This window comes from Vibrio sp. KUL80 (genome assembly GCF_059725495.1).
Genome location: NZ_AP045842.1, coordinates 1,556,781 through 1,672,123, shown reverse-complemented (window position 1 = coordinate 1,672,123; position 115,343 = coordinate 1,556,781). Strand labels below are relative to the sequence as shown.

The window sequence follows — 115,343 nt, the reverse complement described above, 5'->3', positions numbered from 1 at the left end:
ACAAACGATAAGAGAATTTGAGTAGAGGAGCGAGGGGCGATAACTGGCTAACAAGCTCAGGAAAAATATATTGCGCAACATAATCAGATGAGGAAAACGTAAGCGTTTGATCATAAAGTTTCGGGTCAAACTCCTGACCACCCAAAACTCTTTGAATTTCCTCTAATAGCTTTTCTAACTCCGCACTTAGCTGTATTGCTCGCGGCGTTAAAACATAATGACTTCCTTCTCTCACCAGCAATGGATCTTGGTAGATATCTCTTAGCTGACTTAATTGACGGCTAACAGCAGACTGAGTCACGTTAAGACGCGAAGCCGCTCGACTTACATGCTTTTCTGAAAGTAGCACTTGAAGCGTATACAATAGGTTTAGATTGGTTTTACTAGCCATTGTTACCGTGAAAAATACGTTAGACAGACGCACTATTCCAGTGCTTGTGCCGGTTCAACTTGAGTGGGTATGTACTCCACTACAGCCTGGTTTTTACCTTGTTTTTTAGCAGCATACATGAGTTTATCGGCCTCATACAGCGTTTCAAAGTCGCTAGCACAATGATAGATCGCACACCCGAGACTAACGGTCACTGGCAAACCGTCTATTTCATCGAGGTCGATATCTCTCACAGACTCACAAATACGGTGTGCAAGTTCATCCGAGAAACAAACAGGCTGATCAATGAAGGCTAACGCAAACTCTTCTCCCCCAATACGAGCAACAATATGACTTGAGTTAGTCAATGCTTTTATTTTCTCGGACACATGCTTAATCACCACATCCCCTTTTATATGCCCGTAGGTATCATTCACAATTTTAAAATTGTCGATATCGATAATCATGACCGTTAAATTGCTGTTGGACCTTCGGAAGTACTTCAATTTGTCCAGAAAATAGCGACGATTCCACAGCCCCGTCAGGGCATCCGTCTCTGAAAGGTACTTCAACTGTACGTTTTCAGCGGACAATTCTTGAGTCTTGGTTCTCACTACATGTTTTAGAATTACTAGGTAGATAAGAAGCATGATAACAATGCCAGAAATGGCGATTGCCGGTAAGTAGGAGGGGTACACGGTTTCTATATGCATCCATCGTCCGTAAATCCGCTGTAAATCCTGTTTTCCGACATGTTTGAAGTCGGCAATGATCGACTCCATTAGGCTTACATTCGATTGCGACGTGGCGTAATGAATATCACCCGAATATAGGTGCTTAACATCGATAAACTGACCGCTTTTGGGGCCAATATGCAAATAGTAGTTCGCTACTTGAAGGTCAGCGACAAAGGCTCGAATCCTGTTGTCTCGCGCTGCTTTTATCATCAGAGCATTATTGTCAAAATAAGCTAACCCAACTTCGGGAAAGTGGTTGAGCATATATTCTGCTTCATAACCACCGTTAACTACCCCGACCTTGTGGTTGTGGTGACCGAGAAGAAATTCATCAGCATCAAAGCTTTGTAATGAGTGATGAAAATAAAGCTGAGTGTCTAATTCGAATAGAGGCTCTCCGAATGCCAAAACTTTCGCTCGTTCACGCGACCATAATAAACCAGCATGGACATCTGCTTGCCCCGCTTTGACGAGATCAATGGATTCTTGCCAATCAACAAGTTTGAATTCGATAACAATATCGTTCGCTTCGCCGTATGCTTTCCACAGGTCGATCAAAATCCCCGCAGGCTGATTAGCGTCGTCGAGAAAAGAATAGGGTTTCCACGCTTTCGAGTTAGACACTATTAGGCGCTTTGGAGTCAACGGTTGCTCTCCGTGCTGTTCCAACGCCAAAGCACCTGTATCTTGCGCGGAAGATCCGGATGCCAGTGTTGGGAATCCCCCCAAAAGCAACATCAGAATCGAGGTCACCAACGTACTAAAGTTGGCCCGAATCAACATGTTATACACTCACCATTAACTATAAGAGTATTATTTATAGTAGGTAAAACTGTGACTTTCCTTCCGCACTGATGTAATTCTCGATCTACGTCTCAATATGATTGAGACTTAAGCAGCATTTATAGAATACGGCCTGCTTAAAACAGCCTAAAATGTTGACTAATAGAGTTTCGCAGCCAAGCCTCAAGACCGAAATCAGTCTATAATTTCACTTCTACCTGAGCTCTCTGGACATAGAGTTCATCTAGAACTCGAAGCAATACCTCGTACTATGGCTGTACTCACCACCTGGTCTAAGAATGGCGTTGGATTCATGCCAATCTTGGTTTGGCGCATTCGGATAGAACTGAGTTTCTAGTGCCAAACCCGCGTAATCTTCGTATGTTCCACCATTTCGATTTGGAGTACCCGCCAGCCAATTTCCGGTGTAAAGATGCATCCCTGGCATGGTGGTAATCACTGACATTACCAGTTTTCTATCTGGAGATTGCAGCGCTGCAACTCGTGAGGAAATATCGCGCCCACTTAACAACAAATAGCAATGGTCATAACCTTTTGCTTGCACTTGTTGCTCACTGACTAGTAGTTCAGAAGACAAGCGTTTGGTGCGGTTAAAATCAAAACTCGTTTCACTCACAGGCTCCGGCATTTTGTGTGGGATGCCAACATCGTTAGTCGGCAAGTAATGCGATGAATCGATTTGAAGCCAATGTTCTAACACCGTCTCCCCGTTATCGGCCCCAGATAAATTGAAATAAGCATGATTGGTAAGATTAACTGGGGTCGCCTTGTTGGTTGAAGCTCGGTAATTAATATTGACAGAGTTATCTTCGGTTAGCGTGTAAGTCACTCTCGTCACGAGCCTGCCCGGAAACCCTTGATCACCATCTTCAGAGATAAGTTCAAACTCAACGCTGTTTGCAGTTTGTATTACAAGGCTCCAACGCCGCTTATCGAACCCGTCACGGCCACCATGGTGGCTATTTCCCGCTTGGTTAACATCTACCTGGTAGGTATTCCCATCGATCGAAAATTTCCCGCCAGCAATACGATTGGCATATCGACCAACCGTAGAGCCCAGATAGACTTGTTGGCGCTCGTAATCCTCTATTGAACTCACGCCCAGCAGCACTTCTCGTAAACTGTTGTTTATCGGTACCTTGCAACTTAGCCAAGCCGCCCCGATGTCCATAACCGTTATTTCCATCCCTGCTGCGTTGGATACGGTGACTAACTTTGGTGCCTGACCATCTTTTGCAATACCACTAAACTCGATTCCCATATTTTATCTCTTATCGCTAAAGTGTTTCAGCAAGTCCCGCTCCTGATTGAGCTTGGCAAACGTAGATCGACTCTTTTAATCCTGTTGCAGCTTCGTAGTTCTGATTCACTGCCTGCTCGATGACTGGCACGAAACTAGGTGGAACTAACGCAACAACACAGCCACCAAAACCGCCACCTGTCATACGAACGCCGCCATTTTCGCCAATAGCAGACTTCACAATCTCAACAAGCGTATCTATCTCCGTGACTGTGATTTCAAAATCATATCGCATTGAGGCATGTGACTCAGCCATCAGTTCGCCCATTCGCTTCATATCGCCAGCCATCAGTGCTTTGGCCGCCTCTTCAGTACGCGCGTTTTCAGTGATGACGTGACGAGCGCGCTTCGCGACCAGCTCATCGAGTTGGTCCTGCTTTTGATTAAACGCCTCAATCGACACGTCACGCAGCGCTTTGACTCCCAACACGCGAGCCGCTTCTTCACACTGTTGTCGTCTGGTGTTGTATTCACTATCAACTAAACCGCGCTTTTTGTTGGAGTTAATAATGACGACAGACATGCCTTCGGGCATAGATACAGAGCTGGATTCAAGGCTTCGACAATCGAGTAACATGGCATGATCTTTTTGTCCCTTCGCCGAAATCATCTGGTCCATAATTCCGCAGTTACAGCCAACAAACTCATTCTCAGCTTGTTGGCCGTTTAGCGCGATTTCTTCTTGGCTGATATCTAAGTCATAAAGCACTTTAAAGGTTTGCCCAATCACGACCTCTAAAGCCGCTGAAGAGCTTAAACCAGCACCTTGGGGCACGTTACCACTAACGGCAATATCAACGCCGTTAAACTCATAGCCTCTCGCCAACAAATACTTGACCACGCCTCGAATGTAGTTCGCCCACATTTTATCGTCTTGAAACTCAATTGGCTCTTCTAGGTTGAACGCATCGGTATCATTGTCGTAATCCACAGCGACGAGTCGAACTTGGTTATCTTCTCTTTTGGCCGCAGCGACCACTGTCTGGTAGTTGATTGCACAAGGTAATACAAAACCATCATTGTAATCGGTATGTTCGCCTATTAAATTTACACGCCCCGGTGCTTGCACAACATGGGTCGGCTCGTAATCTAATACCTGCTTGAAAGACGCTTTCACGTTATTTATTAAATCAGACATAATGAACTCTCAAATCTTGTGTAAACACGTCGACTCAGCCAACGTATGGGATGTTGTATTAACACTCTTTGTAATGAACGTCACTCAGTACGCGTAGTCGCTCAGCGGCTTGCTCTGGCGTTAAATCTCGCTGTGATTCAGCGAGCATCTCGTAGCCCACCATAAACTTTCTAACCGTGGCGCTGCGCAAAAGCGGTGGATAGAAAAGAGCATGTAATTGCCAATGGTCGATATTCGTACCCTCTTCAAAGAACGGCGCAAAATGCCAGCCCATTGAGTAGGGGAAAGAGCACTGAAACAGATTGTCATATCGGCTGGTCAATTTTTTTACTGCCAAGGCGAGATCATCGCGCTGCGCATCACTTAACTCACTCATTCGTCGAATATGGGCCTTAGGCAACAACATGGTTTCAAAAGGCCAAGCAGCCCAATAAGGGACGACGGCTAGCCAATGCTCTGTTTCGACGACCGTTCTCGAACCGTCCTTTTGCTCAGATTCGACATAGTCCACGAGTAAGTTAGAGCCGTACTGTTCAAAGTAATCTTTTAGATGGATCTCTTTGCGCTCAATTTCATTGGGCAAAAAACTGTTCGCCCAAATCTGTCCATGAGGATGAGGTTGAGAGCACCCCATGGTTTCCCCTTTGTTTTCAAACGCCTGAACCCAAAGGTAGTCTTTGCCTAACTCTTCAATCTGTTCATTCCAGGTATCGATAACGCCACGAATTTTAGTGACGGATAACTCTGGCAAGGTTTTGCTGTGATCAGGAGAAAAACAGATAACGCGGCTCAGTCCTCTCACGCCTTGAGTTTTAAACAACGGATTGTCAGATTGCGGTGCGTCTGGTGAGTCGGGCATCAATGCTGCAAAGTCATTGGAGAAAACGTAGGTTCCCTCGTAATCAGGATTCGTTTCGCCAGAGATTCGAGCGTTACCCGGACACAAAAAACACCCCTTATCAAAACTTGGTAGCTCAGCGGTTGAGGGTTTCTCATCTTGACCACTCCATGGGCGCCTAGCCCTGTGTGGTGATATCAAGATCCACTGACCGGTCAGCGGGTTATAACGGCGATGTGGGTGGTCTACTGGGTCAAAATGTATATCAGCCATAATGTTTCTCAATCTGTTTCGCAGGCCCGTTTTGATTATTCTATCAAGCGAGTCTATTAGTAATCCGTGATGCAACTCTCGATAATGTAAACGTTTCCACAACCAAAACATCCAATTCTTATAGCTTACTTACTGCACGACGATTAAAAAGTGATTAACGGTTACAAGCGATCAATCCAAGGTCTTCAATACCACGGCATATCGGTAATGCTGCTCGCAAAGTTGGTACTCGTCGTGAACACTTGGTGTCCAAGAATCATCTCCCCCCACCCCCATGTGAAAGCCATCAATCCGTACATACACCGCATCTTCTTTTACAAGTTCGTTTGTGTGTTTCGCGTTGGCGAGGTTCACTTGATTAAACTCACTGACAGAAAAATGAAACTCACCCTCCACCTTGAGATTGCCTACCGTTAACTCATGACAATCGCAACGAAGACCATTTTCTGAAGGGAAAATATAATTAGTGTGCATCTCTTCGATAGGTTTTTGATAACGACCGATGTGAGCCGAGTACAATCTGTCTGGGTAGTTTTCGTGTGGACCACGCCCAAACCAATCAACCATAGCTCGATCTTCGCTTGACGTCTGTTTTGGCAAACACAACTCAAGACCGACACGCGGAATCGGTGGTAAACCGCGAGCGAGCGTGACATCAACATCGATAGCAATCGAGCCATCACTCGCTATGTGGTAACGCCAAGTGCTTGAAATGACTGGGGCTAGATCATTACTGTAGATAGCAACACACTTTATCTCTACACCACCAGAGATCTCATAAGCCTCTAAGCTTTGAACGTCTCGTCGAAGCGTTCTAAATCCAGCGGCTTCCCAGCGTGCGAACCAAGAGTTAGGGTCGAGCTTATTCGCTTCACTTGTACCAATGTCATTGTCTAGGGGTGCGCGATAGAAATTGTCTTTTATCGGTTGGCTCAGTACCTTGGCTCCTTTTATCATCCAATCAGCCAAGTAGCCTGTCTCTTTATCAAACTCAACAACACAACATTCGTTCTCAATTCGAAGCTTGGTATCAGTATCAAGCAGTTGGAGCGAACCAAAGTTTTCCTTTTCAGCAAGATGGAGCTTGGGAATAGAGGCTAATTCAATTTGCTCACAAGCGGTGATGTGTCCTGATTCTGCCCAAGGTGTAGCATTGATTAATCTCGCTTGTAGATTAAGGTGATAGCGTGCGCCAGGGAGTCGCTCGATAGCATCACACAGCTGTATCTGAAGACTAGCTTGAGCGGGAATAGATAGTGCGACCTCTCCAGATTGCACGATGTTGCCATTTTCTAAAAGTTGCCACGAGAGGACTTCATTGTCACTGGAAGTAAACAAGTTTTCAGACACAGCTTCTATCACAAGTGGCTGGTCGCTGATCAACTTGAACTGGAAAAACTGCTGCGCTTTTTTAACTTCAAATAGAGTTGGGTGCACCGTTCTGTCAGGGAAAATCAATCCGTTGATGCAGAACTGTCGGTCATTGATTTCATCACCGAAATCACCACCATAAGCCCAATAGAACTGCCCTTTATCATCAAATTTGGTAAGCCCTTGATCTACCCAGTCCCAAATAAACCCACCCTGTAATCTTGGATGGTCACGAAAAGCTTTCCAGTATTCAACGAAACTACCAAGACTATTTCCCATCGCATGGGCATATTCACATAAGATCAGAGGGCGCGTTTCATTGGGTAGCGCAATTGCTTTTTTGATGCCTACGCGAGGTGTGACCTCTGGCTGATGCCCCACCACAGGCAAATCCCAATCGACTCGGGCATACATAGGACAGATGATGTCCGTTGCCGATGTCATCGCACCGCCACCCTCGTATTGAACCGGCCTTGATGGGTCGCGCTGCTTAACCCACTGGTACATTGCATGATGATTGCTGCCAATTCCCGATTCATTCCCTAACGACCAGATGATGATCGAGGGGTGGTTTTTATCTCTTTCAACCAGATTTACCATGCGCCTCATGAAAGCATTTACCCACTCGCTATCATCAGACAGACGGCACATCGGAAACTGACCGTGAGTTTCAATGTTCGCTTCGTCAACTAAATACAGACCAAACTGGTCACAAAGCTCATACCACATCGGATGGTTTGGATAGTGCGCCGTTCGAACCGCATTAAAATTATTTTGCTTCAGTAGTTTGATGTCACGAATCATACCGTCTCGTGTCATCACATGACCAAGCTCAGGGTGATGCTCATGACGATTGACACCGCGAATGAGCAAGGGTTTACTGTTTACACATAGCTGGCCATCTAAGATCTCGACGTTTCTAAAACCTACAGAGTAAGCCTCACAATCGACAACTTGCTTCTGATCGTTAAGCAGTGAAACGACAACTCGATATAAATACGGGCGCTCTGCGCTCCATGCGTTTACATCATCCAACTTGATTCTATGGATTGATTGATTGTCCCACGCACCTTTTTCATCAACAAACTCAACGCCCATCGCTTGCGACTGTTCAGATACAAGCCTCCCTGTATCGTCATAAACTGTGACCAAAATCGTTTGAGTAGACTCTGGCTTGGCAACTTTTGTCACCACTTTAAGAAGCCCATCACGATAGTCAGACTGGAGACTAGCGATCGTCTCGACATCGGCAATATGGCTATTGGGTTTGGTCCTCAGAGTGACATCGCGAAAGATGCCGCTAAGCCACCACATATCCTGATCTTCAAGATAAGAGCCATCTGACCAACGCAAGACCATGAGGGTCAGTTGGTTTTCGCCCTCAACTAAATGAGCACTCAGATCGAACTCAGCAGGCAGACGTGAGTCTTGTGAGTAGCCGACCCAAGTCCCATTACACCAAAGATGGAAAGCACTGTTGACGCCATCAAACGTGATGGTTGTCGTCGCATCTGACTGACTCGCAAATTGAAAGCGCTTGCGATACACGCCTGTAGGGTTTTGCTCTGGAACATTCGGAGGGTTGTCGTCGAATGGGTACTTTACATTGGTGTAGATTGGCTTGTCATAGCCATGCAGTTGCCAATTGCTTGGAACGGATAGAGGGTCCCATTGCCCATCGTCAAAGTCACTCGCAACATACGACTCCAGCATATCCTCAGGACGTTTCAACAAGTGAAACTTCCACTCACCATTCAATGACATTTGGTTTAAAGATGCTTGATTTTTACGAGCCTCTTCTATGGTGCGATAGGCATGCAAAGGCGCATGAGGGGCAAGTACATTACGTTGCACAACGTGTTGGTTTTCCCACTCGCGAGCGGCGATGACTTGGGCGAAAGATCTCATCTCTACTTCCTACTGTTCCGAGACAAAAAGAGCGCTCCAATGCGTTGAGAGCGCTCATTGGTATTGGGTAAAACAGATATCCTGTGTTTACCTAGTTTTTAAATGTACGTTGACGTACTTTTTCCAAACGCTTGAGGATTTGATCGACTCGCTCAGGTTTTACCATGAACTCTTGGAAACCCTTCATGCCTTCTTTCGCCATGGCAGGATCAGTATCACGGTCATAGAACTGAGCTGTACCACTCGCTTGAGCTAGCATTTCAACACCGATGTTTAGGAACTCGTCATCAGCAGGCTTCGCTTTGCTATTAGTCGGGATTTGCAATAGAACGTCGTTAACAAGCTGCTGAATCTCTGGCTTAGCAACAAATGCAAGGAACTTACGAGCGTCTTCTTTGTTCTTCGCTTTGCTTGGGATGTGAATCGTATCCATCGGCGCGTCTTCTGCCAAAGGAACAGCAGGGTCAATCACAGGGAACTGGAAGAAGCCCATTTTGCCTTCCAACTCGTCAGGGAAGTTTGGAGCAATAAAGTTACCAATTAGGTACATTGCGGCTTCACCGTTATATAGGAATGGCTGTGCTTCTTGCCAAGAGTATGATGCGTGGTTTTCAAGGTAGTAGCCTGGTTCAACAAGTTCCGCCCAGTTAGCAAATGTCTTTTTCACTCGCTCATCGGTGTATGGGACCTTACCGTCCATTAGGTCGATGTGGAAATCTAAACCGTTGGTACGTAGGTTGATGTAGTCAAACCAACCTGCTGCTGTCCAAAGGTACTTAGTACCGATAGCGAATGGTGCAACCTCATTTTTCTTTAGTGTTGCAGCGGCAGCTTTTAGCTCATCCCATGTTTTCGGTTCTGCGATGCCATACTTCTCAAAGATATCTTTACGGTAGTACACACCCCACTGGTAATACGTGTATGGTACGCCATATTGCTTACCGTTTACCGTCATTGCTGGTGCTGCAGATTTGAAGTCCTGAGCCATGTTATTCTCAGCCCAGATATCACTCACATCTTCAAGCAAACCACGGTCTACGAACGTTTTCATACGGTTACCCGCATACCAGAACACAACATCCGGTGGAGACGTTACCAGCCAGTTACGTATCGTCGTCTTGTACGCTTCTTTGTCATACAGGTTGTACTTCACCGTAATGTCTGGGTTTTCTGCTTCAAATCGTTTTACGATTTCAGCCCAAGCTTCCTTTGGTGCAGGGTCTGCTTGGTCAGAGTTGATAACTAACTCACCCGCCCATGCTGTAGCAGAGACAGTTGCGCTTAGTATCGTGGTAGCAACGAGGTGTTTCACAGTTTTCATAGTAAGATCCTTATTGTCGAGCGTAAGCTCAGGCTCCATTTGTTATCGTTATGTTTTGCGTTGATACACTGCATTCAACGCGGGGTATGCAGTACACTTAGAATTAACCTTTGGTCGCTCCTAATGTTAAACCTGCAATAAAGTGACGTTGCATCGTAAAGAACAACACCACCGGAGGAATAGCAGCGACGATTGCACCCGCCGACATAAATTGCCATGCTGCCAACCACTGCCCTTTCAGAGAACTCAATCCAGCTGTTACCGGACGTACTTCATCACTTTGAACGAGTACTAGTGCCCAGAAAAAGTCATTCCATATAAAGGTAAAGACGAGAACCGACAATGCCGCAAGTGCAGGTCTCACAAGAGGTAGCACGACATGCCAAAAGATTTTCATTTCACTCACGCCTTCAACTCGCGCCGCTTCAATCAGTGCGTTAGGGATGCCAACGATGAAGTTACGCATAAACAGCGTGCAAAACCCTGCTTGGAACGCGACATGGAAAAAGATAAGAGCCCAGTGGGTATCGTAAAGCCCAAAGGTGATGGTCAGGTCACGCACAGGAATCATAAGAATTTGAAACGGGACAAAATTGCCTGCGATGAACATCGCAAAGATCCAGATGTTCGCCTTAAAGTTGTATTTGGCTAGGGCAAAGCCTGCCAACGTGGACAAAGCAACCGCGCCAGCAACAGCAGGTAACGTGATGATAAGACTGTTAAGCAGGTATTGACCCATAGGCGTCGCAGTGAATACCTGAGTATAGTTTTCAATAAACTGGATATCCGTTGGCCATCCCCAATAGTTACCTTTGTTGATGTCCTCCATAGAGCGGATAGACGTCATCATTACCGCGATAAGCGGAAGTAACCACAGGACAATAGCGATAGGCAAAGCCACTCGATAGCTTATGTTGGTAAAGCGTCCTGACTTTTCGATCGGTTGTGGGTACATTATTTTTCACTCCTTAGCATTCGCCACAAGAAGTAAGCGATATAGATATCCATAATCAGGAACAGAACAACAGAAACCGCCGCACCATAGCCCATCCGATAGTTAAAGATTGACTCTTCGTACATTTGATATGCCAACACTGTAGAACTACCCCACGGGCCACCAGCCGTCATGGTCGCAACCAAGTCAAAGGAGCGAAGTGCACCAATCACCGTAACGACGATAGCGATAAAGGTCGCTGGACGAAGCTGAGGCAGAACCACATACCAAAGCATGCGAAGCTTTTTCGCACCATCTAATCGAGCTGCTTCAAGCTGCTCTGGATCCAAATTGTTTAAGCCCGTCAAATAGAGAATCATGCAGTATGAAATTTGTGGCCACAGACCCGCAGCAATGATGCCGTAGGTGACGTAGTCTTCATTCGACAAAATCGCCATAGGTTCAACATTGAAGAAGCCCAATACGATATTGAACAGACCAAATGATGGATCATAAAACCAAGCGAAGACCAAACCGACAACCACTTGAGAGATAACAAAAGGGAAGAAGAACAACGACTTAACAACGCGTATCCCCCTTACCTGTTGGTTCAGAAACAGCGCGATAGCAAGCCCTAGTGGTGGTGCAAGCATAAAGAACACCAACCACAAAAAGTTGTTTTTTAAAGAGGTGTAAAAGGCTTCTGAGTCAAAGAGTTCGCGATAGTTGTCTAAACCAACCCATGTTTTCTCGCCGAGCCCGTCCCACTCATAAAAGCTCAGCCAGATACTATCCAAGATGGGATAAATCACGTAAACCGCAAAAATGAGCATCGCCGGCGCCAAAAACAGCCAGGGGGCAACATTGGTATTAATGCGGCTCTTACGCCGCTGTGAAGGTAATCGGTTTTTGGGGTATACCGTTTTCACAGATTGTTCCATTTCAAGGTGACTCCTACCTCACCGCAACATACTGTTAACACATATTAATTTTAGTAAATATCAACAATAAGTACTGTTTTAGATGAGTTTTAGTGAAAATACACCTAAATATTAGCCAGCATGGTGAAATGTTGTACTGCTCAAAATTAAAACTGTAAACGTTTCCACACTTTTCACTCAAATTCGTTAACAAATTATGATCATGATCAACTATTCTGGGTTTGACAGCTAACAAGAGTGCGATTAGGGCGTATGGTGATGGTATCAACGGACATCATGCGAGCACGATTAGCGCTATCGAAAACGTATAGGCTAACCGCTATCACTCGCTAAACTTTTGCTTTTACTTGTCTGCATAACTAGGAGTTCTTATGGCTGACATCCGCTTAAACCAAGTCATCAAACGCTTTGGTAAGGTACAAACCATCCACGGTGTGGATCTCGATATTAATGATGGTGAGTTTGTGGTGTTTGTCGGACCATCTGGCTGCGGTAAATCAACACTGCTTCGCTTGGTCGCAGGGCTAGAAGAGATCTCCGATGGTGAGATTTATATTGATGATGAGAGAGTCAACGACGTCGATCCGGCGGAGCGTGGCGTGGCGATGGTGTTCCAATCTTATGCCCTCTACCCTCACATGACGGTTGAAGAAAACATGGGTTTTGGTCTCAAGATGAATAACCATCCTAAGGACTACATCCATAAGCAAGTACAGAATGCAGCTAAAACACTGCAATTAGAGCACTTGCTAAAGCGCAAACCGAAAGAGCTGTCTGGTGGTCAACGCCAACGTGTGGCCATCGGTCGCGCCATTGTCCGTAACCCTAAGGTGTTTCTATTTGATGAACCCCTATCTAACCTAGATGCAGAGCTGCGCGTTGATATGCGATTGCAAATCGCCAAGCTCCATCAAGATTTAGCTAACACGATGATCTACGTGACACACGATCAGGTTGAAGCGATGACGCTAGCCGACAGAATCGTGGTGTTGAGGGATGGTCGGGTAGAACAAGTCGGCAGCCCTCTTGAGCTATACCACACACCACAAAACGAGTTTGTTGCTGGGTTTATCGGCTCTCCTAAAATGAACTTCATTCCTACCCTAGTAGAAGAGATTACCGATACTAACCTCACCCTAAAAACCGACAAAGGTGAGCGTTTTACGCTTCCGCGAACTGACAGCAGTTCCTCTACGCCTAATACAGGTGACAAACTGAGCCTTGGCGTTAGACCGGAACATCTAACACTTAACCATGACAGTCCTGTCAAATTGCAGTTCCAAAGTGAAGTTGTGGAGCGTCTGGGTAACAGCACCTATCTATTCGGACAGGCGTCCGGTGTCGACGGATTCAAGGTGCACTTACCAGGTGACCAAGCAGTCAGCAAATTTGAGAAAGTCGAGATAAGCTGCACCTATGAGGATGTGCATCTGTTCGATGCAGACGGACAACGCGTCACCTTATAACCTCGAGTCGGTCGCAAGTCTCAGCGAGTATTCGAGCAATCATAGCAGCCACAAGGATTTGTTTATCCATCGAATTGCGCTCCGCTATGAAACACGCTCTAATACTCGCCTAATTTAAGAGCCCAAGTAAAAGGTGCCCAATGGCAACCATCAAAGATGTCGCAAAAGAAGCAGGAGTCTCTGTCGCTACAGTGTCTCGTGTGATCAATAAATCGCCTAAAGCGAGTCAGTCTTCCATTACTTCTGTCACGGCAGCGATGAAGAAGCTCGGCTATCGCCCAAATGCGGCAGCGCGTGCCTTGGTCAATCAAAGCACCAATACAGTGGGTGTTGTCGTAGCGGATGTCTCTGACCCATTTTTCGGGACTCTATTAAAATCGGTCGATCAAGTTGCTCGAGAAGCTGGAAAGCACATATTAATTGGACATGGCTACCACAACGCTGAGGATGAACGCCATGCGCTAGAACTGCTGATTAACAGTCGATGCGATGCAATTATTCTGCACGCCAAAGGTCTCAGTGATGAGGAGCTCATCAATTACGCCAAAGAGGTGAAAGGGTTGGTCATTATCAACCGCTACATTCCAGAGATCGAATCGCGCTGTATTTCCCTTGATAATGAACGTGGTGCCTACCTTGCCACTCTACAGCTAATCAAATCAGGGCATCGTAACATCGCGTGTATTGCCTCTTCTCAGGATATCGAAGATACCCATCAGCGAATTAAAGGCTATCGCACCGCTCTAGAAGACCACGGTATTGCGCTTTCCAAAAACTACATTGAGGCTGGCGAACCAAGCAGTGATGGCGGTGAGCTGGCTATGACGAATTTGTTGTCAAAGTCACTCGATATTACTGCCGTCGTGACTTACAACGATTATATGGCAGCGGGCGCTATCCAAGCGCTGGAAACCAATGCGATTGCTGTCCCTCAAGACATTTCCATAATTGGCTTCGATGACGGTCTGATCGCCCGTTTCGTGCATCCTCACCTAACTACGGTTCGCTACCCTATTGCCATGATGGCAGAAAGAGCGGCTCGATTGGCCTTGTTGCTATCACGTGGCGAGCAGATTGAGGATGATCCAATTGTTTTCACTCCAACTCTCGTGCAGCGTAAGTCCGTAATGACACGCTAACCAACCCTTAAGGTGGCGCAATGATTTTTGTTAATAGCGAACAGCTTGAGTTCCATCTCCAAACATCCAAAACAAGTTACATCATCAAAGCGAACGAAACAGGTCATCTCATCAATCTCCATTACGGTGATAAGATGACACATCGCAGTAGCTTTGCAGCACTTGATCAGCGTTACAGCGGAAAGATGGGCTCGACAACGGACTACGCTGATGTTCCTGGACAAAGTTTAGATACCCTGAAACTCGAAGTCCCCACCTTAGGGAAAGGCGATTACCGAAGCCCACTTTTACACATTGAGTATGCAGATGGGTCACGCATTACCGACCTCACCTACTCTTCACACCAAGTTGTTGACAGCAAACCTGCACTCGCTGGGTTGCCGTCAGCAAGTGGCGAAGAAAAAGGTCAGCACCTTATCGTTACGCTTGTCGACGCCATCACTCGATTGGCTGTCGACGTTCACTACTCGGTTTATGAAACCTCAAACGTTATTACTCGCCATCTTGTTATTCGCAATGAAGACAACCAAAGCATGCAAATTCATCGAGCGCTAAGCAGCTGTGTCGATTTTGCAGAGGAAGGCTTTGACCTTATCCACCTTCAAGGCAAGTGGATAAAAGAAGCACAAATTGCTCGCCAACGACTCAACAAGGGCATAGTGCAGATAGATTCCAAGAAAGGCGTGAGTAGCGCGAACCACAATCCGTTTATTGCAATAGCAGATAAAGAAACCAACGAGCACATGGGGCCTTGTTACGGCTTCGGCGTCTTCTACAGCGGAAATCACCTATCTGTCGCTGAGGTATCGCCGCATTGCTTAACTCGCGTCATGACAGGAATCAATGATTTTGACTTCCGATGGGAGTTAAAACCCAACTCAAGCTTCACGACGCCAGAAGTTGCTCTCACCTTCTCTGCCACAGGCTTAAATACCATGAGCCAACAACTGCACCACTTCATTAATCATCATGTGGTACCAGAGCAGTGGCGATTGGTCGAACGTCCCATTCAGGTGAACAATTGGGAGGCAACGTACTTCGATTTTGACTACGACAAACTGGATGCTATTGCCCAGAAAGCTCAAGATATTGGTGTTGAGCTGTTTGTTCTCGATGATGGTTGGTTTGGCAAACGAGACGACGATACTACTAGTCTCGGAGACTACTTCGACAATCCGAAACTCCAAGGCGGTATTGCTCGTATCAGCAAAAAAGTCAAAAGTTATGGACTAAAATTTGGCATTTGGGTCGAACCTGAAATGGTGTCACCTGACAGTGAGCTATTTAGAAAACACCCCGAATGGGCGGTCGCTCATCCACTAAGGGAGCCTTCTCTGGGACGCAATCAACTCGTTCTAGACATGGCAAACCCAGACGTAGTCGACTACCTGTTTGATAAGCTAAGTGATGTATTTTCCAGAGCGGATGTTGACTATGTGAAGTGGGACCATAATCGTAACTTCAGTGATAATTACGCCCAGTCTTTAACCCCATCGACTCAAAGCGGATTTAATCACAGATATGTACTTGGGCTATACGACTTGTTGGCTCGCTTAACCGATGCATTTCCAAATATCCTATTTGAGTCATGTTCTAGCGGTGGCAACCGATTCGATCTCGGTATGCTTTGCTACATGCCTCAAACTTGGACCAGTGATAATACCGATGCTATTGAGCGCTTAAACATACAGCACGGCACATCCATGTGTTATCCCCTGTCCTCTATGAGTGCTCACGTCGCTGCCAAACCTTCACATCAGGTACTGCGTCGCACACCATTGGAGACTCGATTCAACGTCGCTGCATTCGGCAACTTTGGTTATCAACTTGATATCACTCAGCTTTCAAGCAATGAAACTCAAGCTGTCAAAGAGCAGATTGCATTCTATAAGCAACATCGCACACTGATTCAATTTGGGCGTTTCTATCGGTTAGCCTCCCCTTTTGACAACAATATCTCCACTTGGCTTGTCACTACCGAAGACGGTACTGAGGGACTGCTTGGCTATTACCAAAAACTTCAACAAAGTAACGGCGATTTAGAGCGAATCAAGCTACCATTTTTTGATCCCGAATCTGAATTCGAGGTTCAGTCACGCTCTCAATACAATGAAGAGGTAGAAACAACGAACGTGAAAGTGACACCAGAGCTTTATCGTCTATTTGGTGACCAGCTCGCCGCGTTTGGTTTGCCTTTGAACAGCCAATTTCTAGGTGTAGAGATCACTGAACAGACTCGTCATATTGGCGATTTTGGTTCGAGAATCTACCACCTTAAACGAAAATAGATTTATAAATCAGCACGCTAATCGCCCGCTATTCCTAACCACGGAATAGCGGGCGATTGTTTTTATATATCCTTACTTATATCACTGTTATGACCAGTAAAAATATTCGATATATCCCTCTAAAGTTCATGCCTGACAGGTCGATAATCTGTATAGTTATACAAAACACTGTTCTTAATAATAAATCTGATTCATAACACCAGTTATGCATTCAATGTTGGCTATCTATAAAGGCAATATTTAGAGCTAAATCTAGGAAGTAGTATGAAATTTAGTCACAAAATCGTTTCCGCTTCGGCGGCTTTGCTACTCGTAACCGTTTCAACCCTAGGGATTACCCAGTTGATCACGGTGCGTAGCGAACTTCAAAGTCACATTGACACTAGCATCAACGAGTTAACCACAGGCGTTAAAAACACTATCACTTATGACTTAAATGCCAAGCGCGATATGGCAAGTGCCGTTACAGAGTCATTGGAAATTGACCCTCTAAATAACGACTACGTGGAAGACATCATTACCACCTCAACACTGAAGTCTAACTTCCAAGCGGTAGGTGTGGGCTATGAATCAAATGGTTCGCTAATCAGTAACGATGGATGGATACCGGATAGCAGCTATGACTCACGTGCGCGCCCTTGGTATAAAGAAGCTAAGGCAGCCAACAACACAATCATTACTGACCCTTATGTCGATTCATCGACCAAGAATGTCATTATCTCGTTAGGCTCTGCGCTTAACGACGAATCCGGTCGTTTTGTAGGTAGTGTTGTGTTTGACGTCACCTTGACCACACTCGCTGACCTAGTAAACCAAACCAACCTTTTCAACGCAGGTTATCTGTTTGTAGTGACGGATAAAGGCATGACGATTGCCCATCCAGACGCAAGCCTTAACGGTCAACCTGTCACTAAATTTGTTCCTGGTATTCAGCTCACGCAAGGTACTCAAGAACTTCAAATTAATGGTAAAGATTACCAAGTAAACCTTATCCAAGTTCCTGATGAGAACTGGTACGTGGGCGCGATCATCGATAAAGATGTCGCCTTTGCAGCCATTGGTAAAATGCGTAATCAGTCCATCATGTTTATCTTGGTTGGCGTGATTGTTAGCGTTATTGCTCTGACGCTTCTAATCCAATTCCTGATGCGTCCTTTGACAGATCTGAACGCTGCGATTCAAGACGTTGCAAACGGCGACGGAGACCTAACACATCGCCTAGACACAAACACGGATGCAGAGTTTGCTGAACTCGCGAAAGGCTTTAACACCTTCACCGAAAACCTTCAGCAGCAAATCATTCAGTCGAAAGAGATCTCAACCAAGATCCTAGCGCTCACACAGCAAACAACGGAAGGCGCGAAACACTCAGCAGTTGCAATGAATACCCAGCTTCAAGAACTTGAACAGCTTGCGACCGCAATGAATGAAATGGCAAGCACGTCGTCAGAAGTCGCTAACAATGCTCAAGGTGCAGCAAGTGCCGCGCAAGCCGCAGACACTGCGACTCAAGAAGGCTCTGAGGTGGTACTTGATACCACATCGGCTATCACTAACCTCTCTATGAGTATTGAAGAAGCAGTTATCGAGGTTCAAGGGCTAGAGTCAGCAACAGACAACATTGAAACCATTCTTAAGGTTATCAATGATATTGCCGACCAGACAAACCTACTCGCTCTAAACGCAGCCATTGAAGCCGCACGTGCTGGTGAGTCTGGTCGTGGTTTCGCAGTGGTCGCCGACGAAGTACGGACTCTTGCGCAACGCACTCAAGAGTCAACAACAGAAATTCGTAGCATGATTGAGCAGCTTCAGGCAGGCGCACACTCTGTTTCTAGCGCTATGTCTCAAAGTAAGGAAAGCGCCACAATGGCCGTCGATCGCGCGCAAAGTGCCAACGATGCACTCGAGCGTATTCGTCAGTCTATCGCACAGATTTCTGACATGAACATGCAAATCGCCGCCGCAGCAGAAGAGCAAAGCTTGGTAGCGGAAGAGATCAACGCCAACACCATCAAGATCAAAGATCTAAGTGAGCAAGTATCTGATGCCGCTAATGGCGCGGACACGGCAATGACTGAGCAGTTTGATAACGTTCATCAGCAAGAAGCGATCTTAAACCGCTTTAAGGTATAAGCTCGCTAACACTTCAAGCTTAAAGCTCTGGTCTTAATACCGGAGCTTTCTTTTTTAACCATCGCTATTTCTCCAAATTTTCTCCACAATATTGAGGTAGACTAAAGCTAACACTCCGTTTTCTCTGGATTCGCATGCGCTTTACTCTGTTTCAAAAGTTGTTTTTATCGCTTCTAACTTCAAGCTTGTTACTATTAGCAGGTATGGCGTATCTGATTAACTCTAGTTTCAAAGAAGGGCTACAAAGCTACTTGAATCAAGAAGAGCTCACAAAGGTAGAAAGCCTTGCAAGCAATGTCTCTAGTTACTACTCCGAAACCTATGGTTGGGATAAGCTGCTTCGCTCTCCGCAAGTACTCGCCACCTTGATGCAGCAAATTGGCGAAGCGCCGCCTCCTCGCCCTAGGCGAGGTCCGCCCCCAAGGCACGACCGACTGTCTCCTGATACGCTTCCTCCTTCATCAAAGCTTGAACGCGAGCAAGCCTTATTCGTGCCACTTGGAGTGCGTATCAGCTTGCTAGATGAGAGTCGTACGCCTCTGTTAGGCCCTATGAGTCACGACTTTATCCTTGACCAAAGCTTGCAGTTTGTAAGCTATGTGCCTATCGAACATGACAGCAATACAGTTGGCTGGCTTAGCGTAGTGCAGAGTCGCAGCGTCTCAAATAAACTTGCCGAGAGCTTTATTCAGTCACAGACCACTCATGTACTGACCATTTCATTAGCCGCTCTGTTACTGACCTTAACCATCGCATTTTTCTCAGTGCGGTACTTGCTTAAGCCACTAAGCGCGCTGCACCATGGCGCCGTAGTTGTTGGCTCTGGTAAGTTGGATCATCGCATTGAGCATACAGGGAGCGATGAGCTTGCCGACCTTGTCGAAGCATTTAATCAACTTACCGCATCGTTAGAGCAGCAGAAACAATTGAGAGACCAGTGGCTTTCCGATATTTCTCATGAGCTTCGAACGCCCGTCGCGGTGCTAAAAGGTGAAATCGAGGCTCTACAAGATGGGATTCGCCCCCTTGAAATGCGGTATGTCGATGGATTGCATGACCAAGTATCCACGCTTACAAGGTTGATCAATGATTTACACACATTAGCCCTATCAGATAGTGGGGCCAAAGACAGTGACCAGAGAGATGCAGTAACACTGGTAGACGTGTTATCACCTATCGTTGAGCGTTATGAACTGAGGCTACAAGAAAAATCCATCTCACTTGAGCATCAACTTGATGGCAATCCAGAAATTGAAGTCTTCGCCGATTCGAAGTCACTTCAGCAAGTTTTTCAGAACCTGTTTGAGAACTGCTTCCGTTATACTGATGAGAATGGCTCGGTCAGGCTTTCAATTCAAGAGAGCAAAAACGAGGCGACTATCATTATTGAAGACAGTTATCCAAGCGTGCCAACGCAAGCTTTACCTAAACTCTTCGAGCGCCTTTATCGCGTCGATAAATCTCGCAGCCGCGCCAATGGCGGCTCCGGACTTGGGCTTGCTATCTGCCAAAGCATCGTAAAAGCGCACAATGGAAGCCTAAATGCCGAACACTCACCGCTGGGCGGCTTGAAAATGGTCGTAACGCTGCCAAAATCCAGCAACGATGAGCAATAAAAACAGAAACAAAGGAATGACCATGATTTTAATCGTTGAAGACGAACCTTCACTGGCAAACATTGTGTCCGAATACCTTCAGCATAATGGATTTGAATCACACATTATCGATGACGGCGATAAAGTCATCGAATGGGTAAAGGAACACACCCCTTCTTTAATTTTGTTGGATTTAATGCTCCCTAATCGCGATGGATTGGATATCTATCGAGAACTACGCACTTTCAGCGATGTACCCGTCATGATGGCGACGGCTAAAGTCGACGAAATAGACCGCTTGCTAGGTTTAGAACTGGGCGCTGATGACTATATCTGTAAGCCTTACAGCCCAAGAGAACTTGTTGCCAGGGTCAAGAACGTACTAAGGCGCAGTCAAAGCACCAAGACGGCGTCACTGTCCGAGGCTGAACAAGTCAGCCCACAAGCGACGCTAATCATCGACGATGCGCAAATGAAGGTCACTATTGATAGTCAAGTTTTATCCTTAACGCCCGCTGAGTTTAAATTATTGCGTCATTTCAATAGTCATCATGGTGTTGTCTATAACCGAGATCAGCTCATTGATCGCATCTATTCAGACGGAAGAGTCGTCACCGATAGAACCATTGACAGCCATATAAAAAACCTGCGCAAGAAGATATTGGCTATCAACCCAAGCTACGATTGGATTAAGTCGATATACGGCGTGGGTTATCGATTCGAGTTGAATGAACGCGACTAGCCATCGGATTTCATCTTCACAAACAAACCCAGATACCTCCATATTTTCTGCACTTTTATCAAGCATACTTATTTCATCAATTAAGTATGCTTTTACACACGAACGTGAGGTAGTGTATGAACTCAGACAACCGCCGCCAAATCTTTCCCAAGCTTTCTACATTAGCATTTGTGCTTTGGGGAACATTTTGCTTCACCGGACAGGCTTCCAGCAGTGAATCTCTCAGCTATAAAATCGTCGATACAGGCCAATCGGTTTGTTCAGACGCGTCGGCTCAGCTTTCAACCTGCCCGGTTCAAGGGGAGTATGGTTTCGGGCAAGACGCTCAATATCAAGGATACGTGCCAAATTACACCGCAAATAACGATGGGACGGTAAGTGATAACGTCACTGGCCTAATGTGGGCTGCATCGATTGACACCAACGGTGATGGAAAAGTAACCGCAGCCGATAAAATGAGTTACGACCAAGCAGTCAGCTACATCGCTAACCTAAACACGGCTGGATTTTCTGACTGGCGACTACCTACAATCAAAGAGCTCTATTCGCTGATCCTCTTTGACGGAGAGGATCCAAGCGGCATTAATGGTCCTGATTCTTATTCTATTCGACCTTTCATCGATCATCGCTACTTTGGTTTCGAGTCTGGCGATATGGCATCGGGTGAACGTCTTATTGATGCTCAATATTTGAGTAGTACTCAATATGTCTCTAAAACAATGGGCAAAGATGACACCGTATTTGGCGTGAATTTTATTGATGGACGCATCAAAGGTTACGGAATGCAGAGCCCCCGTGGAGGAGAAAAAACCTTCTATATCCTAGCTGTTCGGGAGAACTCTGATTACGGTGTAAACCAATTTGTCGCTAATTCAAACGGCACAGTACACGATGAAGCAACTGGTTTGATATGGCAAACAGCCGACAGCGTAACGAGCTTAGATTGGAATGGTGCATTAGAGTACTGTGAGAATCTCGATTTAGCGGGTCGTCAAGATTGGCGTCTACCTAACGTGAAAGAGCTTCAATCCATTGTTGATTACTCACGTTCACCGGCAACGAGCAATAGCCCGTCCTTAGATCCAATATTCAATGCTAGTCAAATTACCAATGAAGGTGGTGAACTTGACTACCCTAACTACTGGAGCAGCACGACCCACATGAATCTAAAGAACGCCAAGAACGCGAGTTACGTCGCCTTTGGCCGTTCCATGGGTTACATGCGTGACAACTGGGTGGACGTACACGGTGCTGGTGCTCAAAGAAGTGACCCTAAGGCGGATAATGGTCAAAGCTACCCACAAGGTCACGGGCCTCAGGGTGATGCGGTAAGGTTTGAAAACCACGTTCGATGCGTCAGTGACAATAATACAAGGTTCGTCGAACAGCCAGAGACAACTGAACGTCCAACGAAAACCTATACCCCGTCTAACTCAGACCTAACAGACTCCAAACCAGCAGGCAAAGTGGAGGGCAAGGGAAAATCGCAACGTCGCGGTGGGGACCCGTTTGCCGACATGGACACCAATGGCGACAACAAGTTATCTCGCAACGAAGTCCGCGGTCCCCTAGCTAGAGACTTCGATAAACTCGACAGAAACAAGGATGGTTTCATAACTAGAGATGAATTGCCTAAGAGATAAGTGGAATTCTCTACTTTATTTAGCAATCACTCGCATTATTAACTATAGTTTAACTTATCAGCATCGCGATCATTCTAAACAAGCGGACGGGATAGTTTACAGCACCATCCCGTCTGATTTTACCCCAACCTATTGACATCGCATTTATCCATATATTCTTTGCCATAATCGGGTAATAATCCGATATAAACATGCACTTTCTCACCTTCCAGGCTGGTAGCTAGCACTAATCGTCCGAAATTATATTCACTTAACAATCGCCAAAATGAAAATGCACTCATGCTAAAAATGAAAGCAACTCCAGAATCTTAATCTATAATATGCAAGTGAGTGATTAGTAAAAAACAGAAAATGGCGCCAGCTAGTCAAGCATTTATAGAAACATCATCAAACAATGTTTAAAAAATCAGCAGTTGACAACAATTTGAATACAAAAGTCAGAAAAAAACACTTTTAACACTTCCAACTGCAACCATAAACTGTTTTACTTGTCACGGATAAAGCGCCTCTACAACTTTTAGAAAGTGTATATAAATAAATACACACAACGTTTCGGCGCCAAAGTTACGGACAAACACAACAGATTATTTGGAGTTATCGTGGCAACGAGCAACACAAACGCAGCACCCCGCGACAATTGGGGTTCGAAGCTTGGCTTCGTAATGGCCGCAGCAGGTTCTGCTGTAGGTCTTGGTAATATTTGGAAATTCCCTTACACAGCAGGTGAAAATGGCGGTGGTGCATTCATCGTTATCTATCTTGCATTCGTTATTTTCATTGGTTTCAGCGTAATGCTGACTGAATTTGCAGTTGGTCGTAAGACTGGTCGCAGTGCAGTTGGTGCGTTTAAATCGACAGACGGTCGTTGGACATTCGTAGGTGTTATCGGTGTATTGAGTGGTCTACTTATTATGGGTTTCTACCCTGTTGTAGGTGGTTGGGCTCTAGCATACGTTCAGAAAGTATCTACAGGTCTTCTAAGTAACCCAGAAGCTATTGGTGATAGCTTTGGCGGTTTCATCACTAACCCTATCCAGCCACTAATGTGGATGGGTGTTTACTTGCTGATGAACATCATCATCGTTAGCCGCGGTATTTCTGGCGGTATCGAGAAAGCGGGTAAAGTCCTGATGCCAATCCTATTCCTGATTCTTATCATCGTTTCAGTAAAAGGTTTGTCTCTACCAGGCGCAATGGCGGGTGTGGAATTCCTATTTAGCCCAGACTTCTCGAAAGTAGACAGCGGCGTCGTATTAGCGGCACTAGGTCAAGCGTTCTTCTCTCTAAGTCTTGGTATGGGCTGTATGATCACATACGGTAGCTACCTGAAGAAGAAAGAGAACCTAGTTCAAACCACTGGTATGGTTACGGCAATGGATACAGGTGTCGCTATTCTTGCTGGTATCGCAATGTTCCCTGCAATGTTCGCACTTGGCATGGAGCCAGCAGCAGGTCCTGGTCTAGTATTCGTCGTTGTTCCTCAGCTATTTGCTGAAATGGGCGGCGTTGGCCTTATCTTCGCACTACTGTTCTTCGTTGGTCTAACGGTTGCAGCACTGACTTCTTCGGTATCTCTACTAGAAGTAGTTGTGTCTTACCTAATCGACGAGAAAGGCATGAAGCGTACTACAGCTGTACTATCTGCAGCAGCAGTAATGGCAGTTCTTTGTATCTTTGCTTCTCTATCTCTAGGTGGCGTTGGTCCTACTCTGTTTGATACTGGTGCATTCGATATCTTCGACCTACTAACTGATAAGATCTTCCTAGCAGTTGGCGGTATGTTGGTGTGTATCTTCGCTGGTTGGAGACTAAGCCGTGAAGAGCTAGAGAAAGAAATCACTAACGACGGTGAAGTGAAGTTCCCACTGTTCGGTCTGTGGTACAACCTAGTTAAGTTTGTTATCCCTGTAGCAGTTGCAATCGTAGCGTTTGCAGGTATCTCAAGCGGCTTCGATAGCGGTAAAGGTCCAATCATGCTCATGGGTATCGGTATTATCGCTCTGACTGGTCTTCTATCTAAGAAGCTATAATTTAAATATTGATTACTTGAAGCCCTCGTTTAATACGAGGGCTTTTTTATGGTTCATCGCGGCTTTCCGGGGAAAGCCGCTTTTATCTTTAGAAAGAAGTAATCGATATCTCGGTAACCGTAGCCCATTCGTTTGATTAACTTTATCTTGTTGTTTATCCCTTCTAGCGTACAGGTGTTGAGTGGGTACCTTGCAGAAGCAACTATGCCATGAAGGTACGGTTTGAGCTTTCTCGCGAAGTCCATTAGTGGTTTGATCCCGCTTTCTTGAACTTGCTCCCACCATATGTCCCACAAGCCTTCCGCTTCGCTCTCTGACTGGCACCGCCATAACTCTTTAAGCTGAGAGCCAAGTAAATACGTCACCATTAAGTCCTTGTTCATACTCAGTATCTCATTTAGATAACTCTCCTGCTTACTGTCTAAATTGCCTCTGTTTTTGAGGAGAACCCAGCGTGAACGTTTAATCCATTGACGTGCTTTCCTGTCTTGTTTAAGTCGATTAGCTTGGTCAACTCTGACTCTATCCATCACTTCTCGTCCAAATTTGGCGACTACATGGAATAAGTCGTACACAATGCGGGCGTTAGGACAATGCTGCTGCACTTCGAGGTCGAAAGCCGTATTCATATCCATCGCAACCGCTTCTATGTTCTGGCCATGCTTACCGAGTAACTCGAAAAAAGGACGGATATCTTTTCGGCTGCGTCCGACGCCTATCCAAAGTACTTGATGCGTCTTTGCATCCGCGATAACAGTGGCATAACGATGTCCCTTGAAGAGGGCAAACTCATCCATAACAAGCTGTCGCAGCTCCGCCCAGTTAACCTCTGGCACTACATTTTGCAGCCGGCGCTTATCTATCTCCTTGACGGTATGCCAATGAACACCCGTCATTTGGGAAATATGTTTGATAGGGAGAAGAGGCAGCAACTGTTCAATATAACTACGCAAGCGGTTAGTAAGACGGGCAAAAGGTTCAAGCCAAGAAATAGATTCGGTTTTGATACCGCAGTCAGGGCACTTGATACGCCTTGTTTGTAGGTGCAGCTCGACAGGTACGCCAAGAATCATCGCTTCCTTAATGGTGCGCCACTGATAATCATGTATGGCTTGAACATGTTGCCCACATGCACATCGAGCAGTCGTACTGGGTTTGAGAGTAATCGTGATAAGAGAAGACGTTTGTACAGACTTTACGACATGAAAGCCTTCCCAGAACGATGATAGGAAAGTATTATTCGGCATGAAAACGGTAGTTTGTGCAAGGTTGTGTTTGGCGATGTAACCTTATCACTTACTACCGTTTTTGTTTTAAGTCCCCGCTAATCCGCGATGAACCAAAAAAAAGCCCAACACAGGTGCTGGGCTCATATTTCTATCTAGTTCTATTTACTACTTTATTTCACCGAATCGTTCTAAGTAAAGGATCGTTGCAGCGGTACGCGAAGGCACTTGCAGCTTTCTTAACAAGCTCTTCATGTGCACTTTAACTGTCGATTCAGAGATAAACAGTCGGTCGGCAATTTGCTTGTTTCGAAAGCCTTTCGCTACTTCTTGTAAGATCTGCATCTCACGTTCAGTGAGTGTGGTGAACACATCTGTCGCGTTGGCTCTTTCGTGCAGGTACGTTTTAATCGCTCCGCTGAACGCCTTGTTACCCGAGGAAAGTCCGAGAAGCAAATCGACGATTTCATCAGGCTCCGTGTCTTTGAGCAGATAACCGTCCGCACCAGCCTTAACAAGTGCATCGATATCAGCAGGGATATCAGATACGGTTAGAATCACTATGTGACCTTGGAAATCATCCTCTCGAAGCGCTTTAAGCGTGTCTAAACCAGACATTCCTTTCATGTTGAGGTCAAGAAGCACCAAATCTGGCTCGGTTTCTTTTGCCAATGCTACGGCGTCTGACCCATTACTCGCTTCCGCCACGATCTCGAAATCGTCTTCAAAGCTGAGTAACTGTCCTATACCACGCCTCATTAAAGGATGGTCATCGACTAACATGACTTTACATTCGCTCACTTAGTGGCTCCTTAGTTCTTTGGAACGTGAATTGCACTTCGCAACCTTGATTCTCCGCTGAGGTAATTGAGAACTCAGCATTCAATCGTGTGGCACGTTCTTTCATAATACTCATGCCATAGTGGTCTAACTTTTCAATAGTTTGGTCAAACCCTACGCCATCATCACTAATTTTAACATTTACAACAGCGTTGTCTTCCTCAATGCAGGAAACTTGTATAAAGGAAGCTTTTGCGTGCTTAATCGCATTAAGCACAGCTTCTCGGATCAATTGTAGAATATGGACTTGTTCGTTAGCCCCTAACTCAAGGGACGACATTTGATTGTCCAATTTTATTGTAGCGTTCGTTTGCCCGTCGAGTTGGTTCAGCATCTCAGTGAGTGCCTCCCCGAATGTTCCTTCCTTAATAGACAACCTGAACGTGGTTAATAACTCACGAAGCTGAATATACGCATTATCTAAGCCTTCGCGAATATCGTCCAGCACGCTTTGAGAACGGCTTCCCTCAAGAGTGTCTATTTCCTTATTAAGCGAGCGATTGAGTAGTGTAACCTGTATCTTCAAATAAGACAGTGATTGTGCGAGAGAATCGTGAAGTTCACGAGCGATCGTCGCCCTCTCTTCCATCAAAATTAACTGCTCGGTTTGACGTTGGGTTTTATTGTAGTAGACCGCTCGAGACAGGATCTGAACAAAGTTATCAATCAGCTTCTCATCCGGACAGGGTAATCCAATTTGATACCTCAACTCTCCCAGAACTTCGCCGTCGAGCTGAAGAGGCTTTATGCGCTCAGAATGACCATTGAACTTCCCTTCACTTGCAACCCAAGGCGAACCTTCAACTTCCGTTACTTGAAGCTCAACAGCGGTAATTCCTTCAACACTATGGATGTAGCTGAGTATGGCTCTAAAGTTTTCATGTGAGATTCGTGTCGCAGTCAGCTCTTGTGATGATTGATAGAGTACTTGAAGGGACTGATTCGCGTGTTGGAGTTTATGCGTTTTTTCATTCACTGCTCCTTCTAGCCCTCGATAGAGCTTACCGAGGTCGTCAGCCATATTCTTGAAGGCTTTGCCTAAGATCCCAAGCTCATTATCTGAGTTAACATCCACCTTTACGTCAAACGATCGATTTTGAATCTGTTCACTTGCAGAAATAAGCTGTCCTAACGGCCTAACAATTTGTTTGCGAACGAAAAGCACCACATAAACGGCCACGATTAGGATTCCACCTAACCCAAGACCACCAGCCCAAGCTAATCGAATGAGTTTATTTTCTGAATGTTCTTGGAGTTTAAGAACAAAATGGTCGATTCGGTCTACAAAATCCGCGACCAAAATTAGATATTGCTCGCGATCTTCGCTAATTAGCACTTCCTTAAGTTCGTGCCAACGAATAATGAGTTGGTAATAATCATTGGTGATTTCTTCCGGGACATCCCAAGACTGCAACGCTTTCATCGAAGGCGAGTAAAGCGAGCGCTCAAACTGCTCTACATGAAGAAAATAGAGTGGCGAATTAGCCTGCATATCGTGTGCTAAACGATAGCTCTGCATACGCATGGAGCCCGAAACATTAACCGCTTCGGCGTCATTTAAGCTGGACGCAAGTGTCAAAATGGCGAAATTGGTGGTCAATACAGATAGCAAAAGTATGAAAATCATAGCTTTAGCTATTGTTCCCGTAACAGATTTAGTCGGTTTTCTCATGATCCATTCATCTCGTCAAGGTTTCAGACTTGTCCAACTTCAACCTTTAATTTGGTGATTACACTATCCTTCTCTATTGTCGGTAATTTATTGATCCAAAACAAGGCTGCACCTTAATTACCTCCTTGGAGGTATTTATACAAATGTGTCCAAAACTACAATTTATATGACTATAAATTAAGGATTGTTAACAGAAAAGATGCGCTAAACTCTCAGTAACGCATTTTTTTATCGGTGTGATGAATGGTAGATATCGCAAAGCGTCGCTTTTTTACGAGAAAAAAAATAGACACATCGCAAGTCAAACTCCCTTGGGTTAACAATTTACAACAGTTTACAGACTTATGTACTCGTTGCGGCAAATGTGAAGAAGTTTGCGAAACGAGAATTATTCAAAAAGGGGATGGCGGATACCCCTCGGTCGACTTCACAATTGACGAATGTACGTTTTGTTACAAGTGTGCAGAAATCTGCCCAGAGCCTATATTTAATAGTGCTGACACCGAACCATGGAGCGCAAAAGCCGGAATCTCCGACACCTGCTTGGCAAACAACAATGTTGAATGCCGAAGCTGTGGTGATAGTTGTGAAACGATGGCGATTACCTTCAAGCTGCGCGCGGGTGGTGTTGCGCTACCTCAATTGGAGCTAGCGGACTGCAATGGATGTGGAGCATGTGTCTCTACTTGCCCTACTTCCTCTATCTCAGTGAGCAATATTTAAAATCAGAATTAAAAATAACAAAGAGAAGACCGTTTAATGTCACTAAACGAAGTGCATATCTCAAGTTTGGTAGTTAACTGCAAGGCTGAACACCTTGCGGAAGTGAAAAGCGAAATCGAGAAATTCGATAACGCGGAAATTTATGGGGACAGTGAGGAAGGCAAGATTGTTGTCGTCCTTGAAACCGAGAACCAAGGTTTCGTCACTGACACTATCGACGCTATCAACAACTTACCTAATGTCCTCACCTGTGCTTTGGTTTTTCACCAAATCGAGTCCGGGTTAGACGACGATGAAAACAACACTGGAAGTAACCATTCCCAATTAGAGGGTGAAGTATGAAAATGACAAGACGTGCGTTCGTAAAAGCGAACGCAGCGGCATCAGCGGCAGCTGTAGCGGGTATTACCCTTCCTGCATCAGCGACCAACCTGATTGCTAGCTCCGACCAAACAAAAATTACCTGGGATAAAGCACCTTGTCGTTTCTGTGGTACAGGCTGTTCTGTACTAGTAGGGACGCAAAACGGTAAAGTTGTTGCGACCCAGGGTGACCCAGAAGCACCAGTAAACAAAGGTCTAAACTGTATCAAGGGTTACTTCCTGTCTAAAGTTATGTACGGTAACGACCGTCTAACTCAGCCTCTTCTTCGCATGAAAGATGGTAAGTTTGACAAAGATGGTGAATTCACGCCTATCTCTTGGGACGAAGCGTTCGACATCATGGCGGAGAAATGGAAAGCATCTCTCAAAGCTAAAGGACCAACAAGTATCGGTATGTTTGGCTCTGGCCAGTGGACCGTTATGGAAGGCTACGCTGCTGCGAAAATGATGAAAGCGGGCTTCCGTTCAAACAACATTGACCCGAACGCACGTCACTGTATGGCGTCTGCGGTAGTGGGTTTCATGCGTGCCTTTGGTATCGATGAGCCTATGGGTTGTTACGATGACTTCGAGAACGCTGATGCATTCGTGCTTTGGGGTTCTAACATGGCAGAGATGCACCCAGTATTATGGACTCGTATTACTGACCGTCGTCTAAGCCACCCTCATGTTCGCGTTAACGTTCTATCTACGTACTACCACCGTTCATTTGAGCTTGCGGACCATGGCTACATCTTTAATCCACAGTCTGACCTTGCGATCGCAAACTTTATTGCTAACTACATCATTCAAAACGATGCGGTTAACTGGGACTTCGTGAACAAGCACACGAACTTCAAGCAAGCTGATACCGACATCGGTTATGGTCTGCGCGATGAAGATCCTCTGCAAAAAGCCGCGGCGAACCCTAACTCTGGCAACATGAGCGATATTTCGTTCGAAGAGTACAAGAAGTCAGTTGCTCCTTACACAGTTGAAAAAGCATCTGAAATCTCAGGCGTAGAGCAAGAAAAACTGATTGAGCTTGCTAAACAGTACGCAGATCCAAACACCAAAGTGATGTCGCTATGGACTATGGGTATGAACCAACATACTCGTGGTGTATGGATGAACGGCTTGGTTTACAACATCCACCTACTGACCGGTAAGATTGCAACTCCGGGTAACAGTCCATTCTCATTGACAGGTCAGCCATCAGCATGTGGTACTGCTCGTGAGGTAGGTACTTTTGCTCACCGTCTACCTGCGGACATGGTGGTTGCAAACCCTAAACACCGTGCGATTGCTGAGAAAGAATGGAAACTGCCAGAAGGTACGATTCCACCAAAACCTGGTTTCCACGCAGTACTTCAAGACCGCATGTTGAAAGACGGCGTTCTAAACTGCTACTGGGTACAATGTAATAACAACATGCAGGCTGGTCCAAACATCAACGAAGAGCGTCTACCTGGCTACCGTAACCCAGAGAACTTTATCGTCGTTTCAGACCCATACCCAACTGCAACAGCACAAGCCGCTGACCTTGTCCTTCCGACCGCTATGTGGATCGAAAAAGAAGGGGCTTACGGCAACGCTGAGCGTCGTACTCAAGCTTGGTATCAACAAGTTGAAACCGTGGGCGAAGCGAAGTCTGACTTATGGCAAGTTATGGAGTTCTCTAAGCGCTTCAAGATGGAAGACGTTTGGCCAGAAGAGCTTCTAGCGAAAGCACCAGAATACCGTGGCAAAACAATGTACGACATGCTGTTTAAGAACGGTCAAGTCGACAAGTACCCTATCGAAGAAGCTCGTGAGTTGAACGATGACGCACATCACTTCGGTTATTACGTTCAAAAAGGTCTTTTCGAAGAGTACGCAGCGTTTGGTCGCGGTCATGGTCATGACTTAGCACCATACGACGTTTACCACCAAGTGCGTGGTCTACGTTGGCCAGTTGTTGATGGTAAAGAGACGCTTTGGCGCTACAAAGAAGGCTCAGATCCATATGCGAAAGCAGGTTCAGGTTGGGACTTCTACGGTAAGCCAGACGGCAAAGCTTTGATTATTTCAGCACCGTACGAAGCGCCACCAGAAGTGCCAGACGAAGAGTTTGACTTGTGGCTATGTACAGGCCGTGTCCTTGAGCACTGGCATACAGGCACCATGACTCGTCGTGTTCCTGAGCTGTATAAAGCTGTCCCTGATGCGGTATGTTACATGCACCCAGAAGATGCCAAGGCTCGTGGTGTACGTCGCGGTGAAGAAATACTCATGGCAAACAAACGCGGTGAAGTACGCGTACGTGTTGAGACACGCGGTCGTAACCGTCCACCTAAAGGTTTAGTATTCGTACCATTCTTCGATGCTCGTATCCTAATCAACAAATTGATTCTTGATGCGACTGATCCTCTGTCCAAACAGACAGACTTCAAGAAGTGTCCTGTTAAGATCACGAAATTGGCTTAACAGAGAACGAATGAGCAAAACGGCTGCTCCAGTGGGAGCAGCCATCGAAGAATTAGCCTAAAGGCGGAGAAACAAAAATGAAAAAATTGATTGTTGCTATTCTCTCTGTTGGTGCACTTATCGCCGGCGTAGCACAAGCAGAATTGAATAACCCGGGTGGAACTGGTGGTCTAGATTCACTTCGTGGTAGTACTAACCTTGAAGATACTCGTCCTGCGGATGACTTCAAACACACACCTAAAGACCAACTGGTAGAGAGTTCATATGTGTATCAGCCTCCACTGATCCCTCACCAAATTCGTAACTATGAAGTATCGCTTAACGCGAACAAGTGCTTGGCATGCCATAGCTGGAAAAATGCGAAAGAAGCAGGTGCAACCAAAATCAGTGTGACTCACTACATGAACCGTGAAGATGCTGTGTTGGCTGATATGTCCCCTCGTCGCTACTTCTGTCTTCAGTGCCACGTACCTCAAGTTGACGCTCAACCATTGGTTGGCAACGACTTCGAGCGCGTTGATTCATTGCGTACTGAATAGCCAATTGAAGTAGAGAGAGGCTATCTATGAAAATTCTAAAAGCGTTTTGGAAACGTCTTAAGTCACCAAGTAAAGTCGCGGCAGGTGTTGTCCTGTTCCTAGGCTTCTCTGGAGGACTTTTGTTTTGGGGTGCGTTTAACACGGGTATGGAAATGACCAACACCGAGGAGTTTTGCTCGGGCTGTCATGCTCCGATCGTAGCGGAAATCCAGGAAACCATTCACTGGTCAAACCGTTCAGGTGTTCGTGCTATCTGTTCTGATTGTCACGTTCCACATAATTGGACGGATAAAATCATTCGTAAGGTTCAAGCATCGAAAGAACTATTCGCTCACTATGTACTCGACACTATCGGTACAGAAGAGAAGTTCCAAGCTCGTCGTGGACACCTAGCAGAACGCGAATGGGCTCGATTGAAAGCTAACGATTCATTGGAATGCCGAAACTGCCATGAGTTCGACTTTATGGACTTCTCTGAGCAGGGACCACGAAGCGTTCAACAACACTCAACTGCCCTAGCATCGGGTGAGAAAACTTGTGTAGACTGCCACAAAGGTATCGCACACCGCCTACCTGATATGGAAGGCGTGGAAGGCTGGCAATAAAGGAGCACTAAATGAGTACACTAGAGTCGGTTATTTGGCACGTTCTTGGCTACGCAGCTATGCCTGTCATTATCCTGTCTGGTTTTGCCGGTGTAGCAGCGGTATCACTTTGGCTACTATCACTAGGTAAAGATAAAGAAGTGTAAGTTATTTCTGATAACTGGGAGGCCTCGCAGCGTTGCGAGGCCTTTTTTTTCTCTAACGTAAAGTTTCTCGTCTATAGTTAAAATTCAATAAGCTCAATAAATTAACGAATAAATGAGCGTCAGATTTTGCTTGCTGCTATAGGACGAAGTCCCTACCTATGGATACAAAAAAACGATCATTACAGAAGTTGTCAATTCGACGTGTCGTCGCGCTTTTAATCACATTAGCAATTACGATAATGGCTTTGATATCTGCTGCTGTTATTTACTCATTAACCAAAGAGCGTGAGATTGAGAGTACTCTGGAAACCTATCAACTTGTCTCTTCTGTGGTTTCCAGTCGACTTGAACAGTTCGATAGAGTGGGCCAACAAGCGGCATATCAACTGAGTTATTTGCTCAACTCGACCCCAAAAGGAAAGACACCGGCCGAGCTTATTGACTTGTTCGGGGCGGCATTTGTAGGTAACGAGTTTCTTCATAGCATCTATATTGGCTACGACAATGATGATTTTCTACAACTCTTCAATGTGAAACCAGAGTATATCGCGAAGCAACTGTCCTTACTCGACGATGAAACTTGGATGGTTGTCGCTCATGTCACTGTCGATGGTGAGCGGTTAAAAAGGACAAGATATTTCCTAAGTGATTTGACTGTGAGCCGTGAAACGGTAGAAATCAGTCACTATTATCCCACTCAACGTAACTGGTATTCGCAAGCTCAGAGCAACGCAAATACTGTACATAAAACAGCACCTTACCTATTTCACAATCTGCGTGTGCCGGGACAAACGTATTCCATCAGGCTCCCTGACCGCGATGCAGTGATTGGTGTCGATATCTCTTTGGCGTCACTTGGTGGACGGTTTGAAAACAGTTTAGAACAAATCGACCTGCTTCAAGAATCGAACATTTATGTCGTTGAATCAAATGGTAAAATGATCGCAGCTAGCACCTACGACTCAAAAAGCCGTGGTTTGCCACAAGTTACAGCAATGCCACTCACGGATGAAGAGATTACGCTGATTGTTGATTCCCCTCCCCTCCAACTTTCTAATCAATCGGACTGGGAGCCCTTAGACTTTACGATAGCGGGTGAACCATACGGTTTAACCGCCGCTCTCTTTACTCTCATCTCTGATGCAACAGGACTTCAGTTTCAGTTTGTGAATGGCAGAACTTGGGAGGAGCTCGTAGAAGACTACCGACTAGGAAAAGTAGACATTTTGCAGTCTGTGGCAGAGGGGAGTGACCTCGCAAACGAGCAGTTGGAGGGAGACACCCTCTACACTGTTAATTACGGACTCGCTACACGCTCCGATGAAGCAAAAATATCGAGCTTAGATAATCTTGGGGAAAGATATATCGGTGCAATTGCTGGTTGGAGCATCATGGACGCCATACAAGAGGCTTATCCAGACCTCACCATTTATTACTATGATTCCTACGAAGAGGCATTCAAAGATCTCACCTCGCAGCGTATCTCTGCTGTATTGGATATCGCCGAAGTGTTGCAAACTAAAGTAGAACGCATCAAACACCAAGGTATATCACTACAGATTTTAGAGCCACATCGCCTATTGCCCAATCGCTTTACCTATCTAGCAAAAAAAGACCTGGAACCCTACGTTGCCCTCATCAATAAGAGCCTAACACACTTAGAGGAAACCGGAGTCGTCGCACGGCTTAAAGCTAAATGGTTCGAGACGCCCAGCGAGAGCTACGGTCACTTCGCAAACCAAACTATCCTCGATAAACTCTCACAGCCAAAGTACTTTGGCACCATTAGTCAAGCCACTATAGAGGGTATCCCACACTTCATTTATCTTGATAAAGTAAGCAGTGAACCAAATGAATATTTAATTATCTCTATCCCGACACAGAATATCCTTGAAAAGGCTTATCGCTACGTTGCCGTCAACGTTATGTGGATATTAGGCACACTGATCATCGTGCTCCCGATAGCATGGTTTGCGAGTACGCCGCTCTCCACACCTATCAAGCGCCTCGTTATCGAGACTAAAAAGATAAAACACAGGCAATACAACAAAGTTGCCGTCCATAAAAACTCTATCTCCGAGCTAAATGACCTGTCCACCTCTATCTACGATATGGCTCAGTCGCTCGAGCAGTTCCAGCGTTCTCAAGATGAGTTTATTGAGTCAGTTATCCAATTGGTCGCGAAAACCATCGATGATAAGTCTCCTTATACAGGAGCGCACTGTTTGCGCGTGCCAGAACTCGCTCTCATGTTGGTTCAAGCAGCTGAACAGGATAAATCTAAGGCGTTCAGAGCGTTCCGATTTGAAAATGAAGATCAGCGCCGAGAGTTCAGAATCGCCGCTTGGCTTCACGACTGCGGAAAAATCACAACACCCGAGTACGTGGTTGATAAAGGCACCAAGCTAGAGACTAATTACAATCGGATTAATGAGGTCCGAATGCGTTTTGAAGTACTGTGGCGTGACGCAGAAATCGAGGTGTTAAAGCGGCAGCTTAATGAACCCGAGAGCATTGGGCCACTCATGGCTCAACTCGACGTTCGTAAAAAAGAGCTCATGACTCAATTTGATTTTGTCGCAAAAACCAACGTCGGCGGCGAGTTCTTAAGTGATGAAGACAAACAAAAACTAAATGACATTGGTGGCCAGACTTGGGTAAGGCACTTTGATGACCGATTAGGGTTATCCCCAGTTGAAGAGCTCCGCATGCCTAAAGAGCGACCTACATTGCCAACCACTGAAACATTGCTCAGTGACAAAGTCCAGCATGTCATCAAACGCACAGCTGAGGTGACATTCCCACCTGAACTAGGAATTAAAGTCGATGTACCCGAGCATCAATATAATCTGGGCGAGCTGCACAACTTGTCGATTTCTCGGGGTACGCTCACACCTGAAGAGCGTTACAAGATCAATGAACATATGATTACTGGGATAAAGATGCTAGATAGCATTCCTTTCCCAGACTACCTTCAAAATGTCCCTCGTATTGCTACTACGCACCACGAGACAATGAAAGGCACCGGTTATCCAAGAAAGCTTAAAGGAGAGGAACTCTCTATCCCTGAGCGCATTCTCGCTGTCGCCGATATATTTGAAGCATTAACCGCTGGAGATCGACCATACAAGAAAGCGAAGACGATAAGCCAGTCATTGAACATTCTTCATAAAATGGCGCTAGATGAGCACGTGGATATAGAGGTATTCCGGTTGTTTATACGCAATAAAATCTATCTTAAGTATGCGGAGCGATTTCTATCTGAAGAGCAAATCGATGAAGTCGATGAAAGCCAATACCTCTAATTGAGGTATTGGCTAATTGAGCGTTAAGGGGCGGTGTCTATCTCGACTGGAAGATAGTGTTTTCCTTCTAAGTGCAACCACTCAGGGATCACTGTACCCATCGAAATGGATGACCAAGTACCTGAGAAGATACCGATAAACATTGCCGTTGCAAACCCTTGCAATGCATCACCGCCTAGTAACCAAAGCGCTCCGACCGTTATCAATGTCGTACCCGAAGTCACCATGGTTCTCGCGAATGTCGCAATGACAGCTTGGTCACTGACATCAGCCGTTCTCTCGTTTGGCTTGAGTTTTAGAATCTCACGAATGCGGTCCGCAATAATGATCGAGTCATTTAGGGAGTAACCCAAAATCGCTAATATCGCCGCAAACACGGTTAGGTTGAACTCCATTTGCGTTAAGGCAAAAAAGCCCAAAACCAGCACGACATCATGAAGTAACGCGGCCAGTGCACCACTTGCCAAACGCCATTCAAACCGAAAGCTTAGATAACCTAAAATACAGAGCAAACATACCAGTAACGCTAGACCACCTTGGTCATAAAGCTCTTGGCCCACCTGTGCTCCTACTATGCTGTCACTTACGATGGTTGAGCTTGGATAGGCATCGGCTAGAGCTTGTTTAAATGCGTTGTGCTTCTCCGCACCTTGATCTGCCGCATAGCGAATCGTCCAACGCCCCTCTTCTCCAGACTTAGTTACAGAGATGCCCTCACCTAGCACTGGCGTTAATGTATCTCGCAGTTCACTTTGTGTAGTCGCGCTAGAAAGTTGTACTTCCGAAACAACACCGCCAGTAAAATCTAGGCCAAAGTTCAGCCCTCGCATAGCAACGGCCGCGATAGACAGCACCACTAATGCAATTGATAACACGTTGGTTAAATAACGAATACGTCGAATATTAGTCTTAAAGAAATCTTTCATGCTTAAACCCTCACCTCACGACGAGTGTCGCGCCCCCAAATTAAGTTAATGATTGCGCGGGATGCAAAGATCCCTGTAAACATACTGGTTAGCAGACCAAGCCCGAGTGTTAGTGCAAAACCCTGAATAGGGCCATTACCAATGGCATAGAGAATCACGGCTGTGATCATGGTCGTGATGTTGGCATCAAGAATAGTGGCAACTGCCGAATTGAATCCTTGATCAATGGCCTGTGCAAAACTTCTGCCTTCAGCAACCTTATCTCGGATGCGTTCAAAGATGAGCACGTTGGTATCCACAGCCATGCCCACTGTTAGTACCAAACCGGCAATGCCAGGTAGCGTCAATACCGCCCCTGGCACAAGAGCTATCAGTCCTAATAGACATGACATGTTTAGTATTAACGCGACGTTAGCAACCCAACCTAAACGGCGATACCAAAGCGCCATAAACGTGAGAGTAAGACCTAAACCGAGCGCTAGTGCAGCAAAGCCATTTTGAATGTTCTCAGCACCTAGAGAGGCGCCAATAGTGCGTTCTTCTACAATCGTGACAGGTGCGGTTAATGAACCTGCTCGCAGCAACAATGCCAACTGCTGCGCCTCTTCGAGATCACCAGAGCCTGTAATTCGGAACTGGCTTCCTAACTGAGATTGTATCGTTGCGACACTAATGACTTTCTCATTACGCTCAGTTTCGCCGCGCGCATTAACACCATATTCTCGATACACTGTCACCATCGGTTTACCAATATGAGTCGCCGAGAAATCGCTCATCTTCTTACCACCAGCATGGTCGAGAGAAATATCCACTTCAGGGCGATGCATTTGGTCAAAACCAACGCGAGCATTGACGATGTGTTCACCGGTCAGCACAGGCTTCTTCACAAGCGTAACCAATTTTCCTTGGTCATCTTTGATTTTTAGTGTTGAGATAGGATTTGATGATGTGCTCACTTCATGAAACGCAAGGCTTGCCGTCGCACCAATGACGCGTTTGGCCAACGATGGATCTTGAACACCCGGCAGTTCAATTCGGATACCAGTACTGCCTTGACGCTGCACCAATGCCTCGGTAATGCCCAGCTCTTCAATGCGCTGACGCATGATTTTAAGGTTTTGCTGCATGGTCAACGTTTCAAATTCTGTGTACGACTGCGCTCGCATTGAAATGGAAAGCGCGTCACCCTCGCCTTTTGCCTGCCATTCAGGGTAATTTGCATTGATGAATTTACGAACGGCAATCTCACTCTCTTTTTCGTTAGATGTAACGAGAATGCCCGTGTGCTGGTCGGCTCTAACAGTGACACCAAAAACTCGTTCTTTACGAAGTTCAGTTTTAATTTCATCAATAACAGCATCACGCTGCTCTGAAACTGCCTGATCAACATCGACATTGAGTAAGAATTGCACCCCTCCACGCAAGTCAAGACCAAGCTTTATTGGCGTAAAGCCCATCGACTGCAACCACTGAGGCGCCACAGAGGTATAGGAATAAGACATGGTATCGTCTTTGCCGACCCACTCGCCTAGCACGTTTCGAGCCTTGGTTTGGTCAACTTCATTGTCAAAGACGAGTTGAGCCACATTGTTTTCAAGCTTAATAGACTTAGAGTCTACACCCTGCCCTTCAAGTAGCGAGCTAAGTTTAAATGGGCTATTTAAGTGCTCGTTGGTTTGACTCAATTTGATTTCAATAGCAGGTTTCTCGCCAAACCATGAAGGCATGGCACTCAGTGCCAACATGACACAAGTAACGATTAAAACCAGATACTTCCAAGTGGAATAATGGTTTAGCACTGCTCTAGATTGTTTTTTTGTACGCATAATGTTTCCTCAGCCTCTAGAAACTGAAAATAAAATAGAACCAAGCTCAAAGCTCCCACGACAAATTGTGCGCGAGCATGAACGTTTTATTCAGATAATGGAGATTATGCGTAGAGTGAGTTTAAGTAGACGTAGAGGGTATTTCCGTCTTTCCAGCCACTAAGTCGGTGCTGCGACGATGCATAACGGAAATAAAAAGGTGTGAGTAGTCGAGTCGTCCCATTGACAGCGAATTGCTCTAAGTAGCAAGGGGCACCAAAGTCAGCAACTTGTGTGTAGTGCGGTGTTTCTTGCTCTCGAGATTCATGGCCGCCACCAATCCATCGCCAAGATGACAGAATACCTTGAGCATCATGCTCACCAAAAGAGTTCGAGGTTGGTCGAGTTGGTTTATTCGGTTTTGACTGGCGCTGGTTTAGCTTGTTTGCAAGCCGAGATGAAGGTTCATGCGATATGGCTAGGAAATGATTATATGACGACGATTGCCACGTGGTTCCCGCTGTATCAAGCCTAGTATCCTTTATATCAGACGCAGCAATTCCCATTGGCGCGAAAAACGCGACAATCAAAGATAGGAAAAACGACAAACGGAACTGACTCAAAAGGAAAAACCAATATTAGTTGAAGATCTGAATTATGTTCCCATACTTCTTCAAAGACAAATAAAAAAAGCTAAAACATAGGTTGGTAAATTAGCAGTCATCTTGAGGTAACAAAGCTAAGCAACTATATTCAAAAAAACAGTGGTGGAATGGAGTTGGCAATGGAACTGTCAAAGAATGAAAGACTTACCTTGGTCAAGTACGCACTCGGTGTGTTGGACGGCTGGGGCGCGTCGAATGAACAAACAGAAGCTATCTTAGAGCTATCAAAAGAACAGCACGCGCGACTAAAAGTGACGCCGGCTACTGTACCTATTGGACCCTCTACGTTTGAGCGCGTCCACCTCATCGTAGAAATCGACGGTCTATTACGAACCGCATTCGAAAGCTCTCACTTTATCAATAATTTCATCAACGTCAGAAACAACTCAACCGTTTTCAATGGCTATGCGCCCATTGAGCACATCGAGCACGGTGATCTCACGGCGATAAAACGTCTAAAACAGTGCGTAAGAGACATGGCTAGAGCCGCAGAGAAAGAACGAGATCAATCTCCTTGGTAACTCCCAGGTTAGAACACTTCACCACTTGCCACATTCAAGTAGATCTTGTGTTCGGTTTCTATTCCGCCGCAGTAGGTGAAGTACACACTATCCTGGTGATTGATTGATTTTATCCAACCACCAACTTCCTCAAAGTCAGCAAGGCGACATCGACGTTGTCGAATAAGCTTAGTACTCGCATCGAGAAAGGCTTCTTGATAGCTCATATAGTTGTCACTGTTTTCGATGTAATCTTTGAGTACATCTAGCCAAACTTTCCCCTCTAGCTTAACTTGCTTAGTAGAGAGTGACGTTGAATCAACCCATTGCGATACTTCTTCAGCGCCCTCTTCTAACTGGTAAATTGGCGCTATACGTATCCAGTCACCGCGTCTTTCCATGACACTTAAACGCTCACCATAATAGGCAATACCATCGGGCACAGAGTTGGTTTCTGGCTGGGTGTAGACGGTTTCCGAAGCTCGTGAAACGTAATAATGAGTCGGTAAAGGAGCTGGTGCAGGAGTGGGCTCTTCAATCGTTGTTGGCTCAACGACACTATCGGCAACCGTTTCTTGACGTGCTTCGTTTTTCGCTACGGGTTCATCTTGATCAAAGTAACCCAAGTAATAGGCGACAGCAGCACCTATACTAAGCAGTACCGTCAACGCCCCAAGTGCCATTGCTATTTTCTTCAAACTCATTTACCTGCTTTCTTTTTTGACGCACCTCTGTATCGGCGTGATTGCCAAAGAGTTTAATTGATTGTGGTTTGAGTGGGCATGCAGATCGTCAATAAATGGGCTCAAGTCGATGAATATGAAAAATTTTTCTCGCCACTTACATTCACGCGCGAAATGTTTATGTTAACATTTCTCATTATAACAACGACTAAACTATCAACAACGCCAATGCTAGTACTACATATAGATAACAATAATAAGCACTTACTACACGATCTACAGCCATTCTCTGCGTCAAAATTTTCAATCGTGATGTGTGATTAAGCTCGAATGTCGAGAGCTATCACCTAATATACCCTTAATAAGATTACATAAAGCGGATACTGCGCGTATGAAGTATATCTTTTGCCTTATTCTAACCATGACGCTTACTTTAAGCAGTCAAGGTTTTGCTGCACCCTCAAATCATGATGCCAAGAACCAAACCTTTACTATCGGCGTCTTGAGCAACAAAGCACGTAAACATATCGTTTTCTCATCCCCACTTGCAAAATATGTGAGCCAAGGGCTCACTGACTATGGTTATACCAGCGGTCGCGTAAAAGTCACCGACTCTATCTTTGAGCTTGGTCAATGGTTGGAAAACGGCGAAATCGATATGGTATCGGAGACACTTTTTGCTGCTCTAAAACTTCAAGAAGATTACCAGGGAGACATTGTTCTGCGCCGATGGAAAAAAGGTCAACCAGAGTATCAGACCGTATTTTTTGCGAGAAAAGATAGCGGTATCCAGTCTCTTGATGATCTCTATGGAAAAATCCTAGTCCTAGAAGATAGAAGCTCCACGTCTGGATTCTACTTGCCGGTTCAGAGCTTACTGAAGCATAAACTAGAAGTAACCCCTCATTTTTCACTTCCCAAAGCACCAACAGCGGATAAAGTTAATATAGTACTGGCTTCAGATGTTTTGCGTAGAGCAGACGAAATTTCGCTTTCAACATGGGTCGCCCACTCTCAAGCCGATGTTGGCGCGTTTGCCAACACGAACTGGGAAGATTCAGAGGATATGCCACCTCATATTAAGCCAGGAATGGAAATTATTCATCGCACTGAATTTGTCCCCCGTAGCGTTATTTTACTTCGAGGTGATTTAGACGCAAATGTACGCTCTGCAATCATCGAGACCCTGGTGAATGCCAACAAATCAGAGGAAGGAAAAGCTGCGCTTTATAAATTTCAAAAAACCACAAAGTTTGATCGTTTGTCGAAAGAGCGGTTACAGTCTTTAGCAGACTACAACCAATCCCGAGTTCAAATAGAACAGTTATGGTTAAATTAGGTTGGTTATAAGATGAAGTTAAACTTAAGACTACAAGGGCAGTATATGCTAGTGACCTTTGCGCTAGCCGTAGTCATGACGTTGACCAGTGCTGCAGTGCACCTTTGGCTATCGTCAAACCACTCTGAAAGGCTGTTGCAAGAACTCACCGTTCAAAACAGTAAGACATTTAGAACCGAACTAAGTAAGCGTGCAACTCAAATGTCAACATACCTTGCTGAGGCTATGTTCGACCCACTTTACATGTATAACCTTGAAGAAGCAGGTTACCTAATCGAGCCTTTGCTTCAGATGGAAGAAATTGAGCACCTGATTATTTTCGACAAGAAAGGCAACGTCTTTCATGATGGAGACTCTTCTTTAGAGCAACTAGGAAGGCCTGTTAACTTCGCTGTTGATGTAAAGCAAGTTATAACGAATGGCAAACCGATTCATATGTTTATGGAATCAAGCCTAGTCGTTATTCGCCCTATTCGAGCTGCCGATGAAACTATCGGTGGGATTTACCTAGAAATGTCTCTAGACAAGGTGGATAACGAAATATCTGCCATGGCTACGCTTATTGAAGCGACAAATAAGCGATCTCAAGATGCGCTATATGTCGGAGTGTTGGCTGCAGCGGTTCTGCTTCTGTCACTATCTGGATTAATGGCCGCTATAATATCGAGAAGATGGAGCCGCCCACTTGTTCAGCTTACCAAGCAAGCCGAGTCTATCGGGCGCGGTGATTTCAAACTTGCTCAGACGATGAATAGCGAGGAGCGACAAGACGAAATCGGCAATTTGACCCTCGCTGTGCAATCGATGGCGACCAAACTTGAGCATCGTACGCAAAAGATTTCTCACTTAGCTTATCACGATGCACTCACGGATTTACCCAACCGCACGCGTTTCATTCAGCATTTGCAAGGGACTATCAAGTCGTATCCAGCAACGTCATTTAGCGTACTCTTCCTCGACCTTGATGAGTTTAAGGTCGTCAATGATAACTATGGCCATGACAGTGGCGATTTCCTGCTTATGCGCATTGCAGAGAAACTCACCCGCTGTGCACGAGAAATTACCAATGATCATCCGTTAACCATGATTTCCCGCATCGGCGGGGATGAATTCCTAATGCTGATTCCACATCTAAAAACAACAGAAGATGTCGACGCTGTTGTTAAGAAGATTTTCTTAGCGGTACGATCCCCAATTCTGATGGAAAATGAAGAGCTTGTTGTGGGTGGTAGTATCGGCATCGCTCGCTACCCAAGGAATGGAAAGACAGCTGAAGACCTAATCAAGAATGCAGATATTGCCATGTACCGCGCAAAAGCTGATGGCAAAAACACACATAAAGTATTCACACCCAAGATGTTCAAGTCTGTTGTACATCGCGCCAATATTGAAAGGGAGCTACGCCGCTCACTCGCGGATTTGCAACAGTTTGAATTATGGTTCCAGCCTCTTGTGTGTCTTAAAACAGGACGGGTTATGGGTGCTGAGTCCTTAGTGAGATGGCGTCATCCAACCCTTGGTATCGTTCCTCCTGGTGATTTTATTCCTATTGCCGAAGAAACCGCTATGATTCTGCCTCTAGGTCAGTGGCTAATTGAACGCTTGTGCTTTCAAATTCAGCAATGGATGCCCTATTTCTCACACGACTTCCATGTTTCGATCAATATTTCATCCAAACAGCTCTATCGTCAGAATTTAGTAGAGATGTTCGCGTTTTACATGGAGAAATACCATGTGCCACCGCACACCATTCGTATGGAAATTACTGAGAGCTTGCTGTTACAAGATGAAGATGAGGCAGAAAGGACGTTAAAGGCCATCCGTGCGAGTGGCATCGAAGTTTGGCTTGACGACTTTGGTACTGGTTATTCATCGCTTAGCTACCTACGCCGATTTACTGTCGATGGCATCAAGATAGATCAGTCTTTTGTCAGGGACATTATCGCTGATTCTAAAGACCAACAGCTCGTTCAAGCTATGGTTGCAATGGCAAATAACCTTGATCTACTCGTCGTAGCTGAAGGGATTGAAACGCTTGAACAAGCGGAAAAACTCGCACAAATTGGCTGTGAGGTGGGACAAGGTTTCTACTTTGATAAACCTATGCCGGTCGATGATTTTGTGCGAAGGCTAATTAACGAGAGTAACTCTAACGTCGTAGAGTTCAAGGTGTAGGAACAAGGGCATTCTTTCTTATCGAATGCCCTTAGTTATTCTATTGACGGTTTAAATGTTGGTCGACCTCAACGGCTAACGCCACCGATGCCCCTACCATTGGGTTATTGCCCATTCCGATAAAGCCCATCATGGCAACGTGAGCCGGTACCGATGAGCTACCAGCAAATTGCGCATCGGCATGCATTCGACCCATTGTATCTGTCATACCGTAGCTTGCTGGACCCGCTGCCACGTTGTCTGGGTGAAGAGTTCGACCTGTACCGCCTCCTGATGCCACCGAGAAATATTTTTTGCCCAAAGCAAGACGCTCTGATTTATAAATACCGGCGACCGGGTGTTGGAATCGCGTAGGGTTAGTTGAGTTTCCGGTGATACTGACATCAACATTCGCCTCGTGCATGATAGCCACACCCTCACGAACATCATCCGCCCCATAACATAGAATTTCTCCACGCTCACCTTGGCTAAAGCGCTTACGGCTCACTTCTTCAAGTTCACCCGTTTCATAATGATATTGGGTTTTAACGTAGGTGAATCCATTGATTCTAGAGATCAAATAAGCAGCATCTTTACCTAGCCCGTTTAATACGACTTTTAGCGGTGATGTTCGAGATTTATTGGCGTTCAATGCAATTTTGATCGCGCCCTCTGCCGCAGCAAATGACTCATGACCGGCTAAAAAAGCAAAACACTGAGTTTCTTCGCTAAGAAGTCTTGCAGCCAACGCACCATGACCAAGACCAACTTCGCGCTGTGACGCAACACTTCCCGGCTTACAAAATGCCTGAAGCCCTTCACCGATACTCAGCGCAGCCTGTTGAGCATTATTTGCCTGACGATACAGAGCGAGTGCACCACCCAATGTATACGCATTGCAAGCGTCTTCAAACGCGATGGGTTGTGTCTCTAAAACGAGTTTCTTTGGATCGATATCTTGCTCTAAGCAGTATTGGTAGGCTTGATCTAATGTATCGAAGCCCATTTCATTTAATAGTGATTGTTTAGTGATTGGCATAATAGGTACCTCAGCTTAGTCTTGACGTGGATTAACGGTTTTTACAGCTTCATCAAAGCGGCCATAACGCCCTGTAGCGTTTGCCACCGCCTCTTGAGCAGGTATGCCCTTACCCACATCTGCCATCATTTTCCCTAAGTTAAGGTATTCATAGCCGATAATTTCATTGTCTTCGTCTAGTGCAAGCTGCGTGACATAACCTTCAGCGACTTCCATGTATCTTGGACCTTTCGCACGCGTCGAGTAGCTTGTACCAACTTGACTTCGCTGAGTTTTGCCTAGATCTTCAAGCGCAGCCCCTACCTCAAGCCCCCCTTCAGAGAACGCCGACTGAGTTCGACCATAGGCGAACTGCAAAAATATCTCGCGCATCGCAACGTTAATCGCGTCACAAACTAAATCTGTGTTCATCGCTTCAAGAATGGTTTTACCTGTAAGGATTTCCGACGCCATTGCGGCAGAGTGTGTCATACCAGAGCAGCCGATGGTCTCTATTAAGACCTCCTCTACAATGCCGTTTTTAACATTGAGGGTGAGCTTGGCTGCGCCTTGTTGAGGTGCGCACGCGCCAACACCATGGCTAAGACCAGAGATAGCAATCACGTCTTTTGGGTTTAACCAACGACCTTCGACAGGAATAGGTGCAGATGGATGCAGTGCCCCTTGCTGAATTGGACACATTGATTGAATTTCTTGAGAGTATTGCATTGTGTTTTCCTATGACGGGAAAACAGGCGTAGGAATCGGCTTATGAACTACAGTCAGTGGTCGACAGAACCAGTCCCACGCAATAATAACGCATAGACAAGTTACACCTGTTTTCTGAAACTGTAGGAGTCATCAGCCAAATGGCGGTTAAGTAGGTGGAACCCCATCACCTTGGGTACAATAGTAGATCTAAGTCACATTTCAATGCAATAGTTCGGGCTAGAACAATTCGTCATAATTATTGGATTCTTTATATCATCACTTTGTAAGTATCGTCATATCAAATGTTACAAAAACAACGTATAAATACATTCAATTGGTCGGTATTCTCCCGTCAAATTAACGTTAAATCTATCCAAAAAAAGTATAAAATTCATACACAAAGTATTGATACCCACATACTAGGACTTAGAATTTAGCACTTTTAACTTATAGAAAATTTTAGCATTAGGTTCGCGTTCTAGTTTTAGCTTTAATTTTGGTAGTACGCAGCATAATTGGAGAAACAAAGTGTCAACAACACAAACTGAAGACCAAAATCAGAGTTGGAAATTCATTCTTCTGCTCGCCATCGTCACCGTGGTATTCAGTGGTCTATTCGATCATGACATCTGGACACCAGATGAGCCCAGAGTCGCTGCGATTATTCACAGTATGTACCTAACTGGTGACTATATTATCCCTCAATTCGCAGGGATCTCATTTGTCGAGAAGCCACCCGTTTTCTTTATTATTTCGACTCTATTTGTGCACGCAACGGGTCTCGATGCCATCATGGCAGGCCGTTTAGCACTCGCTATACTGTGCTTAGGCTCACTCGCAGCGACCTATCGCATCGCCTATCTGTTCAAAGGAGAAAACTTTGCTTGGGTCGCGCTGGCCGTACTGGGCACACTTGAAGGGTTTGTACTGAATTTCCATTGGCTCCGTGTCGACGCCGCGCTTATGTTTACTACTATTGCAGCTATTTGGGCATTCAGTGAAGCCTATTTGCGACAAAAACTGGGCTTTCTCGTTGTCGCTGGTGCATTCACTGGTCTCGCATTCTTAAGCAAAGGACCCGTTGCGATCGTTCTCTGTATTGGTCTTGCTTGGGTTCCGTTGATCAGCAGAGCTGTGTATCTTCGTAAGCAGTTCCCAGAACAAGCAGCACCGATGGGACAGTTTGTTCTGATGCATGTTATTGGTATCGCTGCCATGTGTTTGGTTGCCGCAAGCTGGATCTATCCTTTCTATAAGGCCGCGTCACCAGAACTTTGGAAGGCATGGTTCTGGGATAATCAAGTAGGTCGCCTAACTGGCTCCGCAACCAATACCCTTGGGCACAACCACGCGGGTAAACCCTTTTATTATGTCAACGGTATCCTAGAATACGGCGCCCCTTGGACACCTCTATTATTGCTATGGCTCGGACATTTCATTTACAAGCTTCGCCAACCAAAGCAGCTTACTTGGATTGATGGCTTCTTGGCGTTTTGGTTTACCCTGGCGATATTTGTTTTATCTTATTCAGTAACCAAGCGTTCAATGTATCTGGCACCCTTGATGCCGCTGTTCGCTCTTATTATCGCTGACGCGCTCCTCACCTTCTCGGGTAAATGGTTTGATTGGTATCGTCGTGGATGGATGGCACTAATGTCATTCGTCTTGGTGGCTTTCGCTGTTGTCCCTCTATGGGCTAACTTACTACCTCAGGAGAAAATCCCTGAAGCACTAATGGAATGGCTAAATACTTGGCACCTAGTTGCCTTAATTCCATTGATTGCTATTGCACTAATGCTGGTTGTTGAGCGCAAACTTTGGCCACAATGGACAAAGATGGCGATAGTGACGGCGCTATTTTTCTCGAGCGCATTTACGTACTTGTTCCCAGCTATCGATATTGCTAAAGATATGAAGCCTGATCTTCAAGCATTTGTTGAACAAGTACCAGAACAGAAGCGTGACCGTATCGCGAGTTACCATTTTTCGGAAACCATGACCTCTATATTCTTCCTTTATCACGACTGGGCAGTCCCACAGGTTGATCGTGCGCGTGCTCAAGATATTCTTGATGGTGTCGACCCGGATTACGACTATCTTCTGCTTGATAGAAGTAATTCTCTTCAAGATATTGTGACATTTGCCGGATTTAGACCCGACACTCAAATCGACATACTGGCGAAAGGTACGCCGAGAAGTGACAAAGTCAGAGACGCCGTGTTCTGGCTCTCCGGGAAATAGCAAAGACCCATTTGAAAGCTCCTGCATCCTCGTGGACAGGGGCTTTTTTTCGATTTATTTAAGATTTAGATCACATCTCTGAATGCACCTAATGAAAGCCAAAGCAACGGGTTAACAATACGTTACAAAATACCAACTCCGGATCAACCTAGTTTCAATCAGTTAAAAGTCAGCACCAGTAATCTGATATACCAAACCAATAGTAGCTTGATTGATATAGCCTCTTTCCATTGGAATCTAATCGAATAACGCACTATGATGTGCGCACAATAAAGATACAAACACCGCTGTTTGACCGATTGTTGCAAGTTTTAAGGCTAAATTGTCACAATAAACAGGTAAGATAGCGGTACAAAACAGATACAACAACGTCACAGGCTCACTAACATGTTCGAACAGAAACAATTTGAATTAATGAAGAACACTCTTGAGGGAAAGGTAAAAAACATTGATGTTATCCCTTGCTGCAGCAAGGAATCTCTCATGGATGCAATAAGAGGCGCCACTTCTGTTAACGATCTTATCGGGATCAACAAAGCGATATTACGATTAGTCAGTAAAGCAGCATAAAGACTGCGCACTAACTCTGAAAAAGAGCAATGCTAGGTTGCTCTTTTTGTTCACCCCATTCATCCTGCACATCGATACCCAACCTACCCATAATCTGGGTAATTATTTTCACTTGACGTTTTTCAGTAAGACGTTAACGTAGTCGTGTCTTAACTGGGTGGTTTATTACCTTCCAATCAACGATTGAGAAAACACTTTTTGCATACTTTTAGGCACAACACTTTTCGCGCTTTGTTTCTACTCACTGCCGTAATGGTAGTACTGCTGTGTGCCCTGAAAACGAATGTTGCCTACCACAGCAAAATTCAAACGTCTAAAGTTACCCAATCTAGTCATTTAAGCGTCAATGACCTATTCAGCGCGGAATCAATCGATCATATCGTGCACGATACAGCTTCGACTGAAGAACCCTGCTTTGTGACTAAAAAGTTGCTTACCCATTCTCTTCCCAACATGGAAGACTTTACACCCATACTGTTTCTTATTGCGCTTGCCGCAATCCTGTTTACACGCCAACCTCAGCATAAAGCCATACAACGTTTGGAGGAAGCTCCACCGAAAAACCGGCTACATCTCACTCTCTGCACATTTCGGGAATAAAAAAGTACTCACCAAGGTCTATTAATTACTTTTTGGAGAATACTGTGTCGAACGAAAACACTGAAGTTAGACGTGCCCCGATGATGGCACTCGCAATTACCTCGTCTTTAAGACGAACAATCAGCATGGCTTTTATGCTACTGCTGACGAGCATCACTGCATTTTTTAGCGCAACCTCTGTCGCTCAGTCTACTGGCTGGGTACAAGACCCTATGCACCCTCCCGTTAGAGTGCGAGCCCTTTCTACTGGACACATTGATCCTAGCACTCGTCAAATGGAGATGGTGTTAGATGTGGAGTTAGATGGAGAGTGGAAAACCTATTGGCGTAGTCCTGGCGAAGGTGGTGTTGCTCCTGAGTTTGATTGGAGCGACTCAATCAACATCGACGACATCGAATGGCATTGGCCGGTACCCACCTATTATGAACAATTAGGTGTGCTGACCCTTGGCTACAAACATGAGGTCAGCTTCCCGCTTATCGTTACGGTGACTGATCCATCTAAACCTGTGCAGCTAAAAGCTAACCTACGCCTACCAAGTTGCACGAATATCTGCGTTATTGCCGATTACCCTATCGAGCTTACCATCGACCCGAGCTCACTTGTGCTTGATTCCGACGCGGCGTACTTGTTTGGTCAAGGTATGAGTTTAACGCCAAAGAAAACTGAACAAGTTCAGGTTTCCGAGAGCTATTGGAATCAACAAGCGCAAACACTCACCCTCAAACTAACGACGGATTCTGCCTGGAAAAAACCGTTTATTTTGGTCGATGGAAAAGAGGTAGCGAATGAGTTTTTCTCTCAGCCCAAGCTTACCATTGAGGGTCATGCTCTTTATGCCACCTATCAGGTAAGTAACTGGCTTGGTGAAGCAGATATTTCAGACAAAACGGTTCAGATCACCGTATCCGATGAACTGATACTGGCAGAAACCTCGACCACTGTATCTACCACCCCAATATCGGTACCGAGCGAGGGTGGATTAATCTGGATGTTAGGCTTTGCTTTGCTAGGGGGGCTGATTCTCAATGTGATGCCCTGTGTGCTTCCCGTCTTGGGAATGAAGCTTAATTCCATCATTGTCGGCGCTAACCAGTCCGCAAAGCAGGTTCGTTTATCATTCCTCGCCTCAACCGCTGGCATCATCACTTCGTTTTTGATTTTGGCAGGGGCACTCAGTGCGTTGAAATTGGCAGGTCACATGGTCGGCTGGGGGATCCAATTTCAAAGCAGTGGATTCATCATATTCATGGCAGTTGTAACACTGTTATTTGCCGCTAACCTACTCGGACTGTTCAATATCCAACTACCAAGCTCCATGAATACGTGGCTAGCAACGAAAGGCGATCACAGTTACGGCGGACACTTCATCCAAGGTATGTTTGCAACTTTACTCGCAACGCCATGCAGTGCGCCTTTTCTTGGTACCGCCGTCGCCTATGCACTCGGTGCAAGTTATGGCGAGCTTTGGCTTATCTTCGTCGCCCTAGGCGTTGGAATGAGCTTACCTTGGATTTTATTCACCCTATTCCCATCTTTAGTGAAAGCATTCCCAAGACCAGGTCCATGGATGAATAAACTCAAGGTTGTGTTTGGCGCCATGATGCTGCTCACAAGCTTGTGGTTAACCTCTTTGCTCTCGGTGTTTATCGGCAAGCCAGCAACCGCCGCTATTATCGGTATTATTTTACTGACCGTCTTTATTTTGGTAGGTAAGACGTTTGGGAAAAAAGCGGTTATTTTGATGTCGGGCTTTTCGGTGTTTGCACTTGGTGGAGGACTTATTATCGGCAGCATCACTGCAGATAGTTGGTCGACACCAATCGTTGATAACCTCAATTGGCAACGATTAGATGCCAATTCTATCCCAGCGCTGGTCGCGGATGGAAAAACCGTATTTGTTGATGTTACCGCAGATTGGTGTATTACCTGCAAAGCCAACAAGATTGGTGTCGTCCTCCAAACCCCTGTTTACAGCGAGCTGCAACAAAGCAACGTAGTGACAATGCGCGGAGACTGGACAACACCAAGTGACAGCGTCACGAAATATCTACAAAGTTATGGCCGTTACGGCGTGCCGTTCAATATTGTCTACGGACCTAACCATCCAGAGGGAATTCCACTGCCTGTAATACTCACCTCTGAGTCGATAACACAAGCACTTAATGCGGCAAGTGGGACTCCAAATGGCTAAACGAAAAAGCTGGAAAAGCACATTGTTTAAATGGAGCAAAGAGCTTATCAGCGTCTTTGTGCTGGTCACTCTCGTTTCTCTCGCTCTTGATTGGTATCGAAGTTTAGATATGCCAAACGGAGATGCTCCCCCCCTTCAAGCGGTAACACTCGACAATATTCCCGTTGATATTATTGAGCAGAGCCACCAAGAGCCGGTCGTCCTCTATTTTTGGGCGACCTGGTGCGGAGCGTGTCGATTTGTAAGCCCAACGATTGACTGGTTCTCCGACCGTTACCAAGTGGTATCGGTCGCTCTCTCTTCGGGACCCGATCAGCGTGTAAAGCAATACATGCAATCGAAAGACTATCACTTTCCAGTGATCAACGATGCGAACAGTCTTATTAGCCGTCAATGGAACATTACTGTTACGCCGACCATCGCCGTCATCAATAACGGCCAAATTGAAAACATCTCCACAGGTGTTACGACACCGATGGGACTTTGGTTAAGAATTTTATCTGCTCAGTAGTTCACTGAGCCAAGGAAAAAACATGAAAAAGACAATTATCTCAATCGCAGTCAGCATCGCAGCTATGTTGCCAGCACTTTCACATGCAGAACTCACTAGCGAGCAACAACAGCAATTAGAAGGGATTCATCAGTTACTGAGTGATAATCCTGAAATCATTGCAGACCTTCATGCCAACCTTCAGCAGTATGTTGAAAATCAACAGCAACTAACAAAAGCAAAGCAGCAAAGTGAAACCTGGTTAAATGACACGACGATCCACAGTGTGACGGGTAACCCTGAGGGCGGTACTATCATCATTAACTTTACCGATTACAACTGCCCTTATTGCAAACGCTTGGACAATGTTTTAGCAAAAATGGCTGACAAGAACGCAGATCTAAAAGTGATCAATATCTATGTGCCTCTTAAGCAGCAAGTCATCGATGGCTTGGAGACAAACTCTGCCGCATTTGCCATTAAGGTATGGCAAAACGCGCCAGAGAAGTTTGCCGAGGTCAATCGTCTACTTGTTGCTAAACCCGGTCTGCACGATAAAACGTCCATAGAAGCGGTTGCGAAAAAGACAGGTACTGAGGAATACCTAACGGGTGATACGGCGATCAACGAATCACTTGTAAAAAACTACAAGACATTCGTTGCATTAGGACTTCGCGGCACACCAGCCATGTTTATTGGTGATGAAGTGATCCCAGGATTTATCCCTTATGACAAACTTGAAGAGATAGTGAAGAAACATCAGGCCGAACAAAAAAGCTAACTTTCGATCGGTCCCCAGCCATGACGCTCAGAAAGCTGTTCTAGCTTTCTGAGCTCTTCGACAGTCTCTTGTTTCAACCAATCGACCAACTCTTCTACGATGGGTGATTCTGTCCTTTGGTGGCAGAAATATCGCCAACCACTTGGATGTATCATCGCATTCTCTGGACACACAAGGTATTCCCGCTCAAGTTCCGGAAGGGCAAGCAACAAATCAGTGACCGCCACACCATGACCAGACAGACAAGCACTTAGCGTCAAATCGAGGGTAAAAAACGTCGAGTTACGAGGAACCTTTCTATCAGTGTGATCAATCTTATTTAGCCACGCACGCCAATCTAAATGGTCGAGCGTTGGGTGTAACCTAGGAAGCGTCAGTAAGTGCTCAATATCACGCCTATCTCCTATCAACTGCTGAGTACACACTGGCGCCATATACTCTTCGCGCATAAAGAATATTTCAGGATCATTGTCATAGCTTTCGCTATTTCTTGTGGTGAACACAAATAAGTCGTAATCCCCTTTACCTAAACTCTCTTCCTCGTCAATGACAGGAATAACGGCAATTTCATAGTTTGGGAAACGTTCGTTCAATTGCTGGATCTTAGGCAATAGAGCGCGTGTGGCATAACTTAGCGCTGCACGAATGACGATTTTTTTTGCTTCCGACTCTTTCCATGAGTTCAAAAGCGATTGCAAAGCCGCGTAATTTCGTCCCAACACTTCATAGAGCGCTTGCCCTTTTAGCGTTAACTGAATCGAGCGATGGCGACGAATAACCAGAGATGCATTCAGATCATCCTCTAATTGCTTCACCTGTCGGCTTACGGCACTTTGCGTGACATGAAGCTCCTGTGCAGCAGTCGTAAAGCTCATATGCCTTGCAACAGCTTCAAACACTTTTAGGGCATTGTGTGAATACGGAATTTTCGAATATGGATTCATAATTTCTCACATGATCTGAAGGAATACCAGAGTGACACAAATGTTAATTGAACACCATAAGTATGCATCTAAAATACACCTATTATCACTAGAGGTTATCCATGAAACGCATCTTGTCACTCGCGACACCCTTAATCATTTCACAGCTCATCGCTATGGCGTTGGTCCTGACTGACGTCTGGATGATGGCGCAATTAAGTGTCAGTGACCTTGCTGGTGGCGGGTTAGGTGCGTCCGTTTATACCTTTGTTTTTCTGGTAGCGGGCAGTACTGTAGGCTGCGTGGCTAACTTGATCGCGATTGCGTACGGACAAAGCGTTGCACGACCTGAACACGGTTTAAAACAGGTTCGCCTTGCGGTCAAAGGGGCTTTCATGCTTTCAATTTTGCTGACTATCATACTAACGTCAACTTTTGTCTTTGCTCCTGACTTTCTAAGAATGGCCAAGCAGCCAGAAGAAGTGATTGTCGTCGCAATGACCTACCTCGATACACTCAAGTGGGCCATGCTGCCAACCTTGTTACTACTGATCCTCCGTGGTTTAACCAGTAATTACGGTGACGCAAAATCTGTCATGATTATGTCACTCGCAACCGTAGCACTGAACGTACCGTTTAGCTATCTCCTTGCCTTCAACATGGGATGGGGTATTGCAGGGCTTGGACTTGGAACAACACTTGCCGCCTCACTTGTTCTGTTGGGCTATGGTTATTGGGTGTTTAGGCGCCCTACCTACTACCGATTCGCGCCTTGGCTTAACCTAGACGAATATGAGTGGCGTTTAATGCTGCCTTTGCTTTCAATGGGTATCCCCATCGCTATCGCTGCCGCACTGGAAATGGGGCTAATTTATGGTGGTACCTTAATGGCTGGGTTTATTGGCGTTACGGCACTAGCGTTGCACCAAATTTTACTGCAATGCCTGAGCTTTACTTGGAACATTAACTTCGGCTTCTCGCAAGCTGCGGCAATTCTGGTTGGCAAAGAGTTCGGTAACAACAACTTAGCCGGCGTAAAAGCCGTATCCAAACGTAGCTTCGCGTTAGTGACGATCCTAAGTGCAGTGTTAGCCGTTGTGTTCATCGTGTGGCCAGAAGCGATTGCCAGCCTATTCCAGCTTGATGGTGAAGGTGAGCATGAGCTGACCGATATGCTTGCATCTCTTATTTGGGTCGTTGCTCTGAGCTTTGTCGTTGACGCTTGGCAGTTACTCGCTATAAACCTATTAAGAGGTATGAAAATCGTCGTACTGCCTACAGTGATGACAGCGATAGGCTACTGGGTGTTTGGTCTGCCTGCCGCGTGGCTATTGATGTCTCGCTATGAGCTCGCTGGGATTTGGGGAGGCATACTCGTTGGTCTAGCGGCAACAGGGCTATTGTTGCTCGCTCAATTGGTGTTTGAGCTAAAAAGAACCAAACTCGATACATTTTCGAACGCTCACACAGCATAGCGATCACACTGACTTGATAATGAAAAAGCCCTCTCGACATGTCTGTCGTGAGGGCTTTGATGATTAGCGTTATGGCTAATTAAGCTTCCGTTTTTTCTACCTTGCGATGACCTTCTTGCAGGTGGACAAAGTCAACCAAGTCGTCACCAGAGACTTGATACGCCTGACCAAAGCCTTTAACAAACAAGCCGTGTTCCGCTTTTAAGTTGAACAGAATGAAATCTTGCAGCTGGCTTAGGCCATCGATAATTTCGCCGAAACGGTCTTTCATTTGAGCAATCACTTGCTGCCATTGCTCAGACTCACGGTCTACCACGGTCGCAACCGCATCGAATGTTAGACGCTTACGAGCAAATAACTGCTTACTCTCCGTCTCGTCTTCAATCATCATTAGAGACACATTAGGGTTTTGCTCAAGATTACGAGCATGACGAGCAATTTGTGAAATCAGTACAAAGTAACCATCCTGATTTTGCACAAAAGGCGCATAACTTACGTTTGGACGACCTTCTTCATCAACCGTTGCCAATTGAATGGTTTTACGCTCTTGGCGAAACTCTTTAATTTCTGGTCCAAGACGTCCCTGCAGGCGCTCATGCTTAACTTGTTGATCCATGTTGAAACCTCACTTTCTCTAATAATTATAATTTAATTTGAATGTTGCTGTTACGCCGCTTAGCCACGCAGTTTTGTCTGAAGCGCTTTAAAGTTATCTACTTGTTCAGGGATAAGGACACGCTTTTTGTCGCGACCTAAGTAGATTTTAAAGACGTTGTTACCTGTTTCATCAAAGAAACCAAAGTAGTGGCTCTCATTGCCCATAAATGGCTTACTCACTAGAGCAACGGTTTTAATAAGGTCTAGTTTCAGGTGACCATGCAACTCACCTTCTTTACCCATGAGGTTATAATAACCGCGTGCCACTTTTCCTTTAGGAAACGGCGCCTTCACTTCGAAGATGGAACCAAACGAGTGAACGATAGTGGTTACAGGTCCCCAAGTCGTAATTGACTCCAGAACATCCTGCGCAATATCGCCACCTGCAAATGCGACCATCTCTTCAGGCATTGCACATACAGCATCGCGCTCACTCACTCCGAGCTTTTCTGCGATAGCAGCCGGTAGGAGCGATGGGTCTTGTTCTAAGATAGTTGCAACGTTTTGCTTCAATTCAGTTGTCATTTTCTTTCCTATGCAGCATTGTTTTTTGCTTTGTTGTCTTGTTGAATAGGCATAGTTTTACCATGTCCCTTCGTCATGCCCTTCGGCATAACTGGTTTGTCTTTGATGAGTGTATTGATGGCCGCGATAGCACCTTGAGCCAGAGTGACACACCAAAATGCACCAGCGACTGTCAACACTAGATAATCGTCATGAAGTTCTACCAAGCCATTTTGCTGCCAAATTTTAAAGAGCGGCAGCAGAAGGTCGAAGGTATCCTCGCCTTCGAAGTTGACCAATAAACTACGACGCACAACACCGCTATCAAAGCCTGCTTTTAGACTCGCTAATACCGGTTCGTAACGACTTTGCTTACTCATCATGGCGATGGTTGTCTTTCCTGTACGCATCGCCTCCATGTAGGCATCAAGTGTTCTATGATGCATCATGCCGTATCCGCCGATATTGCCGCCAGCGCCTGCTCCCAACGGCATCACTTCTGCGAAGGTTTTTGCCACGCTGTTGTATTGACTGCGCTCTCTATTGTCACGAGCCCAATGATTGACGCTTAACTGTTTGACGAAATGTTTGTTCATGAAGTTCACACCCATTTCATACATCGCGGCTTTTTCTGCGGATGACGCCGGCGGTTCAGAGCGACCTTTTTCCACTAGATTCAGCATAGGCGCACTGCCACTGACCACAAGCTGATACAGGTCTACACCATGGGCGCCTGTCTCCATGTAGTCTTTTAGGTCTTGTTCGAAGACATCTAAAGTTTGATATGGAAGTCCGTAGAGTAAGTCAATTACGATTGGGGCTTCATCACGAGCGGCGAGTTGCGATACTCGCTCCATAACGACCTCTCTGTCATCGAGGCGTTTTGCACTTCGTCTTACTTTAGTATCAAAGCTTTGAACACCAAATGAGAAACGATTGAAGCCGCCCTCAAGCGCTTTATCAAACATCTCATCAGTAAAACGATTTGTGCGACCTTCTAAGGTAATCTCACAGTCTGTAGCAAGAGGGAATGAAGCGTGTATTGCTTTACCTAAACGTTCCACTTGATCTGGCGAAAGGTCTGTTGGAGTTCCTCCTCCAATGTAGACGGCATGAAACAGCCCACTTTGCGTCCACTCAAGCTGTGACTTAATCTCAATTTCTTTCATCAGAGCGTCAAAATAGTCATCGACTAATTTTCGACTTGAAGCATTCTGGAAGAAGTTACAGAACGTACATCGCACTCGGCAAAAAGGAATGTGAATATACAAACAACGCTTCTTGCTGCGAGTGGTAGCCTGCTCGGTTAAGCCGGTAAACAGTTCGTCATAACGCTCAGACGGCACTGGCATTCCCATCCCGCCTGCGTGCGGAGAAGTTTTCTTTCCAAATGCGAATCGCAATGGATCAGGAGTGCTTACTCCAAAATGCGATTCATTAAGTTGACTTAAATCAATTTTCATAACAGCTCATGATTGGTTTCAAAGCCTTGTTGTATAAGGCTTAAACTAAAACTGAGATGATCATAATTTGATGCAGTTGATAATGCAATTGATAATTGATCTTATTTTCGTTGTGATACATAATCTCATTTACTCACTGCAGGAGACCAATACCGTGGTAGCCCATGCAGACAATGCTTTACGGACAAATCATCCGCTTTGTTAGGATCCACACAATGAAACACGCAATAAAAAAATTACTTTCAGTTGGCATCGTTGCTTCTCTTCCTTTTAGTACAGCAATTGCAGAAGGCACAGAGAAGATTGTAAGCGCGGGAGCGTCTGTGACAGAGCTAATCTATGCCCTAGACGCTCAGTCTCAACTCGTCGGTGTGGATTTTACTAGTGTTACACCCAAAGAGTCGCCGCTTCCTAAAGTCGGCTATCATCGAGCTTTGTCAGCAGAAGGATTAATTGCTCTAGAGCCAACGATCGTTATTGGCTCTGATGAGATGGGGCCGAAACCGGCTTTAGATCAATTAGAACGAGTTGGAGTAGACATTGAAATTGTGGATACCGCACCAACCATAGAAGGTCTCAATACACGCATCGATCAAATTGCAAAGCTCACTGACACAGAGGCAAATGCACCAGCACTCAAATCTAACATCGCAAAACAGGTGAATGCGCTAACCTCTAATCAACCCCAAGAAAATGAAGCGAAGAAAGTCTTATTCCTACTGATTCATGAAGGCCGCCCAGCAAACGTAGCAGGTAATGCAACCACACCAGATGCCATCATCGAGCTAGCGGGTGGTATCAACCCTGCAGCGGCGTCCATCGACTCTTATAAGCCAATCTCAAACGAAGCCATCATCGAAATGCAACCTGATGTCGTTCTTGTTAGCGGTAGAAGCTATGCCAAACTCGGTGGCAGCGAAGCGGTACTCAAAGCCCTGCCAATGCTCTCAGCGACTCCTGCTGGACAAAACAATGCCATCGTGACAATAGATGGCCACGCACTTGTCGGCGGGTTAGGCCTTAAAAGCTTAGAAGAAGCAAAGCGTATCAACGCCTTGCTCTACCCTTAATTGTCAATCTTTCCAGTTGGTTGCTGCAATTGGGCAACCAACCTTCACCACCTCAGTTTGACTGGGTTTAGATGTAAAGAACTCTATGCTTCGAAATGTATCCAACAGATTAGTCTTCTCCGCATTCGCGTTATTGCTAATGCTGTCCGCCATTTACTCTATTACCGTTGGTCCCATGAACATCACGTTTTGGGACAGCGTGACATCACTGACAACTCGTAGTAATGATCTTGCACCGCATATCAACTTGGTAATTCAGGATATTCGTTTACCTCGCACCGTACTTTGTATGCTCATTGGCGCCATTTTGGCAATATGTGGCACAGTAATGCAGGGACTATTTCGTAACCCATTGGCGGAGCCTGGGATCATAGGTGTATCAGCAGGCGCTTCTTTGGGCGGCGCTCTCGCCATCGTTGGTTTTTCGGTTCTAGGAATAGAGTTTCCGCAGTTTATGGCACTTGCAGTAGTACCGATTTTTGCATTTTTCGGCGGCGCACTAACCACAGTGTTGGTTTACAAACTGGGCACCAGTAAGTTTGGAACCTCTGTCACCATTATGCTGCTCGCTGGCGTGGCCATCAGTGCATTATCTGGAGCCGCCATTGGCTACCTCAACTTTATTGCCGATGACCAGATGTTGCGTGACTTATCTCTGTGGTCAATGGGGTCACTTGCAGGTGCAAGTTGGGGAAAAATTGGGTTATCCGGTGTCACATTGATACTGCTGTTTTGGTACTTCTACAAAAAAGCGATGTCTCTGAACGCGCTTCTGCTTGGTGAATCCGAAGCAAAGCATTTAGGCATTCCCGTGCAGAAGCTTAAACGTCAGTTAATACTTCTCACCGCCGTCGGTGTCGGGGTAACCGTCAGTGTCTCTGGATTGATTGGGTTTATTGGTCTAGTGATACCCCACTTAGGGAGAATGCTGGCTGGTCCTGACCACAGAACACTACTACCACTGTCTGCACTTTTAGGTGCTCTACTCATGACTGCGGCAGACATGTTTGCTCGCGTGGCAGTTGCACCTGCAGAGCTCCCAGTAGGGATTGTCACCGCCATTATTGGTGCACCTTTCTTCTTGTACTTGCTGTTTCAGCAAAAAGGAAAAATTCTATGAGCCGAGTCTATGAAACGAGTGCTTTCCAACACATAGCAGAGAGCCAGAGTAACGAGGTTCAAACCGCTATATCGGCAAAAAATATCACTATGACATTTGGTGAGCGGGTGATTCTCGATAACATTGATGTCGAGCTATATTCAGGTCATGTGACCACACTGTTAGGTCCAAATGGCGCGGGAAAAAGTACGCTATTAAAGCTGTTATGTGGTGAGATCTCATCGAGTGTTGATATCGAGTATTTTGGTAAGCATAAGAACCAATGGTGTGCCCAGGATCTCTCTAAGCATATGGGGTTGCTCCCCCAGCACAGCACACTGTCATTTCCTTTTCTCGCTTCTGAAGTGGTAGAACTCGGTGCCATCCCGCTGAGTTTGTCCAATCAAGCCACGAAGGAGCTTGCATTAAACTACATGCATTCCGCTGACGTTGCTCATTTGGCAAAGCGACTGTATCCGTCCCTCTCTGGTGGAGAAAAGCAAAGAGTACACTTGGCACGTGTTCTAACGCAGCTTCATTTATCTGGGGATAAAAAGATACTCATGCTGGATGAACCAACATCAGCACTGGATCTCGCGCACCAGCACAACACCCTAGTAATCGCACGGGAACTTGCAGATAAAGAAAATGCCGCAGTGGTTGTGGTTCTTCACGACCTGAACCTAGCAGCTCAGTACTCAGACAGGTTACTTATACTTGATAAAGGCAAAATCGTCTCGGATGGTCAACCGTGGGATGCTTTAAGCAGTGAACTAATACAAGAGGTTTATGGGTACAGCGCGCTTGTCACACCACACCCGACTCTCGACTTCCCGACCGTTTTGCCTCAATAGTCACGGTTAAAATAGTAAGTAGATAACAAAAAAGCCGCTCTACTGAGCGGCTTTTCGTTATTAAATACAACTCTTTACTTAGAGAGTTGAATCAGCGAGCGACCAATAAGCCATTCTAGCTCTTTGTCACTACCTTCACCGTATTGGGTTTCAACCAGTTTGTATAGACGGTCAATACCTTTTGACGCAAACTCATGTGAGTTTTCTGACGTCACAATGTGGTGGAAAAGCAGCTTTAGGATTGCTAAAAACTCATCATTCTTTAGAGACTCGATCCAACTACCTGTAAAGCCATCAATACCCTTTTCAAACTCCAAATGCTCGACGAACATTTTGAAGATGCGTCCATCAAGCGCGGCCGTAAAGTCCGTCTTTTTTGGGAAGTGGTGACTGATCCCTGTTCTTGATATACCTGTCTGCTGGCTTAAAGTGGTGTACGACATTTTGTCATACCCTAGTCGGATAATCTGATCGACGACCGCTTCCATGATTTTCTGGATCGTAATCTCAGTATCTTCTTTACTACGCTTTGGCATTTCTTAAGCTTCTCTAAATCGTTATCTGCGTACGCTGTATGCTATACCATAATTAAAGCAGCGCTCGTTATAATTTTCTATCCATTATTGTATCGATTTGCAAAAACTCAGTTTACGGCATACCGAATGCAAACCATACACGAGACAAATACTTGGCATAGATACCATTCAAAAATATAAAAATCATCTTATTGATTAGTAACTTATAAAGTTTACCATTTCACCAAAGGTCATGTACTAATCTGTACTATATCATTAGTACATGAGTCTCATATTTGAGAACCCCATCACATAGCGCAGATACCACTTGCATATTACAAACTCATTATTAAACAACAAGATATTCATAATCTCCATGAATATATCATTTTAATTATGCTAATTACCCATAGCTAGACCTATGCAACTGCAATACATTCGCGAAATTTATTGCTGGATACCTCACAAACACAGTTATAGAATAACCACAGATTTAATAAGAGGTATCGTTATGTCAAACACTTATGAAGAACCAACCGTATGTGACGCTTGTGGCGTTGCTGGTGAAATGGGTTTTATCATCAAGGAAGGCGATGACGTCGCAGAAGTTCAACTTTTCGGCGAATCCCAAGCTCAACTGGAAGCAGAAATTCAAAAATACATTGAACTGGCGAAGACTGTGTCAGCAAACGTTGAGTTTGAAGTTTCAGAGCTAGTAGAAGAAAGCAAAGAGCTGGTTGCTCGATTCAAGTTTGAAGTGAGTGCAGAGAAGCTGATCTTTGAACTAAAAACGCGCTCTCTCGCACGCTAATCGTTCAGTTCACTAAAGTTTTTATAAAGCGAGCATCATTGCTCGCTTTTTAGTGCCTTCCACTTCAACTGACCATTCATTTCAAAGTCTTGCTCCTCAACACATTGAAGTACCACACCCTCTACGTTAATCACTGATCCTAGCGAGTAAGCTTTATCATTGTAATAGCAAACCCTTTTCCCCAGCTTTGAATCAGAAAGTAACACAGCCGCACCAACATCGGCCCCAGGTGTCGTAATGACTTTCGCGAAAGCAGTACCACTTACCAACAATCCACTCAAGGCTACTATCACAACCTGTGCGGATTTCCATTGTGAATTTATTCTATCCATTGCAAACTACCTAACGTATCTACTGAAACGAATTTCTATCATCATGCTTCGACCTTTTGCCACTCTGTTGACCACACTTTTGCTTTCGACAAGCCTTTCTGCGATTGAACTCGACTACTACAAAACACTCAATCATCTTGATAACTACGGCAATCTCGATTTAAGAAATAAGCCATACACATCATTGCCAGATGGTATGGTGGTCAAAGGCAACCTCAATATCGCCAAAACACCAATAAAAATTTTGCCAAACAACTTGGAAATCAAAGGTAGCCTAGATGCATCAGATAGTTTAGTGGAATTCATGCCAAGAGGAACTAAAATCACAGGTTACGCCAACTTTTTGGGAAGCAAACTAAAAGCCTGGCCGCAAGGCGTCATTCCGGGAGGCTATATTAACCTTGGCGACACACCAATTGAAAAACTACCCAATGGCATGATTGTGAAAGGCGATTTGAGCATAGTTCGAACTCCAATAACAGAACTACCCGAAGGCATCGTAATTGAGGGAAACCTCTACTTAGGTGGCTCTAACGTCACTCGCTTCCCCAAAACCATGACAGTGAAAGGAAACATATTTCTCGGGGGCAACGTCATCACTGAGTGGCCCGAGAAGCTCGACCTGGGTGGTGCAGTCGCACGTTAAGCCGACCTCCGCTATGTTGGGCGAAAACCGGAACAGTTTTAAAAACTGTTCCGGTTTTCTTTTTTTGCCACGCTGTATTCTTTCCCTACCACCTACACAAAGGGAACATCACATGGCGTTTTTCAACTACGTTGCAAACTACTTCCAATCCACCTATAAATACGAATCAAAAGACACTCTGCTTTCAAGATTGTTTTACCTCTCTCCAGTCGAGCGTGCAGAACGATTGAATGAACTGTTCGAGACTGATGCATTTTGGGGGTTAAACACAAAAAATGAAGAGTCAGAGCAACATTAAAATAGGAACAATTGAGTTATACCAAAACACTCATGAATAAACGTAAACTCGAACTGTATGAAAACCTCTTTAAGCGCCTAGGACCTGGCACGCACTCAATAACCTTGAGCGCCATCGCTGAAAGTCTCAACTGCAGTGATCGACATGCACGCACTTTGCTCAAGCAAATGTCAGAGCGTGGATGGCTCACTTGGCTACCCGCGAGAGGACGTGGATTACGAGGAGAACTCACGTGTATCTTAGAACCAATGGAAGCATGCTACCGAGAGGTAGACCTAGCTACTGAGCAAGGCAAATACGATGTAGCCCACAAGTTGATCAGTTTTAACGATCGCAATGTGGCCACTGCACTCAAGCAGTACCTCACTCACACTACGACGGTGAGTGAAAACACGATTCACGCGCCTTTTCACCGACGCTTAAGCTGGTTACACCCTCATCATGCGATGGAGCGAACTGAACGGCACTTAATTCATGAGGTATTCCAAACCTTAGTTTCCTCACAGGGCGAGGACACCGTTGGAAACCTTGCCCATGGGTGGGAAGCGAACTCAAACTTTACCAAATGGCACTTCTACCTTCGCTCTGGCGCATCATTTCACGATCAGACACCAATAACAACGGCAGATGTGATCGAAAGCCTCCAAGGATTGGTTCAATCGGTATACTGGTGTCGACTCTATGATCATATCGAGGCGTTTATCGCTCATTCTCCCCATCAACTAGAGATTCAACTAAACCAATCCGATCCAAGCTTTCTAGCACTTCTGTCGCGCTCAGAAGCCTCAATCATGCCCAAAGGGATGGTACATAGAACAGAAAGTAGCTTCCGACCTATTGGTTCGGGACCGTTCTTCGTTGAGGTCAACTCCGATAAATTGTTGCGCCTAACCAGGAACAACGAGTTCTCTGGAAAAAGTGCGCTAGTACAACATATCGAGCTTTGGATACATGAAGATTGGGCTGCGGATAAAAAGTGCGCCGAAAATTTCTTCTTCCTCAACGAAGAAGAAGATACCTACACTGCATCTACCGCTGATATCGGCTACTTTTTCCTTTTGCTCAATCATCGAGAGTTGCAGACCTCTAGCTTCAAACATCAGTTAGAAGCTCTGTTTTCGAGTGAGCAAGCTATTCACTTAGAATGCCCTGCTCCTTTGACATTCAGTTTTGAAAACAATAACGAGAACCGAGCCTTTGCCACTAAATTACATCAAGGGCTATCGCTTGGCGGAATTGAAGGTACGGGTACTCAAGTCGTCTATGGTCATCCAGCAGCAAACCAATCTTTAGCAATTGGCGGTATTCGATTAGAGGGCGATCGCGCTACCAGCTTGTTTGCTTTTTTCAAGCTTTACCCTTACTGGGATAAAGCGCTCACTTGGAAACAACAGGACAAACTCAAGCGCTCACTTTCAGTGTGTCGAGCAACTACTGACGCAAGAAAGCGTGAAACACTCCTTGATGAGTTATTGCTTTGGCTCTATCAGGACCACATCCTCGCTATCATCAAATCCGAGGACTTAACCTTGACTCTGCCATCAAGAATTCGCGGTGTAGAAATTAACTCAATTGGCTGGTGCGATTTTGCTCAGCTTTGGATTAAAGCAAAAATCTAGACAACCTAGCCTCTTAAATAACGCGTACCTATAACCATCAAAAGTAGTGCGATATTGCCAAATATCGCGTTCGGATATGCTCTATCAATAATCGAACCTTGTTAGGTGGTTGGCGAGTAAAGGGATATACGGCATAGATACCGAGGCGTTTACCCACTTGATCAGGAAAAATATCGACGAGCTGACCATTTCTAAAATCGTGATAAACCAGACACCTTGGGACATAAGCGATACCGTGACCACCTAATGCCGCCTTCCTCAATGCCGTTGCATTGTCGGTGGAGAAAGACCCTGAGACTTTGACAATATAGTTCCCCTTCGCGCCTTTAAACTCCCACTCTGAGGCTCCGGTTGTTTGGTAGGCATATTGAAGGCAATTGTGTTTAGTAAGGTCTTCAGGTTTTAGAGGTTTACTGTTTTTGGCGATATAAGATGGTGAAGCGCACACTACCCACTGGGAATCTAATATGTGTCTTGCGATTAAACTAGAGTCCTCCAAATAGCCAGTTCGAATGACCAGATCGTAACCACCATCAAATAGGTCCACAAAGCGGTTATCAAGTGACATATCGACAGATAGACCTGGATGCATGTTACAAAATTCCGCAACCGCATCGGCAAGTATCAAGTCTCCTGAGATGGTCGGCACAGACATTTTGATATGACCGCTGATATTTTCTCCATAGCCTGAAACTGATTCCATAGCCTCCTGGGTGGCTTGCTTCACATTTTTAGCCCCGTGGACGAGTGCCTTACCCGCCTCAGTCAAGGTTAATTTACGCGTTGTTCGATATAATAATTGAACCCCAAGCTCTTCCTCCAGCCGTGCAATTCTTTTGCTAACTACTGAATTTGTAAGGTTATTTTGCTCTGCCACTCGGCTAAAGGCACCGGTTTCTACCACCTGATAAAACAGGATTAAGTCGTCTGCTCGCATAGTATTATGTCATTTTTGGAAATAATCATTTTCATTATTTCTCTATATCAATAAAAAATAAAGGGATAAATTCACCCCACCTTAACAACCCTATTACAAAAACTATAAAGACTACTTTGCCCGTTCACATGGTTGGAGTGAATGAGCTGAGACAAAAGGAAGTAACTCATGTCTGAAACCTTACTTGCCCTCGTGGCCTTCTCACCCATTGTGGTCGCTGCCATTCTATTAGTCGGATTAAACTGGCCTGCTAAAAAGGCCATGCCCGTAGCATTTGGCCTCACGGTCGTTATTGCACTGTTTACGTGGGATATGTCCGTTACGCGTGTTATGGCCTCTATTTTCCAGGGCTTTGGAATTACCGTCGCCGTACTATGGATTGTATTCGGTGCGATTTTCCTGCTCAACACGCTCAAACATACTGGTGCAATCACAACGATCCGCAATGGATTTACTGATATCTCGCCAGACCGCCGCGTTCAAGCCATCATCATTGCATGGTGCTTCGGCTCATTCATTGAGGGTGCTTCTGGGTTCGGGACGCCAGCGGCGATCGCCGCCCCTTTGCTTGTCGCCATCGGTTTCCCAGCTCTTGCTGCCGTTTTAATGGGTATGATGATTCAATCAACACCTGTGTCATTTGGTGCGGTTGGTACTCCTATTATTGTTGGTGTAAACAAAGGTCTAGATACACACAACATCAGTGAGTCGCTGGTTTCCCAAGGTGCGTCATGGGATCTTTACCTGCAGCAAATCACTTCGAACGTTGCCATTATTCACGCCTGTGTTGGCACCCTGATGCCAGTTCTGATGGCAATGATGCTCACTCGCTTCTTTGGTAAAAACCGCAGTTGGACAGAAGGTCTCGACATTCTTCCGTTCGCACTCTTCGCCGGCGTGGCTTTCACCGTCCCGTACGCATTAACAGGTGTTCTTCTTGGCCCAGAGTTCCCTTCATTGATTGGTGGTCTGGTAGGACTTGCGATCGTCGTGAGTGCAGCTAAGCGTGGTTTTCTAGTGCCTAAGTCTAAGTGGGATTTTGAAAGCGAAGACAAGTGGCCAGCAGAGTGGCTTGGCTCACTTAAAATGGATCTTAAAGAGAGCTCTGGTAAGCCGATGTCAATGGCGATTGCTTGGCTACCGTACGTTCTACTGGCTGTCATTCTGGTAGCAAGTCGCGTTAGCAGCGAGTTCAAGGGCTTCCTGACCAGTGTAAGCCTGTCATTTAGTAATATTCTTGGTGAAACGGGTATTAGCACTGCGATTCAACCCCTGTATCTACCAGGTGGAATCTTAGTCTTTGTTGCCCTACTTGCTGTCATCATCCAATCACGATCTGCCAAACCATTAATGGCTGCATTTGGCGAATCAAGCAAAACCTTGATTGGTGCTGGCTTTGTACTTGTGTTCACTATCCCTATGGTTCGCATCTTCATTAACTCTGGCGTCAACGGCGCTGACCTTGCGAGCATGCCAGTTACTACGGCCAACTTTGCTTCGGCTCTCGTTGGAGAGGCCTTCCCGGCTTTGAGTGCCACTATCGGTGCGCTCGGTGCATTTATCGCTGGTTCGAACACCGTATCGAACATGATGTTTAGTCAGTTCCAGTTTGAGGTTGCCCAAACGCTCACTATCTCAACAACCGCAGTCATCGCCCTGCAAGCAGTCGGCGCTGCTGCTGGTAATATGATTGCCATCCACAATGTGGTCGCGGCCTCTGCCACCGTTGGTCTACTTGGCCGTGAAGGTCTGACATTGAGAAAAACCATTATCCCTACGTTCTACTATCTAGTTGTCACTGGCCTTATCGGACTTGCACTGGTGTACGGTTTCCATTTTACCGACGCACTCATGAACTGATTTAGGTTTAAGTCAAAGGCGCACTTGCTGACTGTCGGCAAAGTTGTGAATCACTTCAAGAAGGTAAGTGCGCTTATTTTTCATAACCTTACAACTAGTCTATATAAAAATATGAACCCATATAAATGGGTCTAGTGCTGGAGCAATACAATGCGAATCTATCCCTCAAAACCGAGCAAGGTCTACTTCTATGCGACTTGCCTAGTAGACGTATTTGACCCTGAAGCAGGCTTAGACGCCATGACCCTTCTAGAGCAACAAGGCATTGACGTTGTGTTTGTCGAAAAACAAACTTGTTGTGGACAACCTGCCTACACGTCAGGTTATGAATCAGAAGCGAAACAGGTCGCACAAAGCCAGATGGATCTGTTCCCTGAAGAGTATCCAATTATTGTTTTGTCAGGCTCATGCGGCGGTATGATGCATCACCATTACCGTCGCCTGTTTAAGGGAGACAGCAATCAAGCTCAAGTCGATAAATTCTGTGACCGTGTATTTGAGTTAACCGAGTTTCTTGTTAACGTCTGTCGCGTCAAGCTCGATGACAAAGGTCAACCTACAAGCGTTGTTATGCATACTTCATGCGCTGCAAGACGTGAGATGAATGTCCACGTCACTGCCACTGAACTGCTTGGTCAACTCTCCAATGTTGAGCTTCGTATGCAAGATTACGAAAGCGAGTGTTGTGGCTTTGGTGGCAGTTTCTCTGTACGCCACCCTAATATCTCCGAAGCTATGGTCAAAGACAAAACTCACCATATTGAAGCGACCCAATCCGATACGCTGGTGAGTGCAGACTGGGGATGTCTTCTAAACATCAATGGCGCGTTTGAATATCAAGGCAAGTCAATCAAAGGGCGTCACCTTGCCTCATTTCTTCTTGAACGAACACAGGAGAGCACACAATGAGTCAAACTCCTGAACAATTCCACCAGCTCGCCAAAAACGCACTAGGTGACAAACAGCTAAGAGCAAACTTTCGTGGTGCCATGGATTATCTGCGTGATAAGCGTAAGACAGCGTTTAGTGACGCTAACGAAGAAAAGCAGATAAGAGATCTTGCCGAATCGATTCGCCAGCGCTGTCTGAGTAAGCTGCCAGAACTTCTCGAGCAATTAGAGTTCAACTGCTACAAAAATGGTATCCAAGTTCATTGGGCTGAAAACCCAGAACAAGCGAACGCCATGATTGCCGCTATTGCTAATGAGCACGACGCCAAGCAAATCATCAAAGGCAAATCCATGGTTAGCGAAGAGATCGAGATGAACCATGAGATGGCCAAGCTCGGTATTGAATGCCTAGAGAGTGATATGGGCGAATACATCGTTCAACTCGACGGCGACAAACCTTCTCACATCATCATGCCAGCGATTCACAAGAATAAGCAGGAAGTCAGTGACACCTTCGAGCAGCACCTTGATGGTTTCAAACCAACAACAGATGTCGACAGCCTGATCCAAACCGGTCGTACGCGCCTAAGACAAAAGTTCTTTGAAGCCGATATTGGTCTATCAGGCGTCAACTTCGCCGTCGCTGAAACTGGAACACTGTGCCTGGTAGAAAACGAAGGCAATGGACGTATGTCGACGACAGTGCCCAATGTGCATATCGCGATAACAGGTATTGAAAAGGTTGTCGAATTTCTCTCGGACGTTCCACCGCTATACAGTGCCCTAACCCGTTCAGCGACCGGACAAGCGATTACCACCTACTTCAATATGATCAGCTCCCCGCGTAAATCGGGAGAGAAAGACGGTCCGCAAGAAGTGCACCTTATCCTTCTCGATAACGGCCGAAGTCAAGCCTATAGAGATGAAGAGCTGCGTAAGACGCTGCAATGCATTCGTTGCGGTGCATGTATGAACCACTGCCCGGTTTATACCAAAATTGGTGGTCACGCCTACGGCACTGTCTACCCAGGTCCAATCGGTAAAATTATCTCACCTCACCTTCTTGGTATCGACAAAACCAAGGATCTGGTGACGGCTTCAAGTTTGTGCGGCGCCTGCGGTGAGGTTTGCCCTGTTCGTATTCCGATCCCAGACATGCTATTGCGCCTTCGAAAAGAAGCGAAGAACAAAGCGGATAAAGATGTACCAGCGCTAGAGGGACAAAACGCAGCTAACAGTAAGCTCGAGACTGCGGCGATGAAGGGTTATGCCTTAGCGGCTAGCTCTCCAAGTCTGTATCACGCCGGAACATTCATGGCGACCAAAATGCAAAACCTAATCCCTAACAAGCTCGGTGCGTGGACTCAGTGCAGAACGAGCCCCAAGCCTGCGGATAAAACCTTGCATCAAATTATGAAACAGAAACACAAAGCTAACGCTTCTAAGAAGTAATGAGGAAACCGACATGAATACCCGACTTGCAAAAGACAATATTCTAGGACGCCTCAAACAGGCTAAACGTACACCCAAGACCGCTGAGGAGATGGCTTTTTTCCCATGGGGTAGCCATCCATCGATTACTCAAGAAGACAAAGCAGAGCGTTTTGTAGAGATGATGTCGGCTAACCATGCCGATGTTCGCAAGACGACTCGCTCCGAGCTCACGTCAATGCTGACAAGCATCATCAATCACTATGAGTTTGAGCGTATCGCTATCGGTACCGCTGGTGAATATATCAACGATATAGAAGTGGCCTCGAGCTCGAAACAAGTCACCGCATTTAGTGAAAACATCGAGCAGTGGAAATCCGAGCTATTCAATCAGATTGATGTGGGTATTACTCACACCCTTGGCGGCATTGCCGACACGGGGGCGTTAATCTTATGGCCAAACGAACATGAGCCGAGAACCTTGTCTCTTGTACCGCCGAGCCATATTGCTATTGTCAAGAAATCAGCGCTTTACGGACACTTCCTGCAAGTCATGCAAGATAACAACTGGAATCACTACATGCCGACCAACGCCCTATTGATTTCGGGACCTTCTAAAACTGCGGATATCCAACAAACCCTAGCATACGGTGCCCACGGACCAAGCCAACTGATCGTAGTGCTATTGGAAGACGAATAAAAAAATTAAAAAGGACACTGGAATGAGCAACGAGAACAAGCCCAAGCGTAATCTCAACTACGACGCATTGAGACAGCAGCTCGCAACACGAATTAATGAACAACGAATCATCACTGGGGAAGCTGAGCGTTTAGCCTATGGTACCGACGCTAGCTTCTATCGCTTGATCCCTCAAATTGTACTCAGATTAAAGGATCTCGATGAGGTTGTGTTTGCCATTCAATGTTGTCGCGAACACCTCATTCCATTTACCTTCCGCGCCGCAGGTACCAGCCTCTCGGGCCAAGCGGTGTCGGACTCTGTGCTGATTGCTTTAACCGATGACTGGCGCGGGCACTCCATCCTAGATGAGGGGGAAAAGATCCGACTTCAGCCTGGCGTCATCGGGGCAGATGCGAACAAATACTTACTTCCCTATCAACGAAAAATCGGTCCAGATCCAGCATCAATCAATACCTGTAAAATAGGCGGCATCGCGGCTAACAACGCCAGTGGCATGTGCTGCGGTACGGCGCAAAACTCCTATAAAACCGTTGAGTGCATGAAGCTGGTATTCTCTGATGGAACGATTTTAGATACTGGCGACAAAGCCAGCGTGGAGCGTTTTAAATCTGAGCGACCTGAGTTTATTGAAGGTCTCACTCAACTTGCACAAGAAACCAAAGCAAACCAAGACCTAGCCGACAAAATTGCCCATAAATATCGTCTAAAGAACACCACGGGCTATGCACTTAATGCACTTGTTGATTACAGCGATCCCATTGAGGTACTTGAGCACCTCATGATTGGCTCTGAAGGAACGTTGGGCTTTATCGCTGAAATCACCTATAACACGGTTGTTGAGCACAAATACAAAGCCTCTACACTTTTGGTGTTCTCTGATATCGAAGAAGCCAGTAAAGCCGTCGCTACGATTGCGAAAACCCCTGTGGCTGCGGTCGAAATGATGGACGGACGCGCACTCCGCTCCGTTGCCGACAAGCCGGGTATGCCAAGCTTTATTAAAACGCTTGATCTTGAAGCCACAGCGCTGCTTGTTGAGGTGCACGCATCGTGCAAACACACGCTCGATGATCATACCAATACGGTGATGACAGCGCTAAATGACTACACCATCATAGAATCCGTCCCGTTTACTCTCGATCCAGCGACAGTCGCAACCTTATGGGGTATTCGTAAAGGTATGTTCCCGGCAGTGGGAGCTGTTCGTGAGGTAGGTACCACGGTTATCATTGAAGACGTCGCTTTCCCCGTAGAAAATTTGGCGTCAGGGGTACGAGATCTCCAAGAGCTATTAGACAAGTATCATTACGACGAAGCGATCATCTTTGGTCACGCGCTCGAAGGCAACCTTCACTTTGTGTTTACTCAGGGGTTCGAGAGCCAACAAGAGATAGAACGCTATGGCGGGTTTATGGATGATGTCGCTGACCTCGTCGCTGTTAAGTATCAAGGCTCGCTGAAAGCCGAGCATGGTACTGGACGTAATATGGCACCCTATGTAGAGCTCGAATGGGGTCAAGAAGGCTACGCGCTTATGCAGCAAATCAAGGCGTTATTCGACCCTGAGGGTCTGCTCAATCCGGGTGTTATCATTAACGATAACCCAAACTCTCATATCGAAAACCTTAAACCAATGCCTGCAGCAGACGACATCGTCAATCGCTGCATCGAATGTGGCTTCTGCGAACCTGTCTGCCCTTCAAGAACGCTGACGCTGACCCCAAGGCAGCGTATCGTGCTATTCCGAGAGTTACAACGACGCAAGGCTGCGGGCGAAGATGTAGAAGCAAGTGAGCTTGAACAGGTATTTGAATATCAAGGAATTGATACCTGTGCCGCCACGGGTCTCTGCGCCGACCGTTGCCCAGTTGGTATTAATACAGGCGAACTGGTGAAAAAACTCCGTGGACCAAAATACAAGAAGTTTAGACCGATAGCGAAATGGACCGCTGATCACTTTAGCGCCACTACCACCATCGCTCGATTTGGTCTCAAAAGCGGTACGGTTGCATCCAATATTCTGGGAAGAGATCGCGTTGCTAAACTCGCAGACGGAATGAGAAAAGTCACCAGGCAAGCCACACCTGCGTGGTTACCAGAAACTCCAGGCGGCGCCAAGTTCGATGTACCAGAGGTTCAAAATGGCGCTAACACCAGCGATAAAAAGGTCGTCTATCTCCCTTCTTGCGCCAGCCGAAATATGAACACTCAGCCGAATGCATTTGACCAACGCTCTCTCGGTGAGGTGACTATGTCACTCATAGAAAAAGCAGGATATTCGCTCATCGCACCCAAGTCACTCAGCGATCAATGTTGTGGTATGCCTTATGACAGCAAAGGTATGACTGATATCGCAACTCAGAAAAGCGAGCAATTAGAACAAGCACTCTGGGAGGCGTCTGAACAAGGTAAATACCCTGTCCTTATGGACACCAGTCCATGTGCCAAACGCAGTATCGAGCAGTTCACCAAGCCGATAACCATCGTTGAGCCAGTGAAGTTTGTGTCCAATTACTTAATTAACGAGCTCGAGCTAACACCTGTTGAAGAAACGGTAATGCTGCATGTTACCTGCAGTTCGAGACGAATGGGGCTCGAGTCGACAATGCTCCAATTAGCGAAAGCATGTGCGACCAAGGTTGTATTACCTGAACACATTCAGTGTTGTGGTTGGGCGGGCGACAAGGGCTTCACTACCCCCGAACTTAATGAAGCAGCTGTCGCCCCCCTTAAGGATCAGGTTCCAGCTGATTGTACTCGCGGCTTCAGTAACAGTATCACCTGTGAAATAGGTTTATCTCATCACAGTGGCGTGCCATATCAATCGATACTCTATCTCGTTGATCAGGTATCATCGCCAATCAAAAGCTAGAGTTTGGCTCTAGGTAAATGTCCTCTGCATAAACACAAAATGGCAAGCCAACTGGCTTGCCATTTTTATTAACACGCTGTTTATTTTAGCTTTTCGATAATCGCATTCACAGCGCTTACCATTTCTGCGTCACGAATATCGTCAATAGACGCTTCAGCACTAGATTGACGGACAATCACAACATTCTCCGTTGGGTCAACATAGATCCACTGACCAAAGATACCCAGTGCTGTGTATGCCTGATTCGCATTGTCTGTGTGCCAGAATTGGTTGCGATAGCTCCAGCCTGTCATGCCATGGTGGCTATAGCCGCCTTTCTCGAACGCTTCTGGTGCACCACCCGCCTGTGTTGACTGAATTGCTTTTGCTGGAAGCACTTGCTCACCGTTAAGGTTTTTACCTTGGTCGGCTAGCATTTGCCCAAACTTTGCCAAATCGCGAGCTGTTGCGTTTAAACCACCAGCGGCCAACCCAGTACCTTCTCCGTCAACGATAACAAAGGCATCACGCTCAGCACCAATTCTTGACCAAATGCGCTCAGACATAATCTGATCAAATGATTTACCCTCTGCGCTTTCAATGATCCACGCGACCACGTCTGTGTTCGCTGAAATGTAGTGAAACTCTTCACCGTGCGGACGATCACCGTCTCTCTTAAGCGATTTTAGGAACTCTCGAATGGTCTTAGGACCAACGTAACCCTCTTCCATCGGCGCAAAACCGAACGTTTTCATGTGCTGGAACACTTCTGCGTTTGGATCTTCATACGCTTCTGAGTATTTGACATTGTTGGTCATATCCATCACTTGTCCAACCGTGGCGTCACCGTAAGCTGAGCCTTTCAGCTCAGGAACAATAGTTTCAACCAAGGCATCGCGGTCTAGTTTACCTTCCGCAACCAGCGTCGCTGCTAAGATGCCTGTGAATGACTTTGTGACACTCATCATCTGATGCTTGGTGCGCTCATTCTGACCATCAAAATACTGCTCATGGACCACCTTACCGTCTTTAAGCACGATAAATGCGTCAGCACGATGATCTTTAAGCATGTCTTGTAAGTTCATCTTTTTGTCATCGTAAGTGAACTCTACATCGCCTAATGGTTTGTCGGCTTGCTCTAGTAAAATTGGAGCCATAACACCTGAGTCTATGTTTTTGGTTTTCATAAACTCTTGCATGTTTTTGTAGGTGTAACGGTTTTGGTCAGCAGCGAGAAGGTTAGATTCTGTAATGCCCATGTCTGCGCGAACTTTTCCTTCTGATGGCATTGCGCTTGCAAAGCCTGAGGTCATCAAAGTAGCGAGTGTTAATGAGATTAGCGTCTTTTTCATTGAATTACCTTTAAACATTGGAGCAGGAAGTGGAAGTAGTTTAAAGGGATGACGAAAATAGGAGTAATGAGGGGCTGTAAGTTTTACTTACAGGCACCCCCATATTAGGGGGTACCTTGCGAAAACTAAGCTACTCTAACGAGTTTCTTATTTACAAACTCATCGAGACCCAAGCGGCCAAGTTCGCGTCCAAAACCAGAGTTTTTGATGCCACCAAATGGTAAGCATGCTTCTGACATCGAGAAGGTGTTAATAAAGGATGCGCCACATTCAAGTTGGTTGGCGACCGAATGCGCTCGTTCTGAACTCTCAGAGATCACCGCAGAGCTGAGTCCATATGAGCTATCGTTGGCAAGCTGCACAGCCGCGTCATCATCGCCAACTCGATACACAACTGCAATGGGTCCAAAGAGCTCTTGGTCAAATACATCCATATCAGGTGTCACATCACATAGGATAGTCGGTTTGAGCCATGCCCCCTCTAACGCTTCAGCCTCTCCTCCCACAACCAACCTTGCCCCTTGTTTGACAGCATGATTAATTTGCTCAATCAAGACGTCTCGCTCTTGCACGCTCACCAAAGGCGCATAAGTCGTATCCGCATCCATAGGATCGCCTGCTTTTAGGCTCGCCATCACAGATGCAAACTTGTCGATGAACTCGTCATACACTTCATCCGCAACAATGAAGCGTTTCGCACTAATGCAAACTTGACCTGAATTGAACATTTTCGCGATGACAGCAAGTTCAACTGCTTTATCCACATTCGCATCGGATAAAACGATGAACGGGTCATTGCCACCGAGCTCCATCACCACTTTCTTAAGGTGCTTACCCGCCAATGCAGCGACACTTGCGCCTGCTTTCTCACTGCCCGTAAGGGAAACGCCCTTTACGCGCTTGTCTGAGATAACCAGTTCAGATTGACCCGATGAAATAAACAAATGCTGGACCAAACCTTTTGGACACCCTGCATCCTCGAATAACGCGGTGATAGCTTCGGCACATTGCGGAACATTGGATGCATGCTTAAAGACGACACTGTTGCCAACCATGATGTTTGGCGCGATGAAACGAATGACTTGATAAAACGGGAAGTTCCATGGCATGACGCCGTAAATCGTACCTAGAGGTAGATTTTGAATTTCAGCACGACCAGTGGCGACCTCATCAATCGACTCAGGCGCTAGAAATCGTTCACCATGCTCAGCGTAATAACGACAAATTTCGGCACACAAAGGGATCTCGAGAGCCACACCTTGACTATGAAGCTTACCCATTTCGGTAGTCATCAGTGTCGCATACTGCTCCGCTCGCGCCTCTAGAAAGTCAGCAACCTTAGATAAAAGCGCCGCTCTCTCACTGTGCGAGGTGCGTCGCCATCCTCTGAAAGCAACATCTGCATTCGCGATTTTTCCGATCACTTGGCGATCTTCTAAAGCATCGAAGGTTTTCTCAATGCGATTCGTGTATGGATTCAGAGTTCTAATACTCATTGTGTTTCTCCGTAGGGACTTGGGGGATAAATCTCTTCATGAGACCTTTTGGCAGGCTCTTCGATGCCTGCGTATTATTTATTGTTTGGTCAACATACACGGGGAAAACGACAAGAAACAATCATACAAATAAGCAACAATTTGAAAACAAAATGGCTATTCATATGTTTTATTGAAATTGCAGATGGGTAAAGTTAATCCACTAATATCATAGTGTTAGATAATAAATAAAAATGATAAGTCGATTACGTTGCTCATGTCCTCTGCCTGACGTCACGTTATTTACAACCAAGTTAACGGAGTAAGAAACAACGGAGTAACACTTGATTTACATCAAAGAATACCAAACGACTATTGCCTAAGGTGGCGGCTGGTAGTTGTAAACACTGTGTAAAAGAATTTTATGTACACGCTTCTCGTCAAAACCCATGTCACACTGGCATTACTCAGCTTCATCAGTTTTATCATCCGAGCCTGGTGGGGCTTTAGTCACTCAGCTTTGGTGGAAAACAAATTCGCACTCGTCATCCACCAAATCCTGACTGTGTTCATGCTTATCAGCGCAGGAACACTTTGCATAATGTTAGATCAGTTCCCATTCGTTAATGGCTGGCTTACAGAGAAGCTCAGCCTGTTTATTGTCTACGCCTTTAGCACGATGCTTTTGTTCCAGCTGACACTTAAACGACGCATTAGAGTGTTACTCATGATCGTGACATGTGGCATCTGGTTAACCATCTTTACGATCGGTAAAGCGCACACTCCACTTTTGTTCGGCTAAATAGGAGCGCTTACACCGCTGTCGACCACTGAGATTCAAGAGAGGCGGATTGAACGCAGTTACGACCCTTTTGCTTGGCGAGATACAAGGCTTCGTCTGCCCTTGCTACTAGCTCGTCCCAACTCTCATCAGCTTGAGATTCAGCGACGCCGAAACTACAACTGATGTCACTCTCTATCCCTTCAATGCCAGCGTACCTCAGTACTCGTTGACGCATTGACTCTGCCACTGACAACGCTCTATCCAGATTTTGACTCTCTAACACCACGATAAACTCGTCTCCACCATAACGGTAGATACTCTTCGACACACCAGGTGTTCGTTTAATTTGTTGAGCAACACTTCTGATGACTTGGTCACCGCTGACATGACCAAATCGGTCGTTGATCTGCTTGAAGCGGTCAATGTCCAACATAATGACGCACTGTTTTTTGGTTAGCTTTTCAGAGGTTCCTTCCAGCGAATCAGTGTGTCTGTCCAACGCTCTGCGATTACGCAAGTTTGTCAGCGGGTCAAAATAGGATAACGCATAGATCGCTTCAACTTGTCGCGCGTTAATCATCCATAGCATGCTAAAACTCAGAGCAACAATGAGAAAGATACTGGATAAAAACGCCAGCTTTTGAACAATATCTGCCTCCATAAAACTCACTATCTCTGGACCGTTCAGGGTATGTACGCCTCTAAACAGCATAAAAATACCGTAACATGTCAGCGTCGCCGTCATCATCCACACGGCGACAGGATAGTCTTTGTTCTTGCCATTTAGCACTACGACCGCAGCACCAAGCGAGACGATACCGATGGAGAACGCGCTCACCAACACTCGACTATTAATCGAGTTAAATTCGTACGTGTAGTAGAGATTGAGTCCAACGACGACCGGAACAACCCATGAAAAATAATGAGCGTACTTAGTGTCGACACCTCGAAAGCGACACATACTGTGAAAAATCATTTGAAATGAAACAGCGATCAGAGAGTTAGCCAACACGATACTGCCCCAATCAGGTAATACCCCTCGCATGCTTATGAGCAAAGGGCCGCTTCCCATAACGAGCAGTGAGAGCGCAAACACGCGAAGCCCTTTGATAGATTTTTGCGTCTGTGAAAACAGTAATAAGCCAATACAGTAAATGATACTAAACAGTATCATGACAAAATTTAGCGTTCTCATATCAAGAGAAAACGCAGCAAAAGTATCCATACTATTCCTAGTTCAACCTTTGTACTTATGTCAGCATTATATCGCTGACTTTATAATTCACGTAAAATGCTATACAAGAGGACAATAAATAGAAGCCGAGCAACTATTTTTGAGAAGCTAATCACCAAAATCCTGACTTTCTGCCACAAAATTGTATGATGATAGGAAAAAGTCGATACGTTTCTAGTTGAATAAAGTTGCCATACTATTTTGTTTCTCTTGCCTTTATTTCCTTTCGATACCTCACATAATTTCTTATCTAATGAGAAACACTTCAGAAATGGGAAATTTGAAGTTCAAAATATTGACGCCCTTTTGTCTTATACCGGACAGTAGCTTTACTTGCCTTGCAAGGTCTTGACAACAAAATCGGCAACCTGCGATGAAATACGCGCCACAAAGATGGAATGGCACAATTCCAGTTTATGCAGGGGTTAAAACGATGAACTATACACAACAAGACACAGAGGCTTTGTATCGCGTCTGGATGTCACAAAAAGCAAAAATGCATATTACTCAGATGGAAGTCGCCAAACGCCTTAATTTGAGTCAAGTCGAACTTTCAAACCGCCTTAATGGCAACACACCGCTAGACGCCACCTTTGTGGACAGATTTTGCAAGCTGCTGCATATCGATCCTCTTCATCACCTACCTTCGATGAAAAGTGTCTACACAGCAGACTCTGAACGTGTGTTTAACACTCGCCTTACCGTGGATGGCCACATCACCAACATACGTGTAGATGGCAACCAAGTGACCATCGAATACAGGCTGCAATAGCAAAGATAAGTTTATTAAGGCTCTGCGAGAAGCGCTACACACTCCTGGTACTTCGGCTTAGACACACGTTTCTTTTTAGGTTCCGTTTTCGTGACTTTGTCGACAGGCTTTTTCTTTGCGGGGATATAAGGCTTCCACGACGCTAACTCTTGCCCACACCCATCTCCTGGTGGCGGAGCATTTTGCGCGATGCATTTGCTCTCCCCGTCTGGGCAGTGCAGTCTAACGTGAAAATGATAATAGTGCCCCCACCATGGGCGCACCTTACGTAGCCAGTCCCTCTCTTTCCATGAGACCTCACACAACTGCTTTTTTATAAGTGGATGAACAAAGATACGCGCGACTCGCTCGTCATTCGCTGCCACTTGCAGCAGCAAAGAGTGGTTCGTGGTCCATTTGTCTTTCTTAAAGCGGTATTTTTCTATATCGACCACTGGATAGGGTTCAGGATTAGCGGCTTCAACGTCGCTGAGTGGCTGATTAGGTAGTCGCAGCCAAATGTCTGCATCGAGACCAGTCTGATGGCTAGCATGCCCAGAGGTAAACCTTCCACCTCGCGGCATAGAGATATCACCCACCAGCAAATATCCAATTCCTAATCGATCAACCTTGCTCGCTAACTCAGTAAGATACGCAATCATTTCTCGATGACCGTAATAACGATTGCGCTGAGAACGGATAACTTGATAACCCGCCCCATTTAATGACAAAGCCTGAGCGCCTTCAAGACAGCCATTGGCATAGCTGCCGATAGAGTTAGAGTCACCGTCACTTGGCACCGTTACTTCATCCCATGAGCGCTCCAGTCCGTATCCGCTGCTCGCTACTAATAACAGCGCCAACCAAGCAAACCTAGTCATCTTAAATCCCCTTTAAAAGGACGTTAACTAGGCTTAAGAATAGCTGTGAAGTTTCATATTTGCTTAATCGTTTTTGTGGATTAATTAGAGATGAGCACTTTTAAGACGGTATACATAAAGTGAAATGTTTCACAAATATCAGCTTACATTTACATTTTGTAACTCATTGTATTGAAGGTAGAAGCAGAACAAGCTACAAATAAATCACTCAGTTGCAACCACAGCAATTTGAGTCTACCACACTAAGTCGTCATTCCTTTTTTGAGGCTGCCACCTTTTTCGGGAATGACGACTTGACTTAATTAAGCACTAAGCTGCTGTTCGTAAATACTCTTCTACCTTATTTTTATATTCCTGCTTCAAGGCTTCATCAATAAAGCTGGCATTTATCGCATTCAGTGTAAATTGAGCGATCTCACGATGAGACATTTTATGAGCGTCACTGACAGCTAGAAAATTGTCCGTCATATAGCCGCCAAAATAGGCAGGATCATCGGAGTTAATAGTGACCGCCAATCCCTTTCGAAGTAGCTCAACAATATTGTGATCTTCCATCTTATCAAACACTTTCAGCTTGATATTAGACAGTGGACATACGGTCAGCGGCACTTGTGATTCGATTAACTCTTTCATCAGCGCATCGCTTTCAATGCAGCGTACTCCGTGATCAATTCGGCTAGTACCAAGCATCTCGATAGAATCGACAATATTTTGCGCGGGCCCTTCTTCCCCGGCATGAGCTACCGTCAAAAAGCCTTCCTGCTGCGCCATTTTAAATACACGTGCGAACTTCTCAGGTGGATGCCCTTGCTCTGAGGAATCAAGACCGACGCCAATAATTTTGTCTTTGAATGGCAGCGCCTGCTCTAAGGTAGCGATAGCCGCCTCTTCGGAAAGATGGCGTAAGAAGCACATAATTAACTGCGAGCTGATACCTAACTCACTGTGACCCTGTTGAAGTGCTCGGTCGATACCACTAATCACCACATCAAAAGGGATACCACGGTCGGTATGAGTCTGAGGGTCAAAAAAGACTTCGGTATGGATAACGTTATCTCGATGACAGCGTTCTAAATACGCCCACGTTAAATCGAAAAAATCCTGCTCAGTTTGCAGGGCGTTTGCACCTTGATAATAGATATCAAGGAAAGACTGTAAATCATCAAACTCGTACGCTTTGCGCAGCTCTTCTGGGGAAGAATATGGCAACGACAGGTTGTTACGCTGCGCCAACTTGAAGAGTAGTTCTGGCTCTAGAGAACCTTCGATATGAAGGTGTAACTCGACTTTTGGAAGACCTTGAATAAATGCGTTCATATACCACCTATTATGCTTATGAGAGCCTTAACGGCTTATGGGGCTTGCGGATGCACTTACTCTGAGTATAGGAACAGATGAAGAAAAGTTTCGAACGCCAATACAAAGAGTAAAGACAGCAATGCCATCCTAACTCTTCGTAATCAGCACTTTACGGGAACTGGTAGAGACCCCCAAACCATATCATTGGGGTTATACGAAGCTGCGAAGGACTGTATCAAATGATGAAGGTCGTTGACAACCTACAGCCCCTCGCTTTGAACTAAAAACTGAAATTAGTCTTCGAATGACCCTGTAGTGGCAAGCTCTTTGAACCAAACACCGTGCTTCTTAGGAATTCGGTTGCCTGTCTCTAGATCTAAGCGGAAGAAACCATAACGACGCTTAAATGAGTTCAGCCAAGACCAGTTATCGATAAAGGTCCACTGGTGAACACCAAAGCAGTTTGAGCCCTCTTCAATCGCCTTATGAAGCTGTACAAGGTGCTCTTTCATCAAGCCTGTGCGGAATGAATCGTCAATCAGACCATCAGGACCAGGCTGACCTTCAGACTCAAGATCCATCGCAATACCGATTTCAGCTAGATACCAAGGAATGTTGCCGTAGTTATCTTGAACATTTTTAGCGATATCGTAGATAGCGGTTGGCAAAATTTCGTTATTGTCACGATATGGGTTGAATCGACCCTCTGGGTTTACGTAATTCTCGAAGTAAACTTCTGGCGTAAAGTAGTCTAGTTCATACTCAGCTTCGCGCGCTTTAACGCGGCGCGGAACGTAGTAGTTCACGCCCAAGAAATCGACCTTCGCAGTCGTGATGGCTGTGATTTCTTCGGACGTAGTCTCTGGCGTCACGCCCTGCTCAGCCAACACATCACATAGCTCTTGAGGGATCTCATTCTTAACCATTGGGTCAAGGAAGCTACGGTTGAACAGAAGATCTGCATACCATGCTGCTTTTTTGTCTTCTTCACTGTCGTTTCTCGTGTACGATGGCGTTAGGTTAAGTACCACACCAATTTGCGAGTTTTTTAGCTCTAGAGCATTGAAACGGTGTACTGCCTTAGCGTGAGCAAGCATGATGTTGAACGCGACCTGAACGGCGAGTTTGCCATCTTTCTTGCATGGGTAATGGAAGTCGTACAAATAGCCGCCTTCTACTGGCACGATTGGCTCGTTGAACGTAATCCAATGCTTCACCTTGTTACCGAAAAGCTTAAACGCGGTCTCTGCGTAGTCAGCAAATAGGTCGACGACTTCCTTTGACTCAAAGCCGCCAAACTTCTCTTGAAGCTCTGCTGGCATATCAAAGTGGTAAAGGTTCATCATTGGCTCAATGCCGTTTGCGATCATCTCGTCAATGTAGTTGTTGTAGAACTCAACCGCGTCTTGGCAAACCTCGCCCGTTTCGTAGTCTTTGATGAGTCGAGACCACTGAATAGAGGTACGGAACGAGTTGAAACCAACCTTTTTCATGTCCTGCACATCTTCTTTGTAACGGTGATACGTATCCGTTACCGTTTGAGAGCCGATGCCACGATAAAAACGCTCTGGACTTTGCTGATGCCAAAGATCCCAAATAGAATCGTTAGCTTTGTTTGTAGTGCCTTCCGTTTGAATGCCAGACGCAGCCGCGCCCCACAAAAAATTTTGCGGAAAAGTGTATGTCGTCATCTTACTAACCTTGTCTATTCAAAAAATGTTTCAAAGCGCCAATCAGGTTGGCGTCGTTACCAAATTGTGTGAGTGCAGGAACTGGGCGTATTCGAGCAATCGGAATACTTGATTGCAGCTCATCCAGTTTGCGATTGATATTGTCAATTAATCGAGGGCTGCGACTAACCGCCCCTCCAAGAAGAATGCGTTTTGGATCCAAAGAGTACTGAACATTAAAGAGGATGGTGGCAAGGTCGCGATACCATTGCTCGACCATAGGCACCACATCGCTGTCACCCTGCTCGTAGAGCGAAAAGACTTGGATACCATCAACTTCTTCGACTTTTTGGTTCTTCGCCTTCGCAACGTTTTCGACGAGCGCACGAGTTGACGCAGCATTTGAATAAGTGAGAGGCTCGCCATCTTCAAAACGAAGGACACAGTAGCCAAACTCACCGGCATGCAAATGCGTACCCTTGATGACCTCGCCGTCACGTACAATCGCGCCGCCGATGCCAGAGCCCAAAACCAGTAAGCAAAATTCGTCATCGTCTTGCCCAGCTCCGAGCCAATCTTCAGCTAGTGCAGCGCAGCAGCCGTCGTTTTCTAGCTCAACCGGCAAGTCGAATCGTGCTTGATAAAGAGAACGAACATCGATGTCATGAATATAAGGTAGAGCACTTGCCCCCTCTATCACTCCAGAATCCACATTCACTGCCCCGCAAGTACTGATTGCGATACCTTTTAGTGCAAATCGTGCCGCAAGCTCATCGAACTTGGGCGCAAGGGTGTCGAGCCATTGCTCATAGCTTGCTGCTTTGCTGGGTAGCGAAAACCTGTCATGGATCTGTGCATCTCTCGACATGACCGCACCTTTCACCGATGAGCCACCAAAATCCAGAACTAAGAAGAAGTCGTCTTTTTGCATCATAGTCGTTATTACGTAATCGTTAATCATCTACTTAAAGTGTGTGCAAAAAGGCGGCACCACGGACGCCAGATGAATCACCGTGCACGCTTTTTACAACCTGAGTCGTCACCGATTTTGTGAAGGTATATTGCGAGAGCTTTTGTTGAACCAAAGGGTAAACCTCGTCCACGTTTGACATCCCACCACCGAGCACAATCACTTCAGGGTCAACAAAGTTAACGATAGCGCCCAAGGTTCTCGCAAGTTGATCGCAGTACAAGTCTAAGTGGTCGACGGCACGAGCATCGCCTTTGTGATAGAGCGCCATAATCTCTCTCGAATCCGCAGGTTCATACTTCTCTGTGAAAGTACGCGCAAAGCCCGTGCCTGAGACAAATGACTCTGCGCAGTTCATCGACCCGCAATAACACTCGGTTGGCTTACCATCGACGTCCGGATTAAAATTAGGCAATGGGTTATGTCCCAGCTCGCCACCAAGCTTGTTGAGACCAGTCACCAATCCATTGTTAATCACCACCCCAGCACCACAGCCGGTACCGATGATGACCGCAACGCAAGAGTTGGTGGCACGTTTAGCGGCACCATCTTTATACTCTGACAGCGCCAAGCAATCTGCATCGTTAGCGATAGCAACCGGTACATCGATCTGCTTTTGAATATCACCAATAAAGTCCTGACCATTTAGCACGGTTACATTGGCACCCTGCATCAAACCATCATTACCGACAGATCCACAACATCCTATGCCGATGGATTCGATATCGCCATGTTGACTCACAGCCTCAATAACCGACATGACACCATTCAGAAAATCTGAGTAACTGTTCTTTGCCGTAGGCTCACGATGAACAACCAAGGTTTCGTAGCTGTTGGCATCGAGCCCGACGCCTTCTATTTTTGTGCCACCGATATCTAATCCTACTATCATGTTCTGCTCTCTTGGTTTGTCTGTTCGCCAATCATTGAAAATGGATCCGCCAACATGTCGTTGGGTTAACTCTAATAGACCAAACTTTCTCTCACTTCTAAAGGATGAGACTCTCAAAATCTCGCATCAGTCACAAAACTATATAGTTTTAGTTTAAAACAAATGCAGTTATTAAGTTCAAACCTTTCGAACGTCTCTTTCACATTTGCCCTCTGCTCTTTCTTTCGCTAGAGACCTATAGTCTGAATATCGGATAACAAGGAGGTCTAGCATGACTTCATATAGAACCATTCAACAAATCATTCCATCTCATGCCACATCAGATGGTGATGGCGTCAAAATTCGTCGAGTCCATGGATTTGATAACCGAGCGTTTTCGCCTTTCTTAATGATTGATGAGCTCAAATCTGACGATAAAAAAGATTACGTTGGAGGGTTTCCTCCACACCCTCATCGAGGCATCGAGACACTGACCTACATGATGCAGGGACACTTCCAGCATCGCGACCACATGGGTAACGTCGGAGAACTGCGTTCAGGCGGTGCACAGTGGATGGCAGCGGGTCGCGGTGTTATACACAGCGAAATGCCAATTATGGACGATGGTGATCTGCACGGGTTCCAAATTTGGATCAATCAGCCAGCGCGCGACAAGATGAAACCTGCGCAATATCATGACTTCCAGCCAGAAACCATTACTGAACTGGAAAGCAAAGGGCTCGGCTTGGTACGCCTACTCTCCGGCGCACTGACCGTCAATGAGCAAGTGTTATCTGGACCACTAACCAAAACAGGTGTGCCAGCAACCGTAGCAGATTGGCGTGCGTCATCTGGAGATGAAATTCAAATTGGAACACCTGAACAGCATAACGCCATGGTGTATGTTTACCGAGGTGAAGTCTCAATAGATGAGAAAATTTTACGAACTGGTGAGCTTGCACTAGTCTCAAAAGGAGAGGCAATGGTAATTAAAGCTAACGAGAATGCCGGGGTGCTGATTTTCTTAGGAGAGCCAATCGATGAGCCTGTGGTGCATTATGGTCCGTTCGTCATGAATAGTGCTGAAGAAATACAGCAAGCGATCAATGACTACAACCGAGGTGAGTTTGAACGCTATTAACCGTTCTGCTCCAAGATAAGAATTAGATTTGACACTACTATCCACTGCCTTGTGTCACGCATCGACCTTCTCAGTCGATGCGTTCTTTTTTATGCAAGCAGAGACTTTTATTGGCTTAAAGTCCCGCCGCCGCGATGTTTTACATTGTAAACTACTTACAAATACTCACACAGATAAGCCGTCGCTTCTTCAACTTTCAAGTCAAAGCTAGAGTCACCTTCAACATCGAAAGCTTGACCGGAGGTATAGGTTTTCCACTCTTGAGTATTCGCTAGACGCACAATCAGCGCTCCCTTTACGACTGTCATTTTTTCTGGTGCAGCAGTACCGAAGGTATACTCACCCGGTGCCATTACACCCACACTGCTATCTCCATCAGCTTGAGTGAAACCCAGTGACTTAACACCGCCTTCGAAGTATGTGTTCTCTTTGATCATCTTGACTTCCTTGTAAATTACTTATGGCAAAACATCGTTTTACCTCACAAACTTATGTAAAACAAGTTATTGATCAATTGCTAGTCTCTATTGGTATAAATAACCAATATCTATTTTTGAGAACACCTATGTCGAACCAAGAAAGTAAAGTGCCTACAAATCGGTTATCACGTTTTGGCAAACTCGCCTCGCTAGCCACTAGAGTCACCGGTTCCATGGTGACCGAAGGAGCAAAACAATTTGCTCAAGGCAAGCGACCCAAAGCACGTGAACTGTTACTAACGCCAAGCAACGTGAAAAGAGTCGCAGACCAACTAGCACACTTGCGAGGCGCCGCCATGAAGGTGGGACAGCTCATGTCGATGGATGCCGGTGATCTCATCAGCCCAGAGCTAGCTGACATCCTTGCACGACTTCGCTCTGACGCCTCACCTATGCCAGCCAGCCAACTCTCCGCGGTTTTGTCGCAAGAGCTAGGCACTGATTGGAAGCAGAATTTTATCGAGTTTAACTTTAAGCCGATCGCCAGTGCTTCGATCGGACAGGTTCATCAAGCACACGCTGATGATGGCACCAAGCTCGCCATCAAAGTTCAGTATCCCGGCATCAAACAAAGTATTGATAGTGATGTTGATAACGTCGGAACCCTGTTGAGCGTGGTAGGTTTGATACCCAAAGACGTAGATTACAAAGGACTTCTCGAAGAAGCGAAGAAACAGCTCCATGCTGAAGCAGACTACCTGCTCGAAGCCCAATTACTAGGACGGTTTAGAAAGTATCTTAGCTCATCGCCTCAGTTTGTTTTACCTGACGTAAGGGCGGAGCTAACGACCGATAGTGTTCTTGCTATGACCTACGTGAGCGGTGTACCTATTGAGTCACTCGTTGAACATGATCAAGAAACCCGCGACCTGGTAATCACACTGCTTCTAGAGCTACTTTTCAAAGAAATTTTTGACTTTAAACTGGTTCAAACCGATCCAAACTTTGCAAATTTCTTGTTCGATGAGCAGCAGCGAAAAGTGGTGTTACTCGATTTCGGAGCTACTCGAAATTACGACGACAGAATAAGCGATGGCTATCGCATGGCATTCACTGCGATGCTTGAAGATGATGACCAGGGGCTTTACAAAGCACTTCAGCAGATAGGCTTCTTCACTAACGACATTCTGCCAGAGCAAAGGGATGCGGTAATTAACCTAGTAAAACTCGCTGGAGAACCGCTTAAGCATCAAGGAATTTATGATTTTGGCACCAGCAACCTTGCCCAGCGAATCAGTGAAGCTGGTACTGTACTGAGCATGGAGCAAGATTATTGGCACACACCACCTGCCGATGCACTCTTCTTACACAGAAAGATCGGTGGATTATATCTACTGGCAGCCCGCCTTAAGGCAAAAGTCGATGTAAATCGTCTGTTTGTTCCTTTTAGGTTGATGGAAGTCCAAAAATAACAAAGTATTACAATCGCTCGCTTTCATTGACTATCTAGAAAAAGATAATGTTAAAGAAAGGTGAAAACTCGCCGATAATTCTTACAGAACGAAAAAGGAAGATCGCAGCGATGACAAAAATCAGGCATAAATCAGGGGCAAACCGAGACACCTACATGCTGGCAATCATCATGTCTGTCGTCGTCGTGCTCGCTGTCGCCCTTGGCTTCGCCTTTTATACCAGTCATCTGAACCACATTTCCCCAAAACGCGTCTATGGTAATTGGATAGAGATTGGTGCTCCGAAGCAAAGCACTGAAATCCTAACGTTTTCCGATGCTGGCGCTATGCGAAATCACAAACTCGTCACCACCTCGTTTCAATTTGATGGTCGAGTAGTCCGCCTTGAAACAGGCAGTGGCCAATGGGTGTATGAACGTGTTGGAACACCTCGCTCTCCTCAGTTACGCCGCATTCGCCCAGCGCTTCCTCCACAACGATTTATCTTAGAGGGCTACGAAGATACGGTTCCTATGGATGGCTATAATCCGGCGCAAAACCGCCGTTCTGCTCTTAGAGAGCACTTCTCAACCAAATAGCTCTACCCTGTTTTGCTGTGCACTGGGGTGCAAAATATGTATCCCGTAGTCACTTTTCTTGATGCTTATCAAGCTTCAATTTAAATTCACATATCGATCATCATTTGTTTCCTAAACTCTTAGTGAGCTCTTTAATTCCCTAAGGAGAGGACAATGATCAAAACACATCGCAACTTTACCCTTCATGGCACACCCATGCATCATGCCCATGTTCATATCAATCCTATAGGCGAGCTAGATATCGACATTGTTGAATCACATGAACATCATCATACGGAGTTCTCATCTCTGTCTTTCAAACGCTCGAAACAATCTACCCTATTGCAAGGCGTGGACATTGACCAAAAACAGTCATGGCAGTTGACGCTTGATAACAAAGACGCTGAAGAGCTAACCACGATTATCCAACGTGCGAATGAAGACTTTGAAGAGCTAATGCGAGATCTCTAAAAAACGGCAATAGATTCACTTCCTTACCTGACCTCTAAAAGGATTTAGCTATACGCTAAGTCCTTTTTAATTATGACATTTCCATGAACTATCGATAGACTGAATTCATTACCATACCGCTAAACAATCTATGACTAAAGTTGCCTCGATGTCTCCAATTAAAATCAACGCTTTACAATTTTTCACCCGAGAGAAATTCTTTGGCATCACCTGCCTCGCAATCGTCGCTTCACTTATCTTTGTCGCGTCTCTAGCGATCTACCCCTTTCAACTCACCACCCCGGTTAGCCAGATCCTAGGCTTTATCATGCAGTGCCTGTCCTACTCAGCGGGTCACCAAGGATTTTTAATCACGTTAGGCATATTGGGGTTAACATTAATCTGGGTAACAAGAGGAACCAAGCATCGCACAATCTTGATTGGTCAAATTGCGATTCTTCTTGTTTTAAGCTTCACAACCAAGACATTTCTTAAGCAGTGGACTGAAAGCCCTAGACCTTACACCGACGTCTTTGTTGAAGAGACAATTATCGACGTACAAGCCGACTTTTATGCGCTCACGACCGATGAGAAGAATGAGGTCATCTCGATGGTTACCGATACCGTGAGTGAATGGCGGACAAAGCACTGGGTTGGAGAGACCGATTATTCCTTCCCCTCTGGGCATACGATCTTTGTTGCTATTTGCGTACTTTTCTTTGCCGGTATATTCGCAAGCCATCAACACAAACTGCTCGCTTCACTTGTTTGTATTTGGGCGGTAGGGGTTGCAATAAGCAGGCTCTGGCTTGGTATGCATAGACCAGAAGATTTGTTCGGTTCGCTACTCTTCGGGCTCATCCTTTATTTGATTGTCCCTAGCGCCAACTCCAAATTTCCATTATCATCGAAATAGAGAAATTGGAGAACACATATGCAAATCGAAGTCGCAGCAAAGGCGTTGAAAGAACTGGGTCATGTTACGCGCCTTGCCATCTACCGTCAGGTTGTTAAGGCCGGACACAAGGGTATTCCTGTAGGTGAAATACAAGAACGGCTAGACATTCCGGGATCGACACTGTCTCATCATATTTCTAGCCTAGCCTCCGCTAATCTCATCGAACAGAGACGAGAAGGTCGCACCCTGTTTTGTGTTGCCAAGTACGAGCACCTTGACGGTGTTATTCACTTCTTGCAAGACGAGTGTTGCATTGACGAAACGTGTTAACCCCTATTTTCACTACCATTAATAGCAGATAATAATAATTCTCACCCAGTGGGAATTATTATTCCAACAATAATCCTAAGCCCTCCTTTCCTAATAATCATATTCCGCTTGAATAAATAATAACCTTACAAAACCAGAAGATATTTTTTTTCATTGTAATTACAGTACAACATGTTCCTACTCAGACTTGCACAATATTCTATACAGTTCAAAAATAAACCAATCAACAAATAACCTTTATCAATAAGTACTAATTTTATTAATAATAAGTGATACTATTCTTTAGTGCTAAACATCTAGAAACATTCATTAGCATTAGAAATGGAATTTACTGCATTCATAAGGTTAAGAGGAAATTTTTGTGAAACTGAACAATCTGTCGATTAGAGCGAAACTGCAAGCTCTCGTCGGCTTTGCCGTACTTATTCTCGTCTCACTCGGTACGTTTAATCTCATCATTCAAAAAGAATCAAGCTATGAGCAACGTAAAGACCGCGTTCGCTCTAATGTTGAAATCGCATACGCACTGGCCAACCATTACAAGACGTTAAGCAAGTCTATTGGCGAAAAACAAGCTAAAGAAGCGGCTGCCGAAGCAATAGAAGATCTTCGCTATGATGGTAATAATTACTTCTTTATTGCCACATCTGATGAAAATATCTTCATGCATCCAACCAATCCAAAATTAAATGGAACGAACGCAGGTAACCTGACTGACTCTAGAGGCAATTATTTCTGGCAAGAAATGAGTCGAATAGCAACCACACAAGGTAAAGGGTTTCTGACTTATTATTGGATAGGTAACGATGGTAATGAATCTGAAAAGATTTCTTTTGTCGCTTATATACCAGAATGGGACTGGATAATTGGTTCTGGTGTTCAAACGGCGGATATCGATAAAGCATTCCAAAGTCAGTTAATCAAAGAACTCATCGTTGATGCAATTGCCGCTCTAGCACTCATTATTATTTGCTTAATCATCTCGCGAAACATCGTCAAACCTATTGAAGCGCTAGTACAAAGAGTACATAAGGTAGCGGATGGCGATCTCACGGTAGAGATGTCTAGTGATAGAAAAGACGAACTTGGGTATCTTAGTAATGAGCTAGCCAGAATGATGGCGACGCTGAAAGAGACGATTTCTGCTGCAAAGGCGTCCGCGGACTACTCAAGCCAACTGTCGAGCAGCATTGCCGCTTCCAGTGAGGAAACATCCACCAACATCGACTCGCAAAGTCAGCAGCTTGAGCAGTTAGCAACAGCGATGAGTGAGATGTCTTCAACGATCCAAGATATCGCTGGTAACTCAGAGCGTACTTCATCAACAACTGAACAAAGCAAAGATTTTGCCGCTCAAGGCAGTCGTAGCATGGGTTACACACTCACAAACATTTCAGGCATTTCCGAAGATATCTCGAGTACCCACGAGTTAATGGAAGCTCTTAAACAAGGTGTAAATGACATTAGCTCAGTTGTGAACGTGATTCATGAAGTCTCTGAACAAACCAACCTCCTAGCACTCAATGCCGCCATTGAGGCTGCTCGAGCTGGCGAACAAGGTCGTGGTTTCGCAGTGGTTGCCGATGAGGTTCGTAATTTGGCAAGTCGTACTCAAGAGTCTACCGCACAAGTGCAAACCACTATCGATAAGTTGAACGAACGCACAGATAGCGTGCTCGCAGTAATGTCATCGAATCAGACAAAGGTCACCGAAAGTGTTGAACTCGCTTCACAAACTCAAGAGAAGCTTGATACTGCCGTAGACAAGCTCAACGATACCTACGACATGGTCACGCAAATCGCTGCCGCAGCTGAGCAGCAAGGCACTGTCGCTAATGACGTAAACGAAAACGTCAGCATTGTGCATTTATCTATCAGTGAAATTAGACAAGCCAGCCAGAGCCTCGCTCAGCAATCTCAAGCCATGGCAGAGTCCTCTGCTGAGCTTACGCAAAAACTCGCTTACTTTCGTATATAGAGACCAATAAAAAACGCTCCGCAGTTTAGCGGAGCGTTTCTTTTCGTACCTGATTATGTCATTGAGTTACTTCTGATTGTAAACCAGCACAAAGGTAAGTGGGACACTCGTTGCGATTGAGGGTAACCCTGCCACTTCTCTTAGTTTCTCGATACCCACATCAAGCCCAAAGTCAGCAGCCTGAATAATCATAGGATCGGTCGAGACAATCACGACTTTATCTTCACTCATCTTCATCACGGTTAACTTGGTCGGGTAGGTCTTCTGCTTCCCATGCAGGTCAACGGTAACGTCATTAACAATACTGTAGATCCCGCCAATATCACTATTATCCAACTCGCTCATATCCACGACGGTGCTTACCGTTGCTTTGGCAAAATCGGCGACATTGAAAAGCATGGTTTGCATTCGCTCATTTCGGATCGGGATATTGGTTTCTACGCTGGCAAGATCTATCACTAGTGTCGCTTTTCCGTCATCACTGATCGTGCCGGTCATTCCTTCAAAGTGATGTATTTCGCTCACGCTATTGCTCTTAGTCGACACGAATTTTAACGTCGAGTTGTTGCTGTCTAGCATCCACTCTGCATGCGACGAAAATACGAATGCCATTGTCACTATAAATGTGGTTAATCGGACTATCATTGTGCTGCTTCCTCATGGCTGACTGACTCTATAGGTGTAGACCACGGATTTAATAATCTCCACACTGAACAGGTAATATGCTACTGTTTTTACATTCGCAATCAGTCGCTTAATAATAACAATTGGAGTCAGCATGAATCTCAACCTTGACGACCTCAGCCCGAATGCCATCTATCATCTAATGACACAAACCGTGGTTCCACGCCCCATCGCTTGGGTACTAAGCGAATCCTCGTCAGAGAATTTTAACTTAGCGCCATTTTCCTATTTCGCCCCTATCTCCAGTAATCCACCACTACTGATGATCTCGATCGGTAAAAAGCCAGATGGAACCTTAAAAGACAGTGCAGTCAATGCGATAAAAAACAAACAACTCGTCATTCATATCGCTTCAACTCAAAGCGCTGAGATCATGACTCAAACCTCTGCCACTCTTGCTCACGGTCAATCTGAAGTCCAAGCAAGCGACATTGAGCTGACGGCTTTCGATGGCTTTGAGCTACCTCGAGTAGCTCAGTGTCCAATTGCTTTTGGCTGTTCATTACATGATGTCATTGAAATGGGCAACACGCCCCAGCATCTGATCATTGCCAAAATTGAGCAGGTTTACATAGATGACACCGTCGTTGAACAGAACCAGGAGCGACTGATCATAGATGCACTTAAAGTCGACCCACTTTCTCGACTTGGTGGTAATGATTACGCGACTCTAGAAAAAACCATTACGGTGAAACGTCCAACCTAGCGCGTCAACTGTTAGCAGTTGTTTCTGTTTGGTCTCCCTAGTGTCAGCGATGGCGAGAGACTATCCAAACGTGTGAGACATTCGTCAAACCAATAACTCGCTAACACTATTTTTGCATTGGTCTTTTATGGTTGCCGCCTACGAAATAGCAGTGGTAGCAAACATGAAAAACATAATACTGATGGCATTGGCGCTGTGCTTGGGCTTTAGCTCAGTTGCCAAGGCAGATACCGGGGTTGGTCTTTTTGTTGGAGACCCGTATTGGGGTTTGGACTTCAAGCACAATGATCTGCGCTTCAACGTCAGCCTCGACGACCGTATGGGCTTTGGCGTCAACAAAACCTTCGGTATTCAAGATACACCAATCTACCTTTTTGTCGGCGGTCACTATGTCGATAGAAACAGTCGCTATATTGCGGTGACGCCAGGGATCGGTGCCGAATTTCGCGTGAAACCTGTTGGATTTTACGTAGATGTCACTCCGGCAATTTATCTTGATGAGTTTGAAATTGAGCTAGAGGCAAGAGCTGGCTTTAGAGTATATTTCTAGGAAAGCAGGCTAGAGGCCGTACATACCAGATAAAAAAAGACCCAGTCGTATTCAAACTGGGTCTTTTTTGGTTCTGGTAACAGTAGATTAGTTTTCTGTTAATTCGCTAGAAGCTGTGATTTCGTCGCTTCATCCGTAAATGCTGCCTTCACACTGTTACGATAGATGTGCATGTAATCGTCTTCGCTCAAGTTGAACTGTTCCATCACTTTTTGTACTTCTTTTGTCATGGTGGTGTTGGAAACCGTTCTGTTGTCCGTGTTAATCGTTACAGGGATACCGCGCTGTCTAAAGTCTTCAATTGGATGAACATCCATACTCTCTACCGCTTTGGTCTGAACGTTACTACTTGGGCACGTTTCTAGCGCTACTTGTTTGTCGTGGACGAGATCAAATGCTGCTTGATGAGTCGCGATATGGATACCATGGCCTACTCGCTCTGCACCCAGCATAGTAATCGCGTCATACACGTTCTGACCTTCACCCTGTTCACCAGCATGAATGGTCACATTGAGACCTTTTTCTTTTGCATATTTTGCGAATGGGATGAACTTTTCGCAGAAGCCTAACTCTTCACCACCAGCAAGATCAAAAGCCGCCACACCTTTGCCCACATATTGCGAACCAACATCAATGACATCATTAATTTCATCCGTTGGCATATGACGCAGTAGAGACAGGATAATGTTGCCTTTAATGCCGTGAGCTTGTTCCGCACGCTTCATACCAGCAACAACAGAACCGATAATCTCTTCTACATTTAGCCCTTGCTCTCGATGTAACAGAGGACCAAATCGTACTTCCATATACGTTACGTTTTCTAGAGCGGCATCTTCATATACCTCAAAGGCGATACGCTCGAGTGCCTCTTTTGTCTGCATTACAGACAGTGGCAGGTCAAAACGTTTTAGGTATTCAATCAGGTTTGGACAGGTTTCTGGGGCAATCATCATGTCACGGATGACTTCCACATCTGTACTAGGCAATTCGATGTTCTGTAGCTCCGCCAACTCGATAATAGTCTCAGGGCGAACACTTCCATCTAAGTGGCAGTGTAGGTCGATTTTTGGCAGTTGTTTATAATTCATCGTTACCTCTTTTTGGGATAATTGATAAGCCTCAGAATTTCCGTATGTTTATTCCGACTCCGTGCAGATAGGCCAACGAGCTCGTGTCTTCGTCAAATCCAACATACATGAGCGGATTTACCGAACTCAAGGGAATAACCCGCATTTATACTGATAAACTTAATACAAAACCACCCTATCTACCCAATATAGTGTGACTTTGTTCACTTTTATTTGAGTAAACGTTTGCGTATTCGTTTGTAATTTTGTGGCTTTACTCACAAACAGTTCTAGGACACTTCCACCACATTTCCAGACATTTCTTGCACAGACCCAAAAACGAGAATTGCTTACATTACGCCCCGAAATCAAACACTCTTATAAATACGAAATGGGTAACAGAATGAAAAAGACAGTGGCAATCGCGATCTCAGCTTTGATGGCAACTAGTGCATGGGCAAACTCAGTAGAACCAGGCTTCTACTTGGGTGGTGGTTTTGGTCTTACTGAGAGTAAGCTAGAGAACCAGGACATGTCAGCGTTCCCAACACTAGATGGTTCGCGTTCTCTACGTGTATACGGTGGTTACCAGTTCAACCGTATCGTTTCTCTAGAAGGTGGTTACACTAACTATGGTGACCTTTCGCACGCAATGCTTCAAGGTGCTAAGGTTACGCCAAGTGCTTTCTCTGTGGCAGCTAACTTAGGTTACAGCTTTGACAATGGTCTACGCCCATTTGCTACTCTTGGTCTATCTCACGTAAACGTTGATCTTAAAGCAAATGGTCAATCAGAAAGCGATTCAGCATCTGGTTTCCGTTACGGCTTGGGCCTAGAGTACGCGCCACAAATGATTGATGGTCTTGCAGTACGTGTTGCTTATGAAGCAGATGCATTCAAAGTAGACATGGGTAGCTCAAGCACAGACACATTCTCAGTAGGTTCTCTATACCTAGGTGCGTCTTACAAGTTCTAATGTAGAGCAACTTAAGAAACAGACACTCAGCCCTTCCCCCTTTCGGGCTGAGTGTGCATCATTCCCTCGGTTCCTTCTCATCATTCAGACCGGCAAACAATACGCCGCTTTTAGGCATCCAGAATTGGCAACCTTCTCGCTTCATAGACGTCGGGTTTCCCCATGCTGTACAAAGGTCTTTCTCGTTGTCTCTTTTTCTTTGAAACTGGCGACAGGTTCCACAAACAAATTCCATTTATCACCCTCCTCTCGTTCCACATTACCTTAGTTGGATATTCATCGAGTTGTATTGATTCATCGCAACTTACTCCAATGTAAGAATCTGCTTATTTTTCACCTCATGAGAAAGCCTCTGCTTAATTTTGTTCCCTTTCTTACCGGACAGGAATATAAATTGCGTAATCCTTTTTGATGATAGATAACGCCCATATGGGAAACGCACTACAGCCACCAACTCAGGTAAACGAAAAGCCATTGCAACTGCTTATGCAGGTTGCTGTATCCGATGAACCCGTATCTGCTAAGACTTTGAGCCAGCAGTTAGGTGTACCACTTAGTAGCCTTTACAGACATATCAAACTACTTAAAGAGTGGAACCTCATTGAAGAAAGTGCTCATGACAAAACGCTCATCGTCGGCCCGGCCGCTCTTTTACTGATGCACAGCTACCAATCAAGTCCTCACAACTTGGAAACGATTGAGAGCATTTTGTTCAGACTGCAGAAGCAAACGGGTGAGATGGCGGCCTACATGGTACCAGTGGGTTATCGAGCATTGTGTGTCAGCCTACAAGAAAGTGCCCAAGCACTGCGTTGTAGCTACGTTCGTGGACAAAGCCAGCCTTTATTGCGCGGCGCATCGTCCAAGGTAATGCTGGCCTACCTGCCTGAAGCTCGACGCGAAAAGATCCTTCGCCATTTCGGAGAAGAAGCAAACGCCGAAGCTTGGCAAACTGAGTTGGATCAGATTCGCAAACAAGGATTTGCTATCAGTACGTCTGAGTTTGACCCTGGAGTGACGGGCATCAGCGCACCTGTTACCAAGGGATCTAAGCTAATCGGTGCTGTTTCCATTATGGCGCCTGCTCATCGTGTGGAGGCGAACAAGGACAGATTCATTCTTCATGTATTGCAGGCAGCCAGAGCGTTGCCTCCAGAAAGGTAATTCATCATGCTAAGCGTCTTCAAACAGCTATGGAAACGTCGCTATCACCCTGTAATGGACAACAAACTGTCAGTCTTGACGGTATGCGAAGCGATTAAACCCCAGACCAATGCCCAGTTTGAAGACGCCGAATCCTTGCTCGATACGGCTTACGATTGGCTTAGCGCTCAACATCATTCTCATTCAATGAGAAACGCTGGGCATTTCCCAATTCTTACTGCCTACAAGAGTGAACGACCATACTTTGAAAACCCAATGGCTAGCCATGATTTCAAAGAGAAGTTAGTTGAGCAATTAACCGTAGGCGCGATGCCTTTGCTGATTTCTAACTGCCATGAAGCCTTGCTCGATGTCTTTCCAAGTCTGCTTATTGAGCGAGAAGAAGTCGGTATCATCAATATCAACGCTCATCTTCTAATGGACCAATGTCTTGATCTGACCATGGGCTCAATGCTGCACTTCGCCTTAAATCGATTTAATGAATGTCGTGCCTTTCATATTGGCATTGATGGCAGCAAGTGCGACAAAAAACAGCTAGAGTATGCAGAAGATATGGGGTGCGACTGGCTCATGGCAGATGAAGTGAACTATAGAGGTCGCGCGATACTCAAAGAGCAATTAGCACGCTTTATTAGTCATTGCGACAAGCTCGTGATTACGATTGACCTGCCTTCGATTTCAAAACACAACTCGAGCAGTGAGAAGCGAAAGCTGGATATTACCATGGTATTAAGAGCACTTCGCCAGTGCCTGGCATCAAACAAAGTGTTGCTCGTTCAACTCGTTGGGGCGCAAGAGCAACACATCTATTCCAAAGCAACCCAATTGCTGGTTCAGGAGATGGGTGAGTTTTATCAATGAAGCGACAGCGAACAAACTCTCAGAGTTATTCGAAAAAATCGCCTCAATGCGAGGCGATTTCTATGATCGTTTGTTCTTGCCTTGAAACTGCTTAATGCTTTTCTTTCTCTGTGTTCTGCGATTGGCTTGCTTGTCTCGTGGTGCACGTTTGTTCTCACCAGTGGAAGGCTTATCGGTAACCGGAAAACCATCCAGCTCCTTTAGCGCGAGTTCACGGCTAGTCGTCTTTCTTATGGCTTCAAGATACTCGGTTTCACCGTGGCAAACTAGAGACACAGCGACACCTTGCTGTCCAGCTCTTGCGGTTCTTCCAATTCGGTGAACATAAGTCTCTGGATTGGATGGCAGTTCGAAGTTAATGACGACAGGGAGACTCTCAACGTGAATGCCGCGCGCAAGTAGATCTGTGGCGATAAGGACACGCACTTTTTGCTGTTTAAAGCTCTCAAGCGTTGCTTCTCTCTCAGCTTGATTTTTATTGCCATGTAGTGCGGCTGCCGAAAGCCCTGCTTTACTCAGTTTTTTACAGAGCGCGTCAGCGTTATCTTTCGCTCCAATAAACACTAATACCTGAGACCAGTCATTGCGTGTAATTTGATCTATCAGTGCTTTAGCTTTGCTTCCTTTATTGACTAGGTAAAGGGTCTCTTCGATTGCGCCTTCGTTTTTAGCCTCTTTTTGTGCCTCAATGAACACTGGAGAGCTAAGCAACGTTTTTGCTTTTTCTTCTAGTGCCAACGGAAAGGTAGCCGAAAACAACAGCGTTTGACGCTGTTCCGGCAGGCTTTGAATAATGCGCTGTACGTCTGCCCAAAAGCCCATTTCTAGCATTCGGTCAGCTTCATCAAGTACCACGTTAGATACCATACTCACGTCTAACGCTTCTTCAGCTAATAGCTCGATAAATCTTCCCGGTGTGGCAACAACAACCTCCCACCCCATAGAAAGTTCAGCTTTCTGTTGTTCTTTATCTACCCCACCGCAAATACAAACCGATCTTACTGACGTATTTTTGGCAACCATAAGCAAGGCGTCGGTAACTTGTGACGCAAGCTCACGAGTTGGAACGAGGACTAAAACTTTAGAACTGGCGTGCTTTTCGAGAATGAGATGTAAGAGAGGCAGTCCATAAGCCAATGTCTTTCCACTTCCCGTCTGGGCGATCGCTAAAACATCCTTGTGATTTAGAATCGCAGGAATAGCGAGTGCCTGAATGTCCGTTGGTTCGCAGAATGTTTCAGGTAACGCTGCTGTCAGCTCTTGAGATAGCGATAGCTTGGTAAATGGCATAGTTTTGGTCTTCGTTAATGCTGATTAAGGATGGTGTCGTGGGAAATGAATCGCTCAGTAGACATGTTATATAACTGCCCAAACTTCCCTCTTCCCATCAAAGAGCGCACTTTACCACAGATAACTTAGCGGTGTTTAGCGACTCTCATCTTGTAAGTTACTTGAGCAAGCTATTTGGTACATAAAACATTCATATATTTCCGTTACCCTCAATTTATAGCGGCATGTTGGATACCTAACCGTCAGTAAAGAGTTGTGCCAAACAAGGTCGCTATGACTAAAAACAAAACAGACTATGTAAGATTGACGAGAGAAAAACGAACAATGAAAGATGTACATTTTATCGAGGTGAAACGATACATGGAGCGTCAGTACTCAGTGCCTCCAGCCTACATCGATGACCTAAAGTCGGCACAACTCAAAGGATTTCCAAACCAGTACGCGGTGCTTGTCGAAGCGTTCAATAGAGAGTGGAGTTTGCTGATTGATATTAGTAAGTCGAATATTAGTATCAGAGAAGTTATGTAGTGCGCACACATTAGCCATCGAGAAACTAAACTGCGCACTATATTGGAAAGCGACAGGTTGGCAATTAACTAAGCTAAATAACGCGCCAAGAATAAGTCCGCCGTCGACTTAGCCAACTGCATAACCGCCTCTTCACTCATAACATCACTCATACCCATCAACTGTGGCCAAAAGCAGCTTCCCTTTATCAAGCTGTGAAGCTGAATGCTCGCAGTATCAATATCTTCTATGTTAAGCACGCCCTTCTCGTTTTGCTGTTCAAGCCACTTATAAAGTGCGGTCTCTTGCTTAGTCATTTTGGCAGCTTGCTCTTTGAGCTCGTCTGGTCGATAGAAGTAGTGACCAAAGGCAACTTTGGCTAAGTCGATATAGGAAGGCTTATTTAGGATTCGGATCTCATGCGCTAACAAATAGTGAAGCTGCTCTTCGACACTTTTCGTTTCGAGGGGGGTGAGGTCAACGTCCGCCATGGATTGGTGCCAAAGTTCAGACAGCAATAACATCACTAACTCTTCTTTCGATTCGAAGTGATTGTATACCGTGCGTTTCGACACGCCTGCCAATGAAGCCAACTTATCCATGCTGGTATTTTGCACGCCAAACTCGTTGAATGCGTCTTTCGCGGCGTTGATGATCGCTTCTCTCTTCAACTCGCTTCTTGTTTTCTTCTTTTCAATCATAACGTTAGCCAACAAAGTGGAAATTTCTCTAAATATTTTACACTAAGTAGTTTACTTTTCACCACATAAAAGTAAACTACACTGGTCAGTTTACTTAAAGAAGAGATGAGCAAAAGCTCACATGACAGAAGAGCCAGCACTATGAGAAAGTCTCTACTAGCCACATTAGGAGTTCTATCAATGAGCACTACTGCACTAACAGCTTGTACAAATACTGAAAAAGATCCTGAGCGTTACCCAGACAAATACGTCAATAGCGAAATGGAGTACAAATCTAGCTTTGGTGACATGGTTGAGATCATGAAATCCTACTTCACCACAGATCGCGCTGAACCAACCCCGACGTTTGACTTGCCGGTGAACACGATCACAGCTCAGCAGTTGATCGAGGAAACAGAAGACGTGGTCTATCGTATAGGACACTCTAGTGTGATTATGAAGCTCGACGGTCAGATCGTCATGGCTGACCCAGTGTTCAGTGACCGCGCGTCACCAGTACAATGGGCAGGACCAAAACGTTTCCACCAGCCACCTATCTCACTTGATGCACTGCCAGAGATCGATGTAATCGTGATAAGCCACGACCACTATGACCATCTAGACAAAGCGTCAGTGAAAGCGCTAGCAAACAAAACGTCGCACTTTATTGTGCCGCTTAAAGTAGGCAACCACCTGACTAAGTGGGGTGTGCCTGAAAGTAAAATCACCGAGCTAGCTTGGTGGGAGTCACATGAAGTCAATGGTATCGAGTACACGCTCACGCCAACACAGCACTTCTCTGGTCGCGGTTTAACTGACCGAGATTCAACCTTATGGGGAAGCTGGGTAATCGACAGTAAAGAAGCCAAAGTCTTCTTTAGCGGAGATTCAGGCTACTTTGGTGGGTTTGCTGAGATTGGTGAAAAATACGGTCCTTTCGACTTTACTATGATAGAGACAGGCGCATACAACAAGCTATGGTCACAGATTCACATGTTCCCGGAGCAAAGTGTTCAAGCGCATATTGATGTCAAAGGTAAAGTGATGATGCCAATTCACAACAGTACATTTGACCTGTCGATGCATGACTGGCATGAACCGATGAACAAAGCCCTAGAGATCAGCGAAGAGCGCGGTGTTACTATGGTCTCTCCAGAAATTGGTGAACGATTAGAAATCCTAAATCCGACACCAGTCAAACAATGGTGGAAACAGTGAAGCCCCAAGCGCTAGCTCTATTACTTGTTACACTAGCCAGCACAAACGTGCTGGCTGATACCGAAAGTGATGTGCTGTATCTGATCGATCAGATGCAGACCTCCTCATGCACCTTTATCCGAAATGGTAAAGAACACACCGGGCAAGAAGCGGCAGATCACCTTCGAAGGAAATGGGACTATGCCAAGGATGATGTCACCTCTACACAGGTGTTCATTGATGAAGTGGCGTCTAAAAGCTGGTTTACTGGCAAAGCCTATCAAGTCGTTTGCGCAGATAGCTCGTCTAGCAGTGCTGACTGGCTAACGCAACAGCTAAAAGCCAAAGCGAACTAAGCTCCCTTCTCCAACAAACTCATTGCCACGCAGCTTTTGTTATCCTCGTTCACAAGCAGAAGCTGCGTTTTGTTGCCGCACACCTTCAGTGTCTGATCGACGAACACGGGACGCTTGAAGTCAAAGCGGCACTTTTTAATCAATTCTGTATTTATCTCGTTGCTGGCAACATTCAGCAATCTCACTGCCATGTCCATTCCGTGCACAATGGGGGCTTTGAACCCAAACAGCCTAGCCATAAGACCATTCAGGTGGATAGGATTGTAATCACCCGATACCTTAGCATACGCTTTGGTGTGCTTCTTAGATGTCTCAAGAGTCGTGCTGATATGATAAGCACTGAGGTCTTCTACCGGCGCTGATTGACGTTTTTTCGACTTCACTCCCCTATTTGACATCAGGTAACCAGACCGGTAGCGTGCGATGACTTGACCTTCCAGTGAGAATTCACCGACCGTTTCAAACCTCTGCCCTTTTTCTGTTTTCTCTACCATCTCCAGCGCGACGGTAAAATGGTAGTTCTGCTCGGCCTCGAGTTGTTGAAACATCTCAAATTCAACAAACGTGTGTACCAGACCAAGCGGGCGGACGGCGGTCTCTGGATGAACAAATAATTGAAGCAGTTCACTCTGCGTAGCGACGAACAAGTAAGTCAATGGGATATCTGACGCGTCAAAACCGAAGTGCTGGCAGTAACGGTTTAATGCCCTGCCTTCAATAGAAAAGGAAGGATTTGTCAGTGTCGCCGATGATGCCGTTTGAATAGAACCTTTAATCTTGGGCCTTTTAAACAACGCTTTAAGCAGAAGAGAGCGGTATTGAACACTGCTAGAAGCCGTTATGTGCATAGTCTTAAGTCCATCATCAAACAAAGCAGACAGTGTACTCTTTCCAGTGTGAACGGCTCAAGACAAACAAAAACAGCGCCTTAAAAATAGGCGCTGTTTCAGATTGCTGACGAACCCCGCTTTTTCAAGCGGGGTTCTTTTTCTGAGCGGCCATAGGCCGCGATCGCGATATTTTTTGTTAGATAGCGCTCTGAAGTGAGTTGAGCCTAAACCGGCATACAGAGGCCAGTATTTGACGTATTTCTGCCCTATTTAAGCCCATTTTTCGCAGATAGCTCACCACCAACGCTATCTTCTTGATGTTTTGAGCGGCAGCGGCTAACCAACATTGCATCTGCACTTTTTGCGAGACCACGGTAGCGCGCGTAACGGTGACCATGGTGTTGTTTTGCATCGGCGAAGCTTCGTTCTACCGTTTCACTTCGCCTCCGATACGTCTTTTTCCGTAGCAAGAGAGTCGCATTTGATTGGCTCGCTCCACCGCCTCGCTGTAGAGGTGACGCGTTATGACCTTCTGCATGTTTTCACTCTTGGTGCAGTCGTCCCGAACGGGGCAAAACGCACATTGCTTCGGGTCGGAAGCGTATGAGCGATAGCCTGCGCGTGTTGTGGTTTTATAGACGAGCTCCTGCCCTTCTGGACAGCGATAGGTATCGGTCTCTTTTTTGGTATTTGAAGTCTTTCTTCTTAAATTTGTTCTTAGTTCTTGATGGGCGGCGATACCCGAACACACCTAATAGACTGCGGCGCTCGAGTGATTCAGCAACAGGCGCTGTGAAGTAACCTGCATCGATACCAACTGCGATGGGGTTGAGGTTGAACTGCTCTAGCGTGTGGTCGAGACGACGGATATAGGGCTGTGAGTCATTCACATTCCCCGGTGTTGCGTATGTGTCTATGATTATACCGTGCTTGCCATCCACGGTTCGGTGGTCAAGATAGAAGAAGCCTTGAGGCTTATTGTCCCGGGTCATGAAGCCACTTTCAGGGTCGGTGGTGCTGACTTTGGTGTTTTTGACGTCTGTCTTTGGTGGCGTCTCCTTGAATGGATTTTTACCTTCGGCTTCTCGGTCTGCGGCCACATCTTCATTCAGCATATCAAGATAAGCGCCTGCACTAACTGGGCGCAGACGATTCATGTGCTTGTTCTTGTTAGCATTGGCTTTAAGGTGTGTACTGTCAGTGAAGAGCTCCTGTCCTGCGACTAAGCCTTTCTCCATCGCTTGAAGCACTATGTTATTGAAGATGCGCTCAAAGACTTCAGTACCATTGAAGCGTCGAATTCGGTTCTGGCTTAACGTCGAAGCATGGATAACTTTTTCGGTCAGTGACATTCGCAAGAACCAACGATAGGCGACGTTCACTTCAATTTCTTTGACCAGTTGGCGCTCACTTTTGATGCCGAATAGGTAGCCAAGCAGAATGATTTTGAATAAACGAACAGGGTCTACGGGCGGGCGGCCGTTATCTTTGCAGTATAGATGTGCCACTTCGTCTCTGATGAATTCAAAGTCGATGGCATTATCAATTTTTCGTACGAGATGATTTTGTGGAACAAGCTGTTCCATAGTGACCATTTCAAGTTCGTATTGCTGAGGAGAAGGTTCTTGAAGCATATCGGAGTATCCATATTTCGATACTCCTATTAGATCAAAGGTCTGGCTCGAAAGCTAGACCTTTGTCAGCAGTCTGAAACAGCGCCTTAAAAATAGGCGCTGTTTCTCGTGACTTCGCGGACTAATCTAGGTCATTTAGCTGAATTACCAGTTTACCGAAGTTCTTACCTTCCAATAAACCGATAAACGCATCCACTGTGTTATCCATACCCTGTACTAAATGCTCTTTATACTGCATCTTACCTTGGGCTAGCCACTGACCCATTTGAGTCGCGAACTCGTCGTAACGGTGTCCATAGTCATCAAAAATGATAAAGCCTTGCATCTTAATACGCTTGATAAGAAGCGTTGCAACTAGCGCAGACATTCGGTCTGGCCCTTCTGGCAATGACGTTGCGTTATATTGAGAAATCAAACCACAGACGGGTATACGTGCGCCGGTGTTCAGTAGTGGCATCACTGCGTCGAATACCTTACCGCCCACGTTTTCGAAATAGACGTCAATACCGTTATCACACGCTTGTGCTAGTTGCTGCGCAAAATCATCTGCTTTGTGGTCCAAACAAACATCAAAACCTAGTACCTCGACTGCGTGACGACATTTCTCTTCACCACCAGCGACACCCACCACTTTGCAACCGTTTAGCTTAGCGATCTGGCCAACTGTTGCGCCAACCGGACCTGTCGCCGCCGCCACAACTACTGTGTCACCTGCTTTAGGCTGACCAATATCGAGCAGTCCCATATATGCTGTGAAACCTGGCATACCCATAATGCCTAGCGCGTAAGATGGATGTGTTGGCGCCTTACCTAACTTAACTAAGCCCTCACCATTGGAAATGCCAAAGTCCTGCCAACCAGTGTAAGCAAGTACCCATTCGCCCTCTTCAAACTGATCGTTTTTAGAAGCCTCAACGCGGCATACGGTAGCCCCTACCATCACCTCATTAAGAGCAACTGGTTCAGCGTAAGATTCCGCATCATTCATACGACCACGCATATAAGGATCAAGAGAAAGGTAAATGGCTTTCAGTAGTACCTCACCATCATTTGGTTGAGGAATCTCGACTTGTTCGATTCGGAAGTTGTCTTGTGTTGGTGCACCAACTGGGCGAGAGGCTAAAACAATTCTTCTGTTCTGTTGTGACATGGTGATTTCCTTTTATATTAGACCAGTCGTCTAGTGTTCGTTTTCAAAAAAACCTGCATCGCAAAAGCAGGTTAATTTTAGTTCATTTAACGCTTTAGCAGTGATTGAGTCGCTGCTAGAGCAAATTCTAATTGCTGGGTGTTTTGGCTAAGCTTGCTGAGCAAACTGGCACCTAGCCATTGTTGGTAAACCACGTTGGCTGTCGTTGTGCTGTCTTGCTCCGTGATAGAGCCATCTTCAATACCAGCATCGATACAGCGAGCTATCGTAGCCGTAATCTGAATGGCGCCTTGATGAAGCGCATCTCTCATCGGCTCTGACAAATCAGAAACCTCAGCACCGAGCTTAACCACAAGGCACTTGTGTGCGTTGCATCGACCCGCGTCAACCTCTAACCAACGACGAAAATACCCCATCAAGCGCTCATAGCCTGTTCCTTCAGCTTCATTAAGCAAGGTGTCTAGCCGCGCCAAGTAGCCTTCGAAATAACTCGCTATCAGCACCTCACCAAAGTGTTCTTTAGATTTAAAGTAATGATAGAAAGAGCCTTTCGGCACTTCTGCAGTTTTCAATAACTCCGAGAGCCCAACCGCAGTAAAGCCCTTCGATAAAATAAGTTCGTACCCAACATCGAGAATATGCTGCCGAGTTTCATTGGTTTTCGTATTCATGCACCCATGATGACATAGAATTAGACCAGTCGTCTAGTGATTTTATGCTGCACATTCTTGTTTAGTTAAGTACGCGCTTCCCTCGCATAACCGCTGACGCTATACTGGTAACAATTAGTAACAACGGATATATAACACAGGAAGTAGTAATGAACTCGACGCTAAAAGCATTAGCACTAGCCGCCCTAGCAATGTTGGCACTAAGTGCATGTACCGAAGTTGGTAGTGAAGCTTGGTGCCAAGACATGCAAGAAAAGCCAAAAGGCGATTGGACGGCTAACGAAGCAAGCGATTACGCAAAGCACTGTATCTTCAAATAATTTCATCAAAGGGTGGGCTCTTACTGCGCGTGATCACCCTTTAATACATTACAAAATGTTACACATCTCGCACCATTTAACAAAACAAACCAACCTACTGCACATTTTCGATAATTAGCCACTAATATCCACAATTTTTACATACCTATCTCTATACAGCTTTTGTCTATCCGTTAGCATATAAACAATCATAAAAACAAAGTGATAGAGGCTAGGCATGAAGCTCAACAACATAAGCATTAAGGCAAAAATCCAGATCATCGTTGTATTATCTGCAGTGTTAATGCTATCGATGGGAATATTTAATGTGTTCCTGCAACAGCAACAGCAACTCGCAGAGCGAGAGGGGAAACTCCGTGCTCAAGTTGAGGCCGCGGTTTCGCTGGTTAACTATTATCGCACCCAACCTTCCCTATCTTCACAACAAGCAGAGCAGGCAGCGAGACAAGCGCTTGGCGCCCTTCGATACGACAAAAGCAACTACTTCTGGGTGACCGATAGTAAGAACACCTTAGTCCTGCATCCACTTCGACCACAAGCGATCGGTAACAACATGAGCGATATTGCCGACGGTGCCGGAAACTACCATTGGCGTGAGATGTCGCGCATCGCAAAATCAGATGGCGCAGGCTTCTTAGATTACACCTGGCTCTCTCCAGAGGGAGAATTAAAAGACAAAATCTCTTATGTTGCTTATGTTCCTCAATGGGATTGGATCATCGGCTCAGGGTTATTTGTCTCCGACATTAAAGAGGATTTTATAGCTCAAGTGACCAAGCAAATCGCTTTCACTGTAGGCTGTGTGGCGATCCTATTTATGACGAGCTTTGTGGTTGGTAATAACATCGTTAAACCAATTGAACAGCTAGTCGAGAACCTAAAGCGTATGGCAAATGGCGATCTGACTACGCAATTAGCAAAAAGGCGTAAAGACGAAGTTGGGCAGCTAAGCAATGGGTTGGATCAAATGCAATCAACGATACGTGACACCATCACGGCTGCGACCATTACCGCTGATACTGCGAGTCGACTCTCTGAAAGCATCGCATCGACCAGTGAAGAGACAGCACAAAGCCTTGATTCGCAAAACTCGCAGCTGGAACAGCTGGCGACAGCGATGAACGAGATGTCTGCGACCATCAACGACGTAGCGACTAATGCTGAGCAGAGCGCTGAGCGCACTAGCGGCGCCGCAGAGCATGCCAAAACGAGTAGCGTCAGCATGGACTCAACACTCGAGGAAGTCTCTGCTATCTCCATTTCGATCGACGAGACGACTCATCTCATGGCGGCATTAAAACTCGGTGTCGACAATATCGGTAAGGTCGTTGAGGTTATTCAAGAGGTTTCAGAGCAGACGAATCTATTGGCACTAAACGCTGCCATCGAAGCCGCACGTGCTGGCGAACAAGGTCGTGGCTTTGCCGTAGTGGCGGATGAAGTACGCAACCTCGCAAGCCGAACGCAGCAATCAACCAATGAAGTGCAAACCACAATCAACGAGTTGCTGTCTAAGACGGGTGAAGTACTCGATGTCATGGAGCAGAACAATACCAGCATTGCCGCCAGTGTTTCAGGAGCACAAGAGACAAAAGTGACTCTAGAGTCGATGCTTGGTGACCTGAGCGGTGCGAATGATATGGTCGCTCAGATTGCAGCGGCAGCAGAGGAACAAAGCATGGTATCCAATGAGATGAGTGAGAACGTTACTACTATTCATTTATCCGCTCGCGAGATTAACGAGGCAAGTAATCAATTAGCCTCAAAGACTCAGGAGATGGCCGTTGCGGCTGAAGAGTTAAAGCAGCAACTCACCTACTTTAAACTCTCTTGATATCGATACAAAACTTACAAATACCAGAATGAAAAACGCCCCTCTGAAGAGTCTATCCAGAGGGGCGTTTTGTATTTGCTATCTACTATTTGAAATAAAATCGCCGTTTGGGCAGTTTCCAGAGAATGAACAACCCCCAAACAGTGAAGAAGACTTCCGTTGCCAGATAGATTTGCATCGTATCGTTAGGTTGGGATTCCACAACGATACCCATCAATCTCGTTACTGCCATTAAGCCTGCAAGCAGAGTGGCGGCAATAACCGACAATTTCAATGTCTCGTTTCTAAGTACCAGTAGCGCCAATATGATGCCTATCGCCATCATCATGCCACCATAGGTCGCTCGTATATCAATGGCTGCCGAGTAAGAAAACAATGCACTGTCTGTTACTCGTTCGAACAGCATATTTGGGGACAGAGAAAACAACAGCCCGTAACCAAAAAAGACCAGTGTTGTTATCCATACCATCAGCTTTGCTTGAAACATACACGTTCCGCCTATCTCGTCTTTAGCAAAAGTGTAAGTCACAACCGTCACTTATGTGTAACTTTGAGTCTGTAAATCCAAGCGAAGTCTTAAAATCTTAACTATGAAACTCAAGCATACCTTCAGTCAAAATGAAATCGATGATGGTGTCCAAACCTTTACTCTCTTTTAAGTTGGTAAAGACATACGGCTTGGTTGGGCGCATACGTTGTGTGTCTTGCTCCATCACCTCTAGTGATGCACCAACATAAGGGGCGAGGTCTATCTTGTTGATAACAAGCAGATCAGAGCGCGTAATGCCCGGACCACCTTTACGTGGGATCTTCTCCCCTTCCGCTACGTCAATAACATAGATAGTTAAGTCAGCAAGCTCAGGGCTGAACGTCGCACTTAGGTTATCACCACCACTCTCAACAAATACCACATCGAGATTTTTATGAAGTTTAGCGAGCTCTTCTACCGCTGCTAGGTTCATGGAAGCGTCTTCGCGAATCGCGGTATGAGGACAGCCTCCCGTTTCTACACCGATGATACGATCTGGTTCAAGAGCCTCTGCTCGAGTTAGGATCTTCGCATCTTCCTGCGTATAGATATCATTGGTCACAACAGCAATATGGAGTTTATCCCTGATCGCTTTACACAAGACCTCAAGCAATGCTGTTTTGCCTGAGCCTACTGGGCCACCGATTCCGATTCGTAGTGGCTGTTTATAGCTGTCTGTTGTACTTGTCATGATGTTATCTCTTCCTTTTTCGTCACTCGTTTGTTGTCAAGACGGTTTGTGCCGCTAACCACTATGAGCGAAATAATCTTGTATATTGTGTCTCATGAAGACTGCTGGCTATGGATACCGAAGGTGTAAAACTGCCAATCATCCAGTCTTCCGTCTGCTGTTCGATTTCGAGCGCTTTAGCAAACTGATCAGATAGATTGATAAGTGCAAGCTGACCGTCGGTTTGACCCAAAGGAACCAGCTTTACGCCTGCCATGACTAAGTTCTCAGCCCAGCTCCACAAGTAGCCTTTCTTGAGCTCGTTCAAATCAATCTTCCAATACACCGCAGCAACACATAAGCCGAGCAGCTGGTTTGGCTGATAATCGTCGAGCGCGACGCCGTCAATCGCTATTTCTAATCTGCCAAGCAAAGTATTGAGTGCTAGCCCTCGTTGCTTCTCTTCAGCTCGCAACTCTTTCGTCTCACGACTGCTCACCAATCTGTCTGACAGGTCTGAAATCGCGTTAGTATCTAAAGCTTGAATCGCCTGATAAAGCCTGTCGATGATTGGCAGTTCGAGGGTTGCAACGCTGCTAAACAGCATGTTTGCCAACCACTCTTCCATCGAAGCGCGGTTTTTCACCCAGCCCGCCTCCACCGCCCATTCAAGACCTTGCGAGTAAGTAAACCCGCCAATGGGAAGTGATGGGCTGATTAACTGGAACAATCGATAGCTAGACACATCGTTGTTGGTTTTAGGCTCCGACGTCGACTCAATATCGCTGTAGCCCCCCAGAGCCTGATTGGCATTCATTGCCATAAATTAGGCTGCCATCAAAAACAGTGAGCTTGCCGCAGCAACGCCAACCGACATCCAACGTGATGCAACGCGGCTGCCAATTTGAGTGCCCAGTGTCATAAGAGCTGTCGCGCCCAAAGCCATTCCCAGAGAGAACTGACCAAGTGTGCCTTCAGCTTCAACACCATGTGCATAGCCGTGGAAAAACATCATGCCAATACACAGACCAACCGCTAACTTAACCATCTTTTGCGATGCACTGAACGCATGCCAAATCGCCGCACTGACCACAAAAAGAGACGCCACGATCGCTGTCTCCACACCGGTCGCGAGACCAAAGGTGCTGCCAATTAATAATCCCACCATAAGCATCGCTAGCGCGCCGGCGACTAGACCAATTTTTTGAGCCTTAGTCGCGCTTAAACAACCAACAAGAAGACCAAAAGCAAGTAGCATAATCAGATGATCGATACCCGTCACTGGGTGCGTAAGACCACTTGAGAATGCCGTTGATTCATGACCAGGATGTGCTAATGCAAAAGTCGGAGCCAATAAAAGAGAGCTGAACGTTGTTAATTTGAGGAATGGTGTTTTCATTGAAATTTCCTTTTCATTATATTTTTAGTAGTAAATCGTTGTGGTTCGGTTTGTATTCGGATTAATGATGGTGGTGATGTCCACCACTTTTGCCACCGTAGGCGCCACCTTCTGGCTCAAACGGCGCAAGCTCTGAAGTCACTTCTGCGCCAAGTCCTTCCACCATCTCATCTAATACATGATCGTGTTGATATCGAACCCAACCAAACTCCACTTGAAGTGGCACGTGACGGTTGCCGAGGTGATAGGCAACACGAGTAAGCAGGTGTAGGTCACTGCAATACACTGACGAGACTTGCTCAGGCGCAGCTTTCACTTCAATCACGAGTCCACACTTACTCTTAAGCTGCTCTCCTCCACGAAGAATATGACCTCTTGGCAAAAACAAACCTGCGTCACGACCATCATCAAGAATGACCTTTAGGCGGCTCTTAATACGGCTGTCGATAGGCAGACTTAAAAATGCGTGAGGTTGTGGTGTTAACTCTTTGGTAATTTCTATTAATTCAATCACTGTGTTGTCCTCAAAAAACTCTCAATACCCATCGGTTAAAATAAGAAATAACGCTGTGCCATTGGTAAGACCTCGGCAGGCTCACAAACAAGTAACTCACCGTCGGCACGCACTTGATATGTCTGGGAATCCACCTCGATATTCGGCTGCCAATCATTCAACTTCATGTCCGCTTTGCTGATTGTTCGGCACTGTTTAGCGACGCCAATTAAGCTGCCCAGTCCAAGCTGAGCGGCAATGTCAGCATCAGCTGCTGCTTGTGAGACAAACAACATTGAGGTGTTTTGTGATGCTTTACCGTAGCTGCCAAACATAGAGCGGTAGTGAACGGGCTGCGGAGTCGGAATCGATGCATTAGGATCACCCATCGGTGCCATCGCAATCATACCGCCTTTAAGCACTACGCTCGGTTTTACTCCAAAGAAGGCTGGCTTCCACAGGACCAAGTCAGCAAGTTTGCCAACCTCAATGGAACCGATTTCATGCGCCATACCATGTGTGATAGCTGGGTTGATGGTGTACTTGGCAACATATCGCTTCAAACGGAAGTTATCACTGTAACTAGAGTCTTCTTTAAGGCTGCCACGCTGTACTTTCATCTTGTGAGCGGTTTGCCAAGTTCGAGTGATCACTTCACCCACACGTCCCATCGCCTGTGAGTCAGAGGCAATCATAGAAAATGCGCCCAGGTCGTGCAGAATATCTTCTGCTGCAATGGTTTCGCGGCGAATGCGAGACTCTGCGAATGCCACATCTTCTGCAATAGAAGGCGATAAGTGGTGACACACCATCAACATATCTAGGTGCTCATCCACGGTATTGACCGTATATGGCCGCGTTGGGTTGGTTGAAGACGGCAGTACGTTTGATTCGCCAGCGGCTTTAATGATGTCTGGCGCGTGACCACCGCCCGCCCCTTCGGTGTGATACGTATGAATAACGCGATCGCCAATAGCGCCAAGCGTAGACTCTACAAAGCCAGATTCATTTAGAGTATCGGTATGAATGGCAACTTGAACATCCATTTCATCGGCAACGGTCAGACACGTATCGATGGATGCTGGTGTCGTACCCCAGTCTTCGTGAAGCTTCAAGCCTACTGCTCCGGCAGCGATTTGTTCACGCAGTGCTTCTGGTTGACTGGCATTACCTTTACCAAGCAAGCCGAAGTTCATTGGAAATTGGTCTAACGACTCAAGCATGCGATGCATGTTCCACGGACCAGGAGTACAGGTCGTCGCATTGGTGCCCGTATTTGGGCCAGTGCCGCCGCCAATCATAGTAGTGACACCGGAAGCTAACGCTTCTTCGATCTGTTGAGGACAGATGAAGTGGATGTGAGAGTCAATTCCACCCGCCGTCAATATTGAACCTTCTCCGGCTAATACTTCGGTACCTGGACCAACGATGATATCAACACCTGGCTGTATATCCGGGTTGCCCGCTTTGCCGAGCGCTTGAATGCGCCCATTTTTCACCGCGACATCCGCTTTAATGATGCCCCAGTAATCCAACACCAATGCGTTGGTAATGACGAGGTCAGGGGTTTCAGCGCTAGGACGCTGACTCTGGCCCATACCGTCGCGAATTACTTTACCGCCACCAAATTTAACTTCGTCACCGTATACAGTGAGGTCTTGTTCTACCTCTAGCCAAAGCTCTGTATCCGCTAAGCGAACTCGGTCCCCGACTGTGGGGCCAAACATCTCGGCGTATGCCTGTCTGGATATCTTCGCCATTATTCTTCCTTGTTGTTTTGTTTGGCGTACTGATGATTAGCCCAAATAGTTTTCTTATCTTGAAGTACTACTAAGGCTACCGCGCACTACAGCGCGCCCATTACCTTGCCTTGGAAACCATAAACTTCACGCTTGCCTGCAAACGAAACCAACTCAACAGTTCGCGACTGCCCTGGTTCAAAACGCGTTGCTGTGCCAGCGGGAATGTTTAGGCGAAAGCCTTTTGTCAGGTCTCGGTCGAAGCTCAGTGCTTCGTTGACCTCGAAGAAGTGGTAATGAGAGCCAATTTGCACTGGTCTATCGCCTAGATTCTCGACCTTTACCGTGACCGTCTCTCGGCCCACGTTTAGTTCGATATCACCTTTGGCGGTCTCGACCTGCCCTGGGACAAAGCCCGTGTAGTGTTTGGATGAACCTGCCATGTCACCTCCTAAATTTAGTTAAGCGAGTTTGTTAAACCGATGAGTTAAACAATGGGTTCATGGACGGTCACCAATTTGGTGCCATCAGGAAATGTCGCTTCAACTTGAACGTCGGGGATCATAGACGGAACGCCTTCCATGACATCTTCGGTGGTAAGTAGAGTGCGCCCAAAATCCATCAGTTCGGAAACTGTTTTCCCTTCTCTAGCGCCTTCTAAAATGGCGCTAGAGATAAGAGCGACGGATTCTGGATAATTGAGTTTCAAGCCTTTGTCTTTGCGCTGCTGAGCTAACATACCAGCGCAAAAGATGAGAAGTTTGTCCTTCTCTCTTGGGGTCAATTCCATTGATAAGCCTTATCGTCGATTCTAATTGTTGGTTTAGGTTGCCCAGATCCTCGGTGGATATGGACATTCGTCAGTCCAATGCTCTCTCGCCACCTGCCAAACTTGTTGGAAGCAATCCAAGATCACCTCACTCCAGTTCCCAAGTGCACGAATTACAAGCAAATTTTCCAACTGGCTCGCAGCAATAAGTACTGCACCTTTTTTGTTTTCTTGCTGCATGGTAGTGAGCAAGCTCTGTAC

At 45.8% G+C, this 115,343-nt stretch carries 105 protein-coding genes, 1 pseudogene and 2 riboswitches (2 of these 108 cut by a window edge); of the genes and pseudogenes, 54 read left to right on the top strand and 52 right to left on the bottom strand.

Annotated elements, in window-relative coordinates; genetic code table 11:
• The 9 genes from AC6I8U_RS24035 to AC6I8U_RS23995 form a co-directional block, all read right to left on the bottom strand.
• Window positions 1-391, bottom strand: partial view of a LysR family transcriptional regulator gene (locus tag AC6I8U_RS24035; protein WP_498018814.1) — the 5' end (the start) only. The gene continues 527 nt to the left of window position 1, outside the view; the window shows 391 of its 918 coding nt (coding positions 1-391); its start codon is at window positions 389-391; its stop codon lies off the left edge, out of view.
• A 32-nt stretch (window positions 392-423) separates the two neighbouring features.
• A complete protein-coding gene (locus tag AC6I8U_RS24030; protein ID WP_498018813.1) occupies window positions 424-1,890 on the bottom strand; it encodes a transporter substrate-binding domain-containing diguanylate cyclase in 1,467 nt (488 codons plus the stop codon).
• 244 nt (window positions 1,891-2,134) lie between these two features.
• Window positions 2,135-3,172, bottom strand: a complete 1,038-nt coding sequence (gene galM / locus AC6I8U_RS24025) for a galactose-1-epimerase (protein WP_498018812.1) — start codon at window positions 3,170-3,172, stop codon at window positions 2,135-2,137.
• Window positions 3,173-3,188: 16 nt separating this feature from the next.
• Window positions 3,189-4,349, bottom strand: a complete 1,161-nt coding sequence (gene galK / locus AC6I8U_RS24020; RefSeq protein ID WP_498018811.1) for a galactokinase — start codon at window positions 4,347-4,349, stop codon at window positions 3,189-3,191.
• A 58-nt stretch (window positions 4,350-4,407) separates the two neighbouring features.
• Window positions 4,408-5,460, bottom strand: a complete 1,053-nt coding sequence (locus AC6I8U_RS24015; protein WP_498018810.1) for a UDP-glucose--hexose-1-phosphate uridylyltransferase — start codon at window positions 5,458-5,460, stop codon at window positions 4,408-4,410.
• Between the two features lie 171 nt (window positions 5,461-5,631).
• Window positions 5,632-8,739 (bottom strand): beta-galactosidase, encoded by a 3,108-nt coding sequence (locus AC6I8U_RS24010; RefSeq protein WP_498018809.1) that lies wholly within the window; start codon window positions 8,737-8,739, stop codon window positions 5,632-5,634.
• Window positions 8,740-8,830: 91 nt separating this feature from the next.
• Complete coding sequence (locus AC6I8U_RS24005; RefSeq protein ID WP_234496968.1) at window positions 8,831-10,060, bottom strand: extracellular solute-binding protein; 1,230 nt, start codon at window positions 10,058-10,060, stop codon at window positions 8,831-8,833.
• Window positions 10,061-10,163: 103 nt separating this feature from the next.
• Window positions 10,164-11,015, bottom strand: coding sequence for a carbohydrate ABC transporter permease (locus tag AC6I8U_RS24000; RefSeq protein WP_234496969.1), 852 nt, complete (start codon window positions 11,013-11,015; stop codon window positions 10,164-10,166).
• A complete protein-coding gene (locus AC6I8U_RS23995) occupies window positions 11,015-11,935 on the bottom strand; it encodes a carbohydrate ABC transporter permease (RefSeq protein WP_042471241.1) in 921 nt (306 codons plus the stop codon). The genes AC6I8U_RS24000 and AC6I8U_RS23995 overlap by 1 nt, the downstream gene beginning before the upstream one ends.
• A 371-nt stretch (window positions 11,936-12,306) precedes the next feature.
• Here AC6I8U_RS23995 and AC6I8U_RS23990 point away from each other — a divergent pair, with 371 nt between their 5' ends.
• The 8 genes from AC6I8U_RS23990 (at window position 12,307) to AC6I8U_RS23955 (ending at window position 24,974) form a co-directional block, all read left to right on the top strand.
• Window positions 12,307-13,401 carry an ABC transporter ATP-binding protein gene (locus AC6I8U_RS23990; protein WP_498018808.1) on the top strand — a complete coding sequence of 365 codons (1,095 nt, stop codon included), beginning with the start codon at window positions 12,307-12,309 and terminating at the stop codon, window positions 13,399-13,401.
• 140 nt (window positions 13,402-13,541) lie between these two features.
• Window positions 13,542-14,540 (top strand): substrate-binding domain-containing protein, encoded by a 999-nt coding sequence (locus AC6I8U_RS23985; RefSeq protein WP_498018807.1) that lies wholly within the window; start codon window positions 13,542-13,544, stop codon window positions 14,538-14,540.
• 20 nt (window positions 14,541-14,560) lie between these two features.
• Window positions 14,561-16,828, top strand: a complete 2,268-nt coding sequence (locus AC6I8U_RS23980; protein ID WP_498018806.1) for an alpha-galactosidase — start codon at window positions 14,561-14,563, stop codon at window positions 16,826-16,828.
• Between the two features lie 264 nt (window positions 16,829-17,092).
• The gene (locus tag AC6I8U_RS23975; RefSeq protein ID WP_498018805.1) at window positions 17,093-18,964 is read left to right on the top strand and encodes a methyl-accepting chemotaxis protein; all 1,872 of its coding nucleotides are present in this window, start codon (window positions 17,093-17,095) and stop codon (window positions 18,962-18,964) included.
• A gap of 134 nt (window positions 18,965-19,098) precedes the next feature.
• Window positions 19,099-20,580, top strand: coding sequence for an ATP-binding protein (locus tag AC6I8U_RS23970; RefSeq protein WP_498018804.1), 1,482 nt, complete (start codon window positions 19,099-19,101; stop codon window positions 20,578-20,580).
• 22 nt (window positions 20,581-20,602) lie between these two features.
• Window positions 20,603-21,301, top strand: coding sequence for a response regulator (locus AC6I8U_RS23965; RefSeq protein WP_498018803.1), 699 nt, complete (start codon window positions 20,603-20,605; stop codon window positions 21,299-21,301).
• Between the two features lie 116 nt (window positions 21,302-21,417).
• The gene (locus tag AC6I8U_RS23960) at window positions 21,418-22,944 is read left to right on the top strand and encodes an Lcl C-terminal domain-containing protein (RefSeq protein WP_498018802.1); all 1,527 of its coding nucleotides are present in this window, start codon (window positions 21,418-21,420) and stop codon (window positions 22,942-22,944) included.
• Window positions 22,945-23,543: 599 nt separating this feature from the next.
• Window positions 23,544-24,974: a sodium-dependent transporter gene (locus AC6I8U_RS23955; protein ID WP_042471239.1), complete on the top strand. Its 1,431-nt coding sequence runs from the start codon at window positions 23,544-23,546 to the stop codon at window positions 24,972-24,974.
• Window positions 24,975-25,027: 53 nt separating this feature from the next.
• Here the strand turns inward: AC6I8U_RS23955 and AC6I8U_RS23950 are convergent, their stop codons facing one another.
• The 3 genes from AC6I8U_RS23950 to narQ all read right to left on the bottom strand — a co-directional run bounded on the left by AC6I8U_RS23950 (window position 25,028) and on the right by narQ (window position 28,715).
• Window positions 25,028-26,221, bottom strand: coding sequence for an ISL3 family transposase (locus tag AC6I8U_RS23950; RefSeq protein WP_498016666.1), 1,194 nt, complete (start codon window positions 26,219-26,221; stop codon window positions 25,028-25,030).
• Window positions 26,222-26,368: 147 nt separating this feature from the next.
• Window positions 26,369-27,001 carry a response regulator gene (locus tag AC6I8U_RS23945; protein WP_128650294.1) on the bottom strand — a complete coding sequence of 211 codons (633 nt, stop codon included), beginning with the start codon at window positions 26,999-27,001 and terminating at the stop codon, window positions 26,369-26,371.
• Window positions 26,988-28,715: a nitrate/nitrite two-component system sensor histidine kinase NarQ gene (narQ, locus tag AC6I8U_RS23940; RefSeq protein ID WP_498019646.1), complete on the bottom strand. Its 1,728-nt coding sequence runs from the start codon at window positions 28,713-28,715 to the stop codon at window positions 26,988-26,990. Before narQ ends, AC6I8U_RS23945 begins: the two co-directional genes overlap by 14 nt.
• Window positions 28,716-28,955: 240 nt before the next feature.
• Here narQ and napF point away from each other — a divergent pair, with 240 nt between their 5' ends.
• From napF to AC6I8U_RS23905, 7 genes are all read left to right on the top strand, one after another.
• Window positions 28,956-29,435, top strand: coding sequence for a ferredoxin-type protein NapF (napF, locus tag AC6I8U_RS23935; RefSeq protein WP_498018801.1), 480 nt, complete (start codon window positions 28,956-28,958; stop codon window positions 29,433-29,435).
• 36 nt (window positions 29,436-29,471) lie between these two features.
• Window positions 29,472-29,777: a chaperone NapD gene (locus tag AC6I8U_RS23930; RefSeq protein ID WP_042471229.1), complete on the top strand. Its 306-nt coding sequence runs from the start codon at window positions 29,472-29,474 to the stop codon at window positions 29,775-29,777.
• Entirely contained in the window at window positions 29,774-32,263 is a 2,490-nt protein-coding gene (napA, locus tag AC6I8U_RS23925; protein ID WP_498018800.1) for a periplasmic nitrate reductase subunit alpha, read from the top strand. The genes AC6I8U_RS23930 and napA overlap by 4 nt, the downstream gene beginning before the upstream one ends.
• 77 nt (window positions 32,264-32,340) lie before the next feature.
• Window positions 32,341-32,802, top strand: coding sequence for a nitrate reductase cytochrome c-type subunit (locus AC6I8U_RS23920; RefSeq protein ID WP_042495465.1), 462 nt, complete (start codon window positions 32,341-32,343; stop codon window positions 32,800-32,802).
• Between the two features lie 26 nt (window positions 32,803-32,828).
• Window positions 32,829-33,407 carry a NapC/NirT family cytochrome c gene (locus AC6I8U_RS23915; RefSeq protein ID WP_394150353.1) on the top strand — a complete coding sequence of 193 codons (579 nt, stop codon included), beginning with the start codon at window positions 32,829-32,831 and terminating at the stop codon, window positions 33,405-33,407.
• Window positions 33,408-33,418: 11 nt separating this feature from the next.
• Window positions 33,419-33,553, top strand: a complete 135-nt coding sequence (locus AC6I8U_RS23910; protein WP_081935794.1) for a TIGR02808 family protein — start codon at window positions 33,419-33,421, stop codon at window positions 33,551-33,553.
• 239 nt (window positions 33,554-33,792) lie between these two features.
• On the top strand, window positions 33,793-36,858 hold the full coding sequence (locus AC6I8U_RS23905) for an HD domain-containing phosphohydrolase (RefSeq protein WP_498018799.1): 3,066 nt from the start codon (window positions 33,793-33,795) through the stop codon (window positions 36,856-36,858).
• A gap of 23 nt (window positions 36,859-36,881) precedes the next feature.
• On the opposite strand, the gene secF is transcribed toward AC6I8U_RS23905, so the two are convergent.
• The 3 genes from secF to AC6I8U_RS23890 form a co-directional block, all read right to left on the bottom strand.
• Window positions 36,882-37,784: a protein translocase subunit SecF gene (secF, locus tag AC6I8U_RS23900; RefSeq protein ID WP_394150350.1), complete on the bottom strand. Its 903-nt coding sequence runs from the start codon at window positions 37,782-37,784 to the stop codon at window positions 36,882-36,884.
• A gap of 2 nt (window positions 37,785-37,786) precedes the next feature.
• A complete protein-coding gene (secD, locus tag AC6I8U_RS23895; RefSeq protein ID WP_498019645.1) occupies window positions 37,787-39,613 on the bottom strand; it encodes a protein translocase subunit SecD in 1,827 nt (608 codons plus the stop codon).
• 101 nt (window positions 39,614-39,714) lie between these two features.
• Window positions 39,715-40,212, bottom strand: coding sequence for a hypothetical protein (locus tag AC6I8U_RS23890; protein WP_498018798.1), 498 nt, complete (start codon window positions 40,210-40,212; stop codon window positions 39,715-39,717).
• A gap of 161 nt (window positions 40,213-40,373) precedes the next feature.
• Here AC6I8U_RS23890 and AC6I8U_RS23885 point away from each other — a divergent pair, with 161 nt between their 5' ends.
• Window positions 40,374-40,775 (top strand): hypothetical protein, encoded by a 402-nt coding sequence (locus tag AC6I8U_RS23885; protein WP_394150346.1) that lies wholly within the window; start codon window positions 40,374-40,376, stop codon window positions 40,773-40,775.
• Between the two features lie 8 nt (window positions 40,776-40,783).
• On the opposite strand, the gene AC6I8U_RS23880 is transcribed toward AC6I8U_RS23885, so the two are convergent.
• Window positions 40,784-41,458 (bottom strand): hypothetical protein, encoded by a 675-nt coding sequence (locus AC6I8U_RS23880; RefSeq protein ID WP_498018797.1) that lies wholly within the window; start codon window positions 41,456-41,458, stop codon window positions 40,784-40,786.
• Between the two features lie 295 nt (window positions 41,459-41,753).
• Between AC6I8U_RS23880 and AC6I8U_RS23875 the strand changes: the two genes are divergently transcribed.
• Together AC6I8U_RS23875 and AC6I8U_RS23870 are read left to right on the top strand one after the other, a co-directional pair.
• A complete protein-coding gene (locus tag AC6I8U_RS23875; protein ID WP_498018796.1) occupies window positions 41,754-42,776 on the top strand; it encodes a phosphate/phosphite/phosphonate ABC transporter substrate-binding protein in 1,023 nt (340 codons plus the stop codon).
• Window positions 42,777-42,788: 12 nt separating this feature from the next.
• A complete protein-coding gene (locus AC6I8U_RS23870; protein WP_498018795.1) occupies window positions 42,789-44,951 on the top strand; it encodes a bifunctional diguanylate cyclase/phosphodiesterase in 2,163 nt (720 codons plus the stop codon).
• Window positions 44,952-44,991: 40 nt separating this feature from the next.
• Here AC6I8U_RS23870 and AC6I8U_RS23865 read toward each other — a convergent pair whose 3' ends face one another.
• Window positions 44,992-45,969 carry a GGGtGRT protein gene (locus tag AC6I8U_RS23865; RefSeq protein WP_498018794.1) on the bottom strand — a complete coding sequence of 326 codons (978 nt, stop codon included), beginning with the start codon at window positions 45,967-45,969 and terminating at the stop codon, window positions 44,992-44,994.
• A 15-nt stretch (window positions 45,970-45,984) separates the two neighbouring features.
• On the bottom strand, window positions 45,985-46,677 hold the full coding sequence (locus AC6I8U_RS23860; protein ID WP_394150339.1) for an iron-sulfur cluster assembly scaffold protein: 693 nt from the start codon (window positions 46,675-46,677) through the stop codon (window positions 45,985-45,987).
• Window positions 46,678-46,793: 116 nt separating this feature from the next.
• A riboswitch (Fluoride riboswitch) is annotated at window positions 46,794-46,857 on the bottom strand.
• A 330-nt stretch (window positions 46,858-47,187) separates the two neighbouring features.
• Here AC6I8U_RS23860 and AC6I8U_RS23855 point away from each other — a divergent pair.
• The 4 genes from AC6I8U_RS23855 to AC6I8U_RS23840 all read left to right on the top strand — a co-directional run bounded on the left by AC6I8U_RS23855 (window position 47,188) and on the right by AC6I8U_RS23840 (window position 53,536).
• Window positions 47,188-48,900 (top strand): ArnT family glycosyltransferase, encoded by a 1,713-nt coding sequence (locus tag AC6I8U_RS23855; RefSeq protein WP_498018793.1) that lies wholly within the window; start codon window positions 47,188-47,190, stop codon window positions 48,898-48,900.
• Window positions 48,901-50,195: 1,295 nt separating this feature from the next.
• Window positions 50,196-52,265, top strand: a complete 2,070-nt coding sequence (locus AC6I8U_RS23850) for a protein-disulfide reductase DsbD family protein (protein WP_498019644.1) — start codon at window positions 50,196-50,198, stop codon at window positions 52,263-52,265.
• The gene (locus AC6I8U_RS23845) at window positions 52,258-52,776 is read left to right on the top strand and encodes a protein disulfide oxidoreductase (protein ID WP_498018792.1); all 519 of its coding nucleotides are present in this window, start codon (window positions 52,258-52,260) and stop codon (window positions 52,774-52,776) included. The genes AC6I8U_RS23850 and AC6I8U_RS23845 overlap by 8 nt, the downstream gene beginning before the upstream one ends.
• A 22-nt stretch (window positions 52,777-52,798) precedes the next feature.
• Complete coding sequence (locus AC6I8U_RS23840; protein ID WP_498018791.1) at window positions 52,799-53,536, top strand: DsbA family protein; 738 nt, start codon at window positions 52,799-52,801, stop codon at window positions 53,534-53,536.
• Here AC6I8U_RS23840 and AC6I8U_RS23835 read toward each other — a convergent pair.
• The gene (locus tag AC6I8U_RS23835) at window positions 53,533-54,480 is read right to left on the bottom strand and encodes a LysR family transcriptional regulator (RefSeq protein ID WP_498018790.1); all 948 of its coding nucleotides are present in this window, start codon (window positions 54,478-54,480) and stop codon (window positions 53,533-53,535) included. The genes AC6I8U_RS23840 and AC6I8U_RS23835 overlap by 4 nt on opposite strands.
• Window positions 54,481-54,581: 101 nt before the next feature.
• Here AC6I8U_RS23835 and AC6I8U_RS23830 point away from each other — a divergent pair, with 101 nt between their 5' ends.
• The gene (locus AC6I8U_RS23830) at window positions 54,582-55,934 is read left to right on the top strand and encodes an MATE family efflux transporter (protein WP_498018789.1); all 1,353 of its coding nucleotides are present in this window, start codon (window positions 54,582-54,584) and stop codon (window positions 55,932-55,934) included.
• A 79-nt stretch (window positions 55,935-56,013) separates the two neighbouring features.
• On the opposite strand, the gene hutZ is transcribed toward AC6I8U_RS23830, so the two are convergent.
• The 3 genes from hutZ to hutW are packed head-to-tail and all read right to left on the bottom strand — an operon-like array spanning window position 56,014 to window position 58,558.
• Window positions 56,014-56,550 carry a heme utilization protein HutZ gene (hutZ, locus tag AC6I8U_RS23825; protein ID WP_498018788.1) on the bottom strand — a complete coding sequence of 179 codons (537 nt, stop codon included), beginning with the start codon at window positions 56,548-56,550 and terminating at the stop codon, window positions 56,014-56,016.
• A 59-nt stretch (window positions 56,551-56,609) separates the two neighbouring features.
• Window positions 56,610-57,116 (bottom strand): heme utilization cystosolic carrier protein HutX, encoded by a 507-nt coding sequence (gene hutX, locus AC6I8U_RS23820; RefSeq protein ID WP_498018787.1) that lies wholly within the window; start codon window positions 57,114-57,116, stop codon window positions 56,610-56,612.
• Between the two features lie 8 nt (window positions 57,117-57,124).
• The gene (gene hutW, locus AC6I8U_RS23815; RefSeq protein ID WP_498018786.1) at window positions 57,125-58,558 is read right to left on the bottom strand and encodes a heme anaerobic degradation radical SAM methyltransferase ChuW/HutW; all 1,434 of its coding nucleotides are present in this window, start codon (window positions 58,556-58,558) and stop codon (window positions 57,125-57,127) included.
• A gap of 215 nt (window positions 58,559-58,773) precedes the next feature.
• Here hutW and AC6I8U_RS23810 point away from each other — a divergent pair, with 215 nt between their 5' ends.
• The 3 genes from AC6I8U_RS23810 (at window position 58,774) to AC6I8U_RS23800 (ending at window position 61,581) form a co-directional block, all read left to right on the top strand.
• Window positions 58,774-59,628, top strand: a complete 855-nt coding sequence (locus tag AC6I8U_RS23810) for a heme/hemin ABC transporter substrate-binding protein (RefSeq protein WP_498018785.1) — start codon at window positions 58,774-58,776, stop codon at window positions 59,626-59,628.
• 139 nt (window positions 59,629-59,767) lie between these two features.
• Window positions 59,768-60,748: a FecCD family ABC transporter permease gene (locus AC6I8U_RS23805; RefSeq protein ID WP_234497865.1), complete on the top strand. Its 981-nt coding sequence runs from the start codon at window positions 59,768-59,770 to the stop codon at window positions 60,746-60,748.
• Window positions 60,749-60,837: 89 nt separating this feature from the next.
• The gene (locus AC6I8U_RS23800) at window positions 60,838-61,581 is read left to right on the top strand and encodes a heme ABC transporter ATP-binding protein (protein WP_498019643.1); all 744 of its coding nucleotides are present in this window, start codon (window positions 60,838-60,840) and stop codon (window positions 61,579-61,581) included.
• Between the two features lie 74 nt (window positions 61,582-61,655).
• Here the strand turns inward: AC6I8U_RS23800 and AC6I8U_RS23795 are convergent, their stop codons facing one another.
• Entirely contained in the window at window positions 61,656-62,117 is a 462-nt protein-coding gene (locus AC6I8U_RS23795; RefSeq protein WP_128649400.1) for a TetR/AcrR family transcriptional regulator, read from the bottom strand.
• Window positions 62,118-62,607: 490 nt separating this feature from the next.
• Here AC6I8U_RS23795 and AC6I8U_RS23790 point away from each other — a divergent pair, with 490 nt between their 5' ends.
• The gene (locus tag AC6I8U_RS23790; protein ID WP_128649399.1) at window positions 62,608-62,907 is read left to right on the top strand and encodes a YfcZ/YiiS family protein; all 300 of its coding nucleotides are present in this window, start codon (window positions 62,608-62,610) and stop codon (window positions 62,905-62,907) included.
• A gap of 35 nt (window positions 62,908-62,942) precedes the next feature.
• On the opposite strand, the gene AC6I8U_RS23785 is transcribed toward AC6I8U_RS23790, so the two are convergent.
• Window positions 62,943-63,239, bottom strand: coding sequence for a DUF1496 domain-containing protein (locus AC6I8U_RS23785; RefSeq protein ID WP_128649398.1), 297 nt, complete (start codon window positions 63,237-63,239; stop codon window positions 62,943-62,945).
• A gap of 43 nt (window positions 63,240-63,282) precedes the next feature.
• On the opposite strand from AC6I8U_RS23785, the gene AC6I8U_RS23780 reads away from it, so the two are divergent.
• From AC6I8U_RS23780 to AC6I8U_RS23770, 3 genes are all read left to right on the top strand, one after another.
• Window positions 63,283-63,885 (top strand): hypothetical protein, encoded by a 603-nt coding sequence (locus AC6I8U_RS23780; protein WP_498018784.1) that lies wholly within the window; start codon window positions 63,283-63,285, stop codon window positions 63,883-63,885.
• Window positions 63,886-63,997: 112 nt separating this feature from the next.
• Window positions 63,998-64,183 carry a hypothetical protein gene (locus tag AC6I8U_RS23775; protein WP_498018783.1) on the top strand — a complete coding sequence of 62 codons (186 nt, stop codon included), beginning with the start codon at window positions 63,998-64,000 and terminating at the stop codon, window positions 64,181-64,183.
• A 32-nt stretch (window positions 64,184-64,215) separates the two neighbouring features.
• Window positions 64,216-65,802, top strand: coding sequence for an SgrR family transcriptional regulator (locus tag AC6I8U_RS23770; RefSeq protein WP_498018782.1), 1,587 nt, complete (start codon window positions 64,216-64,218; stop codon window positions 65,800-65,802).
• A gap of 37 nt (window positions 65,803-65,839) precedes the next feature.
• On the opposite strand, the gene AC6I8U_RS23765 is transcribed toward AC6I8U_RS23770, so the two are convergent.
• On the bottom strand, window positions 65,840-66,739 hold the full coding sequence (locus AC6I8U_RS23765; protein WP_234497004.1) for a LysR family transcriptional regulator: 900 nt from the start codon (window positions 66,737-66,739) through the stop codon (window positions 65,840-65,842).
• A 168-nt stretch (window positions 66,740-66,907) separates the two neighbouring features.
• On the opposite strand from AC6I8U_RS23765, the gene AC6I8U_RS23760 reads away from it, so the two are divergent.
• From AC6I8U_RS23760 to AC6I8U_RS23740, 5 genes are all read left to right on the top strand, one after another.
• Window positions 66,908-68,599, top strand: a complete 1,692-nt coding sequence (locus tag AC6I8U_RS23760; RefSeq protein WP_498018781.1) for an L-lactate permease — start codon at window positions 66,908-66,910, stop codon at window positions 68,597-68,599.
• A 150-nt stretch (window positions 68,600-68,749) separates the two neighbouring features.
• Entirely contained in the window at window positions 68,750-69,508 is a 759-nt protein-coding gene (locus AC6I8U_RS23755) for a (Fe-S)-binding protein (RefSeq protein WP_498018780.1), read from the top strand.
• The gene (locus AC6I8U_RS23750) at window positions 69,505-70,941 is read left to right on the top strand and encodes a LutB/LldF family L-lactate oxidation iron-sulfur protein (protein ID WP_498018779.1); all 1,437 of its coding nucleotides are present in this window, start codon (window positions 69,505-69,507) and stop codon (window positions 70,939-70,941) included. The genes AC6I8U_RS23755 and AC6I8U_RS23750 overlap by 4 nt, the downstream gene beginning before the upstream one ends.
• A gap of 13 nt (window positions 70,942-70,954) precedes the next feature.
• Window positions 70,955-71,620, top strand: a complete 666-nt coding sequence (locus AC6I8U_RS23745; RefSeq protein WP_498018778.1) for a LutC/YkgG family protein — start codon at window positions 70,955-70,957, stop codon at window positions 71,618-71,620.
• Window positions 71,621-71,642: 22 nt separating this feature from the next.
• The gene (locus AC6I8U_RS23740) at window positions 71,643-74,495 is read left to right on the top strand and encodes an FAD-binding and (Fe-S)-binding domain-containing protein (protein WP_498018777.1); all 2,853 of its coding nucleotides are present in this window, start codon (window positions 71,643-71,645) and stop codon (window positions 74,493-74,495) included.
• A gap of 80 nt (window positions 74,496-74,575) precedes the next feature.
• Here AC6I8U_RS23740 and AC6I8U_RS23735 read toward each other — a convergent pair whose 3' ends face one another.
• Both AC6I8U_RS23735 and AC6I8U_RS23730 read right to left on the bottom strand, forming a co-directional pair.
• On the bottom strand, window positions 74,576-75,826 hold the full coding sequence (locus AC6I8U_RS23735; RefSeq protein WP_498018776.1) for a serine hydrolase domain-containing protein: 1,251 nt from the start codon (window positions 75,824-75,826) through the stop codon (window positions 74,576-74,578).
• Window positions 75,827-75,951: 125 nt separating this feature from the next.
• Window positions 75,952-77,322, bottom strand: coding sequence for an NAD-dependent succinate-semialdehyde dehydrogenase (locus tag AC6I8U_RS23730; protein WP_498018775.1), 1,371 nt, complete (start codon window positions 77,320-77,322; stop codon window positions 75,952-75,954).
• Window positions 77,323-77,725: 403 nt separating this feature from the next.
• On the opposite strand from AC6I8U_RS23730, the gene AC6I8U_RS23725 reads away from it, so the two are divergent.
• Complete coding sequence (locus tag AC6I8U_RS23725) at window positions 77,726-78,103, top strand: SirB2 family protein (RefSeq protein WP_042471150.1); 378 nt, start codon at window positions 77,726-77,728, stop codon at window positions 78,101-78,103.
• 10 nt (window positions 78,104-78,113) lie between these two features.
• Here AC6I8U_RS23725 and AC6I8U_RS23720 read toward each other — a convergent pair whose 3' ends face one another.
• Complete coding sequence (locus tag AC6I8U_RS23720) at window positions 78,114-79,310, bottom strand: GGDEF domain-containing protein (RefSeq protein WP_498018774.1); 1,197 nt, start codon at window positions 79,308-79,310, stop codon at window positions 78,114-78,116.
• A 442-nt stretch (window positions 79,311-79,752) separates the two neighbouring features.
• On the opposite strand from AC6I8U_RS23720, the gene AC6I8U_RS23715 reads away from it, so the two are divergent.
• Complete coding sequence (locus tag AC6I8U_RS23715) at window positions 79,753-80,091, top strand: helix-turn-helix domain-containing protein (RefSeq protein ID WP_498018773.1); 339 nt, start codon at window positions 79,753-79,755, stop codon at window positions 80,089-80,091.
• A 14-nt stretch (window positions 80,092-80,105) separates the two neighbouring features.
• Here the strand turns inward: AC6I8U_RS23715 and mepA are convergent, their stop codons facing one another.
• From mepA to AC6I8U_RS23690, 5 genes are all read right to left on the bottom strand, one after another.
• Entirely contained in the window at window positions 80,106-80,951 is an 846-nt protein-coding gene (mepA, locus tag AC6I8U_RS23710) for a penicillin-insensitive murein endopeptidase (RefSeq protein WP_498018772.1), read from the bottom strand.
• A 309-nt stretch (window positions 80,952-81,260) separates the two neighbouring features.
• Complete coding sequence (locus tag AC6I8U_RS23705) at window positions 81,261-82,268, bottom strand: adenosine deaminase (RefSeq protein ID WP_498018771.1); 1,008 nt, start codon at window positions 82,266-82,268, stop codon at window positions 81,261-81,263.
• A gap of 120 nt (window positions 82,269-82,388) precedes the next feature.
• Window positions 82,389-82,488: riboswitch (purine riboswitch) on the bottom strand.
• Window positions 82,489-82,543: 55 nt separating this feature from the next.
• Window positions 82,544-83,941, bottom strand: coding sequence for a glycoside hydrolase family 1 protein (locus AC6I8U_RS23700; protein WP_498018770.1), 1,398 nt, complete (start codon window positions 83,939-83,941; stop codon window positions 82,544-82,546).
• Between the two features lie 4 nt (window positions 83,942-83,945).
• Complete coding sequence (locus AC6I8U_RS23695; protein WP_498018769.1) at window positions 83,946-84,854, bottom strand: ROK family protein; 909 nt, start codon at window positions 84,852-84,854, stop codon at window positions 83,946-83,948.
• 31 nt (window positions 84,855-84,885) lie between these two features.
• On the bottom strand, window positions 84,886-85,782 hold the full coding sequence (locus AC6I8U_RS23690; RefSeq protein ID WP_498018768.1) for an ROK family protein: 897 nt from the start codon (window positions 85,780-85,782) through the stop codon (window positions 84,886-84,888).
• Window positions 85,783-86,053: 271 nt separating this feature from the next.
• Between AC6I8U_RS23690 and AC6I8U_RS23685 the strand changes: the two genes are divergently transcribed.
• On the top strand, window positions 86,054-86,902 hold the full coding sequence (locus AC6I8U_RS23685; RefSeq protein WP_498018767.1) for a pirin family protein: 849 nt from the start codon (window positions 86,054-86,056) through the stop codon (window positions 86,900-86,902).
• 155 nt (window positions 86,903-87,057) lie between these two features.
• Here the strand turns inward: AC6I8U_RS23685 and ppnP are convergent, their stop codons facing one another.
• Window positions 87,058-87,339: a pyrimidine/purine nucleoside phosphorylase gene (ppnP, locus tag AC6I8U_RS23680; RefSeq protein WP_042471137.1), complete on the bottom strand. Its 282-nt coding sequence runs from the start codon at window positions 87,337-87,339 to the stop codon at window positions 87,058-87,060.
• Between the two features lie 128 nt (window positions 87,340-87,467).
• Between ppnP and AC6I8U_RS23675 the strand changes: the two genes are divergently transcribed.
• From AC6I8U_RS23675 to AC6I8U_RS23650, 6 genes are all read left to right on the top strand, one after another.
• Window positions 87,468-88,793: an ABC1 kinase family protein gene (locus AC6I8U_RS23675; RefSeq protein ID WP_498018766.1), complete on the top strand. Its 1,326-nt coding sequence runs from the start codon at window positions 87,468-87,470 to the stop codon at window positions 88,791-88,793.
• A gap of 110 nt (window positions 88,794-88,903) precedes the next feature.
• Complete coding sequence (locus AC6I8U_RS23670; RefSeq protein WP_498018765.1) at window positions 88,904-89,371, top strand: DUF2850 domain-containing protein; 468 nt, start codon at window positions 88,904-88,906, stop codon at window positions 89,369-89,371.
• A 153-nt stretch (window positions 89,372-89,524) separates the two neighbouring features.
• On the top strand, window positions 89,525-89,821 hold the full coding sequence (locus AC6I8U_RS23665; RefSeq protein ID WP_498018764.1) for a hypothetical protein: 297 nt from the start codon (window positions 89,525-89,527) through the stop codon (window positions 89,819-89,821).
• A gap of 148 nt (window positions 89,822-89,969) precedes the next feature.
• On the top strand, window positions 89,970-90,716 hold the full coding sequence (locus AC6I8U_RS23660; RefSeq protein WP_498018763.1) for a phosphatase PAP2 family protein: 747 nt from the start codon (window positions 89,970-89,972) through the stop codon (window positions 90,714-90,716).
• 18 nt (window positions 90,717-90,734) lie between these two features.
• A complete protein-coding gene (locus tag AC6I8U_RS23655) occupies window positions 90,735-91,028 on the top strand; it encodes an ArsR/SmtB family transcription factor (protein ID WP_042471124.1) in 294 nt (97 codons plus the stop codon).
• Window positions 91,029-91,389: 361 nt separating this feature from the next.
• Window positions 91,390-93,006, top strand: a complete 1,617-nt coding sequence (locus tag AC6I8U_RS23650; RefSeq protein ID WP_498018762.1) for a methyl-accepting chemotaxis protein — start codon at window positions 91,390-91,392, stop codon at window positions 93,004-93,006.
• A gap of 66 nt (window positions 93,007-93,072) precedes the next feature.
• Here the strand turns inward: AC6I8U_RS23650 and AC6I8U_RS23645 are convergent, their stop codons facing one another.
• Window positions 93,073-93,651 carry a YceI family protein gene (locus AC6I8U_RS23645; RefSeq protein ID WP_234497026.1) on the bottom strand — a complete coding sequence of 193 codons (579 nt, stop codon included), beginning with the start codon at window positions 93,649-93,651 and terminating at the stop codon, window positions 93,073-93,075.
• Window positions 93,652-93,784: 133 nt separating this feature from the next.
• Here AC6I8U_RS23645 and AC6I8U_RS23640 point away from each other — a divergent pair, with 133 nt between their 5' ends.
• Complete coding sequence (locus tag AC6I8U_RS23640) at window positions 93,785-94,396, top strand: flavin reductase family protein (RefSeq protein ID WP_498018761.1); 612 nt, start codon at window positions 93,785-93,787, stop codon at window positions 94,394-94,396.
• A 163-nt stretch (window positions 94,397-94,559) separates the two neighbouring features.
• Complete coding sequence (locus AC6I8U_RS23635) at window positions 94,560-94,946, top strand: hypothetical protein (protein ID WP_394150291.1); 387 nt, start codon at window positions 94,560-94,562, stop codon at window positions 94,944-94,946.
• Window positions 94,947-95,044: 98 nt separating this feature from the next.
• On the opposite strand, the gene add is transcribed toward AC6I8U_RS23635, so the two are convergent.
• Window positions 95,045-96,034, bottom strand: a complete 990-nt coding sequence (gene add / locus AC6I8U_RS23630) for an adenosine deaminase (RefSeq protein ID WP_498018760.1) — start codon at window positions 96,032-96,034, stop codon at window positions 95,045-95,047.
• 382 nt (window positions 96,035-96,416) lie between these two features.
• On the opposite strand from add, the gene AC6I8U_RS23625 reads away from it, so the two are divergent.
• Window positions 96,417-96,989: a porin family protein gene (locus AC6I8U_RS23625; protein WP_498018759.1), complete on the top strand. Its 573-nt coding sequence runs from the start codon at window positions 96,417-96,419 to the stop codon at window positions 96,987-96,989.
• A gap of 58 nt (window positions 96,990-97,047) precedes the next feature.
• On the opposite strand, the gene AC6I8U_RS23620 is transcribed toward AC6I8U_RS23625, so the two are convergent.
• A complete protein-coding gene (locus AC6I8U_RS23620; protein WP_197058667.1) occupies window positions 97,048-97,224 on the bottom strand; it encodes a hypothetical protein in 177 nt (58 codons plus the stop codon).
• Window positions 97,225-97,418: 194 nt separating this feature from the next.
• Between AC6I8U_RS23620 and AC6I8U_RS23615 the strand changes: the two genes are divergently transcribed.
• Both AC6I8U_RS23615 and AC6I8U_RS23610 read left to right on the top strand, forming a co-directional pair.
• Window positions 97,419-98,153, top strand: coding sequence for an IclR family transcriptional regulator (locus AC6I8U_RS23615; protein ID WP_234497043.1), 735 nt, complete (start codon window positions 97,419-97,421; stop codon window positions 98,151-98,153).
• A gap of 6 nt (window positions 98,154-98,159) precedes the next feature.
• Window positions 98,160-99,014: an arginase family protein gene (locus tag AC6I8U_RS23610; protein ID WP_498018758.1), complete on the top strand. Its 855-nt coding sequence runs from the start codon at window positions 98,160-98,162 to the stop codon at window positions 99,012-99,014.
• A 60-nt stretch (window positions 99,015-99,074) separates the two neighbouring features.
• Here AC6I8U_RS23610 and AC6I8U_RS23605 read toward each other — a convergent pair whose 3' ends face one another.
• Window positions 99,075-100,304: a DEAD/DEAH box helicase gene (locus AC6I8U_RS23605; protein ID WP_498018757.1), complete on the bottom strand. Its 1,230-nt coding sequence runs from the start codon at window positions 100,302-100,304 to the stop codon at window positions 99,075-99,077.
• A gap of 324 nt (window positions 100,305-100,628) precedes the next feature.
• Here AC6I8U_RS23605 and AC6I8U_RS23600 point away from each other — a divergent pair, with 324 nt between their 5' ends.
• Window positions 100,629-100,832 carry a hypothetical protein gene (locus AC6I8U_RS23600; RefSeq protein ID WP_234497047.1) on the top strand — a complete coding sequence of 68 codons (204 nt, stop codon included), beginning with the start codon at window positions 100,629-100,631 and terminating at the stop codon, window positions 100,830-100,832.
• Between the two features lie 68 nt (window positions 100,833-100,900).
• Here AC6I8U_RS23600 and AC6I8U_RS23595 read toward each other — a convergent pair whose 3' ends face one another.
• Window positions 100,901-101,512, bottom strand: a complete 612-nt coding sequence (locus AC6I8U_RS23595) for a TetR/AcrR family transcriptional regulator (RefSeq protein WP_446568273.1) — start codon at window positions 101,510-101,512, stop codon at window positions 100,901-100,903.
• 141 nt (window positions 101,513-101,653) lie between these two features.
• Between AC6I8U_RS23595 and AC6I8U_RS23590 the strand changes: the two genes are divergently transcribed.
• Window positions 101,654-102,709, top strand: coding sequence for an MBL fold metallo-hydrolase (locus AC6I8U_RS23590; protein ID WP_498018756.1), 1,056 nt, complete (start codon window positions 101,654-101,656; stop codon window positions 102,707-102,709).
• Window positions 102,706-103,044 (top strand): DUF5329 family protein, encoded by a 339-nt coding sequence (locus AC6I8U_RS23585; RefSeq protein WP_498018755.1) that lies wholly within the window; start codon window positions 102,706-102,708, stop codon window positions 103,042-103,044. Before AC6I8U_RS23590 ends, AC6I8U_RS23585 begins: the two co-directional genes overlap by 4 nt.
• On the opposite strand, the gene AC6I8U_RS23580 is transcribed toward AC6I8U_RS23585, so the two are convergent.
• From AC6I8U_RS23580 to AC6I8U_RS23565, 4 genes and pseudogenes are all read right to left on the bottom strand, one after another.
• Window positions 103,041-103,892: a MaoC family dehydratase gene (locus AC6I8U_RS23580; protein ID WP_498018754.1), complete on the bottom strand. Its 852-nt coding sequence runs from the start codon at window positions 103,890-103,892 to the stop codon at window positions 103,041-103,043. The two genes, AC6I8U_RS23585 and AC6I8U_RS23580, sit on opposite strands and share 4 nt — an antisense overlap.
• 178 nt (window positions 103,893-104,070) lie before the next feature.
• A pseudogene (locus AC6I8U_RS23575) lies at window positions 104,071-105,508 on the bottom strand (IS1182 family transposase).
• A 121-nt stretch (window positions 105,509-105,629) separates the two neighbouring features.
• The gene (curA, locus tag AC6I8U_RS23570) at window positions 105,630-106,658 is read right to left on the bottom strand and encodes an NADPH-dependent curcumin/dihydrocurcumin reductase (RefSeq protein WP_498018753.1); all 1,029 of its coding nucleotides are present in this window, start codon (window positions 106,656-106,658) and stop codon (window positions 105,630-105,632) included.
• An 86-nt stretch (window positions 106,659-106,744) separates the two neighbouring features.
• Window positions 106,745-107,329 (bottom strand): TetR/AcrR family transcriptional regulator, encoded by a 585-nt coding sequence (locus tag AC6I8U_RS23565; protein WP_128648715.1) that lies wholly within the window; start codon window positions 107,327-107,329, stop codon window positions 106,745-106,747.
• A gap of 191 nt (window positions 107,330-107,520) precedes the next feature.
• Between AC6I8U_RS23565 and AC6I8U_RS23560 the strand changes: the two genes are divergently transcribed.
• Complete coding sequence (locus tag AC6I8U_RS23560) at window positions 107,521-107,649, top strand: DUF3012 domain-containing protein (protein WP_081935844.1); 129 nt, start codon at window positions 107,521-107,523, stop codon at window positions 107,647-107,649.
• Between the two features lie 217 nt (window positions 107,650-107,866).
• Window positions 107,867-109,483 (top strand): methyl-accepting chemotaxis protein, encoded by a 1,617-nt coding sequence (locus AC6I8U_RS23555; protein WP_498018752.1) that lies wholly within the window; start codon window positions 107,867-107,869, stop codon window positions 109,481-109,483.
• An 85-nt stretch (window positions 109,484-109,568) separates the two neighbouring features.
• Here the strand turns inward: AC6I8U_RS23555 and AC6I8U_RS23550 are convergent, their stop codons facing one another.
• The 9 genes from AC6I8U_RS23550 to AC6I8U_RS23510 form a co-directional block, all read right to left on the bottom strand.
• The gene (locus AC6I8U_RS23550) at window positions 109,569-109,970 is read right to left on the bottom strand and encodes a DUF4345 family protein (protein ID WP_252016751.1); all 402 of its coding nucleotides are present in this window, start codon (window positions 109,968-109,970) and stop codon (window positions 109,569-109,571) included.
• A gap of 97 nt (window positions 109,971-110,067) precedes the next feature.
• The gene (ureG, locus tag AC6I8U_RS23545; protein ID WP_252016749.1) at window positions 110,068-110,703 is read right to left on the bottom strand and encodes an urease accessory protein UreG; all 636 of its coding nucleotides are present in this window, start codon (window positions 110,701-110,703) and stop codon (window positions 110,068-110,070) included.
• A gap of 61 nt (window positions 110,704-110,764) precedes the next feature.
• Window positions 110,765-111,499 (bottom strand): urease accessory protein UreF, encoded by a 735-nt coding sequence (locus AC6I8U_RS23540; protein ID WP_498019642.1) that lies wholly within the window; start codon window positions 111,497-111,499, stop codon window positions 110,765-110,767.
• Between the two features lie 9 nt (window positions 111,500-111,508).
• Complete coding sequence (locus AC6I8U_RS23535; RefSeq protein WP_419153466.1) at window positions 111,509-112,087, bottom strand: HupE/UreJ family protein; 579 nt, start codon at window positions 112,085-112,087, stop codon at window positions 111,509-111,511.
• 55 nt (window positions 112,088-112,142) lie between these two features.
• Window positions 112,143-112,595: an urease accessory protein UreE gene (gene ureE / locus AC6I8U_RS23530; protein ID WP_042471061.1), complete on the bottom strand. Its 453-nt coding sequence runs from the start codon at window positions 112,593-112,595 to the stop codon at window positions 112,143-112,145.
• A gap of 35 nt (window positions 112,596-112,630) precedes the next feature.
• A complete protein-coding gene (gene ureC / locus AC6I8U_RS23525) occupies window positions 112,631-114,334 on the bottom strand; it encodes an urease subunit alpha (protein WP_042471057.1) in 1,704 nt (567 codons plus the stop codon).
• Between the two features lie 86 nt (window positions 114,335-114,420).
• Window positions 114,421-114,756, bottom strand: coding sequence for an urease subunit beta (locus AC6I8U_RS23520; protein WP_128648713.1), 336 nt, complete (start codon window positions 114,754-114,756; stop codon window positions 114,421-114,423).
• A gap of 44 nt (window positions 114,757-114,800) precedes the next feature.
• Complete coding sequence (ureA, locus tag AC6I8U_RS23515; RefSeq protein WP_042471054.1) at window positions 114,801-115,103, bottom strand: urease subunit gamma; 303 nt, start codon at window positions 115,101-115,103, stop codon at window positions 114,801-114,803.
• Window positions 115,104-115,136: 33 nt separating this feature from the next.
• Window positions 115,137-115,343: the 3' end of an urease accessory protein UreD gene (locus AC6I8U_RS23510; RefSeq protein ID WP_498018751.1), read on the bottom strand. The gene runs 693 nt beyond the window's last position; 207 of the gene's 900 nt are visible here — the last part of the coding sequence; the start codon falls outside the window, past its right edge; the stop codon is at window positions 115,137-115,139.

Excerpts from the sequence above, each read along its gene's own strand:
- hutZ (WP_498018788.1), bottom strand. The coding sequence starts at position 56,550 with ATGGATCAACAAGTTAAGCATGAGCGCCTGCAGGGACGTCTTGGACCA.
- ppnP (WP_042471137.1), bottom strand. The coding sequence starts at position 87,339 with ATGATCAAAGAGAACACATACTTCGAAGGCGGTGTTAAGTCACTGGGT.
- AC6I8U_RS23930 (WP_042471229.1), top strand. The coding sequence starts at position 29,472 with ATGTCACTAAACGAAGTGCATATCTCAAGTTTGGTAGTTAACTGCAAG.
- AC6I8U_RS23990 (WP_498018808.1), top strand. The coding sequence starts at position 12,307 with ATGGCTGACATCCGCTTAAACCAAGTCATCAAACGCTTTGGTAAGGTA.
- AC6I8U_RS23665 (WP_498018764.1), top strand. The coding sequence starts at position 89,525 with ATGATCAAAACACATCGCAACTTTACCCTTCATGGCACACCCATGCAT.
- AC6I8U_RS23865 (WP_498018794.1), bottom strand. The coding sequence starts at position 45,969 with ATGCCAATCACTAAACAATCACTATTAAATGAAATGGGCTTCGATACA.
- AC6I8U_RS23595 (WP_446568273.1), bottom strand. The coding sequence starts at position 101,512 with ATGATTGAAAAGAAGAAAACAAGAAGCGAGTTGAAGAGAGAAGCGATC.
- AC6I8U_RS23985 (WP_498018807.1), top strand. The coding sequence starts at position 13,542 with ATGGCAACCATCAAAGATGTCGCAAAAGAAGCAGGAGTCTCTGTCGCT.
- AC6I8U_RS23615 (WP_234497043.1), top strand. The coding sequence starts at position 97,419 with ATGGGAAACGCACTACAGCCACCAACTCAGGTAAACGAAAAGCCATTG.
- AC6I8U_RS23645 (WP_234497026.1), bottom strand. The coding sequence starts at position 93,651 with ATGATAGTCCGATTAACCACATTTATAGTGACAATGGCATTCGTATTT.
- AC6I8U_RS23725 (WP_042471150.1), top strand. The coding sequence starts at position 77,726 with ATGTACACGCTTCTCGTCAAAACCCATGTCACACTGGCATTACTCAGC.
- AC6I8U_RS23670 (WP_498018765.1), top strand. The coding sequence starts at position 88,904 with ATGACAAAAATCAGGCATAAATCAGGGGCAAACCGAGACACCTACATG.
- AC6I8U_RS23975 (WP_498018805.1), top strand. The coding sequence starts at position 17,093 with ATGAAATTTAGTCACAAAATCGTTTCCGCTTCGGCGGCTTTGCTACTC.
- AC6I8U_RS24010 (WP_498018809.1), bottom strand. The coding sequence starts at position 8,739 with ATGAGATCTTTCGCCCAAGTCATCGCCGCTCGCGAGTGGGAAAACCAA.
- AC6I8U_RS23905 (WP_498018799.1), top strand. The coding sequence starts at position 33,793 with ATGGCTTTGATATCTGCTGCTGTTATTTACTCATTAACCAAAGAGCGT.
- AC6I8U_RS23885 (WP_394150346.1), top strand. The coding sequence starts at position 40,374 with ATGGAACTGTCAAAGAATGAAAGACTTACCTTGGTCAAGTACGCACTC.
- AC6I8U_RS23785 (WP_128649398.1), bottom strand. The coding sequence starts at position 63,239 with ATGGATAGAATAAATTCACAATGGAAATCCGCACAGGTTGTGATAGTA.
- AC6I8U_RS23920 (WP_042495465.1), top strand. The coding sequence starts at position 32,341 with ATGAAAAAATTGATTGTTGCTATTCTCTCTGTTGGTGCACTTATCGCC.
- AC6I8U_RS23635 (WP_394150291.1), top strand. The coding sequence starts at position 94,560 with ATGAAAAACATAATACTGATGGCATTGGCGCTGTGCTTGGGCTTTAGC.
- AC6I8U_RS23805 (WP_234497865.1), top strand. The coding sequence starts at position 59,768 with ATGCTGTCCGCCATTTACTCTATTACCGTTGGTCCCATGAACATCACG.
- AC6I8U_RS23625 (WP_498018759.1), top strand. The coding sequence starts at position 96,417 with ATGAAAAAGACAGTGGCAATCGCGATCTCAGCTTTGATGGCAACTAGT.
- AC6I8U_RS23675 (WP_498018766.1), top strand. The coding sequence starts at position 87,468 with ATGTCGAACCAAGAAAGTAAAGTGCCTACAAATCGGTTATCACGTTTT.
- AC6I8U_RS23810 (WP_498018785.1), top strand. The coding sequence starts at position 58,774 with ATGAAACACGCAATAAAAAAATTACTTTCAGTTGGCATCGTTGCTTCT.
- AC6I8U_RS23790 (WP_128649399.1), top strand. The coding sequence starts at position 62,608 with ATGTCAAACACTTATGAAGAACCAACCGTATGTGACGCTTGTGGCGTT.
- AC6I8U_RS23640 (WP_498018761.1), top strand. The coding sequence starts at position 93,785 with ATGAATCTCAACCTTGACGACCTCAGCCCGAATGCCATCTATCATCTA.
- ureA (WP_042471054.1), bottom strand. The coding sequence starts at position 115,103 with ATGGAATTGACCCCAAGAGAGAAGGACAAACTTCTCATCTTTTGCGCT.
- AC6I8U_RS23540 (WP_498019642.1), bottom strand. The coding sequence starts at position 111,499 with ATGAATGCCAATCAGGCTCTGGGGGGCTACAGCGATATTGAGTCGACG.
- AC6I8U_RS23620 (WP_197058667.1), bottom strand. The coding sequence starts at position 97,224 with ATGGAATTTGTTTGTGGAACCTGTCGCCAGTTTCAAAGAAAAAGAGAC.
- AC6I8U_RS23780 (WP_498018784.1), top strand. The coding sequence starts at position 63,283 with ATGCTTCGACCTTTTGCCACTCTGTTGACCACACTTTTGCTTTCGACA.
- AC6I8U_RS23580 (WP_498018754.1), bottom strand. The coding sequence starts at position 103,892 with ATGCACATAACGGCTTCTAGCAGTGTTCAATACCGCTCTCTTCTGCTT.
- AC6I8U_RS23610 (WP_498018758.1), top strand. The coding sequence starts at position 98,160 with ATGCTAAGCGTCTTCAAACAGCTATGGAAACGTCGCTATCACCCTGTA.
- AC6I8U_RS23775 (WP_498018783.1), top strand. The coding sequence starts at position 63,998 with ATGGCGTTTTTCAACTACGTTGCAAACTACTTCCAATCCACCTATAAA.
- AC6I8U_RS23980 (WP_498018806.1), top strand. The coding sequence starts at position 14,561 with ATGATTTTTGTTAATAGCGAACAGCTTGAGTTCCATCTCCAAACATCC.
- AC6I8U_RS23840 (WP_498018791.1), top strand. The coding sequence starts at position 52,799 with ATGAAAAAGACAATTATCTCAATCGCAGTCAGCATCGCAGCTATGTTG.
- AC6I8U_RS23730 (WP_498018775.1), bottom strand. The coding sequence starts at position 77,322 with ATGAGTATTAGAACTCTGAATCCATACACGAATCGCATTGAGAAAACC.
- hutX (WP_498018787.1), bottom strand. The coding sequence starts at position 57,116 with ATGACAACTGAATTGAAGCAAAACGTTGCAACTATCTTAGAACAAGAC.
- AC6I8U_RS23800 (WP_498019643.1), top strand. The coding sequence starts at position 60,838 with ATGACATTTGGTGAGCGGGTGATTCTCGATAACATTGATGTCGAGCTA.
- AC6I8U_RS23550 (WP_252016751.1), bottom strand. The coding sequence starts at position 109,970 with ATGTTTCAAGCAAAGCTGATGGTATGGATAACAACACTGGTCTTTTTT.
- AC6I8U_RS23910 (WP_081935794.1), top strand. The coding sequence starts at position 33,419 with ATGAGTACACTAGAGTCGGTTATTTGGCACGTTCTTGGCTACGCAGCT.
- AC6I8U_RS23565 (WP_128648715.1), bottom strand. The coding sequence starts at position 107,329 with ATGAATACGAAAACCAATGAAACTCGGCAGCATATTCTCGATGTTGGG.
- curA (WP_498018753.1), bottom strand. The coding sequence starts at position 106,658 with ATGTCACAACAGAACAGAAGAATTGTTTTAGCCTCTCGCCCAGTTGGT.
- AC6I8U_RS24030 (WP_498018813.1), bottom strand. The coding sequence starts at position 1,890 with ATGTTGATTCGGGCCAACTTTAGTACGTTGGTGACCTCGATTCTGATG.
- AC6I8U_RS23760 (WP_498018781.1), top strand. The coding sequence starts at position 66,908 with ATGTCTGAAACCTTACTTGCCCTCGTGGCCTTCTCACCCATTGTGGTC.
- AC6I8U_RS23960 (WP_498018802.1), top strand. The coding sequence starts at position 21,418 with ATGAACTCAGACAACCGCCGCCAAATCTTTCCCAAGCTTTCTACATTA.
- ureG (WP_252016749.1), bottom strand. The coding sequence starts at position 110,703 with ATGACAAGTACAACAGACAGCTATAAACAGCCACTACGAATCGGAATC.
- AC6I8U_RS23695 (WP_498018769.1), bottom strand. The coding sequence starts at position 84,854 with ATGATGCAAAAAGACGACTTCTTCTTAGTTCTGGATTTTGGTGGCTCA.
- AC6I8U_RS23830 (WP_498018789.1), top strand. The coding sequence starts at position 54,582 with ATGAAACGCATCTTGTCACTCGCGACACCCTTAATCATTTCACAGCTC.
- galK (WP_498018811.1), bottom strand. The coding sequence starts at position 4,349 with ATGTCTGATTTAATAAATAACGTGAAAGCGTCTTTCAAGCAGGTATTA.
- ureC (WP_042471057.1), bottom strand. The coding sequence starts at position 114,334 with ATGGCGAAGATATCCAGACAGGCATACGCCGAGATGTTTGGCCCCACA.
- napA (WP_498018800.1), top strand. The coding sequence starts at position 29,774 with ATGAAAATGACAAGACGTGCGTTCGTAAAAGCGAACGCAGCGGCATCA.
- AC6I8U_RS23755 (WP_498018780.1), top strand. The coding sequence starts at position 68,750 with ATGCGAATCTATCCCTCAAAACCGAGCAAGGTCTACTTCTATGCGACT.
- AC6I8U_RS23915 (WP_394150353.1), top strand. The coding sequence starts at position 32,829 with ATGAAAATTCTAAAAGCGTTTTGGAAACGTCTTAAGTCACCAAGTAAA.
- AC6I8U_RS23770 (WP_498018782.1), top strand. The coding sequence starts at position 64,216 with ATGAATAAACGTAAACTCGAACTGTATGAAAACCTCTTTAAGCGCCTA.
- AC6I8U_RS23795 (WP_128649400.1), bottom strand. The coding sequence starts at position 62,117 with ATGCCAAAGCGTAGTAAAGAAGATACTGAGATTACGATCCAGAAAATC.
- AC6I8U_RS23880 (WP_498018797.1), bottom strand. The coding sequence starts at position 41,458 with ATGAGTTTGAAGAAAATAGCAATGGCACTTGGGGCGTTGACGGTACTG.
- AC6I8U_RS23715 (WP_498018773.1), top strand. The coding sequence starts at position 79,753 with ATGAACTATACACAACAAGACACAGAGGCTTTGTATCGCGTCTGGATG.
- AC6I8U_RS23845 (WP_498018792.1), top strand. The coding sequence starts at position 52,258 with ATGGCTAAACGAAAAAGCTGGAAAAGCACATTGTTTAAATGGAGCAAA.
- AC6I8U_RS23685 (WP_498018767.1), top strand. The coding sequence starts at position 86,054 with ATGACTTCATATAGAACCATTCAACAAATCATTCCATCTCATGCCACA.
- AC6I8U_RS23660 (WP_498018763.1), top strand. The coding sequence starts at position 89,970 with ATGTCTCCAATTAAAATCAACGCTTTACAATTTTTCACCCGAGAGAAA.
- AC6I8U_RS23870 (WP_498018795.1), top strand. The coding sequence starts at position 42,789 with ATGAAGTTAAACTTAAGACTACAAGGGCAGTATATGCTAGTGACCTTT.
- AC6I8U_RS24015 (WP_498018810.1), bottom strand. The coding sequence starts at position 5,460 with ATGGCTGATATACATTTTGACCCAGTAGACCACCCACATCGCCGTTAT.
- AC6I8U_RS23705 (WP_498018771.1), bottom strand. The coding sequence starts at position 82,268 with ATGAACGCATTTATTCAAGGTCTTCCAAAAGTCGAGTTACACCTTCAT.
- napF (WP_498018801.1), top strand. The coding sequence starts at position 28,956 with ATGGTAGATATCGCAAAGCGTCGCTTTTTTACGAGAAAAAAAATAGAC.
- mepA (WP_498018772.1), bottom strand. The coding sequence starts at position 80,951 with ATGACTAGGTTTGCTTGGTTGGCGCTGTTATTAGTAGCGAGCAGCGGA.
- AC6I8U_RS24005 (WP_234496968.1), bottom strand. The coding sequence starts at position 10,060 with ATGAAAACTGTGAAACACCTCGTTGCTACCACGATACTAAGCGCAACT.
- AC6I8U_RS23745 (WP_498018778.1), top strand. The coding sequence starts at position 70,955 with ATGAATACCCGACTTGCAAAAGACAATATTCTAGGACGCCTCAAACAG.
- AC6I8U_RS23950 (WP_498016666.1), bottom strand. The coding sequence starts at position 26,221 with ATGCCGAATAATACTTTCCTATCATCGTTCTGGGAAGGCTTTCATGTC.
- AC6I8U_RS23560 (WP_081935844.1), top strand. The coding sequence starts at position 107,521 with ATGTTGGCACTAAGTGCATGTACCGAAGTTGGTAGTGAAGCTTGGTGC.
- AC6I8U_RS23750 (WP_498018779.1), top strand. The coding sequence starts at position 69,505 with ATGAGTCAAACTCCTGAACAATTCCACCAGCTCGCCAAAAACGCACTA.
- AC6I8U_RS23835 (WP_498018790.1), bottom strand. The coding sequence starts at position 54,480 with ATGAATCCATATTCGAAAATTCCGTATTCACACAATGCCCTAAAAGTG.
- AC6I8U_RS23850 (WP_498019644.1), top strand. The coding sequence starts at position 50,196 with ATGGCTTTTATGCTACTGCTGACGAGCATCACTGCATTTTTTAGCGCA.
- AC6I8U_RS23520 (WP_128648713.1), bottom strand. The coding sequence starts at position 114,756 with ATGGCAGGTTCATCCAAACACTACACGGGCTTTGTCCCAGGGCAGGTC.
- AC6I8U_RS23740 (WP_498018777.1), top strand. The coding sequence starts at position 71,643 with ATGAGCAACGAGAACAAGCCCAAGCGTAATCTCAACTACGACGCATTG.
- AC6I8U_RS23860 (WP_394150339.1), bottom strand. The coding sequence starts at position 46,677 with ATGCAATACTCTCAAGAAATTCAATCAATGTGTCCAATTCAGCAAGGG.
- AC6I8U_RS23995 (WP_042471241.1), bottom strand. The coding sequence starts at position 11,935 with ATGGAACAATCTGTGAAAACGGTATACCCCAAAAACCGATTACCTTCA.
- add (WP_498018760.1), bottom strand. The coding sequence starts at position 96,034 with ATGAATTATAAACAACTGCCAAAAATCGACCTACACTGCCACTTAGAT.
- AC6I8U_RS23765 (WP_234497004.1), bottom strand. The coding sequence starts at position 66,739 with ATGCGAGCAGACGACTTAATCCTGTTTTATCAGGTGGTAGAAACCGGT.
- AC6I8U_RS23690 (WP_498018768.1), bottom strand. The coding sequence starts at position 85,782 with ATGATAGTAGGATTAGATATCGGTGGCACAAAAATAGAAGGCGTCGGG.
- AC6I8U_RS23590 (WP_498018756.1), top strand. The coding sequence starts at position 101,654 with ATGAGAAAGTCTCTACTAGCCACATTAGGAGTTCTATCAATGAGCACT.
- AC6I8U_RS23720 (WP_498018774.1), bottom strand. The coding sequence starts at position 79,310 with ATGGATACTTTTGCTGCGTTTTCTCTTGATATGAGAACGCTAAATTTT.
- hutW (WP_498018786.1), bottom strand. The coding sequence starts at position 58,558 with ATGAAAATTGATTTAAGTCAACTTAATGAATCGCATTTTGGAGTAAGC.
- AC6I8U_RS23700 (WP_498018770.1), bottom strand. The coding sequence starts at position 83,941 with ATGACGACATACACTTTTCCGCAAAATTTTTTGTGGGGCGCGGCTGCG.
- AC6I8U_RS23655 (WP_042471124.1), top strand. The coding sequence starts at position 90,735 with ATGCAAATCGAAGTCGCAGCAAAGGCGTTGAAAGAACTGGGTCATGTT.
- AC6I8U_RS23735 (WP_498018776.1), bottom strand. The coding sequence starts at position 75,826 with ATGAAAAAGACGCTAATCTCATTAACACTCGCTACTTTGATGACCTCA.
- AC6I8U_RS23600 (WP_234497047.1), top strand. The coding sequence starts at position 100,629 with ATGAAAGATGTACATTTTATCGAGGTGAAACGATACATGGAGCGTCAG.
- AC6I8U_RS23965 (WP_498018803.1), top strand. The coding sequence starts at position 20,603 with ATGATTTTAATCGTTGAAGACGAACCTTCACTGGCAAACATTGTGTCC.
- secF (WP_394150350.1), bottom strand. The coding sequence starts at position 37,784 with ATGAAAGATTTCTTTAAGACTAATATTCGACGTATTCGTTATTTAACC.
- AC6I8U_RS23555 (WP_498018752.1), top strand. The coding sequence starts at position 107,867 with ATGAAGCTCAACAACATAAGCATTAAGGCAAAAATCCAGATCATCGTT.
- galM (WP_498018812.1), bottom strand. The coding sequence starts at position 3,172 with ATGGGAATCGAGTTTAGTGGTATTGCAAAAGATGGTCAGGCACCAAAG.
- AC6I8U_RS23605 (WP_498018757.1), bottom strand. The coding sequence starts at position 100,304 with ATGCCATTTACCAAGCTATCGCTATCTCAAGAGCTGACAGCAGCGTTA.
- AC6I8U_RS24000 (WP_234496969.1), bottom strand. The coding sequence starts at position 11,015 with ATGTACCCACAACCGATCGAAAAGTCAGGACGCTTTACCAACATAAGC.
- AC6I8U_RS23970 (WP_498018804.1), top strand. The coding sequence starts at position 19,099 with ATGCGCTTTACTCTGTTTCAAAAGTTGTTTTTATCGCTTCTAACTTCA.